This window comes from Calothrix sp. NIES-2098 (genome assembly GCF_963875125.1).
GTDB lineage: Bacteria > Cyanobacteriota > Cyanobacteriia > Cyanobacteriales > Nostocaceae > Aulosira.
Genome location: NZ_CAWNKJ010000001.1, coordinates 6,077,475 through 6,192,817, shown reverse-complemented (window position 1 = coordinate 6,192,817; position 115,343 = coordinate 6,077,475). Strand labels below are relative to the sequence as shown.

90 protein-coding genes and 4 tRNA genes (2 of these 94 cut by a window edge) are annotated in these 115,343 nt (G+C 42.0%); 51 read left to right on the top strand and 43 right to left on the bottom strand.

The features are described 5' to 3' along the window. From AACU33_RS25955 to AACU33_RS25940, 4 genes are all read left to right on the top strand, one after another. Positions 1 to 261, top strand: the 3' portion of a protein-coding gene (locus AACU33_RS25955) for a vWA domain-containing protein (protein ID WP_096592043.1). 345 nt of this gene lie to the left of the window's left edge; the window shows 261 of its 606 coding nt (coding positions 346-606); its start codon lies off the left edge, out of view; its stop codon occupies positions 259 to 261. A gap of 62 nt (positions 262 to 323) precedes the next feature. Continuing rightward, complete coding sequence (locus tag AACU33_RS25950; RefSeq protein ID WP_096592041.1) at positions 324 to 929, top strand: VWA domain-containing protein; 606 nt, start codon at positions 324 to 326, stop codon at positions 927 to 929. Positions 930 to 968: 39 nt separating this feature from the next. Then, a complete protein-coding gene (locus AACU33_RS25945; protein WP_096592039.1) occupies positions 969 to 1,574 on the top strand; it encodes a vWA domain-containing protein in 606 nt (201 codons plus the stop codon). 36 nt (positions 1,575 to 1,610) lie between these two features. Continuing rightward, complete coding sequence (locus tag AACU33_RS25940) at positions 1,611 to 2,009, top strand: salt stress protein, Slr1339 family (protein WP_096592036.1); 399 nt, start codon at positions 1,611 to 1,613, stop codon at positions 2,007 to 2,009. Between the two features lie 198 nt (positions 2,010 to 2,207). On the opposite strand, the gene AACU33_RS25935 is transcribed toward AACU33_RS25940, so the two are convergent. The 3 genes from AACU33_RS25935 to AACU33_RS25925 form a co-directional block, all read right to left on the bottom strand. Beyond that, positions 2,208 to 2,564, bottom strand: coding sequence for a winged helix-turn-helix transcriptional regulator (locus AACU33_RS25935; protein WP_096592034.1), 357 nt, complete (start codon positions 2,562 to 2,564; stop codon positions 2,208 to 2,210). A gap of 36 nt (positions 2,565 to 2,600) precedes the next feature. After that, positions 2,601 to 6,389 (bottom strand): CHAT domain-containing protein, encoded by a 3,789-nt coding sequence (locus AACU33_RS25930; protein ID WP_096592031.1) that lies wholly within the window; start codon positions 6,387 to 6,389, stop codon positions 2,601 to 2,603. A gap of 229 nt (positions 6,390 to 6,618) precedes the next feature. Further along, the gene (locus tag AACU33_RS25925) at positions 6,619 to 7,305 is read right to left on the bottom strand and encodes a hypothetical protein (RefSeq protein ID WP_096595388.1); all 687 of its coding nucleotides are present in this window, start codon (positions 7,303 to 7,305) and stop codon (positions 6,619 to 6,621) included. Between the two features lie 716 nt (positions 7,306 to 8,021). Between AACU33_RS25925 and AACU33_RS25920 the strand changes: the two genes are divergently transcribed. Then, positions 8,022 to 9,992, top strand: a complete 1,971-nt coding sequence (locus AACU33_RS25920; protein ID WP_096592028.1) for a DNA polymerase III subunit gamma/tau — start codon at positions 8,022 to 8,024, stop codon at positions 9,990 to 9,992. Between the two features lie 74 nt (positions 9,993 to 10,066). On the opposite strand, the gene AACU33_RS25915 is transcribed toward AACU33_RS25920, so the two are convergent. Continuing rightward, positions 10,067 to 11,476, bottom strand: a complete 1,410-nt coding sequence (locus tag AACU33_RS25915) for a glycosyltransferase (RefSeq protein WP_096592025.1) — start codon at positions 11,474 to 11,476, stop codon at positions 10,067 to 10,069. A 578-nt stretch (positions 11,477 to 12,054) separates the two neighbouring features. On the opposite strand from AACU33_RS25915, the gene ebsA reads away from it, so the two are divergent. Together ebsA and AACU33_RS25905 are read left to right on the top strand one after the other, a co-directional pair. Then, complete coding sequence (gene ebsA, locus AACU33_RS25910) at positions 12,055 to 12,429, top strand: type IV pilus biogenesis protein EbsA (protein WP_096592022.1); 375 nt, start codon at positions 12,055 to 12,057, stop codon at positions 12,427 to 12,429. Positions 12,430 to 13,028: 599 nt separating this feature from the next. Then, positions 13,029 to 13,454, top strand: coding sequence for a hypothetical protein (locus tag AACU33_RS25905; protein ID WP_096592019.1), 426 nt, complete (start codon positions 13,029 to 13,031; stop codon positions 13,452 to 13,454). A 200-nt stretch (positions 13,455 to 13,654) separates the two neighbouring features. Here the strand turns inward: AACU33_RS25905 and AACU33_RS25900 are convergent, their stop codons facing one another. The 3 genes from AACU33_RS25900 to AACU33_RS25890 form a co-directional block, all read right to left on the bottom strand. Beyond that, a complete protein-coding gene (locus tag AACU33_RS25900; protein WP_096586464.1) occupies positions 13,655 to 14,668 on the bottom strand; it encodes an IS701 family transposase in 1,014 nt (337 codons plus the stop codon). A 186-nt stretch (positions 14,669 to 14,854) separates the two neighbouring features. Then, on the bottom strand, positions 14,855 to 16,324 hold the full coding sequence (locus AACU33_RS25895) for a pentapeptide repeat-containing protein (RefSeq protein ID WP_096592017.1): 1,470 nt from the start codon (positions 16,322 to 16,324) through the stop codon (positions 14,855 to 14,857). 262 nt (positions 16,325 to 16,586) lie between these two features. Continuing rightward, entirely contained in the window at positions 16,587 to 16,718 is a 132-nt protein-coding gene (locus AACU33_RS25890) for a hypothetical protein (RefSeq protein ID WP_339376291.1), read from the bottom strand. A 144-nt stretch (positions 16,719 to 16,862) separates the two neighbouring features. Here AACU33_RS25890 and AACU33_RS25885 point away from each other — a divergent pair, with 144 nt between their 5' ends. The 3 genes from AACU33_RS25885 (at position 16,863) to AACU33_RS25875 (ending at position 19,541) form a co-directional block, all read left to right on the top strand. Then, a complete protein-coding gene (locus tag AACU33_RS25885) occupies positions 16,863 to 17,957 on the top strand; it encodes a phosphotransacetylase family protein (RefSeq protein WP_096592014.1) in 1,095 nt (364 codons plus the stop codon). Positions 17,958 to 18,284: 327 nt separating this feature from the next. Further along, on the top strand, positions 18,285 to 18,788 hold the full coding sequence (locus AACU33_RS25880) for a DNA recombination-mediator protein A (RefSeq protein WP_096592012.1): 504 nt from the start codon (positions 18,285 to 18,287) through the stop codon (positions 18,786 to 18,788). 261 nt (positions 18,789 to 19,049) lie between these two features. Next, a complete protein-coding gene (locus AACU33_RS25875) occupies positions 19,050 to 19,541 on the top strand; it encodes a YajQ family cyclic di-GMP-binding protein (protein WP_096592009.1) in 492 nt (163 codons plus the stop codon). 75 nt (positions 19,542 to 19,616) lie between these two features. Here the strand turns inward: AACU33_RS25875 and AACU33_RS25870 are convergent, their stop codons facing one another. Both AACU33_RS25870 and AACU33_RS25865 read right to left on the bottom strand, forming a co-directional pair. Then, complete coding sequence (locus AACU33_RS25870) at positions 19,617 to 20,837, bottom strand: FAD-dependent oxidoreductase (RefSeq protein WP_096592007.1); 1,221 nt, start codon at positions 20,835 to 20,837, stop codon at positions 19,617 to 19,619. A gap of 201 nt (positions 20,838 to 21,038) precedes the next feature. After that, positions 21,039 to 21,503, bottom strand: a complete 465-nt coding sequence (locus AACU33_RS25865; RefSeq protein ID WP_096592004.1) for a hypothetical protein — start codon at positions 21,501 to 21,503, stop codon at positions 21,039 to 21,041. Positions 21,504 to 22,060: 557 nt separating this feature from the next. Between AACU33_RS25865 and AACU33_RS25860 the strand changes: the two genes are divergently transcribed. Continuing rightward, positions 22,061 to 22,756: a tetratricopeptide repeat protein gene (locus tag AACU33_RS25860; protein WP_096592001.1), complete on the top strand. Its 696-nt coding sequence runs from the start codon at positions 22,061 to 22,063 to the stop codon at positions 22,754 to 22,756. Between the two features lie 246 nt (positions 22,757 to 23,002). On the opposite strand, the gene AACU33_RS25855 is transcribed toward AACU33_RS25860, so the two are convergent. Both AACU33_RS25855 and psaM read right to left on the bottom strand, forming a co-directional pair. After that, a complete protein-coding gene (locus AACU33_RS25855) occupies positions 23,003 to 23,416 on the bottom strand; it encodes a slr1601 family putative cell division protein (protein ID WP_096591999.1) in 414 nt (137 codons plus the stop codon). A gap of 445 nt (positions 23,417 to 23,861) precedes the next feature. Continuing rightward, positions 23,862 to 23,990, bottom strand: a complete 129-nt coding sequence (gene psaM, locus AACU33_RS25850; protein WP_096591996.1) for a photosystem I reaction center subunit XII — start codon at positions 23,988 to 23,990, stop codon at positions 23,862 to 23,864. Between the two features lie 158 nt (positions 23,991 to 24,148). Between psaM and AACU33_RS25845 the strand changes: the two genes are divergently transcribed. Then, positions 24,149 to 25,399 carry an FGGY-family carbohydrate kinase gene (locus AACU33_RS25845; protein ID WP_096591994.1) on the top strand — a complete coding sequence of 417 codons (1,251 nt, stop codon included), beginning with the start codon at positions 24,149 to 24,151 and terminating at the stop codon, positions 25,397 to 25,399. Positions 25,400 to 25,506: 107 nt separating this feature from the next. Here AACU33_RS25845 and srmL read toward each other — a convergent pair whose 3' ends face one another. The 4 genes from srmL to AACU33_RS25825 form a co-directional block, all read right to left on the bottom strand. Further along, positions 25,507 to 26,520, bottom strand: coding sequence for a PheS-related mystery ligase SrmL (gene srmL / locus AACU33_RS25840; RefSeq protein WP_096591991.1), 1,014 nt, complete (start codon positions 26,518 to 26,520; stop codon positions 25,507 to 25,509). A gap of 228 nt (positions 26,521 to 26,748) precedes the next feature. Continuing rightward, a complete protein-coding gene (locus AACU33_RS25835; RefSeq protein WP_096591989.1) occupies positions 26,749 to 27,714 on the bottom strand; it encodes an N-acetylglucosamine kinase in 966 nt (321 codons plus the stop codon). Between the two features lie 33 nt (positions 27,715 to 27,747). Further along, positions 27,748 to 29,010, bottom strand: coding sequence for an MFS transporter (locus tag AACU33_RS25830; protein WP_096591986.1), 1,263 nt, complete (start codon positions 29,008 to 29,010; stop codon positions 27,748 to 27,750). A 42-nt stretch (positions 29,011 to 29,052) separates the two neighbouring features. Further along, positions 29,053 to 29,493: a GxxExxY protein gene (locus AACU33_RS25825; RefSeq protein WP_339376290.1), complete on the bottom strand. Its 441-nt coding sequence runs from the start codon at positions 29,491 to 29,493 to the stop codon at positions 29,053 to 29,055. A 62-nt stretch (positions 29,494 to 29,555) separates the two neighbouring features. On the opposite strand from AACU33_RS25825, the gene AACU33_RS25820 reads away from it, so the two are divergent. Together AACU33_RS25820 and AACU33_RS25815 are read left to right on the top strand one after the other, a co-directional pair. Beyond that, a complete protein-coding gene (locus tag AACU33_RS25820; protein WP_096591984.1) occupies positions 29,556 to 32,561 on the top strand; it encodes a valine--tRNA ligase in 3,006 nt (1,001 codons plus the stop codon). A gap of 136 nt (positions 32,562 to 32,697) precedes the next feature. After that, positions 32,698 to 33,141 (top strand): hypothetical protein, encoded by a 444-nt coding sequence (locus AACU33_RS25815; protein WP_096591981.1) that lies wholly within the window; start codon positions 32,698 to 32,700, stop codon positions 33,139 to 33,141. 227 nt (positions 33,142 to 33,368) lie between these two features. Here the strand turns inward: AACU33_RS25815 and AACU33_RS25810 are convergent, their stop codons facing one another. The 3 genes from AACU33_RS25810 to AACU33_RS25800 all read right to left on the bottom strand — a co-directional run bounded on the left by AACU33_RS25810 (position 33,369) and on the right by AACU33_RS25800 (position 37,155). Next, positions 33,369 to 33,692, bottom strand: coding sequence for a hypothetical protein (locus tag AACU33_RS25810; RefSeq protein ID WP_096591979.1), 324 nt, complete (start codon positions 33,690 to 33,692; stop codon positions 33,369 to 33,371). A gap of 209 nt (positions 33,693 to 33,901) precedes the next feature. Continuing rightward, a complete protein-coding gene (locus AACU33_RS25805) occupies positions 33,902 to 34,861 on the bottom strand; it encodes a ribonuclease Z (RefSeq protein WP_096591976.1) in 960 nt (319 codons plus the stop codon). Between the two features lie 296 nt (positions 34,862 to 35,157). Then, positions 35,158 to 37,155 (bottom strand): zinc metalloprotease HtpX, encoded by a 1,998-nt coding sequence (locus tag AACU33_RS25800; protein WP_096591974.1) that lies wholly within the window; start codon positions 37,153 to 37,155, stop codon positions 35,158 to 35,160. A 273-nt stretch (positions 37,156 to 37,428) separates the two neighbouring features. Between AACU33_RS25800 and AACU33_RS25795 the strand changes: the two genes are divergently transcribed. Continuing rightward, positions 37,429 to 38,736 carry a glutamate-5-semialdehyde dehydrogenase gene (locus AACU33_RS25795; protein WP_096591971.1) on the top strand — a complete coding sequence of 436 codons (1,308 nt, stop codon included), beginning with the start codon at positions 37,429 to 37,431 and terminating at the stop codon, positions 38,734 to 38,736. Here AACU33_RS25795 and AACU33_RS25790 read toward each other — a convergent pair. The 3 genes from AACU33_RS25790 to AACU33_RS25780 all read right to left on the bottom strand — a co-directional run bounded on the left by AACU33_RS25790 (position 38,733) and on the right by AACU33_RS25780 (position 40,763). Beyond that, entirely contained in the window at positions 38,733 to 38,966 is a 234-nt protein-coding gene (locus AACU33_RS25790; RefSeq protein ID WP_339376289.1) for a hypothetical protein, read from the bottom strand. The two genes, AACU33_RS25795 and AACU33_RS25790, sit on opposite strands and share 4 nt — an antisense overlap. Positions 38,967 to 39,087: 121 nt before the next feature. Continuing rightward, positions 39,088 to 39,615 carry a YdcF family protein gene (locus tag AACU33_RS25785; protein ID WP_096591968.1) on the bottom strand — a complete coding sequence of 176 codons (528 nt, stop codon included), beginning with the start codon at positions 39,613 to 39,615 and terminating at the stop codon, positions 39,088 to 39,090. A gap of 614 nt (positions 39,616 to 40,229) precedes the next feature. Further along, positions 40,230 to 40,763, bottom strand: coding sequence for a DUF4330 domain-containing protein (locus tag AACU33_RS25780; protein ID WP_096595386.1), 534 nt, complete (start codon positions 40,761 to 40,763; stop codon positions 40,230 to 40,232). Positions 40,764 to 41,022: 259 nt separating this feature from the next. Here AACU33_RS25780 and AACU33_RS25775 point away from each other — a divergent pair, with 259 nt between their 5' ends. Next, positions 41,023 to 41,874, top strand: a complete 852-nt coding sequence (locus AACU33_RS25775) for a M48 family metallopeptidase (protein WP_096591966.1) — start codon at positions 41,023 to 41,025, stop codon at positions 41,872 to 41,874. 52 nt (positions 41,875 to 41,926) lie between these two features. On the opposite strand, the gene AACU33_RS25770 is transcribed toward AACU33_RS25775, so the two are convergent. Further along, positions 41,927 to 42,688 carry a metallophosphoesterase family protein gene (locus AACU33_RS25770; RefSeq protein WP_096591963.1) on the bottom strand — a complete coding sequence of 254 codons (762 nt, stop codon included), beginning with the start codon at positions 42,686 to 42,688 and terminating at the stop codon, positions 41,927 to 41,929. A 159-nt stretch (positions 42,689 to 42,847) separates the two neighbouring features. Continuing rightward, positions 42,848 to 43,669 carry a sulfurtransferase gene (locus AACU33_RS25765; RefSeq protein ID WP_096591961.1) on the bottom strand — a complete coding sequence of 274 codons (822 nt, stop codon included), beginning with the start codon at positions 43,667 to 43,669 and terminating at the stop codon, positions 42,848 to 42,850. Between the two features lie 169 nt (positions 43,670 to 43,838). Here AACU33_RS25765 and AACU33_RS25760 point away from each other — a divergent pair, with 169 nt between their 5' ends. From AACU33_RS25760 to glmU, 8 genes are all read left to right on the top strand, one after another. Continuing rightward, a complete protein-coding gene (locus tag AACU33_RS25760) occupies positions 43,839 to 44,744 on the top strand; it encodes an MnmC family methyltransferase (RefSeq protein ID WP_096591958.1) in 906 nt (301 codons plus the stop codon). 800 nt (positions 44,745 to 45,544) lie between these two features. Further along, positions 45,545 to 46,588, top strand: coding sequence for an HD domain-containing phosphohydrolase (locus tag AACU33_RS25755; protein WP_445291797.1), 1,044 nt, complete (start codon positions 45,545 to 45,547; stop codon positions 46,586 to 46,588). A gap of 122 nt (positions 46,589 to 46,710) precedes the next feature. Continuing rightward, entirely contained in the window at positions 46,711 to 47,028 is a 318-nt protein-coding gene (locus AACU33_RS25750; RefSeq protein ID WP_096591953.1) for an ArsR/SmtB family transcription factor, read from the top strand. Positions 47,029 to 47,156: 128 nt separating this feature from the next. Next, positions 47,157 to 47,297, top strand: coding sequence for a hypothetical protein (locus AACU33_RS25745; protein ID WP_339376288.1), 141 nt, complete (start codon positions 47,157 to 47,159; stop codon positions 47,295 to 47,297). Then, entirely contained in the window at positions 47,297 to 48,364 is a 1,068-nt protein-coding gene (arsB, locus tag AACU33_RS25740) for an ACR3 family arsenite efflux transporter (RefSeq protein WP_096591951.1), read from the top strand. Before AACU33_RS25745 ends, arsB begins: the two co-directional genes overlap by 1 nt. 12 nt (positions 48,365 to 48,376) lie before the next feature. Then, positions 48,377 to 48,793 (top strand): arsenate reductase, glutathione/glutaredoxin type, encoded by a 417-nt coding sequence (gene arsC, locus AACU33_RS25735; RefSeq protein WP_096591948.1) that lies wholly within the window; start codon positions 48,377 to 48,379, stop codon positions 48,791 to 48,793. 11 nt (positions 48,794 to 48,804) lie between these two features. Next, entirely contained in the window at positions 48,805 to 49,224 is a 420-nt protein-coding gene (locus AACU33_RS25730; protein ID WP_096591945.1) for an ArsI/CadI family heavy metal resistance metalloenzyme, read from the top strand. Between the two features lie 138 nt (positions 49,225 to 49,362). Then, positions 49,363 to 50,718: a bifunctional UDP-N-acetylglucosamine diphosphorylase/glucosamine-1-phosphate N-acetyltransferase GlmU gene (glmU, locus tag AACU33_RS25725; RefSeq protein WP_096591943.1), complete on the top strand. Its 1,356-nt coding sequence runs from the start codon at positions 49,363 to 49,365 to the stop codon at positions 50,716 to 50,718. A 28-nt stretch (positions 50,719 to 50,746) separates the two neighbouring features. Here the strand turns inward: glmU and AACU33_RS25720 are convergent, their stop codons facing one another. The 3 genes from AACU33_RS25720 to AACU33_RS25710 all read right to left on the bottom strand — a co-directional run bounded on the left by AACU33_RS25720 (position 50,747) and on the right by AACU33_RS25710 (position 55,254). Further along, a complete protein-coding gene (locus AACU33_RS25720) occupies positions 50,747 to 51,733 on the bottom strand; it encodes an isoaspartyl peptidase/L-asparaginase (RefSeq protein ID WP_096591940.1) in 987 nt (328 codons plus the stop codon). A 38-nt stretch (positions 51,734 to 51,771) separates the two neighbouring features. After that, a complete protein-coding gene (locus AACU33_RS25715; RefSeq protein WP_096591937.1) occupies positions 51,772 to 51,936 on the bottom strand; it encodes a DUF2256 domain-containing protein in 165 nt (54 codons plus the stop codon). A 429-nt stretch (positions 51,937 to 52,365) separates the two neighbouring features. Then, entirely contained in the window at positions 52,366 to 55,254 is a 2,889-nt protein-coding gene (locus tag AACU33_RS25710) for a sensor histidine kinase (RefSeq protein ID WP_339376287.1), read from the bottom strand. Positions 55,255 to 55,633: 379 nt separating this feature from the next. Between AACU33_RS25710 and AACU33_RS25705 the strand changes: the two genes are divergently transcribed. Continuing rightward, positions 55,634 to 56,776: a quinone-dependent dihydroorotate dehydrogenase gene (locus AACU33_RS25705; protein ID WP_096591931.1), complete on the top strand. Its 1,143-nt coding sequence runs from the start codon at positions 55,634 to 55,636 to the stop codon at positions 56,774 to 56,776. Positions 56,777 to 56,943: 167 nt separating this feature from the next. On the opposite strand, the gene AACU33_RS25700 is transcribed toward AACU33_RS25705, so the two are convergent. Continuing rightward, a complete protein-coding gene (locus AACU33_RS25700) occupies positions 56,944 to 57,681 on the bottom strand; it encodes a hypothetical protein (protein WP_096591929.1) in 738 nt (245 codons plus the stop codon). A 620-nt stretch (positions 57,682 to 58,301) separates the two neighbouring features. On the opposite strand from AACU33_RS25700, the gene AACU33_RS25695 reads away from it, so the two are divergent. The 6 genes from AACU33_RS25695 to AACU33_RS25670 all read left to right on the top strand — a co-directional run bounded on the left by AACU33_RS25695 (position 58,302) and on the right by AACU33_RS25670 (position 61,390). Beyond that, positions 58,302 to 58,429 (top strand) — tRNA-Ile (locus AACU33_RS25695). A gap of 223 nt (positions 58,430 to 58,652) precedes the next feature. Continuing rightward, positions 58,653 to 58,777: transfer RNA gene (locus tag AACU33_RS25690), tRNA-Cys, on the top strand. A gap of 24 nt (positions 58,778 to 58,801) precedes the next feature. Further along, positions 58,802 to 58,943 (top strand) — tRNA-OTHER (locus tag AACU33_RS25685). A 37-nt stretch (positions 58,944 to 58,980) separates the two neighbouring features. Beyond that, positions 58,981 to 59,105: transfer RNA gene (locus AACU33_RS25680), tRNA-OTHER, on the top strand. A 37-nt stretch (positions 59,106 to 59,142) separates the two neighbouring features. Next, positions 59,143 to 60,747 carry a TROVE domain-containing protein gene (locus AACU33_RS25675; protein ID WP_096591926.1) on the top strand — a complete coding sequence of 535 codons (1,605 nt, stop codon included), beginning with the start codon at positions 59,143 to 59,145 and terminating at the stop codon, positions 60,745 to 60,747. Positions 60,748 to 60,940: 193 nt separating this feature from the next. Continuing rightward, a complete protein-coding gene (locus tag AACU33_RS25670) occupies positions 60,941 to 61,390 on the top strand; it encodes a response regulator (protein ID WP_096591924.1) in 450 nt (149 codons plus the stop codon). 85 nt (positions 61,391 to 61,475) lie between these two features. Here AACU33_RS25670 and AACU33_RS25665 read toward each other — a convergent pair whose 3' ends face one another. From AACU33_RS25665 to AACU33_RS25655, 3 genes are all read right to left on the bottom strand, one after another. Further along, on the bottom strand, positions 61,476 to 63,596 hold the full coding sequence (locus tag AACU33_RS25665) for a hybrid sensor histidine kinase/response regulator (protein ID WP_096591921.1): 2,121 nt from the start codon (positions 63,594 to 63,596) through the stop codon (positions 61,476 to 61,478). Positions 63,597 to 63,953: 357 nt separating this feature from the next. After that, a complete protein-coding gene (locus tag AACU33_RS25660) occupies positions 63,954 to 66,293 on the bottom strand; it encodes a CHASE2 domain-containing serine/threonine-protein kinase (RefSeq protein ID WP_096591919.1) in 2,340 nt (779 codons plus the stop codon). 163 nt (positions 66,294 to 66,456) lie between these two features. Beyond that, on the bottom strand, positions 66,457 to 66,651 hold the full coding sequence (locus tag AACU33_RS25655) for a hypothetical protein (protein ID WP_096591916.1): 195 nt from the start codon (positions 66,649 to 66,651) through the stop codon (positions 66,457 to 66,459). A gap of 364 nt (positions 66,652 to 67,015) precedes the next feature. On the opposite strand from AACU33_RS25655, the gene AACU33_RS25650 reads away from it, so the two are divergent. Both AACU33_RS25650 and AACU33_RS25645 read left to right on the top strand, forming a co-directional pair. After that, entirely contained in the window at positions 67,016 to 67,537 is a 522-nt protein-coding gene (locus AACU33_RS25650) for a LabA-like NYN domain-containing protein (protein ID WP_096591913.1), read from the top strand. Positions 67,538 to 67,634: 97 nt separating this feature from the next. Further along, the gene (locus tag AACU33_RS25645; protein ID WP_096591910.1) at positions 67,635 to 69,239 is read left to right on the top strand and encodes a 2-isopropylmalate synthase; all 1,605 of its coding nucleotides are present in this window, start codon (positions 67,635 to 67,637) and stop codon (positions 69,237 to 69,239) included. 71 nt (positions 69,240 to 69,310) lie between these two features. On the opposite strand, the gene AACU33_RS25640 is transcribed toward AACU33_RS25645, so the two are convergent. Together AACU33_RS25640 and AACU33_RS25635 are read right to left on the bottom strand one after the other, a co-directional pair. Beyond that, positions 69,311 to 71,038, bottom strand: a complete 1,728-nt coding sequence (locus tag AACU33_RS25640; protein ID WP_096591908.1) for an MHYT domain-containing protein — start codon at positions 71,036 to 71,038, stop codon at positions 69,311 to 69,313. 405 nt (positions 71,039 to 71,443) lie between these two features. Further along, a complete protein-coding gene (locus AACU33_RS25635; RefSeq protein ID WP_096591905.1) occupies positions 71,444 to 71,881 on the bottom strand; it encodes a GNAT family N-acetyltransferase in 438 nt (145 codons plus the stop codon). A gap of 151 nt (positions 71,882 to 72,032) precedes the next feature. Here AACU33_RS25635 and AACU33_RS25630 point away from each other — a divergent pair, with 151 nt between their 5' ends. Next, complete coding sequence (locus AACU33_RS25630; RefSeq protein ID WP_096591902.1) at positions 72,033 to 73,481, top strand: RecQ family ATP-dependent DNA helicase; 1,449 nt, start codon at positions 72,033 to 72,035, stop codon at positions 73,479 to 73,481. Between the two features lie 266 nt (positions 73,482 to 73,747). On the opposite strand, the gene pheS is transcribed toward AACU33_RS25630, so the two are convergent. Beyond that, positions 73,748 to 74,740, bottom strand: a complete 993-nt coding sequence (gene pheS / locus AACU33_RS25625; RefSeq protein WP_096591900.1) for a phenylalanine--tRNA ligase subunit alpha — start codon at positions 74,738 to 74,740, stop codon at positions 73,748 to 73,750. Between the two features lie 251 nt (positions 74,741 to 74,991). Between pheS and surE the strand changes: the two genes are divergently transcribed. The 6 genes from surE (at position 74,992) to secA (ending at position 83,507) form a co-directional block, all read left to right on the top strand. Then, on the top strand, positions 74,992 to 75,789 hold the full coding sequence (surE, locus tag AACU33_RS25620; RefSeq protein ID WP_096591898.1) for a 5'/3'-nucleotidase SurE: 798 nt from the start codon (positions 74,992 to 74,994) through the stop codon (positions 75,787 to 75,789). A gap of 294 nt (positions 75,790 to 76,083) precedes the next feature. Further along, entirely contained in the window at positions 76,084 to 76,980 is an 897-nt protein-coding gene (locus AACU33_RS25615; RefSeq protein ID WP_096591896.1) for an MBL fold metallo-hydrolase, read from the top strand. Between the two features lie 491 nt (positions 76,981 to 77,471). After that, positions 77,472 to 78,569 (top strand): bifunctional riboflavin kinase/FAD synthetase, encoded by a 1,098-nt coding sequence (locus AACU33_RS25610; RefSeq protein WP_096591893.1) that lies wholly within the window; start codon positions 77,472 to 77,474, stop codon positions 78,567 to 78,569. Between the two features lie 166 nt (positions 78,570 to 78,735). Beyond that, complete coding sequence (locus AACU33_RS25605; protein ID WP_096591890.1) at positions 78,736 to 79,644, top strand: AAA family ATPase; 909 nt, start codon at positions 78,736 to 78,738, stop codon at positions 79,642 to 79,644. Positions 79,645 to 79,854: 210 nt separating this feature from the next. Continuing rightward, entirely contained in the window at positions 79,855 to 80,412 is a 558-nt protein-coding gene (locus tag AACU33_RS25600) for a cytochrome C (protein ID WP_096591888.1), read from the top strand. A gap of 302 nt (positions 80,413 to 80,714) precedes the next feature. Then, a complete protein-coding gene (secA, locus tag AACU33_RS25595; RefSeq protein WP_096591885.1) occupies positions 80,715 to 83,507 on the top strand; it encodes a preprotein translocase subunit SecA in 2,793 nt (930 codons plus the stop codon). Positions 83,508 to 83,584: 77 nt separating this feature from the next. Here the strand turns inward: secA and AACU33_RS25590 are convergent, their stop codons facing one another. Both AACU33_RS25590 and AACU33_RS25585 read right to left on the bottom strand, forming a co-directional pair. Next, on the bottom strand, positions 83,585 to 83,806 hold the full coding sequence (locus AACU33_RS25590) for a DUF4327 family protein (protein WP_096591883.1): 222 nt from the start codon (positions 83,804 to 83,806) through the stop codon (positions 83,585 to 83,587). A 21-nt stretch (positions 83,807 to 83,827) separates the two neighbouring features. Further along, entirely contained in the window at positions 83,828 to 84,892 is a 1,065-nt protein-coding gene (locus AACU33_RS25585) for a hypothetical protein (protein WP_339376286.1), read from the bottom strand. A 504-nt stretch (positions 84,893 to 85,396) separates the two neighbouring features. Between AACU33_RS25585 and AACU33_RS25580 the strand changes: the two genes are divergently transcribed. Next, positions 85,397 to 86,467, top strand: a complete 1,071-nt coding sequence (locus tag AACU33_RS25580) for a Photosystem Q(B) protein 1 (protein ID WP_096591880.1) — start codon at positions 85,397 to 85,399, stop codon at positions 86,465 to 86,467. Between the two features lie 148 nt (positions 86,468 to 86,615). Here AACU33_RS25580 and AACU33_RS25575 read toward each other — a convergent pair whose 3' ends face one another. The 4 genes from AACU33_RS25575 to AACU33_RS25560 form a co-directional block, all read right to left on the bottom strand. Beyond that, positions 86,616 to 87,548 (bottom strand): RluA family pseudouridine synthase, encoded by a 933-nt coding sequence (locus AACU33_RS25575; protein ID WP_096591877.1) that lies wholly within the window; start codon positions 87,546 to 87,548, stop codon positions 86,616 to 86,618. A 205-nt stretch (positions 87,549 to 87,753) separates the two neighbouring features. Further along, complete coding sequence (locus tag AACU33_RS25570; RefSeq protein ID WP_096595383.1) at positions 87,754 to 90,192, bottom strand: acyl-CoA dehydrogenase; 2,439 nt, start codon at positions 90,190 to 90,192, stop codon at positions 87,754 to 87,756. A gap of 208 nt (positions 90,193 to 90,400) precedes the next feature. Further along, the gene (locus AACU33_RS25565) at positions 90,401 to 91,582 is read right to left on the bottom strand and encodes a thiolase family protein (protein ID WP_096591874.1); all 1,182 of its coding nucleotides are present in this window, start codon (positions 91,580 to 91,582) and stop codon (positions 90,401 to 90,403) included. A 160-nt stretch (positions 91,583 to 91,742) separates the two neighbouring features. Next, positions 91,743 to 94,112 carry a 3-hydroxyacyl-CoA dehydrogenase/enoyl-CoA hydratase family protein gene (locus tag AACU33_RS25560; protein ID WP_096591872.1) on the bottom strand — a complete coding sequence of 790 codons (2,370 nt, stop codon included), beginning with the start codon at positions 94,110 to 94,112 and terminating at the stop codon, positions 91,743 to 91,745. A gap of 55 nt (positions 94,113 to 94,167) precedes the next feature. Between AACU33_RS25560 and AACU33_RS25555 the strand changes: the two genes are divergently transcribed. Further along, positions 94,168 to 94,332, top strand: a complete 165-nt coding sequence (locus tag AACU33_RS25555) for a hypothetical protein (RefSeq protein ID WP_339376285.1) — start codon at positions 94,168 to 94,170, stop codon at positions 94,330 to 94,332. A gap of 30 nt (positions 94,333 to 94,362) precedes the next feature. On the opposite strand, the gene AACU33_RS25550 is transcribed toward AACU33_RS25555, so the two are convergent. Both AACU33_RS25550 and AACU33_RS25545 read right to left on the bottom strand, forming a co-directional pair. Continuing rightward, complete coding sequence (locus AACU33_RS25550; protein ID WP_096591868.1) at positions 94,363 to 96,564, bottom strand: AMP-dependent synthetase/ligase; 2,202 nt, start codon at positions 96,562 to 96,564, stop codon at positions 94,363 to 94,365. Positions 96,565 to 96,995: 431 nt separating this feature from the next. Further along, positions 96,996 to 97,895 carry an alpha/beta hydrolase gene (locus tag AACU33_RS25545; protein WP_096591866.1) on the bottom strand — a complete coding sequence of 300 codons (900 nt, stop codon included), beginning with the start codon at positions 97,893 to 97,895 and terminating at the stop codon, positions 96,996 to 96,998. Between the two features lie 813 nt (positions 97,896 to 98,708). On the opposite strand from AACU33_RS25545, the gene AACU33_RS25540 reads away from it, so the two are divergent. From AACU33_RS25540 to AACU33_RS25525, 4 genes are all read left to right on the top strand, one after another. After that, on the top strand, positions 98,709 to 98,921 hold the full coding sequence (locus tag AACU33_RS25540) for a type II toxin-antitoxin system VapB family antitoxin (protein WP_096591863.1): 213 nt from the start codon (positions 98,709 to 98,711) through the stop codon (positions 98,919 to 98,921). After that, positions 98,908 to 99,306, top strand: coding sequence for a type II toxin-antitoxin system VapC family toxin (vapC, locus tag AACU33_RS25535; RefSeq protein WP_096591861.1), 399 nt, complete (start codon positions 98,908 to 98,910; stop codon positions 99,304 to 99,306). Before AACU33_RS25540 ends, vapC begins: the two co-directional genes overlap by 14 nt. Continuing rightward, the gene (locus tag AACU33_RS25530) at positions 99,303 to 99,737 is read left to right on the top strand and encodes a hypothetical protein (RefSeq protein ID WP_096591858.1); all 435 of its coding nucleotides are present in this window, start codon (positions 99,303 to 99,305) and stop codon (positions 99,735 to 99,737) included. The genes vapC and AACU33_RS25530 overlap by 4 nt, the downstream gene beginning before the upstream one ends. Before the next feature lie 264 nt (positions 99,738 to 100,001). Beyond that, on the top strand, positions 100,002 to 104,114 hold the full coding sequence (locus AACU33_RS25525; protein ID WP_096591856.1) for a HEAT repeat domain-containing protein: 4,113 nt from the start codon (positions 100,002 to 100,004) through the stop codon (positions 104,112 to 104,114). Between the two features lie 166 nt (positions 104,115 to 104,280). Here the strand turns inward: AACU33_RS25525 and AACU33_RS25520 are convergent, their stop codons facing one another. Continuing rightward, positions 104,281 to 107,019, bottom strand: coding sequence for a DUF3536 domain-containing protein (locus tag AACU33_RS25520; RefSeq protein ID WP_096591853.1), 2,739 nt, complete (start codon positions 107,017 to 107,019; stop codon positions 104,281 to 104,283). Between the two features lie 890 nt (positions 107,020 to 107,909). Between AACU33_RS25520 and cax the strand changes: the two genes are divergently transcribed. From cax to AACU33_RS25495, 5 genes are all read left to right on the top strand, one after another. Next, positions 107,910 to 109,001 (top strand): calcium/proton exchanger, encoded by a 1,092-nt coding sequence (gene cax / locus AACU33_RS25515; protein ID WP_096591851.1) that lies wholly within the window; start codon positions 107,910 to 107,912, stop codon positions 108,999 to 109,001. After that, positions 108,988 to 109,344, top strand: coding sequence for a peptidoglycan-binding domain-containing protein (locus AACU33_RS25510; protein ID WP_339376284.1), 357 nt, complete (start codon positions 108,988 to 108,990; stop codon positions 109,342 to 109,344). Before cax ends, AACU33_RS25510 begins: the two co-directional genes overlap by 14 nt. 482 nt (positions 109,345 to 109,826) lie before the next feature. Next, positions 109,827 to 110,354, top strand: a complete 528-nt coding sequence (locus AACU33_RS25505; protein ID WP_096591848.1) for a peptidoglycan-binding domain-containing protein — start codon at positions 109,827 to 109,829, stop codon at positions 110,352 to 110,354. Positions 110,355 to 110,557: 203 nt separating this feature from the next. Further along, positions 110,558 to 111,433 (top strand): SDR family oxidoreductase, encoded by an 876-nt coding sequence (locus AACU33_RS25500; protein WP_096591845.1) that lies wholly within the window; start codon positions 110,558 to 110,560, stop codon positions 111,431 to 111,433. Next, positions 111,430 to 112,146, top strand: coding sequence for an A/G-specific adenine glycosylase (locus AACU33_RS25495; RefSeq protein WP_339376282.1), 717 nt, complete (start codon positions 111,430 to 111,432; stop codon positions 112,144 to 112,146). The genes AACU33_RS25500 and AACU33_RS25495 overlap by 4 nt, the downstream gene beginning before the upstream one ends. Positions 112,147 to 112,579: 433 nt before the next feature. On the opposite strand, the gene gcvP is transcribed toward AACU33_RS25495, so the two are convergent. Beyond that, positions 112,580 to 115,343, bottom strand: partial view of an aminomethyl-transferring glycine dehydrogenase gene (gene gcvP / locus AACU33_RS25490; RefSeq protein ID WP_096591843.1) — the 3' portion only. The gene runs 161 nt beyond the window's last position; 2,764 of the gene's 2,925 nt are visible here — the last part of the coding sequence; its start codon lies off the right edge, out of view — the gene reads right to left on this strand; the stop codon is at positions 112,580 to 112,582.

Sequence of the window (115,343 nt, the reverse complement as noted above, 5' to 3'; positions counted from 1 at the left end):
ATTACTGATGGCGAACCAGACGATCGCAAAGCCGTATTTGAGGTAATTATTAGTGCTACCCGTCAAATGGATCGGGATGAAGAATTAGCAGTTTCGATTATTCAAGTTGGTTCAGATCCTCAAGCAACGAAGTTTCTCAAAGCTTTAGACGATCAGTTACAAAGTGTGGGCGCTAAATTTGATATCTGCGACACCGTAACTTTAGACGACTTAGAAGAAATGAGCCTTGCAGATGTGTTAATGAATGCCATCACAGACTAATTGTAAGTAAGCCTGTAAATTTTATCTAACTAATTATGAGCCAGTTTGCGGAAAAATCAGCCATGCTAGAAAATCGTGACTACACCTTAATTATTGACCAGAGTGCCAGCATGGCGACTACAGATCAAAAAGATGGTAGAAGTAGATGGACAGCATTACAAGAATCGACATTTGCATTAGCTAGTAGATGTGAAGAGTTTGACCTCGATGGTCTGACTATTTATCTATTTGCTAAAGCGTTTAAGCGTTACGACAATGTTACTTCCTCCCATATAAAGCAGATTTTTACAGAAAATCTACCTGGAGATACAACTAACTTAGCAGGCGTACTGCAACACGCAATCAATCACTACTTTCAACGCAAAGCCGAGGGCAAAACCAAGCCAGCCGGAGAAGTAATTTTAGTTGTCACCGATGGTGCGCCAGGCGATCGCCAAGCTGTATTTGAAGTAATTATCAACGCCACTCAGCGTTTGGAAAATCCTCAAGAATTAAGAATTTCTCTAATTCAAGTAGGTGCAGATACCAAAGCCACAAAGTTTCTCCATGCTATAGATGATGATTTGCAAAGTGTTGGCGCTAAATTTGATATTTGTGACACCATTACTTTAGATGAATTAGAAGATATGAGCCTTACTGACGTATTAATTAAGGCAATAACTGACTGATAATTGAGAAAATGCTTTAAATACTTGGAGAAGTTAGAAATGCTAGAAAATCGTGATTACACCTTAATTATTGATAAAAGTGGCAGCATGGCTACCCCAGATCAAAAAGGTGGTAGAACCAGATGGATAGCCGCACAGGAATCTACCTTAGCCTTAGCTAGTAAATGCGAACAATTTGACCCAGACGGTATTACTATTTATGTATTTTCTGGGAAATTTAAGCGTTATGAAAATGTCACCTCAGCTAAGGTGGCACAAATTTTCCGAGAAAACGATCCTTCTGGAACCACTGACTTAGCGGGTGTTTTAAAACACGCAACCGATGATTACTTTCAACGCAAAGCTGCTAATAAAACTAAGCCAAATGGTGAGACAATTTTAGTTGTCACCGATGGCGAACCAGACGATCGCAAAGCAGTAATGAAAGTCATTATTGAAGCTTCCCGCCGCATGGATCGCGATGAAGAACTAGCTATTTCCTTCATTCAAGTTGGTAACGATGCTAACGCTACTCGCTTTCTCAAAGTCCTAGATGATGAACTTCAAGGGGCTGGTGCTAAATTTGATATCTGCGACACAGTTACAATGGAAGATATGGAAGATATGAGTCTATCAGAAGTGTTGTTGAATGCCATTAATGACTAATAAAACGCTAGCTATCTTCATTACAGGACTGAAACAATGGATAGCATTGATAAGCTGTTAGCCGAACTCAAAACTGAATACGAAGAAGTAAAATCTCCTCAGCCACAGCCACAACCGCAGCCAAATTTAGCCCAACCATTCACCCAACCGTCACCAAAATCGGACTCTTTAATAGATAGCCTATTGGATGAAGTTAAAGCTGATTTTGTCGAACTAGATATGGCTGAGGAGTTAAAGCGTCAGCAAGAACTAAAACAAGAACGAATTCGTCAAGAAAAACTCAAAGCAAAACAGCAAGAAGCTTTAAAAAATCAGGCTAAAGAATGGTTAGCTAAATTAGATCCATTCTCACCGGAAGGTCTGTGGTTTGAAAGATTTGCTGAAGGATATCCTTCAAAATTAGAGGCAGCGATTGAATATTTGCAAAATAGTTAGTAAAGCTAAAATTAGAAAATTTTTATAGATAAAACTAATTGGTAGCGAAATGCCAATCGCTACCAGAATTTTTTTGCTTAAGTCTGGCATCAATCAGTAGGTGTTGACAAACAAGAATCAAATTTTGCAGCTTTTGACACCTTTTCTCTAGAGTTAGAATTTGTCATTAAGCTCCTCATTCTCCATTAAAACTAAATATTACTTTTTATTAACTCGATGGCGACGAATTTCAGAAAAATGTTTTACAGCCCATTCATGCATTGCATCAAGAATTGGTTGTAGGCTTGTTCCCAAAGGTGTCAGTGAGTATTCTACTTTCGGGGGAATTTGTGGATAGACTTCGCGATGAATAATGCCATCATCCTCCATTTCTCTTAATTGCTGCGTGAGCATCTTTTGCGTAATTCCTGGTAAGGCTCGTTGCAATTCACCAAAGCGTTTTACCCCTGCCATTAATTCTCTAATAATCAAAACTTTCCAGCGTCCACCAATTACCTCTAATGTGATTTCTACTTCGCAAGTCAGCCTGGTCTCGTTTTCCGCTTTAGTTTCCATAGTTTTGTTAGTTGTCAAGATTGCATGGGCAACTAATTAAATACTTTCACTTGACCTACCTGTAATTGTAAACGCCGCCCAATAATAAGGATGACTATAGAGTTTTTGGTCTGGCGGAAGTTTACTGCTTCTGTACATTTGTGTTGCTACATGAGTTCTAATTCTTAAATCTTCAGGATGTAGATTATTTAGTAAATCTTCATACCATTTTGTTAATTCACTGGCAGTTAGTTCTCTCAGCCATGCGGTAACTTCAGCTAAAGTAGTAGCTGCTGATTTATCTGGCTGTAGTCGTCGATAAAACTCTATGATTACTAAGTCATTAGCAATAGATTCTACAGTCCACAAAGTACTGACAACTTGAGAAACTCCTCCCATCAGAAAACCATTTACCAAACTCACATATTCGCTAGTAACAACGTGATTGTTGGCATTGATAGTTTCACAAGCTGATAAGTTAACTAGGTTATAACTTACTAAAGATTGTTGGCATATTTCTTCTAAAGTCAGCTTGTTTGTACCTGCTAAAGCCAATTCTGATTTTTTCGGTTCGCTAGAATTATTAATGATGTGCCCGATAAAGTGAAATATATTGTAGTCATCAAAAAAAGCACTATCTACGTGATTTTTATTAGCTTGCGTTCCCTGAATGCGGTGATAATTAGGAAATATATGGCTGACAATTTCCGCTTGTAATTTGGCAAATTTTAGCGGTGGATAATCTGTACTATGAGGATTTTCCACACTGAGGAATAGTTGATTATTTTTATCGCCTATGGTTGCGGATCTTGCTGTTAATCCTGTTTGGACGCTAGGCAAATAGCTAATGGTAAAATTTGCTGCTTCACTTGGCAATTCCCCAATATTAGAATAGTCAAACAGCGCATGGAGAGGTAGCCTTTGTAAGTCGCGATGGGGAATTAAAATTAGTTGAGTAATTCCTTCAAGCTCCTGAGCAATGGTGGAAATGTTGAGGATATTTTTTAGTTCTAATAGCCTAGCTTCCATCTCCACGCGCCAACAATGGTTGGTTTGATTTTGTTTATCTGATGAATGACTGCAATATTCTTGGTATTGTTGATTCCAATCTTCTAACCAATTTTCAAAATCAATCAAACGTCTAACTGCTTCGGGTAGAGGAACTTCGTGCAGACGCATTGGAGTTTTACCTAAGCTAAATACCCCTGCATCTTGCATTGGTGTAAATATGAGGATGGGTGAAGGTGCTCGATCTTTGATAATAAATGTATGTAAAGCAGCCGGGCTAATATGCCAGTAAACAATTGCTGTTTGAGGATTAAGTAGGGGCTGAACTTCAGCATAGCTGAGTGAGTCAATATTTTCTTCCCAACCATCAAGCAGCCAAGTTAAACAAGCATTTTTAGCTTGTTCGGCAATTTCCCACGCTTCTACTAAATCGCCATAATCTACAGCTAAATCAACTACTAGTTGCCTCAAGCCTGCAAATTTTAAAGCTAGCTGTTTTTTACTCTCATCAGAACGGGTAGGCTCACTGAGCAATTGTTGTATTAAATTTGTACTGTATTGCAAAAATTCTTGTGCTTGCGCTGTTTGCCCCAAACCCACAAGAGTTTTGATTAAAGATTGCAATACTTCCAGATGCAACTGCGGAAAATCTTCACTAGTCAAGGTCAAGAGTGCTTGATTATAAGCAGCTACAGCTTTTTGCCAATGAGTGCGGGTTGAGGAATTTTTCTTACCTCGATCGTAATGAGTATTGGCGATCGCTAAATGTAATCTGCCCCAACCTTCTGGGTGAGTATCTGGGCGAACATATTTCAAACCAGCTTCGTAGCTGGCGATTTTGCCTTCATAGCCGCTTTGCTTGAGAGCTGCATTGGTGGCTGTGATGGTAGTAAACAAGCCAGAAAGCGCTTCAGGATTAACTAAATTACCCGCAGCCGTTCCTCTCCCAATCCAAGCTTCCCAATAATCAAATTTAATTTGTAAAGCACTATCATAGGAGGCGATCGCTTCTGCATAGCGTCCTAAATAAAACAGCGCCACCGCCTGGTTATACCAAGCTAAATGAAAGTCGGGTTTGATAGCTATAGCTTTGCGATAAGATTCAATCGCTTCTTCACGGCGTCCTAAATTTTCTAAAGCCACACCTCGGTTGTACCAAGCTAGGTAGAAATCGGCTTGAATCGAAAGTGCTTTATCCCAAGAAGCGATCGCTTCTGACCACCTTCCCAAATTAAACAGCACCACACCCCGATCGATCCAAACTTCGTAATAATCGGGTTCAATTGCTAAAGCTCGATCGTATGATGCGATCGCCTCTTCATGTTGCTCGCTCACACCCAAGGCTATACCGCGGTAATACCAGTTTTCTGGGTCTTGTGGTTGCAGAACTAAAGCTTGGTCGTAACTAGCAATTGCTTCTAATAATTGTCCTAACTTCATCAGTGCCAAACCCCTGCTAGACCAAGCTTCAGCAAAATCTGGCTTGATGGCGATGACTTGCTCAAAAGAAATAACTGCTTCGTCAAATTGTCCTAACTCACCAAGAATTCCCCCCCGGTTATACCAAGCTTTGTAGCGATCGGGTTTCAGTTCTATGGTTTTGTCGTAAGATGCGATCGCCTCAGTAAAATGTTCTAAATGAAATAGTGCTAGAGCGCGATTGAACCAATATTCATCAACATGGGGTTTGAGTTCGATAGCTGCGTCGTAAGATGCGATCGCTCCTAATAAATCCCCAGTTCTCGCTTGTTGCAGACCTTGATAAAACCAAGCTTGCGCCCGATCGATTTTTTGCTGCGGAACGATTTGCGAATTATTGCGTTGAATTGCTAGTTCCGAAGCCAGTTCTTGGACTAAAGAAGTACTTTGATCCAACCTGACCAACAACTCATCAAAAGCTTGGGCGACACTTGGCTCTAATTTCGCCAACGATTTATCCCATGTCGTCGCTTCTGATAATTCTCCTTTGCCATCTTCTGCTGGGGGAGTCAGGCTCATGTTTTCTGCCTTGCAAGTTGAGCTAGTCGCTTCTGAAGGCGGAGTTTGGCTGGGATCTTCTTTAACAGGATTGAGATTAGTAACTGGGGTGATAGTTTCCGGCTCTTCCTCTTCCTCTTCCGGTTCCGAAAATAAATCGAATAAGTTGGCGATTTCATTGTCTTCTCCCGGATCGAGGAGAGTCGCTCGCCTGGGAATTTCCAGGTCTTCTCCTTCATACTCCCATAAAACTTCCCCGATATTGCCTGTCCATGTTTCCTCAACAGATCTGATTTCGGGTATGGGGAGGATTTCTGGCTCTTCTTCGTCATAATCCCACAAGCGATCGCCCAGGTTACGGATCAGCTCTTGCCCTGGAGAGTTTACCAAGTGGTTTTCTGGTCTAATGTTTTCCATCGTCACATGACGATCTAGCTCCTCAATTTCTTGATATTGTGTCGCTGAGTTGCGCTTCAGGAGGCTCAGACCAATATCATAAGATAGGTCTCCCACTCTGCCGATCCCCAATTCACCCAGCTGGATCATCCGCGCTGCTAACTGATGGTTAGGTGCAGGGGAAGTTAATAATCTTTCACCAAAGCTCAACAGCCAATCTATCCAGCGCTCGTCAGAAATGCGATGTTCCATGCGTTGCAGGTACTTCAGCGCCCACTGTCTGCCTCGTGCCTGTTGTACTCCTTCTAGCAACTGCGTAAACAACAGTTCTAAATCCGCATTAGTAAGTTCGGGTGGTGAATTCCCCACCCCATATCCTTTTGCAGCATTTCTAGAATTGGCTTTTCGACTGCTAAAAGGACGCTGAAATAACTTTTTAAGCCACTGAAATAGACGCCTGAGCATCTGTCACACTCTTGGATTTTGTTTAACCTAGATTGTAGCCATCGTTGTGTGAAAAAGATCGTGAATTACGTAAAAAGCCACAACTAAAAAGATAAAAAAGTTGTGAAATGATACATTCCGATTGGAAAGCGGGTAAGGGGAATTAGCGAATAGGCACTAGGTAAATTACCTCAACTGAAATTTTGAATTTCCCACAGTGGCACTATTCTTTTGGTTTTGAACGGGAAAGTCAAGATTCTGCTTGTTCTGTAGCTGCTTGATTTGCTGCATGATACTGATTAATCAATGCTTGGATGATAACTTGCGGATCTTGTGTCTCAATACCCAGCTGTTCGGCAACCTGCTGGCATAAGGTTTCATCCTGCTGCATCATGACAAACAATTGTTCCAAGGTAACGGTTTGATAACCTTCCTCTGAGAGATTGTCTTCTGTCTCTGCTGCACTTGTTACCAAGTCATTCTCTGGGGGTGGTGCTGTGACAACAGCATCCGGTCCTGCATATTCCCAAATTGGTTCGCCGCCTTGATTGCGCGTCAACAATTGCATTCCAATATCGTAGGCAACGTCTCCGACTTCGCCAACACCTAACTCACCCAGCTGTACTAACCGAGTTGCTAATTCATTATTAGGTGTAGGTGATGCCAGCAATCTTTCTCCCAATACCCCTAACCACGCAACCCAGCGTTCAGTTGGGATGCGGTGTTCAATATTATGTAGCCACTTTACTGCCCACGCTTGTCCTCGTGCTTGATGCACTCCTTCCAAAAGTTCGTTGAACAGAAATTCTAAATCTGTATCGCTGAGTTGTGGCGGTGGTTCTTTCGGGACTTCACTCCTAACTGGGGAGCGAGTTGGTTTCCCACCAAACAAGCGTTGAAAAAACTGTTTAAACCACTGAATGAGCCGCCTGAGCATCTGCTGCACCATTGAGTATTAGTTACCCTAAGATTGTAGCGATCGCACTTTACTATAGCTTTAATTAAGTCAAGAATTCATTGACAGTCACGAACTCCAGTTCTAAAAAACGTTCTATTGCTCGTGCGGCACGAAAAACTCACAGAATCGACTAAAGTAGAGTTTGGTTCTGGGTAGTTTACCAGATATTGCACCAAAGCTAAAAGATACGCTTTATACCAGGGTAGGCTCCACAGGAGAAGATGACAAAGGCTGATTCTTATACTGAATTTGTTTTGTATAAAATAAAACTCTTAAGCTTTTAAACCCCGTCCTTATCTGATATAATTAATTTATTGTCACAGGTCAAGACCGCTGCGGTTGTGCCTGTAGAATATAGCGGAATTAGTGCTATACGAAAGCACATAAATTTTGAATCTCACAACTGAGTAACAATAACCAACATAAAAATAGTGTACTAACTGTGAAACAGTAGTTAATGCTTTGGAAACAATAATTTGAGGTTTCCCAAAGTATTTCCTCGCGGTCAAAACCAGGAAGCTTGCTACTCCAGCTTCTGGTAAGTTACCATGCGAACCTGCTTGGCAGTAGAATTTGGCTAACTTCAGTCTAGTGGCGAACCCAAAAAAGCAAGTTCAACCTGAAAATCCCCTCGCTCAAAAGCAGCGGACTGTCAAAATCCTGTCATCCCAAACTCGACTGGGTGCTACAATCTTATGCCTTACGAACCCCTGCACCACAAGTATCGCCCAAAGAGTTTTGCCGAACTAGTGGGACAAGAGGCGATCGCTATTACCCTCACGAACGCGATTCGCTCGTCTAAAATCGCTCCAGCCTATTTATTTACCGGCCCCAGAGGTACAGGAAAAACTTCGAGTGCGAGAATTCTCGCCAAATCCCTCAATTGTCTTGGGAGTAGTCAACCGACTGCTGAACCCTGCGGCTTATGCGATGTATGTCAAGGCATTACTAAAGGCTACTCCTTAGACGTGATTGAAATCGACGCCGCCAGCAACACTGGTGTTGATAACATCCGCGAGATTATTGAAAAGGCGCAGTTCGCCCCTGTACAGTGCCGTTACAAAGTATATGTCATCGACGAATGCCATATGCTCAGTACCCAGGCGTTCAATGCGTTACTAAAGACTCTAGAAGAACCACCGAAACACGTAGTCTTTGTATTGGCGACAACCGACCCCCAGCGAGTATTGCCCACAATTATTTCACGTTGCCAAAGGTTTGATTTCAGACGCATCAACTTAGAAGCGATGGTCAAGCATTTAAGCGCGATCGCTCATAAAGAAAACATTCATATTTCGCTGGATGCTGTTACTTTAGTAGCCCAAATTGCTCAAGGGGGATTGCGGGATGCGGAAAGTCTACTCGACCAATTAGCACTATTAACAGGAGAAATCACACCAGACAGAGTTTGGGATTTAGTCGGTTCGGTAAGCGAACGAGACTTGATAGCCTTGTTAGATGCGATCGCCCAAGATAATGCAGAAGCAATTCTCGACTGTACCCGCAAAATCCTCGATCGCGGTCGAGAACCGCTGACTATTTTGCAAAATCTTGCCGCTTGCTACCGCGATTTACTGATTGCTAAAACTGCATCTAACCGCCAAGATTTAGTTGCTTGTACTCAGCAAACTTGGCAAGCCTTAATTGAATTAGCTCAGAAGCTAGATATAAGTATTATCTTGGCAGGGCAGAAACACTTACGAGAAGCCGAAGTCCAAATTAAAAACACCACTCAACCGCGTTTGTGGTTAGAGGTGACATTGCTGGGCTTATTACCAAGTGCAAATATTCCCGTGCAAGTCGCAAGCGCACCACCGAGAATCAGCGCCCCAGCAGTCTCATCAAACCAACCTCGGTTTACCTCACCTCCTCCCGCTGTTGCTTCTCCTCCGGTTTCCCCAAGCCCCCAGCCAGCAAATAACATCTCTGCTGTGAAAGCATCGTCATCGCCGCCGCCAGAGACTGTCACCATATCTGTGCCGCCTGAGGAACCCAAACCATCAAATCCATCTGTAGAAACAGTAAATACTTCATCACCTGCACAGGAGATTGTTAAAACTCCAACTGCGGATTTTACTCAAGTATGGCAGCAGGTTCTCAGTAATATTCAGCAGATACCAAGGCGAGAATTGCTACGGCAAATGTGTCACCTGATAGAATTTGATGGTGCTTACGCTCGTGTTGGCGTGAAAGCGGCATGGCATAAAAAAGTACAATCAGATTTGCAGATGATTAGTGCTGCTTTTCAGCAAACTTTCCAGCGAGAAGTTAAAGTCAGCTTGGAAGTTGGAACTCCTTCAAACTCGACTTCAGTAAAGAAAGAGCCTCCAAGTAACGGAGCTCCCATTGTTAAGCAGCCACCGCCACCTACTTACGAAAAGCAAACTTCACCACCAACGCCAGTACAGCTACAACCCATACCAGCACCAGCACCAACAAGAACAGAGTCAGCAGCTAACGGTAAGGGCAATGTGCAAACTTTACCACCTCCGCCAGCCCCAACAGCTGCTAATGATTGGGAAACTGATGAAGTCGCGATCGCAGCTCAACGATTAGCAGAATTTTTCCAGGGACAAGTCATCCGCTATTCAGACGATGCAGTAGGTTTTTCTGACACTATAGTTGGATCTGATTTGCTTGATGAATCAGATTTTGATGACGAATAAATTAAAAAAAAGTCAAGAGTCCAAAGTCAACAGCCTAATTAGCATTGACCATTAAATCTTGACTCTTGACGCTTTTACGCTTTCTCTGCGCCTGTATGCACAGTTTTCACCCATTTCAGCCGTTTTTGCCGGAATGACATCCGAGCTGTGGTGCTGCTCATAACTACCAACCAGTGGAACATATATAAAGTGCCACGTAGGGTTTGCAGCAGTAACAGTAAATATGTAGAAAACTGGAATTTTTGACCTTGATAAATCCGCCTCAGACCTGTGAACATTCCGATCGTTGACAGGATGACCGACAAGCCTGTAATCGGGCCTAATATTGGTGGACGATGGCGGGCGATCGCCATTAATAAATCTGGTACGGCTGCGGTTGGTAGGATGTACATAATCAGCATAAAGCTCAGTAGATCCCAGGTTTTGCGTACTCCTAAGCGATTTTTCAGGAGTAAATCCCAGTAATCTAAATAGCGCTGATAGCCACCTTCTGCCCAACGGTTGCGCTGATGCCAAAGTGCGATCGCATTTGTCACGCCTTCTTCTTCTACCGCTGGGGAGAATACACACTCAATATCCCAGTTGTCTAGATGTAGGCGCAGCGTCAAATCCAAATCATCAGTAATGGTTTCTTCGTTCCATCCACCACAACTTGTTAAAGCTGCACGCCGGACAAATTGACCGTTACCTCGCAGTTCGCCAATTCCGCCAAGGGCAGTCCGCTGTTGCTGAAAATAGGTATCAAGTGCCATCTCCGCCATTTGGCCTTTAGTCCAAAAATTCTCTTTGGCATTGGCGATCGCTTTTCGCACCTGTACCGCCCCTACCTTTTCTCTTTGGAATAAAGGTACTACTTGTAGCAATAAGTCTGGTGCTACTTGAGCATCAGCATCAAACACTGCAATGATGTCACCCTTAGTCAAAGGTAAAACTTGATTCAATGCTCCAGACTTACCACCTGTAGCTTGTGCGGAACGCCGCAGGATTTTCAGTTGTTTGTATTCCTTTGCCAGTTCTGTTAATAACTGTGGTGTACTGTCACTGCTGTTATCGTCAATAATCCATAGTTCGTACTTGCCATCTGGATATTCCAAATTGCAAAGATTCTTGACTAATCTACCAATTACTGCTTCCTCATTTTTGGCTGACACTAAAACAGAAACAGAAGGTAAATCTCCCTCTATTTGTTTTGGATGACGCCGAGGTTTGGCAAATACCACCTCCAAAGCGTGAATACCCAGAATAGTGGTCAGTCCCAGTACGAATAAAAAACCCCAGGAAGCTAAATGCAGAGCGATCGTGCTACTCCAGACTATAGTCAAAACTAGAGCCGCTTTGCGTCTGCGTCCTTGAAACCGGAATGGTAGAAACAAAGGTTCTGTATCTACTACTAACTCCTCGGTTGCTGAAAGGTCAGACAACAGAGAGTTAAGCGGAGCAAGCTCGTTGCTAGAATCGTCTTCGGGCCAGAAATTCGCTGGCATAGGTTACTTGATTCAAAAACCACTATTTGTCTACGCCTGTAAAGAAGCTGAGAATCAGGTAACACTAAACTGTAGAACCTTGAGCTAGCCCTGGATTGGCAGTAATTGTCTACCTTTTCTAACTCTAAATAGAGCCAGTAGAATCGCCTATTGGCAACTCTGGTTTAGGCAGAGCGATCGCCAAGTAGCAACAGCTAGTTGTTGAGAGAAGTCACAATAACAGCATCTATCTCTAGATAGAAGAGATTTTTGATTGTTATTGCTCTCAGCTTCCATAAAGCTAATGCGACCCTATTGTACCTGACATTCTCACATTTCTTAACAGTAACTTTATTGCCTTGGCTCCAGATGGCGCTGCCAAAGGCTTTTCCACTGATGATTTTGCTATTTAAATTCGTATAACTAGAAACTCAGCAGTATTTGCTGAAAATGTATAAACTAGAATTTTTTGGGAATACTTACTATTGACACCTACTTCTTTGGTTAACAACAGTAGGGGTGTGGAATTCTTCGCCTCTACTTCTTTAGCCAGACTCTCATCCCCAGTTACTTTTACATAACTTGAGGAATCTTCAACGATGTCTATTGAGCAACTTCAGCCAGCTACCCCACAACAAGCAAGTGTTTACCTACCTTACATTCAGGGCGCTAAACGCAATTTCTTACCCTATGCCATTAGTCTTTATCAAAAAGGCGTTCTGGAAGGTCATCGCAAAATAGAGGCCAGTGACAATATTCCCTTTGTCGCCACCTGGAATGTTGCTAGCCTACCTTCAGACTTAACTCGTTGCCGAATGCAGTTTGATGGCGATGCCGAACTGAGTTACGAGATAATGATGGCAAGTTCCGAGTTTATAACTTATTTAATTGAATTGATGGACAATTATAAACGCAATCGCTTGACTGATTTTTCTCAAGCTTTTTATCGCAAGCTGCTGCGTATAGATGAATGAATCTATACGCAGCCTAAAAACTTAATAATTTTAGTAATATCGCCAGAAAAAGACTTGATGTTGAGTCATGAATTTTTCTGGCGATTTGAGCAAAAACCCCTGTGAATTATTCTAAGTAAAGCTTTGCCTTAGCTTGTAGCGTTTTAAATACCCAGGAATACAGGTTTAGTACAGACTAACGCAAATTTATTACAGACTGTTGAAATGCTGTACGGAGGAAAAATACAGCTATATCCTTAGCAATAAAGGTTTTTGGCAATTAATAGTGATATTACTACTAGTGCAAAAATAATCTCTACATTTTTTGCGTTTACAAAATAAAGTAATAATAAATACTTACTAAAAATAATTAAAGGATTGATGAAGCATCCTGATATGCTTTGCAATTTCTGTTGAAGTATTTGAGCAGAAAAATTTTAAGTAATTAAATCACACTCAGCTTTGCTAGTAAGCAATTTCTAAACATCAATTGAGTGTTAATTATTCATGGCTATTTATTTTTAGCATGATGAAACGCTAGTCTTGATGTTAGTAAAATTGCTGATTTTAGTTAAGCTATTTTCTGCTGCCGTAGTTTTCATTTGACTAAGGTTAAAGCGATGTCAGAAAATACTTATCAACTACAACAACTCGCTCAAATTTATAGATATGAATCAGAAATTAATACAAATAGAGCCTATAAAAATAGACAAGAGGCTGAAAAATTTGCTAATTTTGCTAGAGAAAACCCAGAACACATAAATGAATGCCTGGCTCAAGAGCAAGAATATATTGGTATAGCAACAACCTGGGAAAAAATAGCTGCAATTCAATTACAATATGCAGTAATATGTGAGAATCCAGTTAATGAATATCAAACTATTAGAAATGATTTATTAGCTTTACTAGATAAAATAAGAGTTTGTCAAGCAATACAATGCTCTAATGAAGCATGTAGAGAAATACTAAACTTGATAGAAGCATATTATTTAAAAAATTCTGTTGTTTATGAAAGTTATTTACAATGCTGTGGTCACGTAAATTAAGTAAGCTTGTATAGCAATCTTGTTGAGGTAGTGAGAGAATACTTAGACATAAAATAAGTATTTATAAGCATTTTAGACCGTTTCTTTCCTTATATTTCACAAGCAATGCCAAATTGCTATATGAACAATAGTCCTATTAGGACTTACGCAATTGGCACAAATAGCAGGCAGGGCAAAGCCCTGACACGCGACAATATAAATCAAACCAAGCACATAAAAATACTTGGGCGCTTCAGTTGCTGAATTAAATAATTAGAAAGCAAGTTATGCTTGATTTGATAGATAGTTTTGCCAGTTCTATAGGCTAAATTCTTTAACCTAACCCAAACCAACATTGCACAAGCAATATGATTTCTTTGGAGTCTAGCTTTCCGACACTGGCAAGATTCAATGCCAGTTAGTTGTTTAATTTCCCTGTGAAACTCCTCTATTTTCCAACGAATTTTACACACCTGTTGTACAACATCCGTGGAACTTTGAGATAAATCGTTAGTGGCGACATAATCCGTTCTGTTGGTAGAAACAGTAACCCGGAATAGTTTCACTTTTTTATTAGCTGGGAATCCTTTAATTTTTATGATTTTACCACAGTCTAATTCTTCTTGGTTCCATTCTAATAATTCAATCCGTTTATATTTTTCTTGACCAAATGTATCATCAACTAAACGATTATTTTTTAAAGGGCAATAATAAATTTTGTCTAAGCTATCAATATATAGCATTAAACTGTGTACCGCATACCATGTATCCATCAAAACAGTATCAAATGGTAAAAGCTTATGATACACAAGGTTTTGGAGCATATCTTTCACATGGTCTATCTTGGTTTTCCCATCGACATCAGGATTAAAAATTCGATAATCTATGACCCAAAATCTTTGAAGTGTAGGGTTGACATACACGCAGCTAACTACACCAATGCCTTTCAGGACACCATGCTCATTACCACTATATTGTCTTCTGACTATTTCTATTTCTTCAGAATACTTTTTATCTAAAACGCTATCATCAAATATGATGTAACCATTTTCATCAGACTCAACGACCTCTTTCACGTTATCCCATAGTAAACGAGGTGTTAATTTTTCGGTTTTCAAATAATAGTTAATTGCGTCATGACTAATACTCTCTAAATGCTCTGCCAAATTGGTAATTGTATAATTAATTTGACTACTTAATAAATATTGGCAGTAATTAAGCTTAGTAAATCTCATTACCCTTAGCGAAATTTATCTAATATAACCTCTACCTATTTTCTCACGAATATTTCGATAGTACTTCCAAGACAGCGACTTCTATTACGAAGGCAAAGCTTTCAAAATCAGATTTAATTAATACATATGTACTATGAACTAACGATCGCATTGTGCCAGTTGCGTAAGTCCTGCCTATATTTAGGATTATTGTTCATCTGTTTTTTCATCAGACTGAGAGGGCTTTAATTTTTCCTCCAAAATTCTGGCTTTTTCATCTATGATACGCTGTTTATCAAGTGTATCTTGCACTAATTGATCTAGCTCATTTTTTTTAGCAATTGCAGAAGGTAAAATTTGTTCACTATTATATTCTACTTTTTCAAGCTTACTTTTAATGGCGATTGCTTCATTTCTTAAATCTTGGGATTCAGATTTAATATTTGATTCTTGTTCTGGTTCGGAAAGGATTTCTATCAAAGCATCCAATAAGATTAACAACTCTGAAGAATTATTCTGATCTTGAAGCGACGTAGAAATTCTATTTTTTATCTTCTGAATTTTCTCGTTTTTATGATTTTTATTATTTTCTTTTTCTTCATATAATTTATCAATTTCAAGTTGCTCTTCTGGGTAAGTTTTACAAAAATCTTGATCGTACAATGCCTTTTTATAAGAATTATTTGCTTGACGAAGTATCATTATATCTAATTTATTTCTACCTGTTCTGGCACCGCCAAAACAAGCATGAGACATCTCTACTTCAGCTAAATTTATATTTTCAATATTTGCTCTTATGAGTCTAGCTGATGTTAAAATTGTATGTTTAATTTCTTTGGTTTTTTTATCTTCATATTGACCAAATTTAGCATCACATAAATCTACGCTATCTAAATTCGCATTACTTAAATTTGTGCCTTCTAAACGAGCTCTACATAAATCTGCTCCTATCAAAACTGCACCCCAAAGGTCAGCACCATTGAAATTTGCACCTTTCAGCTTTGCACCTGTGAAGTTAGCGTCTCTAAGAATTGCACCTTCAAAATTAGCTCCTTCTAATATGGCATTTTTAAAACTTGATCTTTCTAAATTAGCGCCACTTAAGTTAATTCCTCTTAAGTCTGCACCATCTGCATCAAGACCAGTAATATCAGATTTTTCCTGATGTAAATCCTCAATAGCTTGTTTTCTCGCACCACTGGTTTCTGAACCTTGGGCACCATCAATTAACTGCCAAGCTTGACGTTCTAATTGTTTTTTTCTATCGAAAGTATCCCAGAAGAATAAAATTGCTGCGGAAATTACGCCAATATTTTGAACCTGGCCTAATAGCTTAGAATCTGCTAAAGGACAAAGTATCCAGGTTAATAAAGCAATTTTATATTTACATTTTTTCTCTTCTTCTTTTCTTTTTTCGTTTTGATTATATGCTTCAATAAATTCAATTATTTGACGATTTTTTGTATTAAATTTCGGCTGAATTGTGGCTGGCGGGGTCTCATCTTTAAGCGTGTTTTCTACTATAGCAAGTCCAAAAAGCACAAATAGTGTTGTTAATAACGTGTTTCTTATTTGAATTCGGCTTTTTTTGGCGCTGGGAGATGTCTTTTTCTGTTTATCTGGATTATTATTTTTAGGTAAAAAATTCAAAAATGAAGTATTTTGCCATGCAGCCATAAAACCTTGCCCCCTGTCTTAAATGGCACATACATCAAATTAAACAAGAGTTTATTTCTTGATGCAAGTACAAGTCATTTTTGTACAGATATCGATCTCTAATTACTCTGCCAAAATAAAAATCTTTGTCGATTGACTTAAGCTTCCCCACAGGGTAGCAGAACAGAACTATTAGGTCTAATTTAAAGTTTGAAAACAGACCCTAGATTTTTTTATTGTCTCATCGTCGCTCAAATGCTCATTCTTAAGTTGTGAGCATTACTCAGCCGACAGTTATTGACAATTGTGCTGTATTAGCGGCAATACTAGGCGATCGCATCTTTCTACTGGTAGATATAGACTTGAAATCTTTGAGAGTTTGCTGGAGTGAGTCAGCTAGCTGTGCTTTTACCAAATCACACTCCACTTCGTTACATATGCAATCTTCAGCCTAAGAATGATAAATAAGGTTTGTCACAAAGCGCGATCGCTAAGTTCGACCTAAAATTAGAAAACACCAAGCTGGGTTCTACTTCCTTTTGAATTTAGGAGTGCATGTGTGCCAAAATCCGCGAAATATTTGCTGATTGGATCGACTGAGACTTACAGTGGTAAATCTGCTACAGTTCTGGGTTTGTCTTATCAGCTACAGCAAGCAGGACTGAATATTTCCTACGGCAAACCGTTGGGTACTTGTTTCAATGTATCTGTTGGTAGCGTCTTTGAGGAAGATGTTCAGTTCATTGCCCATAGCCTTAACCTGAGCGAAAATCGTGTTGCTCCCACGATGCTGGCTTTGGATGAAGTCAGCGTGCAAAAACGCTTACGTGGTGAAGACAAAACTGATTATCAGCAGTCCCTAGTACAGCAATATTTGCAAATGTCCAAGGGAGATTTGGTGTTGCTAGAAGGGCCTGGCGATCTGCAAGAAGGTAACTTATTTAAGTTGTCTTTGCCGCAAGTGGCTGAAGTATTAGATGCCAGTGTGTTGTTAGTAACACGCTATAAATCGTTGCTCTCGGTTGAAGCACTTTTATCTGCCAAGCAGCGTATAGGCGATCGCTTAATCGGTGTTGTCATCAATGAGATTCCTGGCGAACAATTAGAATCTGTCAGAAATCTCTTACAACCATTCTTAGAGCAGCAGGGAATTCCTGTGTTAGCAATGCTACCAAAAAGCGACTTACTACGCAGCGTCAGCGTTGGCGAACTGGTGAAGCAGTTACACGCCGAAGTTCTCTGTCGTAGCGATCGCCTAGACTTAATGGTGGAAAGCCTAGCAATTGGCGCGATGAATGTCAATGCCGCCGTCAAATACTTCCGCAAACGGCGAAATATGGCAGTAGTGACAGGAGGCGATCGTGTGGAAATTCAGCAAGCAGCATTGGAAACTTCTACCCAATGTCTAATCCTTACTGGACAACTTCCACCTCCAGAGTTCATCCTTAGTCGGGCTGAGGAACTAGAAATTCCCATTTTGTCTGTTGATTTAGATACCCTCACCACGGTAGAAATTGTAGATCGCACTTTTGGACAAGTGCGCGTTCACGAACCAATTAAAGTAGAGTGCATTCGTCAGTTGATGGGCGAGCATTTTGACCTGGAACGCTTGTTATCCAAACTAGGTTTAAGTCCAGCAGCAGCGTTACCTTAGCCTCATCAACTCAAAAATTGAGCGCATAAATGCTCACTCATCAATCAGAGGATTTGATCGCTAGCAAGGAATTAGTTCGCTATCACCTCCTAGGTGGTGGCGTGCTATCCCTCATAAGGGAGTGTGGGGAGTGTGGGGGGACAAGGAGGACAAGGGGGAGATGAGAGGAAGAAGAACAAATGACTAATGACAAATGACCAATGACAAAATATGCAACTATCGCAGCCCCTAATCGAGAAAAGGTAGCAAAGTCTAACTCAAGAAGGCTTCGCACTTACACTCTGTTTGGTAAAATATCCTGGTCGTTTCATCTCATTACGTCCATCTTTGAGTCAGTCAATAGACCTCATCAACCTCGATACATTAGCGCAAGAACTGGCGACAATCCAGCAAACAGGTTCTAAACGAATTGCCTTGCTGGGTTCCCGTCACGTCCCAATTACGCACCAGAATCTCATTGAAATGATGACCTATGCCTTGGTTTTATCAGGCAATCGGGTGATCACTTCTGGGGCTACAGGTACCAATTCTGCTGCCATCAAAGGCGCAATGCGGGCTGACCCCAATTTGTTGACGGTGATTCTACCCCAAAGCTTAGAACGCCAGCCCCATGAATCGCGTCAGCAGCTAGAACTGGTAATGCACCTAGTAGAAAATCCTAGTAACGATAATCTGTCCCTCGCTGAAGCGAGTTACATTTGCAATAAGGAGATTATTTCCCGCTGCCAGCAACTCATTTGCTTTGCATTTCACGACAGTCGTACTCTGCTGCAAACTTGTAAAGATGCGGAAGAACAGAGAAAAGTAGTTACACTTTTCTACTTTGACTAACGTGAGGCTGAATTTGCGTGAGTTTAATTCTAAAGAAGAGAAAGTACAAATGGTTTATGGGTAATAAGTTTACCTAATTGCCCATAACCGACAATTAATGCTATTTATGGATTTGGTTGATGACGCTATAACAACCATCTTTTTCTGCTGTTCTTTTATCTGCGATCGCAAAGGAGGGATTACAGAGGAGGGTAGTGACTATTAATGGACTCATCCCTAATCCCTATTACACATCCAATATCCAAAATTTAACGATGTGCTATGGCTTCTAATTATTCCTTTGACATTGTGAGTGACTTTGACCGACAAGAATTGGTCAACGCCGTCGATCAAGTTGTGCGAGAAATCAAAGGCCGTTACGACCTCAAAGATACTGCAACGACTGTTGAGTTAGGTGAGCAAAGCATCGACGTTAATACCGACAGTGAGTTTACTTTAGATTCTGTACACAACATTCTTCGAGAAAAAGCTGCTAAACGTAATCTCTCTCAGAAAATCTTTGATTTTGGCAAAGTTGAATCGGCCAGTGGTAATCGTGTACGGCAAGAAATTAAACTCAAAAAAGGTATCAGCCAAGAAATTGCCAAACAAATTTCAAAATTGATTCGAGACGAATTTAAAAAAGTGCAAGCCTCGATTCAAGGTGATGCAGTGCGGGTAACTGCTAAATCTAAAGATGAATTGCAAGCTGTAATTCAACGTTTGAAGCAAGAAGATTTACCTGTCGCTTTGCAATTTACAAATTATCGTTAAATCAGCTATAGCTTGTTGTCCAGAACCCCGACTTATTTAAGAAGTCGGGGTTCTAAATTAGTTATGATATGGAAATCAAGAACCCTTGAAACCAAAGCTTTTTTTAAAAAATGCCAGACTTTTGAGGGCTAATCTAACTATGAATATCTTAGAAAATTTTTCAAATTTATAGTTGAAGAGTAAATCCATTATTTCATTAATATTCAAAAATTTAAGATAAGTGATTGAGCGATCTACTATATTATCGCTATCCAGCAAATATTTCTTTAATCCCAGTTTTTCAGAAATTAGCCATTTTTTATAAAAGATTTTATACATTTCTTTTTGATAATTTCTAAAATCTGAAGCTTCACCATTTAAATATTTTTCAATATATTTTACAGCAACTTCAGCGCTACACATACCATGTCTAATACCTTCGCCTCCTAAAAAGTTAACAGTAGAGACAGAATCACCAATAGCTATAATATTTTTTTTGTAATACTTATCCTGCAACCCCTGGCTATACTTGAGAGTTCCTCCATGAACATCAATAATTTTGTAGTTTTTGGATTTAATATAATCTTTGATAATTAGTTCAATATAATATTTTATCGGTTCAGGCTTTTTAATTAATTGATGCTGTGAATTTAATAACCCTGCACCTACTTTTAACTTAGGTTTCTCCATAGGAAATATCCAAGAATAACCTTTTGGCATCCATTTATGTCCCAGGAAGAAAGTTAAGCGATCGCAGTGTTTTTCGTAATCCTCTGGTTCTACTTCTAAGATATATTCAATTCCTGTACCACTGTGAAATAATGGTTGAGTTTCACCTTTGTTATATATGACTGCTCTAGATGGGCCAGTTGCATCAACTACAACTTTTGCTGCAACCTTTACCTCTCCTTCTTTTTTCGATTTAAAAAATAGAATAGTTTGCTCTGCTTCCTCTAATTTTCTTAGGTAAAAGTAACCAAGCCAAACCTCTCCACCATTGGCTTTGACTTCATTAGCTAAGAATTCTCTCAACTTAGTAAAATCTAAAACCACACCCAGAGGTTTTGGTGAATCCCAAGTTTCATTTAAATTTGTGGTGACAATTTTAATTCCTTGCCAATAACTACCTATAACCTCATCAGGTAATTCAAACTTAGCTAATGTTTCTATAGGAGTTCCAGCGCTAGAGAAACTATTTACAGAAAAGTTTTCATATCTCTCTACTAGCAAAACTTTTCTACCAGCTTTCGCTAACAATCGCGCACAGTGCCCTCCGGCAGGCCCTGCACCTACAACTACTACATCAAAGCTTTTCATTTATAGTTTCTACAAACAATAAGGCGAATCGAGAACTAATAACTAATCTAATGGATTACTAAAAGTACAACGCTGATGAAGAATTTATTGGTTCTTCTGTCTGTTTTAATTACAAATTACGAATTAGTAATTTATCTTCCCGAATATCCGAAACAGGGAATAAGCAATTCTCTTCCCTGTTCCTTATTTGTTAATTGAATATTAGAGAATTTTATGCGTGTGGGAGTGCTGTTTAACGTTATCTTCTTTGGTCACTACCCTGGAAGCATTTAACACACGCTTGCGCTCAGTAGAATAATTGAACTCTGTGTAGGTTGTACCCAAAGGAATCAGAGATTTTGTAATTTCACGACGCTTGTAGGTACGAGCTGCTGCAAATAGCCTTGGGACAAACTCATCTGCAAACTGAGCAGATTCTGGGAAGTTAGTTGGTGCTGAGAGTTGCTCGCCATTTAGCACAGAGCCTAAAGTTGTTCCACAAGCAAACTTATATGAAGTGGGAATACCTTTCATCACTGCTTCTAAAGCAGCAGAGGGAATCGGTTCAATAACTTCAACTTGATGAACTTCTCCATCTTCCTTGACAAAGCAGGTTGCCAAGCCGATCGCAATATAATCATCAGCAGTTAAATCGGGGGCATTAGGGTAGGAAATTGCAATTGTCATAAGAAAATTTTCTCAAAACTTAAAAGTCAGATTAAGGAACTAGAAGCTGGAACCGTTAGATGAGAATCTAGATAGAGATACGGCATCAAGGAGAAACTCCATAGCTCAAGCTATGAAATTCAAGCAAAGATTGTTGTTTTTCTTTACAAATTAAGGCGTTTGCTTGAGAACACTTGCTCCTAGAGGAAAACACAGGTGAGTGTCTGCTGCTTCTGTAGTTAAGAGGTTTGTTTTGTATTATGAGCATTGCTACATTCCTGTGCGATCTGCGTCATCTCTTACGAACGGCTTGTTGGCATTCTACCAATTTGTCGCTCTCACTACTTGAGTAGTCTTTGAGATTGATATTTGCTTTTTCTGGAATTTAACCTGGGGATGAGGTATCTATTATGAGATTAGATCGTTAATTATTTATATGAGATAAAGTTTTTCAATGGCTGTGGTTTGAAAGATTAAGTAATTATAGACACCCTAAGAACTGACATATTAGACACACTAGCAGCAGAATAATAACTATATTTTGATTTCAAAAACCAAATTATATATGGCGGGACAATATGAGTAATAACTCCTATTTATCTTTTGGGGATAAGCAAAATAACTTATATAAATCTGTATCCAATAAAACAGCAAATTTAAATGGTGATTTAGAGTTAGAAGATAGTCGTGTACGCTCTTCTGCATTGAGGTTAGCTCAAAGAGGAGATTACAATCAGGCGATCGCGCTGTTAAGCCAACTCATCCGCCGCCATCCACAAAATGCTGTCGATTACAACAATCGCGGGCTGATTTATTTTCAAAGCGGTGAAACGCAAAAGGCGTTTTGCGACTATAACACAGCACTGCAAATTAATCCGAGTTTGGCTAGTGCTTATAATAACCGCGCCAACTATTATGCTGCTTGTGGAAAATTAGCTGCGGCGATCGCTGATTACGATCGGGCAATTGATTTAAATCCCAGCCATGTACGGGCACGGATTAATCGTGGCATTACCTGGCGCGAATTGGGGCAATACGAGGAAGCAATCGAGAATTTTGATGTTGCACTACTTTTCGGGCAGCTAGAGGGTCATATCTGGGCTGAGAGAGGTAGAACGTATCATCTTTGGGGAGACTGGAATTGTGCGATCGCTGATTACCGTCGTGCCCTGACTCAACTACCCGAAGGTAAAAATGTTCCTGGTTGGCGCTTGCGGATACAACTGGAAAATTGGTTAACCGAACTGCTATCTCCTGAACATCCCAATCGGTAGATTAATCTACTTGGGGAATTTAAAATCCAAATTTTCAGTGAGTGTAGCGACCCTGTATTACTAATGGCTAATAAATGTTAATTAGTGCAGCGTAGTGTAAATAACTATCTAGTTTTAACAGCCAATATATTTTCTGCTTTCTTGCACTAGGCACTGATTAAACAATTTAGCTAATTTACCGACAAAATTTGTTGATACCCAGCCAAAACATATAGAACTTCAATAATTTTAGGTTGGCTATTGTGCTTAAGGTGATGACTGAAATTGGCTAGCTGCTTCTGTTTTATCTGGATCGATCAACACGATCTGACGCTGGTTAGGATCGAATCGGTAGCTTTTTTGTTGCATAATACTTTTCGCTTGCGACGGATCGAAGTTGCGGCTGAATTCTGCTTGCAAAATATTCACGCGCCCTTCCATCTGCTTCACTTCAGTACGCATCTCTCGCAATTTTTCTTGCTGTAACCAGTGATAGGGTAAAAGTTGCATCAGGGCGGAAACTGCGGCTGCTGAAATTGCCAGATTAACCGCGATCTTGGCTGTTACTTCCATAGCCATTACTTGATGCGATCGTTGACGCAGATGACGCTTAGGCCGAGGTGCAACCCGGCGTTTTTGTATCGGTTGTAGTGGCAGACTAGACGGTTGAATAGCATTCATGATGGTAAAAGAAACCTCGTAAATTCAAGCAGAACAGCGTAAAAAGCCGATTAGTCAAGAAGGGTAGAGGGACGAAGCAGAAAAAAATATTGTCATATTTTATACAAAATTAAGTTCTTGATGCTCCGTCATTAGAGTAATCCCGTTCCTGGTTTTCAGGAGGTAGGAAAAACATAGAGCATAAACTTTATCAATTTCCTAGCATTTGTGTGCAGGTATTTGTTCTGTCTTCTGCCTTTGTACTTCTGTCTTCTTCAGGCTTAATTTAGCTGCCATATTACTTCATTTTTGGGAAATTGCTACACGTGTATTCAATGCCAAAAAATAAACCTGGCATACGTAAGTAGCCTTAGTCAAACACTTAGTTGCCTAAAGCTATAAGTGTCGATCGAGGTCACTCACTCATGCCAGGCTTATTAGCCCAACAACTGTGTCACACTCTGGCTTATTTGTAAAGTTCTGTAGCTAAACGCCAAGCCAGAACACCTGGAATCAGTGCCACAACCAAAGCGATGTACACTTGAGTATCTGAGAGAGACGTTACAGCCAACAAGAGAGTGTTGGATATAGGCATGGTTAGAAACCTCCTAAACTCAATGCATTTTGAATAGTTCGTTTACTACTTTTCCCTGTTTTGCGAGGATTGTGGAACATCTTGTTACAAGATGCAACAAAAGCAGCGATCGCTCAGTAGTTATTAGTTATTCTTTTTAAGAAAAATATATAAATATTATGGATTTGTTTCTAGGGATCGACTTCGGTACATCTGGCGCTAGGGCGATTGTTATTGACGCTGAAGCTAGCATCCAGGCAGAAATGAGGTATCCTTGGGAAATTTCCGCAGATTGGATAGATGTATGGCAGACGGCTTTATTTACTCTCCTAGCATCGATTCCTGAAGAATTGCGGCGAGAAATTCAAGCGATCGCTATTAATGGAACTTCTTCCACTGTCTTGCTAGTAGACGCGGCTGGCAAGCCTGTTGATCCACCTCTACTTTATAACGATCCGCGGGGATCGGTGATGCTAGAGCAGTTGAAAAGTATCGCACCGGAGAATCATACAGTAGTTAGCGCTACATCAAGCCTTGCTAAACTACTGTGGATGTCACATTTACCGACTTTTAGCAAAGCCAGATATTTCCTACATCAAGCAGACTGGCTTGCATTTCTACTGCATGGAAGTTTAGGTATTAGCGATTACCACAACGCTTTAAAGCTGGGTTATGACGTTGAAGAGTTGAAATACCCAGAATGGCTAACCCAATTGCAAATACCTATTCAACTACCTAAAGTTTTATCGCCTGGTGCGCCTATTGGGGAATTACGCCCAGAAATTGCAACTAAGTTTGGTTTCCGCTATGGTTGTGTGGTTTTTGCGGGCACTACAGATAGTATTGCGGCTTTTCTGGCCAGTGGTGCAAAATCCCCTGGAGAAGCGGTGACTTCCTTGGGTTCGACATTGGTATTAAAACTATTAAGTCGTACCCGCATTGAAGATGCACGATATGGAATTTACAGCCATCGCCTTGGTGACTTGTGGCTAACTGGCGGTGCTTCAAATACCGGCGGTGCAGTGCTGCAAGAATTCTTTACTAATGCTGAGTTAGAAAGCTTGAGTCGGGAGATTGATGCTACCACAGCCAGCGACTTAGATTATTATCCTTTGTTGAAAGCAGGCGATCGCTTTCCGATTAACGATCCCAATTTACCCCCACGCTTAGAACCACGCCCAGATAATCCCGTGGAATTTCTGCATGGGTTATTAGAAAGTATTGCCCGCATAGAAGCGCGTGGGTATGAATTATTACAGCAAATGGGAGCAGATAACTTAAAGCGTGTTTATACTGCTGGCGGTGGTGCAGCAAATAATACTTGGACTGCTATTCGCGGAAGATGTTTAAAAGTCCCTGTAATCTCATCAGAACATACGGAAGCAGCCTATGGAACAGCGCTTTTGGCGATGCGGGGGGTGAGGGGATGACGCGGGGACAAATTTTTAAGAAAACAAGTTGAGATAGAAACCTGCTGTAGAGAGGAAAAGAAAAATTTTCTCTGTCCCCGTGTCCCCGCGTCTCCTTCCGCGTCTAATTACTCACCTTGGTGAATTTGTTTATAAACCAACTCCCGCAAGATATTAGCTTTTTGATTAGTAATAGACGCATAAAGACTCCTAAGAGTCATCCGCACCAGCAGATTTTTCTGATGAGGTTGGATACCCAAACGTTGAATCGCTTTTTTTGGAAGTTGGGAGTAAGAAGTGTCGCTTAATATTTCCACCGATTCTAATAGTTCAGCTTCATCTCCTAAAACTTGTATTACTGGTTCGCAAATATCTTCTAAATCAGTATCTATCCCAGTGACAATAGACATATCTCGGCTGATACTTGGTTTATTAGATACCTGATTATAGGTTTCCAGGTTCGTCATCTGGGCAGCTATTTGGGGATGGGTGCTTCGCAATAAGCGAATATCATCTATCCCCTTTACTAACATCACAAGACGATCTAATCCCCAACCAGATGCTAATCCTGTATAGCCAGGTTTAAGTAATTCAGGGTGAATTTCTCCACATTCTCCTACCTCAATCCAGTTACCATCAACTAACACTTCAATTTCTAAACCATTGCAAGTATATGGATGTGATGTTTCATTTAGGCGATAGGAAACACCTGGAAGAATTGAGTTGATAATAACAGCAATTAATTGAACTAAAGCTTCTCTACCTAATTTTTTACGTTGGCTAATTAACCATGCGTCCATTTGATGCGGTTCCCCGACATGACGTTTATCCAACACATCCCGGCGATAACAAATACCGGGGTGGAGAATGAGTTGTTCCCCCTGTAAGTGGGAAAGTAACTCTGGCATGATGACAGTGGTATGAGTTCTGAGTAGCCTACCGTCGCTGAGGTAACGAGTGTATTTGGCGGAACGCGATAAACTGTCTCTAGGAATATAAAGCTTATCGTAGTTATTGGCGATCGTAGTGATGGGAGAAGAACGCCAAATTGTTGGTTCAGGATAACCGGATGCTTGCAGAACTTCGGCTATTTTGTAGACGATAAGATTAATGGCATGAATACCATTTGCCGGGTTCGTCAAGTCCGGCTTAAGAAGTCCAGGTGGTTCATTTTTTGCCTCTTTTGAGATTTTTTGTAATATGAATGTAGTGTAACACAGTGAATAAACGCATCACTCAATTGGGTGAGCTTTAGGGGGACTGTGGTGTTGTGGTGAACACTTGAAAAAGCGAACCGCTGTCATATCAAAACGCGATCGCACTCTTCACTCTCCTGTGTGTTCTCCATTGCCTCGTGTGGTTCGTTAAAATTATTTAGTTCCTAACTTCTGCAACGCCAATAAACCCGCACCATAAGCAGGTTCACGCTTGGGAAACATTACCTTTACTTCAGAAAACTTCTTAGCCAGAGATGCTGTAAACCTATCATGTATCTTGGATTTACCTTGCCATACACTTCCTGTAGTAACTACTTCTAAAACTGGGCGATCGCTAAAAATTTTCTCAATAACTGTGGAGGTGGCTGTCACAAAATATTGTACGGCATCATCAATAATTTTATTCGCTACTTCATCACCTAAAGCTGCTGCTAAATCAACAATTTCTGCTAATGCAGCTATTTGTGTAACTCCCCATCCTTGGCGATATATTACTTCAACTAAACGTTCTAAACTTGGCAATTCAAGATAAACTTTGAAAATGTCTACCAAGCTCGTTGGCATCCCAGTACCATCATAGGCTTTTAATGCTGCTTGTATACCAGCGATCGCAATTTTATAGGCGCTACCTTCATCACCTAAAATATGTCCCCAACCACCTACACGCTTGGTAATTCCCTGATGATTGCGCCCAAAAACTATCGAACCTGTACCTGCTGCGGCGACAATTCCTACAGTATTACCAATCCCACCTACTAAAGCAATCAAAGCATCATGAGAAATGATAATATTAGATGCTGCTAATGCCCAGTTTATTGGCAGTAGTTCGCTATTTTGTAATTCTTTGATTAAACCTTTTACTTCTTCAACATCTTCTGCACGTCCCACACCTGCTAACCCTAAGCAAATCGCTGTAATTTTTATCGGCTTGGTGAGATTTTGTGCTCGATCTGTCGCCGCCATAATTGCAAATTCAATTGATTGTCGCGCTGCGGCAATACCTATACTCTGATAGTTGGATGCGCCTGCTTCCCCACGACTAATAACTTGGCGATTTTCATCCATTAATACGCAAACTGTCTTGCTACCGCCGCCATCAATTCCTAAAACATAATTCATGGATAAATTCAAAACTCTCTATTTTATTTACTGTTAACTGGTTGGTCGATTAGGTTCTTCTCGTAATGGAATGAAAAATATAGTAATCATTCCCGGAATAGTTAGCAAACAGACCAAAACAAAAAATAACGGGTATCCCACTGCTTGTTGAATTGTACCGCTAATTGCCCCTGGCAACATCAGACCTAAAGCCATCAGTCCAGTAGATATGGCATAATGAGAGGTTTTATATTCACCTTGGCAAATATACATTAAATAAACACTAAAGGCTGTAAAGCCTAGTCCATAGCCAAATTGTTCTAAGGAAACTAGGGGATAAACTAATGTCAGGGATGGTTTAGAATAAGCGAGATAAACATAAAATAGATCGGGTAAGTTCAAGGCTAAAGCCATTGGTAAGAGGCATTTTTTTAAGCCATAACGGGAAATTATCATTCCTCCTAAAATACCACCAATAATTAGGGACAGTACGCCAAACGTTCCGTAAATTAAACCAAATTGTTCAGTTGAGATAGCTAAACCGCCTTTTTCTATTTTGTCTAAGAGAAATAGCGAGGCTACCTTTAAGAGCATAGCTTCACCTAATCGGTAAAGTAAGATAAATGCTAAAATCGCGCCTATTTTTTCTTGCCGAAAATAAGTTTGAATAATATCTACAAAAGGAATCTTTTCAGATTGAGTTTGTGTCTGACGGGGACTATCTGATTCTGGTAAAGGTAAAACGAAGCGGTGAAAGATAAACAGAATGGCAAAGATGACAGCGGAAAATCCTAGGGAGATAGTCCAACTTAAAGGAATATTATTGAGTGTGGTTTCTAATCGCCCAGCTAAAACTACTAACAATCCGCTACCGAATAATACGGCGATGCGATAGAAAAGCGATCGGATACCAACAAAGAAAGCTTGTTGTTCTGGGTTTAAAGCCAACATATAAAAGCCATCGGTGGCAATATCATAGGTGGCAGAAATAAATGCTCCGACTGTTAAGGCCGCTAAGGAGACAAAAAAGAAGTTTGGTAGTTGTAAGGATAAGGCTACTAAACTCAAGCAACAAAACATGGCAAATTGGGTGACAAGTATCCATGTTCTTTTTGTGGCGTAAATATCTACGACTGGCCCCCAAAACATTTTGATTACCCAAGGGAGGTAGAGAAAACTTGTCCAAGCGGTGATTTGGTCGTTATCTATGCCGAGTTTTTTGTAGAAGATGACGGAAACGCTGCTGATAATGACATTGGGGACGCCTTCAGCGAAGTAGAGGGTGGGGATGTAAGCCCAAGGAGAGGGAGTTTTCATGGAGTTAACGAACCGCGAAGTCGCGAAGTACGCGAAGGAAGATTAAGAAGAGAGGATAATACGTTTGATGCCGTCTTTGAGCAGGGGGACGTTAAAGTTAATGAGTAGGGCTAAAGGGTATTTAGTCATTTTCAGGTAGGAGAGAACTTGAGCCTCATGGATGGGGGTTAAATTTTGAACAGCTTTCAACTCCACAATTAGAAAATCCGCAACCAAAAAATCTAATCTTCCTTCACCTACCGGACAACCTTTATAGCTTACTTTTACTGAATGCTCAGACTCATGAGGTATCCTGCGTATGCGAAATTCCTCTCTTAGAGCTTTATGATATACCTCTTCTAAAAATCCAGGCCCTAATATCTGATGTACTTCAATTGCAGCCCCAATTACTCTATAAGCTAACCTCTCCACTCCCTCACTCAGTTGCTTCATTCTTCTTTCATCTTCCTTAGCGTACTTCGCGCCTTCGCGGTTCGTTTCCATATATCCCTCTCCAACCCTGTGGCAAAATTTATTAGAGTCCTTCCAAACTTAGTTTTCCCCGCATGACCGCAACTACACTTAACCTCCCTAGTCTCTACGATCCCTTCTCCACAGAAGCCAAATGGCAAAAATTCTGGGAAGAAAACCAAGTTTACAAAGCCGACCCTAACCACGGCGGCGAACCTTACTGTGTTGTGATCCCGCCACCAAATGTCACCGGTAGTTTGCACATGGGACACGCTTTTGAAAGTGCGTTGATTGATGTGCTGGTGCGCTACCACCGGATGCGGGGACGCAACACTTTATGGCTACCCGGAACTGATCACGCTAGCATCGCCGTTCACACGATGCTGGAAAAGCAACTCAAAACTGAGGGTAAAACTCGCTATGAGTTGGGGCGCGAACAATTCCTCGATCGCGCTAAACAATGGAAGGCGGAATCTGGCGGATTTATTGTCAATCAGCTACGCCGCTTGGGTGTTTCGGTAGACTGGTCGCGGGAAAGGTTTACCCTGGATGAGGGTTTATCTCAGGCTGTGGTCGAAGCATTCACTCGCCTGTATGCGGAAGGCTTAATTTATCGCGGTGAGTATTTAGTTAACTGGTGTCCTGCTTCCCAGTCGGCGGTGTCTGATGTGGAAGTGGAAAATCAAGAGGTAAATGGTAATCTTTGGCACTTCCGCTACCCGCTGACTGATGGTTCTGGTTATGTGGAGGTGGCGACAACTCGGCCAGAAACGATGCTGGGTGATACAGGAGTAGCGGTTAATCCCAGTGATGAGAGATATAAGCACTTAATTGGTAAAACGGTAACTCTCCCAATTACGCAACGAGAAATCCCGATTATTGGCGATGAATTTGTAGACCCAACTTTCGGTACTGGTTGCGTGAAGGTAACTCCAGCCCATGACCCCAATGATTTTGAAATGGGTAAGCGTCACAATCTGCCGTTTATTAACATCCTGAATAAGGATGGTACTATCAACAGCAATGGGGGTGAGTTTCAAGGACAAGACCGCTTTGTAGCTAGAAAGAATGTCATTGCCCGCCTGGAGGCAGATGGCTTTTTAGTGAAAGTAGAAGATTATAAGCATACTGTTCCTTATAGCGATCGCGGTAAAGTACCCATCGAACCTTTGCTATCTACTCAGTGGTTTGTGAAAATTCGCCCCTTAGCAGACCGGGCGCTAGAATTCCTCGACCAGAAAAATTCGCCAGAGTTTGTCCCCCATCGCTGGACTAAGGTTTATCGCGATTGGCTGGTAAAACTCAAAGATTGGTGTATTTCTCGTCAACTGTGGTGGGGACACCAAATTCCGGCATGGTACGCTGTCAGTGAAACAGGCGGACAAATTACCGATACTACCCCGTTTGTAGTTGCTAAATCAGCAGATGAAGCTTGGGAAAAAGCTAAATCACAATTTGGTGAAAATGTCCAGCTAGAACAAGACCCAGATGTGTTGGATACCTGGTTTTCTTCAGGACTGTGGCCTTTTTCTACTTTAGGCTGGCCGCAACAAACTCAAGATTTAGCGACTTACTACCCCACCAATACCTTAGTCACAGGCTTTGACATTATCTTTTTCTGGGTAGCCAGAATGACGATGATGGCCGGTCATTTTACCGGACAAATGCCATTCAAAGACGTTTATATCCACGGGTTAGTGCTGGATGAAAAAGGTCAAAAGATGTCGAAGACCAAAGGTAATGGCATTGACCCGCTATTATTAATTGATAAATATGGCACTGATGCCCTGCGTTATACCTTAGTTAAGGAAGTGGTAGGTGCAGGTCAAGATATCCGGCTGGAATATGACCGCAAAAAGGATGAGTCACCATCGGTAGAAGCTTCCCGCAACTTTGCCAATAAATTGTGGAACGCCGCCCGGTTTGTAATGATGAACCTCGACGGACAAACACCCCAACAATTAGGTCAACCCCTCGCTACAGAATTAAGCGATCGCTGGATTCTTTCTCGCTATCATCAAGTTGTTAAACAAACTATTAATTACATCGATAATTATGGTTTAGGTGAAGCTGCTAAAGGATTATATGAATTTATTTGGGGTGACTTCTGTGACTGGTATATTGAACTGGTGAAATCTCGCTTGCAAAAAGATGCAGATCCAGCATCGCGGCGAGTAGCACAACAAACCCTAGCTCACGTTCTGGAAGGAATTTTAAAACTTCTCCATCCTTTTATGCCCCATATTACTGAGGAGATTTGGCAAACTCTTACCCAACAACCAGCAACTTCCCCACAAACTTTATCGTTACAACCCTATCCCCAAGTCGATAGCAACTCAATCAATCCAGAGATTGAGACACAGTTTGAACTGCTAATTGAGACTATTCGTACTATTCGCAATTTACGCGCTGAGGCGGAGATTAAGCCAGGGGCAAAAGTAACAGTCAACTTCCAAAGTGAAAATCCCACAGAACGGCAAATCCTCACGGTGGGACAAGCTTATATTAAAGATTTGGCGAAGGTGGAGACTTTAACCATTGCCGATAAGTCTAATAAAGCGACAGTTACATCTAAAAAACCTCTTAGGGGTTTAAAAACAATAGGCTTAATTATCGTGGCGATTGTCTTTACTAGGTTGGCTTACACTGTTGGGAATGCAATTGATGATGTTCCCCTATTTGGAACTTTCTTTGAAATAGTAGGTTTTGGTTACGCAACTTGGTTTACTAGCCGTTATTTACTATCTGCACAAGCTAGACAACAGTTGTGGGCGAAGTTTTTCCCACCAACACTAGACAAGCATCAACCAGAGATAGAACCACAGCCTGAACCAGCAGAAAACGCCATTGCTGGTGTTGTGGGTACGGTACAAGTGGTAATTCCCCTCAAAGGTGTGGTGGATATTGAAGCAGTACGTGCCAAGCTAGAGAAAAGCCTGAGCAAAGCCGAAACAGAAGCCCAATCTTTGAGTGCAAGATTAAGCAACGCTAACTTTGTCGATAAAGCGCCAAAAGATGTGGTACAAAGTGCGCGAGATGCTTTAGCCGAGGCACAAAAACAAGCAGAAATTTTACGCGATCGCCTGCGTGGTTTAGTATAACTGCAATGGGTAATGGGTGATGATGATTAACTCACCCACTACCCATAAAAATCCCGAAACATCAAAAATCAAAAACCAATTTTTAATTTTGAATTAGAGCTTTCTGCAAAGCAGTTCTCGAAGAGTAGCGACAGTCATGCAATATTTAGCCCAGGTACACAAAAACGAGTTTTTAGAACAGTATCAGTTGCGCTTGTTGGCGCGACAAGAAGCCGATAATCTTTGGGCAATTATTCCAGAAGAAGCGGTAATACTGTTAGGGAAAGGAAACACCATGAGCGAAAAATTGCTGGTGTTAGTAGAACTTTCGCCGACAGGCGACATAGAAAGATTAGAAGATGCAACCAATTGGGTACTACATTTAGTACAAGCCTACCTATCTACTGGTATTACTCCAGACTTTTTACAACAGGAAGCTGAACGAGCCGAACATTGGCGACAAGCGCTGACATTGCAAAATCAAGATTTAGCACGTCGTTCTCTAGAATTGGAAGCCCGACGAGAACAAATTCAAGCTCTAGAAGAAAGTATCAAAAAAGACAAAACTGTCTCCTCGAACGACGATCGGGGTGGCTCCTAGGCTATACTAGGAGCGATCGCCTTGATTATGGTTTATGTGATGTCTCGTGGCTCACCACTACAGATTTAGCCATCCTTCAGCCCAAGACAAAACAGTTCACAAAAGCCTAATCTAACAAACTTAGAAATATAATTTATTCCCAATATTTATTGTTTGCTAGAAATAGCAATAACCTAATTTTTATAATAAATTCCTCAGAAAAGCTGAGATTTTTAATCAGTTAAATATCATTTAGAATTATCTTCAAAGTCTGTTAACGCGCAAGCAAATTCCCTAAAGGATGTTTTAATTAAAACCTCTTTCATTCCCCTATCCAAAGAAGAATCACGTATTAAATCTGCTAATTCTACGAATAATAGAGAAATCATAAATCTATCTTGGCGATCGATCTGTTTTAAGCAAGTTTGGATAAATTCGTAAAGTTCTGTTTTTCTTGTTTTAGTTTGTTCTTCCCATAGTTGAAATGCTAAACGGAAGGTTTTCAACCGTATCTCGTTAGTGTTGTAGGTCGTATCTTTGTAGCGAATTGATACGCGTTGGGGCATTTCCATAAGTTTATACAGAAAGACTTACATAAAGGCTTATTCAGTTTTATCTTGGTTCATCCGGAAAATAATTTTGTGAGAAATATTTAATCGCATTTCACCTTAATAAATACAGATACACGCTTGGGAGTTTAGCAATACTAAACTTATACGAAAAACTATCTGTATCAGGATTTTGGGAAATGTTTATTAGCGATACTAATTTTGAGTAATTGTTATACACCTGTCTTGGTTAATTCTAACTCCCGTCGCCTTGGTACATCATAAACCATGAAATCATGAGCCATATCGGTATTGGGGAAAATTGCTCTAGCTTCCTGAAGTAAATCTCTCAGTTCTAAAGTATTTCCTGGAGCATAGCGGGGGCTGAAATGAGTCATGATTAAGCGATGTGCTTTAGCAACTAAAGCTGTTTGTGCTGCCATTGTGCTGGTGGAATGTAGCCGTTGAAAAGCCATATCTGCATCTTGATGCGCAAAAGTTGCCTCGTGAATTAATACATCTACATCCTGTGCTAATTCCACCGCACCTTCACAATAAACTGTGTCTGTACAATAGGCAATTTTGCGCCCAATTTCTGTAGGTCCGCACAAATCTTTGCCATTAATTACTCGCCCATCACTCAGAGTTACAGTTTCACCACGCTTGAGTTGACCGTAAACTCGACCAGGCGGAATTTGCAACTCTTTGGCTTTTTCTACATCAAAGCGTCCTGCTCGGTCTTTTTCCGCAACACGATAACCAAAGGCTGTAATTCGGTGATGTAAATGTCCACAAGTAACTGTGAACTCATCATCTTCATAAATTACCCCCGGACGAATGGCATGAACTTTTATAGGATAAGAAAAGTGAGTATGGGAGTAACGTGAGGCAGCTTGGATATATTCATTTAATCCAGGCGGGCCATAAATATCAACTCGTTCCACATTACCAGCCAGCCCACAACTTGCCAGCAGTCCCATCAAGCCAAAGATGTGGTCGCCGTGCATATGAGTAATAAAAATTCGGGATAGTTGGCTGATTTTCAGGTCGCTCCGCAAAAGTTGATGCTGAGTACCTTCGCCACAATCGAATAACCACAACTCCGCCCTTTGGGGTAGTCTCAGGGCGACGCTGGAAACATTGCGTGCTCTTGTGGGTACACCAGAACTTGTCCCTAAAAATGTGATCTGCACAGCGTTGTTTAGCCTTCCTCTTGCTCAATTTGACGCTCTATTCAGTGTAACGAGGATTGGGTCTGTAAGGAATGAGGAGGAGCAATTAGCAGTGATTCGAGCCATTGTTAATGTGGCTAATTTAGGGATGAGTGTAATTATAGAAGAGGTTATTCTTCAAGCCAAATGCGGGCGATCGCAACTACCGTAGTTTCCTCAAGAGTTAAAAAGCGACTTGTTACAAAAAAACAGGGGCAGTTATTCACCACCCCTAGCAAATTACAGCTTGGATAAATTAGAAATGCTCTGCGAACAGGCTAACTGCTGCTCATAAATATCGTCAAGGCCAATCCGAAAATAATTGCTCCACCACCCAGTACAAATGACCAGAAGCGGTGGTAACTATTAACAACCGTACCATTCTCACTTTGGAGTTGGATCAGATCCATCCAAGGAGCAACGCCACGACGGAACCATCCCACAGCCTCGACTTGTTCGCCAATCAAGCTTTGTACTCGCTTCATGCCAAACAATAAGTTGCCAATGGGGCCAAAACGTGAGGCGTAGTGCAGATAAAGCATTCCGCTACGGTCTTGAATTTTCAGATCGGAACCCAACTTATTCCCAGCATCGCCACGACCAATGAGTTGTCCTTGCAGTTTTGCAGGTTGTCCCCGCAACGGACTGGCGTAGGGGTCTGACATCAAGGTCAAAATATCTGTTTCTGGTGCTTGTTTGTAGTCGGGGAACATGACGAAGGCTTTGATTGAGATTCCTAAGCCTAAGCCGATGAGTGGTGCGCCAAATACCAAGCCGGAATGGGCGGAACTAGACCAGAGAATAATGCCTAAGACTAAGCCAACTATAAAGCCGATGGTTTCAGCGCCGTACAGCACTACATCTAAGAAGAAATTACCATAAAGCTTATTCCGATTGAGATTCTTGCCTTCGCCAATGACTCGCCCCATATCAAACTCAATTGGTAAACCCAACTGTTCTGCATAGGTGCTAAGGGCGCGGACTCGCTTACCTGTGAGTGGGTGAGTAGAATTTAATTCCATCCACCAGCCCCAAGGGTTAAACATATCCCACAAAAAGACACGACCGATTTTTTGGGTATCGGAAGCGATGCGATAAGCGGTTCCTGTAGAAGCAGCGGCTTTCGGGTCATAAATACCCAAGGCGCGAGTTCCTTCAATTAAACGACTGGGTTCTTGCGTCCTTTGCCCTTCTTCTAAAATCCCGTAGGCAATCTTCACCAAAGCACGGGATAAGCCATTAGGGTTGCCTGTGGTTTCCGCAGCAAAGTGATCTGCAAAGTATTCTCTAGTACGGGAAAGATACAGCAGTAGGTAAGTTCCGACAATATAAAATATATAAGCAGCAAGGGCAGCAGTCTGCATAGCGTCTTTAATTTTGCTATCGCCGCCACCCCGACCAAATCTGTTGGCTGTACTGTAAATTAAGTAGCAAATTTGCACTAGGGTAGAAGCTACCGTCATCACAGCAAAGTCCCAGTGGACGATGTGACCTAGTTCGTGAGCGTAGACAGTAGCAATTTCATCATCATCTAGATAAGTGAAAAGTCCCTGACTGACGACTAACCGGGCGCTATTCGGCAACGAGCCGTAAGTAAAAGCTGTGGGGTTTTGGTCGTTAATAATGCCAAGCCTCGGAGTTTTCAGCTTTTTCTGTTGGCAGACTTGCTGAATAACTCTCGCTGTCTCTGGACTGAGGATTTCAACTTCTGCTAAATCTACCCAGCGTGTTTGGTAAAGCCAGCTTTGGGTTAAGTCCATCAGGAAAGGCGACAGGAAAAAGGCAGCAAGATTAAAAACTATTGCGATCGCAATTGCGATCGCCAATCCTTGCAGTGGATCGTTGCTACCCAAAATAAGTACTAAACTCAAACCTAAAGCCAACACCATCCCAAACAGCAAGGTGATGGTGACACCAGAAGCTAATAAAAGGCTCCCGCCTACACCGCCCATTGCCAATTTCGCACCAGCCGTCGCCGCACGTCCAGCTTTTTGGATAGCGCTAGACTGGTTCGTTGGCGATTGCGGGAAGGATTGGCGAGCTTGTTCTGCCCAACTTCGTACCTCAGGATTGTCACTCATCATCAACTTTTGGCACAGGATTGTCGCTTTTTCGATTTCTCCTGTACCTTGGTAGGCTTTCATCAGCCACATTTGTGCTGAAAGATAATCTGAGGACTCTCGATCTACAGCATCCCGGCAGAATTTTTCCAGTATTTGAACGGCTTCGGAATAACGTCCTTGGTTAAAGGCATCTAATCCAGATTGCAATGACATAGTATCTCCTTGGCAAAGGAGTAGTAATTAGATCGATCAATACTCAATAGATCCAACACTCGTCATCGCTATTTCGTAAAACTTCAAATAGATACTGTATAAATTATGTCAAGTAATTGAGGATGTGGAATCAGGGCAGCAGAGGAGACAATCAATTCAAAATTCAGAATTCCTCTCAACTCTTGACTCTTGACTCATAACAAATGACCAACCAAGGTTGATAGGATGGGTACAAGCCAAAGATTTGTGCCATACTAGACAGTTTTTTGTGACATGACTACTCTCCAAACTGCCTCTTCCCTAATTGCGATCGCTCAAAAAACCCGCCAAGCAGCAAGTAAGCTGGCAGTTCTCTCAACTGAAGGGAAAAATCAAGCTATTGAAGCGATCGCCCAAGCTTTAGAATCGGCAAGAGATAAAATCTTGCAAGCAAATATAGCCGATTGTGAAGCCGCCACTGCTGATGGTATTGCCAAACCACTTTATAAACGCTTGCAGTTGGATGAACATAAATTAAGAGATGCGATCGCGGGAGTTAGAGATGTTGGTAAGCTAGCCGATCCGGTAGGGAAAGTCCAAATTCACCGCGAAATCGATACAGGCTTAATTCTCAAGCGAATTACTTGTCCTTTAGGCGTTTTGGGCATTATTTTTGAAGCACGTCCAGAAGCAGCAATTCAAATTGTTTCTTTGGCAATCAAATCCGGTAATGGTGTGATTCTCAAAGGTGGTAAAGAAGCGATCCGTTCTTGCGAAGCTATTGTCAAAGCAATTAAACAAGGCTTATCAAACACTGCTGTAAGCCCAGATGTAGTACAGTTGCTAACAACGAGGGAAGAAACGCTAGAACTTTTAAATTTAGATAAATATGTAGATTTAATTATTCCTAGAGGTTCTAATTCTTTTGTACGATTTGTACAAGAAAATACCCGCATTCCCGTACTTGGCCATGCCGATGGTATTTGTCATTTGTATGTAGATAAAGCAGCCGATATTGCCAAAGCAGTAAGCATTACCGTTGATTCTAAAATTCAATATCCCGCAGCTTGTAATGCCATTGAAACGTTATTAGTTCACGCAAGTATTGCTCCAGAATTTCTTCCCAAAGTTGCTTTAGCTTTGCAAGAAAATCATGTCCAATTAAGAGGTGATGAACGCACTCGCCAGATTTTGCCTCAGATTCATAGCGCAACCGCAGCAGATTGGGAAACAGAATACAGCGATTTGATATTAGCAATTAAAATTGTAGACTCCTTAGAAGAGGCGATCGCTCATATCAACGAATATGGTTCGCGCCATACAGAAGCCATAGTCACTGAAGATTTAGCAGCTGCTGAAAGTTTCCTCGGATTAGTAAATGCAGCCGGAGTGTACCACAACTGTTCTACCCGCTTTGCTGATGGCTTCCGCTACGGTTTTGGCGCAGAAGTCGGAATCAGTACTCAACAAATGCCTCCCAGAGGCCCTGTTGGTTTAGAAGGATTAGTAACCTACAAGTATCAAATGACTGGTGATGCTCATATTGTAGCTACCTACACAGGCGCAAATGCTAAGTCATTTACTCATCGGGATTTAGGTTAAACCTGGGTATGGGGGAGCCAGTGCGTTGCGCGGGTTCCCAAGGCACTCCGTTGGGCGGCTAGCCTTCGGCAACGCCAAGGGCGAACGCCGACTTGTTCGCTGTTCGGCGGAGCCGTTCCCGAAGGGTAAGCGTTCCCATTCGCCGTCAGGCGTTCTCGTTCCCTCGAAGAAGGTTCCCGCAGGGTAGAGTAGGGTAGGAAGTGCCGTCGCGTTGTAGCAACTGGCGTCATTGGCCAAGAGTCAAGAGTCCTTGGTCAAAAGGCAATAGTCAATAGTCATTAGTTATTTCCCCCTGCTCCCTGCCCCCTGCATCTTTTCCTTTACCCCTGCTCCCCCTACTTCCTTGTCTCTCTACTTAGCCCTTGTATCCTCTGCACCTGTGTAGCCAGTTGCAACCCAAAGTATAGCTCTAGCCCCATCTCGGAGAGATTTTTCAATAGGTTCCGGTGGTTTCTCTGAAGGAACTGGTACGGTTTTAAACTCAATACCCCGACTACCTAGAACAATTTCGCCAATGACACTGGCACGCCGCATATGGAAATCAGAGGTAATTAAATAAACGCTCTTGATGCCGTGAGCTTGCAAATCATCGACCAAGGTTGTAAAATTAGTAACTGTATCTACTGCTTCATAATCCAAATGTAAACGGTCGGGATCGATACCAGCTCTAGTAAACACCTTTTGGGTCGATCTAGGTGGACTACCTCCACTAATCCAAATTGGTAAATTTGGATGCTTCTTCGCAAAATCCGCTGTAAACTTCTCTCGTTCCAAGTTTTTTGTTGAGCCGCCTAACAATAAAACCGCTTGCGGCTGCACAATTTGGTTTTTCACTTCCTTGTATCCCCACCACATCAATAGCGGGAGGGCGAAAGCCATAAAGCGAAAAGACTTACCTGTAAACAATAGCTTATTCAAGGCTCTATTACTTCGTCTAATGAGTCCAAAATTTCTCTAACTAGAAGAAAAATATTTATCTTGTAGTCCAGCAGAGTTCTCAAAAATTTATCCAAAATAAAAATTTAGATATTGTGATTGAGAACGCTACACTCAAGTCAGTGCGATGATGCGATTAGGCCTCTATATTATCAAAGTAGAAGCTTAAAACCCTAGTGTTTGCGTTTCTTCCTTGCCTCGAAGTATAGAAGGTGAGGTAGGAGAGGCCTATCAAAATTACATCTGTTAAAGGCGTTTTAACACTTTCATTTTTAATTGTCGATGTCCTATCCTACCCTGTATCGGTAATTTTTTTCTAGACTTTCGATACTTTGATACAGTTTCTTGCTTGCCCGCAACGGAAATTACTAGACTTTATCCATTTTTTATATTTGTAATACCTGTAGCAACTAGCTAAAAAGCGATGAGCCATACGGTAAAACCCTGATTCAACAGTTCAGCTTTTTTCAACATCACCAGGCTGTCATTACAAAGTTAATTGATTTCGATGGGGATAAAGTCGAGCTAATTGATGTTGCCGATCGAACCAACCTAACTTATTTATCTTTCAATCTTAAATCGATGACAGTGGCATTAAAGTTGTAGTTAAAACCTTCTAACTCAAATGGCATACCAATTTTGACTTTACTGTTGCCTAAAACTGGCCCGTTTGCCGTGACTTGTGCTTTCCCTTCTAAAGTCAACAGCATATCTGTACTAAAATTGTTGGATTTTGGATCTGGTAACTCTTTAATCGAGCCATCAGGCTGGGGAACATTTACTGTTCTTGGTAATTGTTGAATTGATTTAATCCCAATTTCACCATGAGGTTGATTGCGGATAATCACGTTAGTTTTACCATTGGCTTTCAATCCTTTATCAAACAACTGTTGCGGATCGCGGACATTCAAACCACGAACTACTAGGTCTACCTCTATAGGTACTGTTTTAGAACCCACTTGGGCTACAGAACCGGAAGTACCAGGAAAGACAAAGATGCCGAATATTACTAGCACAATTACTAGTAGAGCACCTAAATCGAGGAGATTGATTTTACCGAACAAGCGACCTTTGGAATCTAAAAGAGCCATAAATAAGTTTTCCCAGATGTTAGCGGAGTAATCGATTGTAGCAGCGGGCTTTACTAGGGTAATGGCAATGTTCCCTACATGGTAAGCACTATAAGCTGCTGGGGGTTGCAATCATGCGACAGTTTATCACGACTTCTGAAATTCGGAAGGCAGGCAAGTTTTAAAATTCAGCCGCTACAGTTAAAAATGCAACTTAAAACACATAAATTTCGTCCCATAATTTAATGTTCTTTCATGATTCTTCAAAAAAAACCGGATTATGATTGCTTGGAAAGGCTTTTCGACAAATAAAAATTTGTGGCGGCGTCGCTGGTTTTACCCGTTAATTTCGTTGGTAGTTGCCCTGAGTGTGTCCTTAAGCGCACCCCTACCCGGAAGGGCTATAGACTTATTGCCACTTCTGTTCCAAGGTGCCCAGATATTTCAGCTTTCTAATATATCCGATCGCCAAGAAGTTGAGCTTGGTAAGCAGATGAATCAGGAATTGAGTAGTGAAGTTCGGCTTTACCGCAATCCTGAGATTAATCGCTATGTAGAACAAGTTGGTCGGCGCTTGGCTGCTAATAGCGATCGCCCCAATCTCCCTTATACTTTCCAAGTAGTTGAAGATCCAAGTCTGAATGCTTTTGCTACAGCAGGAGGCTTTGTTTATGTCAACACAGGTTTACTCAAAGCCGCAGATAATGAAGCGGAATTAGCAAGTGTACTCGCTCATGAAATTGGTCACGTTGGCGGGAAACATTTAGTAAAACAGATGCGACAAAGAGCGCTTGCTAGTGGTGTCGCCACAGCAGCAGGTTTAGACCGCAATACAGCAGTCGGTATTGGTGTTGAATTGGCTCTCAATCGTCCCCGCAGTCGTCAAGATGAATTTGACGCCGATAAAAGAGGGTTAAGAACTTTGGCTCGTAGTGGTTATGCTCAGTCTGGGATGGTTTCCTTTATGCAAAAGTTGCTAGGACAGGGTTCTACTCCCACATTTTTGAGTACTCACCCTGCAACTAGCGATCGCATTACTGCTCTCAAACGCGCTATTGATTCTCAACCTAGCAAAGGAAGTTATGGATTGGATAATGCTGTATATAAGGCTAATATCCGAGCATTGCTGTAATTGTTAGGTAAGTTGTGCAGACTCAAAAGCCACCTTATTACCCCATCTTTAACTATGCTCGCTGCTGATTGCGGCGAGCACCTTTGATTTCGCCTGGATCGATAATGACAGTTGCTTCTTCTAAAGGCAAACTGCGAACGCGTTTCTTAAAAACATTGACTTGATGAACTAGGTTATTTGTGACATCCAGTGCAGTTAACCAGCCACTACGAGGATGATATGCTCCAGTATCAATGTCTAGCCATCCCTTTCCTTGAGCCAACTGGCCGGGACTAACACCTGGTAGGGTAAAGGTGATTGTGTGACCAACAATAATTAACTTATCAGCGAAGAACGGTTTCTCCATGCCGTGAAACTCTTCCCTAATCCAGCAAAATTGCTCGGAAGTTTGTTTATTCAAGGGCATAAAAGGGTCAACACCTGCATGGGTTAACCAAACATCTCCTAAATCCAGATATGGCGGTAGCGTTGAAAACCAATCGATATGCTCTTGGGGAATTGTCGCTTCTTGATAACTGGCGATGGTTGCTTGTCCGCCGCCGTATAACCATGCTTGCATCGCTGAAGAGGAAGCGCTCCCACCAGTCAATACATTTAATAACATTTGCTCGTGATTTCCCAGCAAACAAGGATGGTTATTGTTCTTGACAAAATTAACTACCTGTGCGCTTTGAGGGCCGCGATCGATTAAGTCTCCTAGAAAATAAAGTCGATCGTTGGAAGTAGGAGCAATGGCTGTCAATAAAGTCATTAATCCTTCATAGTGACCATGCACATCCCCAATTACAATTCGCCGTTGACTAGTTTCGCTCATTTGCTCTTAAATGTAATGATATTGCTTAATAATTCTGCTACAGTTTCACCTGTACAGCTTTTCTAAATATAGATAAAAAACATTTGACAAATTCTATTTTATTTTATTCTACTTATCTATTTTGGAAATAACGAGGAGCGCAGCCTTCCAAAGTTAAAACTACATATAACTAATCCAATCACTCCAGCTACCAGCATATAGTTTACCTTTGGAAATTCCTGCTAGTTCTAAAGAAAGTAAATTTACGCAAGCCGTTACACCAGAACCACAATAAACTAGAATTTCCTCAGCTGTTGCTAGCTTCTCCCAGCGATGGCGTTGTTCTGCTGCTGAAAGTAAATATCCTGAAGCATCTGTAACTTCTTGCCAAGGATAATTAACAGCACCGGGAATATGACCGGCAATTTTATCAATTGGTTCTCGTTCGCCTCGATAGCGATCGCTCTCTCTGGAATCTACTAGCACTACCTCTGGTAAATCTTTTTTATTTTTTACAGTTTGAATATCTACTAATTTATCTGTTTGGATTTGCGGAACAAAGCTACCAGTTTGAGGTTGAGGAATAATATTTGTAACAGGATAACTAGCTTTTTGCCATTCGCTAAAGCCTCCATCTAATACTGCAACTTGTTCGTGACCTAAATATTGCAACAACCACCACAAACGCGCTGCAAAGGCGAATCGCGAATCATCGTAAGCTACAACCAAAGTTTTTTGGTAATTCACTCCGATTCTTGCTAATTTTTGGGCTAAATCAATAGGATTAGGTAAAGGATGTCTCCCTCCATGTTCTTCTACAGGACTGGAAAGATCCTGGTTCAAATCTAAATAGTACGATCCGGGAATGTGGCTTTCTTGGTACTGCTGTCGTCCTAGTTGGGGATTAGCCAGCGAAAACCGACAATCGACAATTACCACTTGCGGATCGTTGATATGTTCAAATAACCATGCTGGGGAAACAACTAATTTGTCATTTGTCATTTGTCATTAGGTATGAGCATAGGGTCTTGGGCAAGAGTCCAGAGTCAAAAGTCAAGGGTCAAGAGTTGACATTTCTGCTCCTTGTCTTTCTTCCCCCTGTTTCCTTGCCTGGTTTGATTATTCGTAATTTAAATTATTAGCTGAGAGTATTGTGTGTTTTATCGCTAAGATGGCAGACTTTGACCTATTTGTACCACAACCAACGGCAGATGGTTCCTTTACCTTTACTTCCCAAGAGTTTGGCGAAGATTTTCACAGTCATTATGGAGCCAAGCAAGAGAGTTTTCTCAAGTTTGCGGAACCGACTCGACTGGCTGCGCGTGCCCAAAAACCAGTTGTCAGACTTTTGGACATTTGTTACGGTCTAGGATACAACACAGCCGCGGCTTTGCAGACTATTTGGGACGTAAATCCCAATTGTTATGTTGAACTCATGGCGTTAGAGCTAAATCCATCTGTACCACAAGCCGCGATCGCGCATCAATTATTTAATAACTGGGACTATAAGTATACCGATATTTTGCATCAGCTAGCTTTTAAGTATGAGGTGCAACAACAGTACTTGAAGGCTAAGTTAATCATTGGGGATGCTAGAGACTCAATTCAACTACTACAGCAGCAAGGGTTTTTAGCAGATGCAATTTTTCTCGATCCTTTTTCACCGCCTCAGTGTCCGCAATTATGGACTGTGGAATTTCTCAAGCAAGTATCTTTGTGTTTGCACTCAGATGGTATTCTCGCAACTTATTCCTGTGCCGCTTCTGTGCGTACAGCACTATTAACAGCTGGCTTAAAGATCGCTTCTACCCCACCAGTTGGAAGGCGATCGCCTGGTACAATAGCAGTTCATCAAGGGTATTGCAGTACATTTACACTAAATCTGCTATCCCAATCAGAAATAGAGCATTTGCAAACTCGTGCTGCTATTCCCTACCGCGACCCTCAATTGAAAGATCCTGCTCGTGTTATATTGCTGCGACGACAACAAGAGCAACAAGCCTCTTCACTAGAACCTACCTCCCGTTGGCGTAAAAGGTGGTTTGCAAATCAAGATTTTCGGGAAGCTGATTCTTAATTGGTCGTGCGTTCGCACCTATTCACTCTCTAGCTAATTTTAGCTGCAAACAAATATTCTGCGATCTTGTGTTTTTTGCTAAATAATTTGCATTTTTTGAAAAAAAAGAAGCTGAGATTCTTGACTTCGGTAAACTAAATTATTTATGTTTGAGAAAAACTTACACAGTTATTCGTCCGCAAAGCAGATTAATTTTTCTCGTAATCAGGATCATTAATTTTTGTGTTCTATATCACTCAAGTCTAGAGATTATTTAGTAGATAATGCACTAGAACCAGTTGCCGTATTAATTATATCTTCAGAGGAAAATAAAAATTAAATTTATAGCCTTTACCGAAAATTATACTGAGTAAATACACTAAGAATACCAAGGCTATTAACTTAACAAATCTCAGTAAAAAACCGGGTAATAATTTCAGAAAATTGAGCTTAACCAAACGAGAAAATTACAGGACTGGCTAACTGTTTATTTTTTTCAATAAATATTAAAAAACATAATGCATCTGATACCAAGAAAAATGTATATCATAATTGCAATAACTTTGAATAAGATCGGCTCAAATACAAGCAAATACTAAAATTACAACTTTTATTAAAAAAACTGGAGCAGTTTTGTGAGTCAATGGGAATCCAAGCATACAAGCTCTATTGAAAAAAAAGCTGATGGGTCTAACCCCCTGAGCAAATTGACGAATATAAGTTCAAATCATGCCCTAGAATTACAAAATGTAGAGGGTGATTCAATGGGCTTATCTAAAGGAGAGTTTATGCTTGAAAAAAACCCAGCATTACCTTCTTGGATGAAACAGAAAAATGTCGATACCGAGCAGGAATCATTAGACTCTAGAACGCTACAGACCCAAGGGTATAAAGTAAATGGCATGGATGCAGACCTGGCGAAGATTTTAGTAGTTGATGACCATGCTGCCAGTCGGATGACTGCTGTGGCCCTATTGGGGATGGAAGGGTACGAAGTCATTGAAGCTGATAGCGGTTCGATGGCAGTAGATATGGTTGCAGAAAAACAACCAGATCTAGTTTTGTTAGATGTGATGATGCCAGGAATGGATGGGTTTGAAGTCTGCCATATTCTTAAACAAAATGAGCATACTAGGCTAATTCCGGTAATTTTTATTACGGCTCTCAATGACAGGCGATCGCGCATCCGGGGTATTGAAGTTGGGGCAGATGATTTTCTTACCAAACCCTTCGATCGTGTAGAATTAGCAGCGCGTGTTAAATCCTTAGTACGGCAGAAGCGGCTGAATGAAGACTTAGATCATGCCGAAAAAGTTTTATTTTCCGTTGCGAGGGCAATTGAAAGTCGAGATCCTAATACTGGCGACCACTGCGAACGCTTAGTAAAACTCGGACAAGCTTTTGGTGAATACCTCAATCTCTCACGCAACCAAATTCGAGATTTGATGTGGGGTGGCTATCTCCACGATATTGGTAAGGTAGGCATACCTGATGCCGTGCTATTGAAAAAAGGCAAACTCACTGCTGAAGAGTGGGAGATCATGCGACAGCACGTTTCAATTGGGGAAAAAATCTGTCAGCCACTACGTAGTATGCGGGGTGTAATTCCAATTATTCGACATCACCACGAACGCTGGGATGGATCTGGCTACCCTGATGGTCTTAAAGGTGAGGATATTCCCTACCTAGCACAAGTATTTCAGGTTCTCGATATTTATGATGCGCTGACCAGCGAAAGACCTTACAAAAAGAGTTTTACCCCAGAGGAAGCGCTGAATCTGATGCTAGAAGAAACTAATTCCGGTTGGCGCAATCCCGAACTCATGCAGCAATTTGTAGATTTTATCAAAACAAAACTTAGTTAAGAGTGAGTACGAACTCACGCATCCAGTTCTGGCTAAGAACTCATCAAAATTAATGCGATCGCCTGCTAAGTTGAAGCTAGCCTAGTTATGATACACATAACAAAATATTTCAATAAAACTTGATGGATTCTCTCACCACTTTAACTTCCGATGCGATCGCTGTTGGCTTTCATGCGCTTTCTGAACCTTTGCGGCTGAAGGTCTTAGAACTGTTGCGCGAACAAGAATTGTGTGTGTGTGACTTGTGCGCGACTTTAGGCGTTACTCAGTCAAAGCTGTCTTTTCACCTAAAAACTCTTAAAGAAGCTGGTTTAGTGCGATCGCGTCAAGAAGGACGCTGGATTTACTACAGCCTGAATTTGGCTCAATTTGTTGTTTTAGAGCAATATTTATCCGATTATCGCCGCCTAGCTAAAATTTTACCTGCCCGCCCCTGCTAAAGAACTTCCTCAATAACATATCAATTTTTTTTGATTAATTTTTATATACAGTAATTGACAAGACCTCTATGCATCAAGTTTTCTTGAAATAAGAGATCGAAAAACTTATACCAGTTTGAACAAAGAGTGTGAAAAATACACCAGTAGAGACGCAAAGCTTTGTGCTCTTAATGGTGCTTGATGTGTTGCAAACATTTTTTGAATTGGTATTAGCTAAAACACACGCTGAAGATGTTAATCCAAGCACAAATTTTGCGGTTAGAAAGTGATGACTACAAAAACCATTGCTAAACAGCTTTCTTTTCTCGATCGCTTCCTGACTTTATGGATTTTTCTAGCAATGGCTGTTGGAGTTGGCTTAGGCTATTTTATTCCTGGAGTCGAAGCTTTTATTAATCAGTTTCAGGTAGGAACAACCAATATACCAATTGCCATCGGGTTAATTTTAATGATGTACCCGCCCCTAGCCAAGGTGAGATACGAAGAGTTAGGAGATGTATTTCGTAACAGTAAAATTCTTGGAGTGTCATTAATTCAGAATTGGATTATCGGGCCAATTCTAATGTTTGCACTTGCGATTATTTTCTTACGTAATTATCCAGAATACATGACGGGATTAATTTTGATTGGATTAGCCCGTTGTATCGCGATGGTAGTTGTGTGGAGCGATCTAGCAAGAGGTAATACGGAGTACACGGCTGGATTGGTTGCTTTCAACAGCATATTTCAAGTCATTTTCTATAGTCCTTATGCCTGGTTTTTTATTAGCGTGCTACCGACCCTATTTGGATTGCAAGGTAGTATTGTTAACGTCAGCATTGCTGAGATTGCCCAAAGTGTATTCATCTATCTTGGTATTCCTTTTTTAGCCGGATTTTTTACTCGTTTCTTTTTAGTGAAGGCGAAAAGCAAGCGCTGGTATCACGAAGAATTTGTTCCTAAAATCAGCCCGATAACATTGATTGCTTTGTTATTTACAATCGTCGTCATGTTCAGCTTGAAAGGGAATTTAATTGTGCAAATTCCCTTAGATGTGGTTAAGATTGCCATTCCACTGATTATCTATTTCATTGTCATGTTTTTAGTGAGCTTTTACATGGCATGGCGAATTAAGACAGATTATTCCAGAGCAGCCAGTGTAGCTTTTACAGCCGCAGGAAATAATTTTGAGTTGGCGATCGCAGTAGCAATCGCAGTGTTCGGCATTAATTCAGGTGCGGCTTTTGCAGCTGTCGTCGGGCCATTAGTAGAAGTGCCTGTATTAATTAGTCTTGTTAATGTTGCCTTCTGGTTGCAAAAACGTTATTTCTCAACTCCTGAATCGAGAACTTTATAGAGGAATGGAAGCATGAAACGTGTAATGTTTGTCTGCAAAAAGAATTCTGCACGCTCCCAAATGGCAGAAGGTTTTGCCAAGACATTAGGTAAAGGAAAGATTGAAGTAACTAGTTCTGGATTAGAAGCAAGTATTGTTAGACCAGAGGCGATCGCTACTATGAAAGAAGTTGGCATTGATATTACCAATCAACACTCCAAACCTCTGAGTGACTTTCAACCAGAAGACTTTGATGTAGTGATTTCTCTGTGTGGTTGTGGCGTGAATTTGCCAACAGAGTGGGTGATGCGAGAAGTATTTGCAGATTGGCAATTAGACGATCCAGCCGAACAGCCAGAAATTTTTCCCAGAGTGCGCGATGAGATTAAACAACGAGTGACTCAACTAATTGAATCGCTCACCCAAGAATTTACACAAGTTCGATCCTAAGGAGAACTATCATGTCTCGCGTTCAAATTGCTCTTAATGTTAGTAATATCGATGCTGCTGTTGATTTTTATAGCAAGCTTTTCGGTACTGAACCTGCAAAACGTCGCCCTGGTTACGCCAACTTTGCGATCGCCCAACCGCCTCTCAAACTCGTATTGATTGAAAATCAAGCAGCAGCTGGAACTCTCAACCATTTAGGTGTGGAAGTCGAGACGACTGCGGAAGTAAACACAGCAAGCAATCGCCTGCAACAACTTGGACTAGAGACTCGGACAGAAGAGCAAGTGACCTGTTGCTATGCCCTCCAAGATAAAGTATGGGTAAAAGATCCAGATGGCGCACCGTGGGAGATTTATAAAGTTTTGGCTGACGCGCCAGTCCAGGATATCAAACCTGTGGAAGTCAGCACTAAAAGCTGCCCCTGTTCTTAGCTTGTAAGAACTTAGATTTTTATCTAATTAATTATGGCTAGGGATTTCAGTCTATGATGATCAACTGGTAATATTTGAGCCTCAATCTCAAAATACCAAGCGCAAAAGCGCTATTCATTAATAGCTGATAGCTAAGTTATGGTAGTTGTAGCAATTCTAGCGGCGGGACGCGGCACAAGGATGAAATCACAGCTGCCCAAAGTTTTACATTCTTTGGGTGGGCGATCGCTAGTAGAGAGAGTTATTAACACTGTAGAACCACTCTCGCCCTCAAGGCGGTTAGCGATCGTGGGATATCAGGCTGAAGAAGTAAAAGCAGCCATACAGTCAATCCCTGGTTTGGAGTTTGTGGAACAGACTGTACAACAAGGAACAGGTCATGCAATCCAGCAATTACTTCCTCACTTGGAAGATTACACTGGGGATTTAATAGTGTTAAACGGTGATGTTCCGTTGTTAAGTACTCAAACACTGAAAAATCTTTTGCAAACTCATCAAGAACATCAGAATGCTGCCACTATTCTCACAGCATATTTGCCCGATCCTAAGGGTTACGGGCGGGTTTTTTGCGATAGTGAAAATATTGTGCAACAAATCGTCGAAGACAAGGATTGCACCACTGCTCAAAGGCAAAATCGCCGGGTTAATGCTGGAGTTTACTGCTTCAGTTGGCAAAATTTAGCCAAGGTGTTACCTAACCTAGAAGCCAATAATAGCCAAAAAGAGTACTATCTTACTGATGCTGTAACTCAAGTTGGGAAGGTAATGGCAGTAGATGTGGAAGACTATCAAGAAATTCTTGGCATCAACGATCGCTTACAACTGGCAAATGCCTACGAGATTTTGCAAAGACGAGTTAAGGAAAAATGGATGGTGGCGGGTGTCACGCTTATAGACCCCAGCAGTATTACTATTGATGACACTGTAGAGTTAGAGCCAGATGTGATTATTGAACCCCAAACTCATCTACGTGGCGATACTGTAATTAAAGCAGGAAGTCACATCGGGCCTGGGAGTTTGATTGAAAACAGTCATCTGGGTGAAAATGTCACAGTACAGTATTCCGTTGTTAAGGGAAGTATTGTGCAAGCTGGAACCCAAATCGGCCCCTATACCCATTTACGCGGTCAGGTGCAAGTAGGTGCTGGTTGTCGTGTTGGTAATTTTGTGGAATTAAAAAATACACAGTTAGGCGATCGCACTAATGTGGCACATTTGTCTTATTTAGGCGATACCACTGCTGGCACAAAAGTCAATATTGGTGCAGGCACCATTACGGCTAACTATGACGGTATCAAAAAACACCCAACTAAAATAGGCGATCGCACTAAAACTGGTGCCAATAGCGTCTTAGTTGCTCCAGTCACCTTGGGCAATGATGTTTACGTGGCAGCTGGTTCAACTGTCACAAAAGATGTTCCTGATGATACTCTGGTGATTGCCCGCGCCCGTCAAGTAGTCAAACCTGGTTGGCGCAATAAAAGTGCTAAGTGATGAGTGATGAGTGCTGAGTTTTTTAAACTTACTCAGCATTCACAACCAAAGGCTCAGGACTGGCGATACAGCCAACATTTGTCGCAACTGGAAGTTCTAAGGTATCACCGATTCTGTTGCCGTCGTGGTATGCAGCAAGTAAGACTTGGCTGGTTTTACCCCAGGCGATCGCTCCAGTTGCATCTAAGGCGATCGCTCCAAAATCCCGCTTGTTATTATGTGCTTCCCCAAATGAGCGTTTCATGGCCTCGTGAAGAGACATTCCATCTGTTACGCGTACTACAATCTTGGCTGCCAAACACTCATCTATGATGTCTTCGCCAATCCCAGTACAGCTGACACCAGCCTTAGTTGTTGCATAATTACCTGCTGGCATCGCAGAATCACTGACTCGGCCAATCCTCTCAAAGCCCTTACCGCCTGTAGAAGTACCAGCCGCTAATCTACCATGAGTATCTAAAGCTACTACGCCTATTGTGCCGCGTCCGGCATTACTACTTTCTACAAGTTCTGGTTCAGCTACTACTCCAGCCATCGTGCTTTTAAAATTATCCTGACGCTCTTGTATCCATTCTTGCAGCCGCAAATCAGTTAAAGCATTGTAGCTGGGAATTTGTAACTCCCGCGCCAGTTCAGCTGAACCGTAATCTGACAGTACCCTATCTGGCGAGGTTTGTAAAAATTGTGCCAACTGTATAGGATTTTTGACGCGCGAGATATTAATTACACCACTAAAGCGCCCTGATGTCCCATCCATCAGAGAAGCACTCATACGGATTTGACCATCAGATTGGAGTACTGAACCAGTACCAGCATTAAAGCGGGGATTATCTTCCAACAATTGGCATCCCAACACCACTGCTTCTGAGGCACTTGCTCCAGAAATGAGCAGAGAATATACTTCCTCTACCACTGTATAGAGCGCTTGGCGCACCGCCTCAACTCCGCCTTTCCCGTGTAGCGAACTACCAGCTCCTCCATGAATAATTAATTTTGGCTGCACCTGTAATTTCATATATCCTTTGCGCTATTTGCGTCTCAGTGGTGTTAGTTTTAGTCAGTTTCATTTTTCACTTCAGAACGCCGACGGCGGCAACGTTCTGAACAGTATTTCACCTCGTCCCAGCAATCTTGCCATTTCTTGCGCCAGGTGAAGGGACGTTCGCATACCGGACAAATTTTTGTAGGCAAGTCAGATTTAGAACGTTTACGCCCCATTTTTGATACTGTGCAGATTGGAGAAAAATTTGCGAGAGCGATGGAAAATAATTATAACCAGATTGTTACAACGGGAGGATACTTTTTCCGAACAAATGTGGGGTTAATCCCCCTATAGAGTTATTTCTGGTCAACTTAGCTGATATTTTAGGACTGTTCACTCTTATCCTGACTCAATCTCTAGCCTTAAAACCTCTCTAGAGAAAGAGTGTAGCAGCATAAACAGTAATTTTAAAAAATACAAATATCAGTTGCTAGGGGCATTTGCTATCTGTAAAGGTTCGCAAATTTATGGGTTATACCCCTCACAATCTGAGCTAAAAATATATGTATTTATTACAACTTATACGCATGGCTGTAATTACTGGGTTACAAAGGCGGAAGCGTGCGGGAAAGCACGCCCAATGAAAAAAAGTGTTCCGATCGAGACTAAGAATGAGTAGCTAATTGCAGCAGTAAGCGACTAACTACTCGATTATCTGGTAATTGATAGAAGTGCAATTCTCCTTTCATTTGGCGCATGAGATTTTTGCAGATGAGCAAGTGCAAACCAGGTGGTCGATCTAGGCTAGATACAGCAAGCACATCCTTAGGTTGATCTTGGTTGAGCGCTGCCAAGAGCAACGGTTCTATAGGGCCGCTATCTGTAATCGAAATATCTAACATCCCTTCATCTAAGCGGCGACACCAGATGTCAATTCTGCCTCCTGGTTGAGAACGCTGACAGGCTGTAACCAACAATTCATGCAGCACTAGTTCAATTTTTTTAATGTCCCCAGCGATTGCCATCGAAGATTGATTTCCTGTGCTTTGAGTTACTTTAAGATCGGGTGAATTTTTTGGTGAGTCCTGAGCCACAACAGATTGTCCCAAACCATGCACGCCTACCCACAGCTTATGTTGTTTGAGTAAACTGTCTACTTTTTCGATCGTTCGTTTCAGTAAACTGGCTACGGGTATAATTTCCCATTTCAGGTGTAACTGCCACTGCTCATTTTTGAGCAATTCTGCGATCGAGGCTGTTGTATACTCTAGCTGTCGCAGTAGTGGTTGGGGACGTGTTTCCTTTATTTCCTGCGCCGGAACCCCCAAATCCGAGATTTGAGACAGCAAAGGTGTTGTAACTCGGTGAATTTCTTCTAGACGACGATGCTTATACCAATTGAGTTGTCGTAAGTCCTCAGTTGTGAACTCTAGAAGTTGAGTGATTTGCTTTTGACGATGCAACCAAGCTAATTGACACACAAGAGTTTCCGCAGCGCTGAGGCTATTTTCTGACCAATAACGTTCTCTATGGTCTGCAAATAACACCACACTTGTAGGTTGATAAATATGGGAAGTACGTAATACCATCACCAAAATTTGACCAATATCCGCACCGTTCAACCAATTTCTAGTTTCTGGAGGTAAATCATCAACTCTGAGACTGAGATAACCTTCTTGAGCAAGTGCCCATTGGATAATAACTTCTGTCTCCACAGAAATTGATGCATTAGCAACAATTTCAAATCCCTTATTGGTAATTACCCCAGGAATAATTTCTGCTTGATGTTGGCCAGGCGACCAAGAGAGCATTAATGCCAAGGGACAACTGAGAACAGCTGCGATTTGTTGTAGTGCGGTGCGTTCGAGATGATTTTCTTCTGTGTCTGTTGTTTTACTCTGGGTTTGTGACAGGATACGCAAACATTGTTGAAAGCTTTGTAAAATAGCTTTTTGCTGTTCATTATTTTCTTGCAGTTGCCACTGACGGACAATTACACCAACTTGTTGGCTAACAACCCATAGCAGTTCCTTTTCTAAAGTTGTCCAACAGCGATGGGTTTCATGAGCAATGACTACAAGGGCTATGGGAGAACTACCTTGAGCGCAGTTACAAACTAAGAGCGAATGCACGCCATTTTCAATAAAAAAGGGACGCCAGTTGATAAATCGCAAATCTTCATCTAAATTCTCAATCTCTACTGCTTCAGTTACACGCTGCAAAAGCTGTCTATCCAAATCTTTAAGAGCATTGAGGGTAAATGACAAAGATCGGCGATTCTGAATTTGGCTTTGGTGGAGAATTTGATAATGATTTTGGTCGGGGTCGTACCGCAACAATAAAAAGCGGGTAGTAGCTAGTCTCTCTAAAACTCTCTGGGCACAAATGCGCAGTACTTCTTGCAGGTTATGCTCGCTATAGATAGCTTGAGCAACTTGACTAGTTAACTGGGCATCCGCTTGAATTTGTTTGATGGTACTTTCCATGCTTTCAGTAGGAGCCACCAGAGAGATTAATCCCGCTGCACCTTGGATGAAATTTTTATCTGCATCTGTCCAGATACGGGGTTGATTGCCTTCTACTGCGAGAAAACCCAGCAATTCTTTTTGGCAGATGATGGGAGCTGCCAATAGCGATCGCACCCGCAGGCGTTGTAGTAGCTTACCTGTAACATGACTGTTGAGCGAACTCCGCGACTCGCCAATCCAGACAATTTGATTGACTACCAAAGCATAGTAAAATTCGCTCAAGTCCTGCACGGAAATTCCCACGGCTGGTTGCTGGGGGCCAGTGTTGCGACCGAGATTGAGCAACTGATTGTTCATCCGACACCAAAAGTAGCGTCCTTCACGTTCAAACCAGTAAATATTGGTTCGGGATGGAGCAACAAATTGATGAGTTGCTTCTACTACTGCTTCTAGTTTTTTATCCAGGCTACTTAAGGAGCGTAAGTTTTCTAACAATCGCAACAAAGGCTCCTCAATTCGCTTGGTTTGCTTTTGCTGCAAATCTATCTCATGTTGATAAAGTATCGCTCCTAGTTCGGCTAAAACCACTAACAGCCTTGCTTTGGCATCTCCAGCTAGTAAATAGCCCCAGCTTTGCGAACCTAGTAATACCAAACCCAGACAGCGGTCTCTGTAGCGAATTGGTAAAACAATAGTTCCTTGAATTTGGAATTTTTTCGCTACTTCCTGTAATTTCTCAGTTCGATGCTCATCTCTTAAATCTGCTACGCCCAAGGGACGCTGTTCTATTACAACTTGTTCTAATAAATCTCCAGGGCTAAGAACTAATCGCTGTTGTAAAAAATTGCTGTCTTGATTGGGTGTCATCCCACCTTTGCCAGACAATGTATGATTCAGGCGATCGTAAAGCGCAATCCAGATTAGTTGGTAGTCAAATTGCTCTTTAATATAAGCAATAGTAGTCTCGATTAAAACTTCAACATTATCTTCTTCCCTGAGTTTCTGGAGGACACGCCCCAAGGAAATTATCTGTTTTTCAGCAGCTATAGGTTTTTCTGGCGGCCCCATCTGATTATTAGTCAACATAACTTGTAATATATAAGATGCCCAGAAAAGCACCCTGATACTAAATTGCGTTCAAAATTAGCATCCGAAATTACGGGAGATGAGGGAGAAAAAGCAGGGGAGCAGGGAAGCAGGTGAGTCCACTTGCCGTCTACAGACCTTCGGGCATCCTTCGGCGGGCGGTTCCCGTCACGATGGCAAAGTGGCGTTAGCGCAGCGTAAAGCCTTCGGCATAGCTTCGCTTAGAGCGACGAAGGAGCGTCACCCGAAGGGGAGCAGAGGAGGAAAGAAATAACTATTGACTTTTGACTCTGGACTCTTGACCAATGCCCCATTCCCAATCACAAATGCCCTATGTCCACATATCTCTAGATACTATATTTTGGCAGCTTTAATTGGCATGGATATTTATCAATTAGCAATTAGTCCGCTGTTGTTTAATCTGCTCAAAACAGATCCAGAGTGGTTACACCACAAGACGATTAACACTCTTGGTTGGTTATCACAAAAAAGCGATCGCCTCCCTGCTAGATGGGTAAATCATCTGCTTCAGCAGTCATTATGCTTATACGATCCGCGTTTAGAACAAAATCTCTTTGGGATTAACTTTCCCAACCCTGTAGGTTTAGCAGCTGGGTTTGATAAGGATGGCATTGCTGCCCAAATCTGGTCAAGCCTTGGTTTTGGCTTTGCAGAATTAGGCACAGTCACCTATATTCCTCAACCTGGAAATCCCCGTCCCCGCTTGTTTCGTTTACCTTTAGATAAAGCTGCCCTCAACCGCATGGGTTTTAATAATAGCGGTGCAGCAGCAATGGCGGCACGATTAGCACAAGGGAAACAAGAATTAAACCAGCGAATTCCTATAGGTATAAATTTAGGTAAATCTAAAGTAACCCCCCTCGAAACATCTGCAAACGATTACCTCAATAGTTTTCGTTTACTTAAGGACTTGGGAGACTATTTTGTAGTTAATGTGTCTTCTCCAAATACGCCAGGGTTGCGATCGCTCCAAGATGCAGCCATGCTCGGCTCTATTTTGGATTTATTGCAACAAGACAATAAAACACAAAAGCCGATTTTTGTCAAGATAGCCCCCGATTTAGAATGGGAAGCGATCGCTGATATTGTTGCTTTGGCGAATACCTACCAGTTGGCGGGGTTAATTGCTACTAACACCACTATTCGCCGCGATCTGCTGAAAACTCAGGTAATCGCACAAACAGGCAAAACTGTGCAAGAAGAAGCTGGTGGAATTAGCGGCGCACCATTACGCGATCGTTCCACCGAAGTCATTCGGTTTATCTGGCAACAAACTCAAGGACAATTGCCAATTATCGGCGTTGGCGGCATCTTTACCCCAGAAGATGCCTGGGAAAAAATTACTGCTGGTGCTAGTCTGATTCAAGTCTATACAGGCTGGATTTACCAAGGCCCAATGATGGTACGCCGCATTCTCACAGGTTTACTTTCTAAGTTAGAAGAAAGCGGATTAAATTCAATTAATGCAGCTGTAGGTTTAGAAGCAAAAGCTAAAAATTAAAAACATTCAGCAGTTCTCAAAGTTTGAGTTGAAATATAAATTCCAACTCAAACTTACAACTTCCAAACAGGAGTTTAAATCTCAAATGTGAAACTCCTCACGTTCACTGTTAACTGATTAGCGATCTTTTTTCTAGACAAAAAGCTAGGAAAATCAAGTTTCCAGGTTTAACTTTTATCTTCCTCCAAAGGGAAAAACTCTTTAGTTTTCCGGGAGAATGACCAAGCAATACCATCAGGATCGCGACTGCGGCTCCATTCAGGAAAGTCTGGGTCATTGCGGCGTTTATACACCGTACTGGAATAAACATTCAGCCTTTTTGCTAGTTCTGATTGAATCAGAGAGCCAAAAACTAATTGTTTTTCCAAAGGTGTTTTGACTTCTTCATGAGTTGCTGGTGGCAATAATTCATCATCATCTTCTGTTTCTTCTGGTTCCGGCTGTAGTAGCGTTGGTGCCAGTAATACAGGAGCAGCTTTGCTAACTGACTGCGAAGGAAGTTCTTTAACAGGCTCACTACTATCAAGTATGCTGCCTAAAATAGTGGCATTCATAAAGTAATAGACCGGACTTCCATCTTCAGAATTCAGAAGACTCGCACCAAATTCGCTGGCTTTAGTATCTAGGTAACGTTTAGCTAGTGTTCCAGAAAAATTACCCCTCATAGCTAAGTCCATTGGTGTCACTCTACCCTGAGCGTCATGAACCAGCCGATGGAAAATAGGATTAACTTGCTGACACCACTGTTGCCATTGATGCCACTGCCAAATATTGAAACCAATAAGCAGCAGCATGAAAGCCAGCAAAAATTTCCAAGTAGAAACAAGGAAAATAATCAAAAACGAGATGGGCAAAAGCAGAACGAGAAAAGCCTTCCCGCTGCCTTCTAATGTTTTTTCACTCATGCTCATTGCTGCCAAGTGAATTGTTAGAAAAGAAATAATTATTATCTTGGCAAAAATTGTGACATTTTTTTGTATCTTTTGGCAAACTTACGGCAAAATTGTTGGAAAAATATAACATTACTAATTTTTATACACTGTAAGCTGCCTGAAGAATTGGCCAAATATTAAGCCTGTATTCCTTTCAAATCAAAGATTTTGCCGAAAAAAGTATTTTTTGCCAAAAATGCCAGACTGGGCAAAAATGATCGTTAGTATCTAGATATACTTATTATCTTCAGTATAAGAGTTAACATATCGCTTGAAATCTCTAGAAATCTCTAGAGATTACAAAGAATTCTTGATTAGAAGCTCAATTGCAAAATTAGCTTCCTAGATTCTTGACATCTCGTAATACGCATACTACATTAATAATACAAACCGATGTTCTAGAAGGAGTAAGCTTTCAATCGTAGCGAATAGCTCAAATATCAGAGCGCCCACCTTGCCCGCAAGGGCCGACAATATCGAGGGTTATCGTAAATTAATAAAAACACCCTTGATTTAACTTCTGGAGGTGCAGGTGAAAATCCTGTTTCGCTACACCCAAACCTAATTTTCCATTTTGAATTTTTAATTATATGTGGCGGGTAGCTCAGTGGTAGAGCGCCAAAAATATCTTTGTTCACCTCTTGTCTGCAAAGGCCGAAGAATGAAGGTTATCGACTCATAATCGGGAAGGTCGCAGGTTCAATTCCTGTCCCGCCACCCAAACCTAATTTTGCATTTTGAATTTTGAATTGTTATGTGGCGGGTAGCTCAGTGGTAGAGCGCTAAACATCCTTGTTCACCCCTTGTCTGCAAAGGCCGACGAATTAGGGTTATCGATTTGGGTTCGAGAGGTCGCGGGTACCCTACGGGAAGCCGCTTCGCGTCTACAAATCCCGCCCCGCCACCCAAACCTAATTTTGAATTTTGAATTTTGAATTGTTATGTGATGGGTAGCCAAGTGGTAAGGCGCTTAATATCCTTATTCACCTCTTGCCTGCAAAGGCCGAAGAATTGAGGGTTATCGTTTGCAAGACGAGCATCGCGGGTTCGATTCCCGCCCCATCACCCAAAATCTAATTTGAAATTTTCATCTGGGTGGGTAGCTCAATCTGGTAGAGCAGTGAACGGGTTAATTACCCATAGTCCTTGGTTCACAACCTTGCCTGAAAAAGCCGACGAGTCTAGGGTTATCGTTAATTCAAAGGTTGCAGGTTCAATTCCTGCCCCACCCGCCAAAACCTAATTTTGAATTTTGAATTTTTAATTCTTATGTGGCAGGTAGCTCAGTTGGTAGAGCACCGAAAACATCCTTGTTCACCCCTTGCCTGAAAAGGCCGACGAATTAGGGTTATCGCCTTTTAAGCCGGATGTCGCAGGTTCAAATCCTGCCCTGCCACCTTTCATTTTTGCCCGCAAGGGCCGGGAGATGAAGCTATGAATTACAATTTCTTTACTAAAAAGCAGACCAATACACCGCAAAATCAGCCTATCCCCGGACGAGAAGCAGAGATGATTAAGGGGCGTTCCGGCGGGTATATGTTTGATGCGGGTATTTGGAAAATGCTGCGCCGTTGTCTGTTGATTGGCACAGCAAAAAGCACTTACTATGCGGGCAAACATGAATTAACTGAAGATTTTGTAGATGTTGTTAAACAAGCTGTAGCAGAAAATCCTGGGCGTGTGGCAGAAGAAATTCTCTATGCTAGCGATGGACGCGCCATTAACAACAGTGCGCCTATCTTGGCATTGGTGCTGCTATCTATGGGTGAAACACCAGAAGCCAAAAAAGCCTTTGGTGAAATCTTTGGGCAAGTTGTTCGCACTGGTAGCCACTTCTACGAATGGCTGAACTACACCAAATCTCTGCGGGGATTTGGTAAGGTAGTGCGCGAAGCTGGGAAAACTTGGTTATCTCGCGAAGATGTCAAGGGTTTAGCTTATCAACTTTTGAAATATCAACAGCGTCAAGGTTTCTCTCACAAAGATGCATTGCGGTTGTTCCATGTCAAACCACCTACAGAAACTCACCGCGAATTATTTGAGTGGGTAGTTAAAGGTTGGGAAGATTTGCCGGCAGACATACCTTCTGAGGCATTGGCGCAGATTTGGTGGTATGAGTGGTTAAAGCGGAATCCTAGCGAAACCCATACAGCGATCGCACAAGGACGCCTAACTCACGAAATGGCTGCACCTGTGGGTAAGATGGATAAACAAGCTTGGCAGTTGCTTTTCCAAGAAATGCCAATAGGTGCAATGCTGCGTAACCTTGGTTCTTTGACAGAACTGGGTGTACTGCGAGCTGATGAAAGTGCCAATATTCTGCGAGTGGAAGCAGTTCTCAACAACAAAGAACATCTGCGTAAAGGTCGCATCCATCCGATTGATGTTTTGAAAGCCCTGAAGACTTATCAATCTGGTGGCAAATTAGGACGCAGCCAAAAAACTTGGGAACCAGTACCTCGGATTGTAGACATCTTAGAAAAAGCGGTTGAACTAGCTTTTGATGTTGTGCAGCCCACAGGTAAAGTGTTCATGCACGCTGTAGATGTTTCCGGGTCGATGTCTTGGGGTGTAGTTGATTCAGTAGGTTTAAGCTGCTGCGAAATTGCCACGACAATGGCGCTGGTGACAGCAAAAGCCGAGCAAAACTATATGATTCGCGGCTTTGCTACCGAATTTCGCGAATTAGGTATCACAGCTAAAGATAGTTTTAGTTCTGCACTACGCAAAGCTAGCAATCAAAACTTCGGTGGAACAGATGCGTCTGTAGCTTACGATTGGATGATTAAGAATAAGTTCAAGGCAGATGTAATTTGCTTTTGGACTGATAACGAGTCATGGGCTGGTTCTAAGCATCCCAGTCAAGCATTAGCGCAGTATCGCCAGAAGGTAAACCCCAATGCCAAGGCAGTGTATGTCACTCTTGCACCTTACAAAATTACCTTAGTAGATCCTCAAGATCCGCTTTCTTGGGATTTAGCTGGATTCGACCCAGGAACACCTCGCATCATCCAGATGCTAGCTACAGGTGAACTCTAAAAAGGCTGAAGGATGAAGTATGAAGGATGAAAATAATATTTTTTGATTTCGTCCTTCAGCCTTCATCCTTGATACTTCATGTCTAATGTTGTGGTAGCTTGTTGTTAGATTCCCACCAGACAGTCATGTAATAGCTGTCTGGTGGGAGTTCCTCCGTAATTGATGCAGGCAACTAAGGAGGCACATATTAAACATGACAAGTAACGTTGAAGATCCACATCCCCAAGAAGATACAAAAAATATTCAATCTCTAGATGGCTTGCGAGTTTTATTAGTAGATGATAACGAAGATAGCCTGATCCTAACTACGTTTATCCTCGAAAATAACGGCTTGCAGGTCAAAACAGCAACATCAGTATTAGATGCTTTAGAAACGATTAAAGAGTTAAAATTTGATATTTTAATTTCTGACATCGCTATGCCAGAAGTTGATGGTTATTCGTTTATTCGCAAAATCAGAGACAGCAGCACTTCTGAACAACGAGAGATACCAGCTATAGCTTTAACTGCTCTCAGTTCTGATGAAAGTCGGAGTATGGCGCTGGCATCGGGTTTTCAAAGTTATGTGAATAAACCTGTAGAACCTACTGTATTATTATCAGAAATAAAACGTTTGATTACTAATAATAAAGCTATTTCATAATAAAATTATCGAGCGATCGCCTAGTTTGTTGATACCTTGTCAAAACCTGAAACTGAAAATTAGTAATATTGAAAATTTCTCCGTACTACCTAGCTAGTTGAACAACGGCTGCAACTAATTCTTCTGGGTTAACAGGTTTGGCTAAATGCAACTGAAACCCAGCTTGCAGTGCTTGCTGCCGATCGTATTTTCGCGCAAAGGCAGTCAGAGCGATCGCTGGAATTTCTCCTCCTTGTTCTGCACTCCAAGCTCTGACTTGACGCATGAGGGTATAGCCATCCATATCGGGCATACTGATATCACTGACTAACACATCTGGCTTTTTCTGTTCGATGACTTGTAATGCTTCTAATGCCGAAGAAGCTGCAATTACATCCGCCCCATCTTGCTCTAATACGAAAGCAACAAATTCCAGCGAATCTGTATCATCATCGACAACCAAAATTTGCACGCCAGCAAGGGAATAAGAACTAGGTGTTGAGAAAGAAGAGTGATTTTGCCTATTGAACAAATCTTGAGTTTTGGTTTTTTGCAGCGGTAACTTGACAGTGAAAGTTGCGCCTTGGTCTTCACCAAGGCTGGCGGCTGTAACTGTACCACCATGCATTTCGACAATATTACGGACAATTGCCAGTCCTAAACCTAATCCGCCAAATTTTCTTGTAGAGCTACTATCTGCTTGGCGGAAGTAATCAAAAGCATAAGGCAAAAACTCAGCACTAATCCCTTTACCTGTATCGCTAACTATGATTTGAGCATAGCCATCAACTTTGCTCAATTTCGCTTCTACCTTTCCTCCTTGAGGAGTAAATTTGACAGCGTTAGAAAGGAGATTCCAAACCACTTGCTGCAAGCGAGTAGAATCACCCAAGACTGTACCTACATTCGATTCAAATATTGTATTCACCTGAATTGACTTAGTTTGTGTAGCCAATGCCATTGTTTCTAGTGCAGATAAAATAACAGATTCTAACTGAACATTTGCTACATTTAGTGTTAATTTGCCTTGTAAAATGCTGGAGATATCGAGCAAGTCTTCAATTAGTTGAACCTGTAACTTAGCATTGCGCTCTATTGTTCCTATGGCTTGAGATATCTTTTCTGATGGTAAATTGCCACTTTGCAACAATTTTGACCAGCCCAGAATCGCATTCATTGGGGTGCGTAGTTCGTGGGAGAGTATGGCCAGAAATTCATCTTTCATTCGATTGGCTGTTTCTGCTTTCGCTCTTGCTGTTTGTTCTAATTCTAGTAAGTGGGCACGTTCTTGCTGTATCTCCTTTTGTTCGTGAATATCGGTACAAGTGCCAAACCACTTTACTACATGATTTTGCTCATCTTTTAGAGGTAAGCCTCGTGCTAGCTGCCAGCGATAGGAACCATCAGTCGCCCGTTGAAAGCGGTATTCAATTTCATATAAGGTGCCACTGTTGACAGCATTTGACCATGCCTCATAAGTACTTTGGATATCATCTGGATGTAATGCTGCTACCCAACCCGAACCCAAGGATTGCTCTAATGTCAGCCCTGTGTAATTGCACCAATTTTGATTAAAATAATCACATTCACCGTTAGCATCTGCTGTCCATACAAGTTGGGGAATTGCCTCAGCTAAATAACGATAACGTTCTTCACTTTGCCGTAAAACTTCTAAAATACGCTGGCGTTCAGTAATTTCCTGTTGTAATTGTTCGTTGGTTTTAGTAATTTCATTTGTCCGAGCTGCCACCAAATCTTCTAAATGATTTTGGTATTTTCTTAATTCTGCTTCTATCTTTAATCTTTCGGCTATTTGTGTTTGCAGTTGTTGGTTTGCTTGTTCTAATTGAGCAGGGCTAGGAAGCGCTAAGGCTTGCGGCACTAAGGGTACAAGTTGTACCGCTGTAAAAAAAGATATAATTGCAGTTGCAGCTTTAATAAATCCTGATAGCCAATAGGTTGGATACCAAAGCGTCCAAATCTCCATTAGATGAGTCGTGCCACAAGCTACGATAAAACCACTAAAAAGTAGAAATATCCAATGGAAGGGTAGATCCTGGCGTTTGCTAACGAAGTAGAAAAGTGTTGTGGGAATTGAGTAATAAGCTAGTGCAATAATGGCGTCAGATAAGATGTGTAGTCCAACTAAATTAGTTTGCCATAGATAGCAGTGCCCATGCGGGATAAAAGATCCGGACGTAAAAAAAATATTCCATAAATCTGACATACACGTGTTGGCTCCCTACCCCTTAATAGCTCTGTGAGCTACGAAGTTTAACAGATGGTGTTGATAATGAGTAGTCTTTGTCGCTGCGATCGCAATAACAATTATGTCAACATTTAAATGCTTTTATTACTGCTATTTAGCTCTTTATTAGCAATAAAATGTGAAAAATAAACCCTACCAGAGATAGGAAGGCAGGGTTATTATTCCTCAAATGTTAAGATATTTGAATATATATAGATATAGATCTAATTATCACTGATTTTCACAACTAAAGATAGCTGAAGTTGCCAAAAAAATTAGATACAGTCATTTATACATGATGAGAATAGTATCAATCAGTTGGCGATCGGAAGTTTGTTAAGATGTTCCATTCCAAGGTGTGGTAGGAGCATCTGGATCGTCTGAGGGTGCAGTTTTGATTGATAAGTCGTTTTGATTGATAGAGTTTCTATCTGAATAACCTACCAACTGAGCAAACGCCTCTAGAGCTTCTGTTGCAGATTGATAGCGCTGCTTGTAGTCTTCCAAAACCATTTTACTGAGAATCTCTGCCAAGGGTTGGCTGACCATTACCTTATCTCGCCATTGCAACTCTCCCTCAGCATCTCTATCAAATTCGTGGGGCGCGATACCAGTCAAAGCTTTGATGCCAATCATACCGACTGCATAGATGTCGCTACTGTATTGGGGGCGTCCAAAACATTGCTCGTTGGGCGCATAACCCTTAGTCCCAATCCCTATAGTGAAGGGGGTCTGTTCTTGATTTTCCATTTGCGGTGCAGTGACTTCTTTGACCGCACCAAAATCTATCAATACGAGTTTCCAGTCTGCGTGTCGGCGGATAATATTGCTGGGTTTGATATCGCGGTGAATTACACCGTTTTGATGCACAAATGCCAATGTTTGCAATAAATCTCGTAAAATCTCGATAACCGTAGTTTCTAACAGCGGCCGTCCTGAAGGCAATTCCTGACTTAGAGGATGACCGATGATATATTCTTGCACTAAATAAAATTCTTCGTCTTGTTCAAAATAAGCCAATAGTTGGGGAATTTGCTGGTGTTTTCCCAATTTTTCTAAAGTTTGCGCCTCGGAGTTAAATAACCTTCTAGCAAGTTGCAATCCTGTTGATTTGGTATTGGCTGGTTTTAGCTGTTTAACTACACATCGAGGGTTTCCTGGGCGTTGCATATCTTCAGCAATGTAGGTTTCGCTGAATCCCCCAGAACCGAGTACTTTGACAATTCTGTAGCGTCCACCAAGTATTTTTCCGGCTACAGCTAAATCTCGTTGCTGAAGTAAGTCTTGCAAGTCATCTTGCTGACTAATAATTTCTTGAACAACTGGAGAAGATTTATATTTTTGAAAGATATCTACTAATTGGCGTTTTTTAATGCTTTCTCTGGCTATGTCGGTTCCTAGGTAGGCCAATCCACTCCAGGCGATCGCGATCATTGGTATGGTTGTAGGGAAGATTAGCTGCTGATGTACAAATAATACATAGCTAATTCCGCCCCAAATAGTAGCTAGAAAAATGCTGTTGATAAATCGATTAATTCCGCGCTTGCTTCTTGTACTAAGAAATATTGCACTGCCAACTATGGCTAGCACAAATAAACCTTGCATAGGTGGACTCACAATTCCTGGCGCGATCGCTTTATTTTTCATCAAAGTTGCGATCGCATTCGCATGAATTTCCACTCCTGACATGCGTTCGGGATAAAGCCAATTGTTACCAGCCACTACGGGATGATAATCATTGCCTAATTGTGCTGTAGCTCCAATCACCACAATTTTATTCTTAAAAACTTTTCCTTGCTGCAAATAATTTTTCCAGTTTTGCGGGTCGAGTACGTACCAAAAGGGAATTGGTTCAAATGTCCCCGCTGGCCCCCAAAAATAAATGCGATCGCCTTTTGGTCGAGCATAATTAATTTTGGCTGCCCTCAGCGCGGCTTCGTCAAAGGAAGGTACTTTATCGATTAAGACATCTCGTTCATCTATAGTCTTATTAAACTCGCTTGCCAATCGATGAATCTTGCCATCTACCTCCAGAGGGAAATTAACTGTACCGATAGATACACCCCCGAGGCGAAACTTTGGCTGAGGTAGCGTTAGTTGATTCCAAGTTCCTTGATGTGATTCAGAATTTTCATAAAGCGCTGCTAAGGTAACTTTACTACCATATCTTCGCAAGACTGCTTGGAATTGGCGATCGTCTCTGACACCATAACTGCTAGGCGTATCAAAAACTACATCAACCGCAACAGATTTCGCCCCAGCCTGGATCAATTTTTCTATTACTTGAGCATATGCAGCACGTTTAAATGGAAAAGATTTCAGTGGTTCCAGGTAAGCATACTGTAGTGGATCTGTTTTATAGTACTGTTCAGGGACTGATACGGATTGATTGTCAATTGCCAAAATCACGATATTTTCGGGAGGCACCATCGGCCCGCGCAGTTGAAAAAAAGTGGAAAGCGCCTGACTTTCCAGCAATTGCACCATACCCATTCCTGAAGTACTCAGCAGTGCTGCCCCGATTGCTGAAGCACCAGTTAGCAGATGACCAAACCAAGTCATCAGTTGGGAATGGGATGTTGATGTGGTCGAAGTTGCTTTTGTTGTTTTGCCTGACTGTCTATTGGTAGCAGAGACATATTTTTTAGTTAGGCTAGATGTAGGTTCTTCTGCCATATCGTGTTATTGATTGATTTAGAACACTTTTATTTATTCAGACCCTGTTTTAGTGCAACCACATTGAAATAAGAGTTAAATGAAAAACTTATACATTTGTAAACTATCATTATTTTTCAACAAATTTGTATTGAGATTAAGTCTGTGCAGTAATCTCCCCATCTCAACACTGCCGACCTAATTCTCTGAAAGAGGTGCAATCTGTGATGTTCCACAGGCCTAAACCAGAGATACTTTGTTTGTGGACTTGGTTGAGGTGAGAACCTACCCAAAACAACAGCAATCGCGCTAACAGAGAATTTACTAGAAGTTTCTTTAAGACAACTTCTGTCACTGCTGCAACGCCGATTTTTTGCAAAAAGTGTGCGCTGTTGTTGATGGCAAAACCTAGAGATGGGCATTAGCCTACATTCTACCTTGGAACCTCTACCATACCTCTTTAGGAGTAAACTTGACTGTTATACAGTTAAGAATACTGTTACTAAGTCAATTTTATTGGTAGATTTTGATCGTAGGGTAAGTCTTGCAGTGTCTTTTATGAAAAAGTTTCAGCGTCTAGGATCTACTCCAATGTTGCCACCATTTGTATGAATTAAAAGAGGTTAAGATAAAAGTTATACATAAAGTTATACTTTATAGATATTAGCAAATTGAGCGTTTGATAATTGCTATAATCTATTGTTCAATCTAAAATTCTTTTCTATTATTAGGTGTAATTTTCTATGGGTTCTCCAATGAATCGTCTGTCTATTTTTGTAGACGGAAACAATATGTTCTATGCTCAACAAAAAAATGGTTGGTTCTTCGACCCGCGGCGAGTATTAGAATACTTTAAAAATGAACAAGCAGAGACAACATTAATTAATGCATTCTGGTACACTGGCTTAAAAGACCCACAGGATCAACGAGGTTTTAGAGATGCTCTCATTAGTTTAGGATATACAGTCCGAACGAAAATTCTCAAAGAATATTATGATGATTCATCTGGGAGGTACTCGCAAAAAGCTAATTTAGATATAGAAATTGTTGTAGATATGTTCAATACAGTAGATCAATACGATAGAGTAGTTTTATTTAGTGGTGATGGAGATTTTGAAAGGGCAATTGAACTATTACGCTCGAAAAATACACATATTACAGTAGTTTCTACAGAGGGAATGATCGCGAGGGAATTACGTAATGCTACTGATAGATATATAGATTTGAATGATATTAGAGACCGAATAGAAAAGACTGAAGCCTAATATACTTAATAATTATTTACAAATGTAAAGATTAAAAAACTTAATATCCAAGTTGTAGTTATAGCGAAAAGTCCACCCTAAACTAAACAAAGAGAAAATGAGCAGCCAACCAGAACGAATTATCATTTTTGATACAACATTGCGAGATGGAGAACAGTGTCCGGGAGCAACCTTAAATATAGACGAAAAGCTAGTAATAGCTAAACAGCTGGCGCGTCTGGGGGTAGATGTAATTGAAGCTGGATTCGCCTTTGCCAGTCCGGGAGATTTTGAAGCAGTCAGCAAAATTGCCCAAACTGTCGGCACAGAAAATGGCCCTGTGATTTGTAGTTTGGCCAGAGCCAAAAAAGATGATATTAAAGCAGCAGCAGCAGCGATTAAACCGGCTGCTAAAGGCAGAATCCATACTTTTATTGCTACATCTAATATTCATCTAGAGTACAAGCTGAAAAAGACAAAATCAGAGGTTTTAGCGATCGCAGAGGAAATGGTAGCTTATGCGAAAAGCTTCACTGATGATGTAGAATTTTCTCCCGAAGATGCCGGACGCTCCGATCCAGAATTTTTGTATCAAGTATTAGAGCGAGCGATCGCAGCTGGGGCGACAACAGTTAATATTCCCGATACTGTTGGTTATACAACCCCTAACGAATTTGGGGCAATAATTAAGGGGATAAAAGAAAACGTCCCAAATATTGATAAAGCAATTATTTCCGTTCACGGACATAATGACTTGGGTTTAGCAGTTGCTAACTTCTTAGAAGCTGTGAAGAATGGTGCTAGACAATTAGAATGCACTATTAACGGTATTGGCGAACGTGCAGGAAATGCAGCCTTAGAAGAATTAGTTATGGCTTTGCACGTCCGGCGACAATATTTCAATCCCTTCTTAGGACGACCGGCAGATTCAGAACAACCCCTGACAAATATCGACACCAGAGAAATTTATCGTTCCTCACGCCTGGTTTCCAATTTGACAGGAATGCTAGTGCAACCAAATAAAGCGATTGTCGGGGCAAATGCCTTTGCTCACGAATCTGGCATTCATCAAGATGGTGTATTAAAAAACAAGCTCACCTATGAAATTATGGATGCCCAATTGATTGGCTTGACAGACAATCAAATAGTTTTGGGCAAACATTCAGGGAGAAATGCTTTCCGCACCCGCTTGAAAGAATTGGGTTTTGAACTGTCAGAAACCGAATTAAATAAAGCATTTATCAGATTCAAAGAAGTCGCTGATAAAAAGAAAGAAATCTCGGATTGGGATTTGGAAGCGATCGTTAATGATGAAATTCAACAAGCACCAGATTTATTTAGAGTAGAGTTGGTGCAAGTTTCCTGCGGTAGCAATGCCAAACCTACTGCCACCGTTACTTTGCGTACTCCCGAAGGTGAAGAATTAACCGATGCAGCCATTGGTACCGGGCCTGTAGATGCAGTTTACAAAGCAATCAACCGCGTAGTAAACGTACCCAACCAGCTAATTGAGTTTTCTGTACAATCAGTCACAGCAGGTATTGATGCGATTGGGGAAGTAACTATCCGGTTACGACATGAGTCGCGCATCTTCTCCGGTCATGCAGCCAACACAGATATCATCGTTGCGTCTGCGCAAGCCTACGTTAATGCACTGAATCGGTTGTACGCATCTTTGCAATCCAAAGAAAAAGCTGAGGAAGTAACTCCGCAGAAAGTGTAAAGACATTTTGACTTGTAACCCTTGCTAATTCTCCACTTTAGGAGAGTTGCAAGGGTTATTTCGATCGAGTATCAAATGCAGATTGCAGAGCGCGAACTATGAGAAACTTTTGTCAGTATAGGAATTTGAATAATAAACTCTGTACCTTTTCCTAGAGAAGAGACACACTGCAAACTACCACCGTGGATGTCTGTGATAATTTCATGACTGATAGCTAGTCCTAAGCCTGTACCTTTACCTTCTACCTTGGTTGTGAAGAATGCGTCAAATACTTGCGATCGCACTTCTTCTGCCATTCCAGTTCCATTATCAGCAATTGCGATCGTGACATAATTATCATCGCTGCTGGTACTGATGGTAATTACATTAGGATGCTCAAGTATATGGGTAAAACTTTTGTCATTGTTAGACTCTTCTAAAGCATCAATTGCATTTGCTAGTAAATTCATAAAAACTTGGTTGAGTTGTCCGAGATAGCATTCAACCTGAGGTAAATTACCATAGTACTTCACAACTTGAATAGCAGGACGATTTGGTTGTGCTTTGAGACGATGTTGCAAAATCATCAGCGTGGTGTTAATTCCCTGATGAATATCAGCAGCTTTTTTATCAGTTCCATCTACTCGTGAAAAATTCCGCAACGATTCCATAATTTCTTTAATGCGGTCAGTACCAAGTTTCATCGAAGAAATCATTTTGGGCAAATCTTCCAGCAAATATTCCAACTCAATAGTTTTGATTTGCTTTTCAATTTCCATACCTGGGTGAGGAAACTGTTGGTAGTAGAGTTTGAGTAACGCGATTAAATCTTGAACATACTGGTGGGCGTGAGACAAGTTACCAGAAATAAAACTGACAGGATTATTCACTTCATGGGCAACTCCTGCAACTAGTTGTCCTAGGGAAGATATTTTTTCTGTATGGACTAATTTTGCTTGAGTTTGTTGCAATTCTTTCAAAGCCTGTTCCAGTTTTCGTGCTTGTTCAAGTTGGAGAAGCTTTTCTACCTGCTGGCGTTGGGCAATTTCACGTTCGAGATTGGCTAAGGCTACCGTTCTCTCAATTGCAGTTGTTTCTAAAGAGATTAGCAATGCTAATCCTAAAATTGCAAAGGTGACAATGCCGATAGTAGTGGATAGTACAGAAGAGTCAAAGGTCATGACTGATGGGATGTCTGCTACTGCTGTAACATGAAAGCTAGTAGCTGCCATACCCGTGTAATGCATAATCGGGATAGCTGCACCCATGACGATCGCACTAACTATTTTCTGCTTTCTATGGGCGCTGGTGGTGCGATCGGGTAAATGAAATGCCAACCACAAAGCCGCTAATGAAACGATAAAAGCGATCGCAACTGAAAGTCCGACTAATAGATAGTTGTAATGGATACTAGCGCTCAAGCGCATAGCTGCCATACCTGTGTAATGCATGGTGGTAATACCCAGCCCCATCAATAGACTACCACCCAGTAAATTGAGGGTGCCCCCCACTTCCTGACCGATTGCGAATAAAGCAGATCCTGAAGCCAAGATTGCTGCCAGTATCGATATCAACACAGTGTAAACATCGTATTTCACGGGAATTGGCAAACAAAAAGCCAGCATTCCGACAAAGTGCATTGACCAAATACCCGTTCCCATTGCGATCGCACCACCAATCAACCAGCCGATGCGTGCATATCCCGAAGACGTGCGGACTTGTCCAGCTAAATCTAAAGCTGTGTAAGCAGCAAGAAGTGCGATCGCAATTGAAAGAATTAATAAACGAAAATCATAAACACCAGTAATAAGCGTACTCATAAAGTTTAAAATTCATCGTCAGCATTCCAATCAATTTTATTGGCCAATAATAAAGAAACTCTGAAGCTCTTAATAAAAAAATCGCTTGTTCTACAGCCCAAAACTTATGATTCCCATTTATTATTTAGAAATCACAGTTATTTTTTATATTTATTTTCTTAATTCTAGAATCAGAATTAAAAGTGAGAATACAGCAATCAAAATTAATTATTGTTTGGGGGCACCGAGTCCTAACTTTTCAGCCATAAGAGCCATTAATATTAGTTTTTAATCGGGAATGCTAGTCCGAGCGATCTGAGAAAATTGCTCACACGGCTCCTCAGAACTATTTCGCTGAGTATTCAATCCACTGATATATCTGTCAGTTGTACAGAATCTTTACTAAATTCTATTTGATAAATAACCTTAAGTTTCAGAAGTATTGGGATGTAAACGCATCATCATTCTTTCTGGTTGTGTCAAGTTTCTAAAACCGTAGCGTCGGTATAAGCCATGAGCATCTTTTGTTCCTAACAACCACCTTTGGACATCTTGAAGTTCTGGTTCTTCCAAAATATATTGCACAAACCATTTTCCTAAACCTTGCCCTCGATAAGGCTCCACAATAAACACATCTTTCAACAAAGCAGAAGTAGCATAATCGGTAATTACCCTGGCAAAACCGACTTGCTGGTTATCTTCATAAAGTCCAAAACACAGAGAATTGTAAATTGCCTTCTCCAGTGTGGCTAATGGCATATTCTCTGCCCAATAAGAACTGCGCAGAAAATTGTGAATCATTTTGATATCGAGTTTTGATTTATCTGTGCTGATGTAAAATCTATGTTTTAATTCTTCGTTCATTGCTACCTGAATATCTTGAACATTGAGTTTAATTAGTTGATAGATAGTAATCTAATCTCCAGCGATCTCATTTTTACAAAGATGATGAAATTACTGAAACGTTAGCAGAATGAAAAAGGCTATATTCAGCAGAGATCGGGTTACATCTATTATGAATTATGAATCAAGCAGAACATCTTGGAACTCAGTCCTTGCTACCTTTAAAAAAATTTGGGGTTATGACAATTTTCGTCCACCACAGGGAGAAATCGTCAGCAGTTTATTGGCGCAAAAAGATGCACTGATTATTATGCCCACAGGTGGCGGTAAGTCGATTTGTTTTCAACTTCCCGCACTTCTACAAACAGGATTAACTTTGGTAGTCTCTCCCTTGGTAGCGTTGATGGAAAACCAAGTGCAGGAATTACGTCAATTAAACCTGAGTGCAGCACTGTTACATAGCGAACTACCTGCATCCCAACGTCGCTTGACGCTGCAAGCATTGGACAGACAAAAACTCAGATTACTGTATTTATCACCAGAAACTTTACTCAGTACCCCAGTGTGGGAAAGATTGTGCGAGCCACAATTGCAGATTAATGGCATCATTTTAGATGAAGCTCATTGTTTAGTGCAGTGGGGCGAAACATTTCGCCCAGCTTATCGCAGATTAGGGGCAGTGCGCCCAGCATTACTGAAATCAAAACCGCCAGGAACAAAAATTAGTGTTGCAGCTTTTACAGCCACAGCTGACCCTTTAGCCCAAAAAATTATTTCTACAGTTTTAGAATTACAACAACCAGATATTTATCGCCTCAATCCCTACCGTCCGAATTTGCATCTCAACGTCTGCATTGCTTGGACTCCAAGGGGTAGAAAGCAAAAATTGATCCAATTTATTAAAAATCGACCGCAACAAGCAGGATTAGTTTATGTGCGTACCAGACGAGATAGTGAGAAGTTAGCAGCAACCTTAGCAGAGATGGATTATGTTACAGCTAGTTATCACGCAGGACTGAGTGCGGAAGAACGCCGTGCTGTTGAAGCAAGCTGGCTAAGTGGAAAAATGCCATTTGTGGTTTGTACCTGTGCGTTTGGTATGGGGATAAATAAACCAGATGTGCGTTGGGTAGTTCACTTTCACGCGCCGCTGCTGCTTTCAGAATATGTGCAAGAAATTGGACGTGCGGGAAGAGATGGTAAACCAGCCGAAGCACTGACTTTGGTAAGCGAACCTACAGGTTGGTTAGATTCAGAGGATAAACAAAGACAGCAGTTTTTTGAAGAACAAATGCGATCGCAACAGCAAACAGCACAGCAACTCGTGAAAAAACTGCCGAAACAGGGAGAAGTAAGTGCAGTAGCGCGACAATTTCCCGATAGTGCGATCGCACTTTCTTTACTCCACAGCAGCGGTCAGTTAAACTGGCTTGACCCTTTCCATTACATCATCAAGCAAGGGGTGGATAAGCAACCTCTCACCCAACTACAAGCTGCCAAACAAATGAATCAATATCTTCATAACAAACAATGTCGCTGGCAGTTCTTATTAAACGCCTTTGGTTTTGACAAAGAAGCCGCTAGCTTGCATTGTGGACACTGCGATCGCTGTTGTCATTAGTCATTTGTAAATACTAGTCTCTATTTATCTTTCCTCTGTGTTCTCCCTCCGGGTTCGCAGTCACCTGCGGAGGAGCCACTGCGTTGGGCGGGTTCCCCGACTTGTAGACGCAAAGCGGCTTCCTGCAGGGTAGCAAGTGGCGTTGGAAACCCTCCCGCAGCGCTGTCTCACCCTGTCTCTGCGGTTCATTAATTTATATTAATTTTTCTACTTTTTCAGAGTCAAAAGTCAACAATCACTCTGGACTATTGACTATTGACGGTTGCCTAAAATTGCTGCAAAAACCGCAAATCGCTGGCGTACAAACGACGAATATCATCTATTTGGTGTAGAACCATCGCAAAGCGTTCCACACCGAAACCCGCAGCAAATCCGGTATAAATCTCAGGGTCATAACCCACAGATTTCAGCACATTTGGATCGACCATACCGCAACCCATAACTTCCAGCCAGCGCCCATTCCATTGCAAATCAACTTCAGCTGAAGGTTCTGTAAATGGAAAATAACTAGCACGGAAGCGAATTGGCAGATCGCCAAACATCGCTTGGAGAAACACCTTAATCGCACCCTTGAGGTCTGTAAATGTCAGTCCCTCATCAATAGCTAAAAGCTCGATTTGATGAAAAACTGCCGAATGAGTAGCATCTACATTATCTCGACGGTAAACGCGCCCTGGTGCAACCACCCGGATTGGTGGTTCCTCAGTTTCCATGTAACGGATTTGCACTGAAGATGTATGAGTACGCAGGAGATTACCATCTGGCAGGTAGAAAGTATCCTGCATATCACGGGCTGGGTGATCGGGCGGAGTATTCAGCGCCTCAAAATTGTAGTAATCTGTTTCCATCTCTGGCCCTTGAGCTACGGTGTAGCCCATGCCAACAAAGATATCCAGCGCCCGGTCAATAATGCCATTTAGAGGATGGATACGACCTTGGGGGCGATAAATTCCTGGCATGGTCACATCCAGAGTTTCAGCCTCTAACTGAGCTTGAATTTGAGCAGTTTCTAGGGTAGTGCGCTGCTTGTCTAAGCTATTTTGTAACGATTCTTTAACAGTATTGGCGATCGCCCCAATTTTTGGGCGTTCCTCTGCACTCATTTGCCCCATACTTCGCAACAGTGCCCCAAGTTGCCCTTTTTTACCCAGATAATTGACTCTGAGTTCTTCCAGGCGTTCCAAGGTATCAGCGGCTGCGATCGCTTTTTCTCCTTCCTGCCGTAGTGCTAAAAGTTGAGCCTCTAAATTGCTAGTCATTAGTTATTAGTCATTTGTCATTTGTCATTGGTCATTATTTCTAGAACTGAGAACATAATTACCAGTGACCTTAGTAATATGACCTTAACAGGTCAAAGGCAAGGATCAAAACCAAACCTCTGTTTACCAGTTTAGAGGTGATTAGGTGTGTGAGAATGTTTTTTTGCCTAATGCTTGTGACACCAGACATTGACAAATGTCTAATATCAAATAACTAATGACTAATGACCAATGACTAATAACCAATAACGATGAAATTACTCATTAGCAATGATGACGGAGTTTCTGCCTTGGGTATTCGTACCTTAGCCAACAGCTTGGCAGAGGCAGGTCATGATGTAACTGTAGTTTGCCCAGATCGAGAGCGATCGGCAACTGGACATGGATTAACTTTACACCAACCAATTCGTGCGGAAATTGTCGAGTCCATTTTTCATCCCGCAGTCAAAGCTTGGGCGTGCGATGGCACCCCCTCAGACTGTGTGAAATTAGCACTTTGGGCTTTGTTAGAGTCACCTCCTGACTTGGTACTCTCTGGCATTAATCAAGGAGCTAATTTAGGGACGGAAATTCTCTATTCCGGAACTGTGTCTGCTGCTATGGAAGGTATAATTGAAGGTCTTCCTAGCGTTGCCCTCAGCCTTGCCAGTCATACATCTAAAGACTTTCAAGTTGCTGCTCGCTTTGCCCAAATTCTAGTCGCACAACTGGCAGCAAAACCCCTGCCTGAGTTAATGTTGCTCAATGTGAATATTCCCCCAGTAGCCTGGGAAGAAATTGCTGGAGTCACAATCACTCGTCAGGGAGTGCGGCGCTACGTTGATGTTTTTGACAAGCGAATCGATCCTCGTGGTAAAACCTACTACTGGTTAACTGGTGAAGTTCTTGAAGACATAGAACCTCCAGAAGGCTTGAAATTACCTCAAAACATACCCATTGACGTGCATGTTATCCGTAAAAACTACATTAGTATAACGCCATTACAATACAACCTCACTTATGCAACTGGAATTAATCAATTGTCAGAGTGGGAATTTAAATTTCCGTAAAAACTTTGTTACCTAAAGAAAACTTTGAAACTCTGGAGGTAGTTAAATCCATTATTGCCAAATTTAAGCTATAAAGTAGAAACGCTCTCGATCTCACTGCTAAACTTAAGCCCAAACAACTTAAGGCTTGTGCTTAGTAATCTCTCACTCAGGTTTACAAAACTAGCCTTAAAAAGTGTATGCTGTTTTACCAAGAAATTCTCCGCTACCAAAATGGTAAGACCGTATAAACTTAACAAAAATAAGTAGCAATTTGTTTTATTGATCGCCCGCTCAGTCCAGCAAGCAACACCCATGTCTAGGTTAGATAACCAATTTACCGTGCAATTTTGGGGCGTTCGCGGCAGCATCCCCAGTCCAGGGCCACACACCGTGCGTTATGGCGGTAATACCCCTTGCATTGCCATGCAAGTAGGCGGAAAACGCTTAATTTTCGATGGTGGAACCGGACTACATGTTTTGGGGCAATCTCTATTGCACCAAATGCCGATAGAAGGTCATATATTTTTCACCCACTCCCACTGGGACCATATGCAGGGATTTCCGTTCTTTGCTCCAGGGTTTATCCAGGGGAACAGTTTTAAGATCTACGGCGCAATTGCTCCTGATGGTTCCACAATTGAACAGCGCCTCAATGACCAAATGCTTCACCCTAATTTTCCTGTGCCTTTGCAAATTATGCAGGCAAATTTGAATTTTTGTGACATTACTGCGGGGCAAGCAATACACATCAATGACATTATCGTAGAAACAGCGCCACTCAATCATCCAGGTGAAGCTATAGGATATCGAGTCAACTGGCGTGATGGTGCTGCTGCTTATATTACCGACACAGAACATTTTCCCGATCGCTTGGATGAAAATGTCCTGTGGCTAGCTCGTAACGCTGATATCCTCATCTACGATTCTACGTATACAGATGACGAGTACAGTTCTCGAACATCGCCTAGAATTGGTTGGGGACATTCTACTTGGCAAGAAGCTGTGAAGGTGGCTAAAGCTGCTAAAGTCAAGACTTTGGTAATTTTTCACCATGACCCCGCACACAACGATGATTTTTTGGATGATATAGGTAAACAAGTAGTTGAGCAATTTCCAAACGCAATCATGGCTAGGGAAGGAATGGTGCTCAATATTCCTGTTTCTGTTTCTTTATCAGAATCTTGCCCAGTAAGCAACTTTTCTGTGTAAAGCTAGCTGTCGCACCGATGGTAGATTTTAGATTAGATTAGCGATCAAAAGCTCTCAGCGGGAGAGTTACTTTGGCTAAACTGCGAAAACCGAAGAATTCTTGTGCGGGTTCACCAGAGAAGCATAAATGCCCTCAGACTATCTCTGTTAGGGCTGAAAGGGTAAAATACTCGCCATAACCCAAAATTTACAGCTAGAGCCTTTTTGGCTTTGGTGTGGGGTTCTCTGGACTCAGCAAAAAGCGGTTAAACTGACAGCACAAGCCACTTACGCTTGCGACTTCCCGCCAGATATGCTTTCGCTACTAGCCAAAGGAGTTAGTGTAAACACATCGGCTGATGGCACAAAATGTCAAAGTAAGCAGCCCAAAGGCTCCGGTTTTACAATCAGTAGAGTCGCGTGCCATTCCTAAAGTGTGTACTTCTGTTGGCAGTTACCCATAGGGTAGCTTGTGGCTGATAGCTAAATAAACCTAAAATCCCAGAATCCACGTGCTAAATTTGTCTCAAAATGGGTGTTCTGTGTGGGTTGCTTCTGCGACCGAAGAGCTACTAACGCCAACTGCTGTTGCTCTTGGCAAATTTGATGGCGTGCATCTTGGTCATCGAAGAGTTATCCAACCAGTTTTGCAGCGGGCAAAAAGACAAGTCCCAGAGACTGGGTTGGACGAGCAAAAGTTGGTCGCAGATGAAAGAAATTTAGTAGAACTCTCACCAACACAAGAACATATTTACTCAACTGTTGTCACTTTTCATCCCCATCCACAGGAGTTTTTTTCGGGACAACCCCGTGCGTTACTAACTCCACTTGATGAGAAAGTTGAACAATTGCGATCGCTGGGGATAGAACAGCTGGTACTATTGCCCTTTGATAAAGAATTATCTGCTTTATCTCCGGAAGATTTCGTAGAAAAGATTCTCATACAAAAACTGCGATGTCAGCAACTTAGTGTGGGGCAAGATTTTTGTTTTGGCAAACAGCGCACTGGTACAGCCAAGGATTTACAATTACTCGCCGCTAAGTATGATATCCCTGTAACAATTGTTGCCTTAGAAACTTATGCAGGTAGCGATAAATTGCCAGAAGACACTAATTGTCTCAGCATTCCTCCAACTCAAGAGCCGCCAATTAGCACTTCACTAATTCGCCACACCCTAGAAAATGGGGATATCAAAAGCGCCAATCTTCTCCTAGGACGTCATTACACTCTTTTTGGTGTTGTGATTCAAGGTAAACAACTTGGTAGAACTATTGGCTTTCCTACAGCTAACCTCCAACTACCAAAAGATAAGTTTTTGCCGCGCCTAGGTGTTTATGCTGTTCGCGTTTCCATTCTCGATGAAACACCAGATGCGGTTCATCCCCAATTAGGAGTAATGAATATCGGGAATCGTCCCACAGTCGATGGTACGGATACATCTGTGGAAGTTCATTTGTTCGATTGGTCGGGAGATTTGTATGGTAAAAAGCTGGCTGTGCAGATAGTACAATTTCTCCGCCCCGAACAAAAATTTGCTTCTCTCGAAGCTCTAAAAACGCAAATTCAACTTGATTGCACTGTCGCTAAAGAAGTTTTACTCTCTGAGTGATGAGTTGTGAACGCTGATTGGGAAAACTAAAGGGGACTAGGGACAAGGAAGCAGGGAGGCAGGGAGCAAGGGGAAAGAAATGCTTAAACTTTGACCCTTGACTATTGACTCTGGACTCTTGCCTCATGCCCTATGCCTAATCCCCAATTCCCCAATTATGTGGTGCATGAGAGAAAAAATTGACGCTCTAACACAAAACCTGTCTCGTACCATCGTTGGTAAAACAGATGCAATACGTTTGGTGCTAGTCGCTCTTTTAGGGGGCGGTCATGCTTTGCTAGAAGATGTCCCTGGTGTTGGTAAAACTCTCCTAGCTAAATCCTTGGCTCGTTCAGTTGATGGTAAGTTTCAACGGCTACAATGTACCCCTGACTTACTGCCTACTGATATCACTGGCACCAACATTTGGAACCCAAAAAGCGGCGAATTTAGCTTTCTTCCTGGCCCCATATTTGCTAATGTGCTGCTAGCTGACGAAATCAACCGCGCTACACCTCGTACTCAGTCAGCTTTGCTAGAAGTGATGGAAGAACATCAAGTCACAGTTGATGGTGTCTCGCGTGCTGTTCCTACACCGTTCTTTGTGATTGCTACCCAGAACCCAATAGAGTATCAAGGTACTTTTCCTTTACCAGAAGCGCAGATGGATCGGTTTATGCTGTCTTTGAGTTTGGGCTATCCTTCCGAGACAGAAGAACTGCAAATGTTGCAAAATCTGGCAGATAATATCAAAGTTGATGATTTACAGGCTTGCATTACCTTGGCAGAAGTAGCTCAATTGCGCCAATTCTGCTCTCAGGTAAGAGTGGAAACTTCTTTACAACAGTACATTTTAGAATTGGTAAGGGCTACAAGACAGGATGAGGAAATTTCTCTTGGTGTCAGTCCTCGCGGTACGGTGGCGTTACAAAAAGCTACTCAAGCACTAGCTTTTATTTTAGGGCGTGATTATGCCATTCCCGATGACGTGAAATTTCTTGCGCCTCACGTTCTTTGCCATCGCCTGATTGCTAGGGGAGGCCGTAGCGCGAGAAGTGTTGTCGAGCGATTATTGCGATCGCTTCCCATTCCCTAAGTATACGACGCCGCAAAATTTGTGAGAATTGAATTTTTGTAGGTTGGGGAGCCACTCATATGAGAGGGTTCCCCAATCTCCGTATTTAAACTTGAGTTTGATTAACTGCCAAAGTTTACCGAATTTTCTCTCTCTTACAGGAAGAACATATGCAAAAATTTGAGCGTCGGTAATATCAGTGCTACAGCTAAGAATTTGGGAATGTGAGGAATGTCAAATCTTGTCAAGCGGAAATCACGCCCTAAAAGCGATCGCCTAATTAAACGCCAACCTTTCGGTTTACTGTTGATTGTATTGGTGTGGAGTCTTGCTATGGGTTGGCTTTTAGCCCTAGCTAGCAACGTTCAAGGTGCTACTCCTAACTCGGAAATTGGCACTGTTGATGTAGTGCCTGCCCAATATAAACTGGGGCAAGAATTGTATTTAGAAAACTGTGCAACTTGTCATATAGCTTTACCGCCAGCTGTTTTACCCACCCAAACCTGGAAAAATCTCTTAGAAGACTCGCAGCACTACGGCGTACAGCTACAGCCTTTAGTCGATCCGCCACGCATCTTAGTTTGGAAGTATCTCCAAACTTTCTCGCGTCCCCAACGAAAAGACGAAGAAACAGCTTATCGCTTGAATAACTCACGTTATTTCAAAGCTTTGCATCCCAAAGTTAAGCTACCACGCCCCGTTCAAATTAGTAGCTGTGTTAGCTGTCATCCTAGCGCTGGAGAGTACAATTTCCGCCGCCTGAGTCCAGAAATGGAGAACTCACCATGAGCACATAAGACAAAACAGAGGATACAATAACTAATCTCTGGATGGGGGAAATCGCTACTTGAGCATGGTCGGCGTTCTCTGCCTCAGCTGGGGGTGAAATGATACTATGAATAAAGTCCAAACATAAGATATGAAATAAAACCAATCATTTAGTAAACTGATTGGCCAGCCTTTTTGCTGTTTGTGAGTTAATACTCATTTCATACCCATCAACAACCAAAAGGGCTGGGTTGGGTTAAATTTTTATAATCTATGCCGAAACTTTAATTCCCATCCCCCTTTATTTAGTGCCATAACCTGCCATGCTAAAAAACTTGTTGGGCGATCCCAACGCTCGTAAACTTAAAAAATACCAACCTTACATTACGGAAATTAACCTCTTAGAGGAAGAAATTAAAGCCCTTTCCGATGATGAATTGAAAGGCAAAACAGGAGAATTTAAACAGCGGCTTGCCAAAGGGGAAACCCTAGATGATATCCTGCCGGAAGCTTTTGCGGTAGTTCGGGAAGCAGGTAGGCGAGTCTTAGGCTTGCGGCACTTTGATGTACAGTTGTTGGGCGGTATTATTCTACACACTGGGCAAATCGCGGAAATGAAGACTGGGGAAGGTAAAACCCTAGTGGCGACATTGCCGAGTTATCTCAATGCTCTGACAGGTAAAGGTGTCCACGTTGTGACTGTGAACGATTACCTGGCTCGTCGGGACGCGGAGTGGATGGGACAGGTGCATCGCTTCCTAGGTTTGAGTGTGGGGCTAATTCAGGCGAGCATGATTCCCAGCGAGCGCCAGAAAAATTACGACTGTGATATTACTTATGTCACAAACAGTGAAGTAGGTTTTGATTACCTGCGGGATAATATGGCCACATCAATGGCAGATGTGGTGCAACGCCCTTTCAATTATTGTGTTATCGACGAAGTAGACTCGATTTTAATTGATGAGGCACGCACACCATTAATTATTTCTGGACAGGTAGAAAGACCTACAGAAAAATATTTACAAGCTGCGGAAATTGCCTTCACTTTGAAAAAAGATGAGCATTACGAGGTAGATGAAAAAGCTCGTAACGTGCTGTTGACAGATGAAGGCTTTGCAGAAGCAGAACAGCTTTTAGGTGTAACAGATTTATTTGACCCAGAAGATCCGTGGGCACACTTTGTATTTAATGCGATTAAAGCCAAAGAACTTTTCCTCAAGGACGTAAACTACATTGTCCGTAACGGGGAAGTGGTAATCGTAGATGAATTTACTGGGCGGGTGCTTCCGGGAAGGCGCTGGAGTGATGGATTGCACCAAGCAATTGAAGCCAAAGAACACGTAGAAATTCAGCCAGAAACTCAAACTCTAGCAACAATTACCTATCAAAACTTGTTCTTGCTCTATCCCAAACTGGGTGGGATGACCGGAACGGCAAAGACAGAAGAAGCAGAGTTTGAAAAAATTTACAAACTTGAAGTTACAATCATTCCTACTAACCGGATCAGAAGACGCCAAGACTTGTCTGACATGGTGTTTAAGACAGAACCGGGCAAATGGCGAGCGATCGCGCGAGAATGTGGAGAAATGCACGAACTTGGCAGGCCTGTGCTAGTAGGCACCACAAGTGTGGAAAAATCGGAGTATTTGAGCGAACTGCTCAAAGAAATGGAAATTCCCCACGAGTTGCTCAACGCCCGCCCAGAAAACGTGGAACGGGAAGCAGAAATTGTGGCTCAGGCTGGGCGCAGAGGTGCTGTAACTATCGCCACAAACATGGCTGGTAGAGGTACTGACATTATCCTTGGTGGTAACTCCGAATACATGGCCCGTCTGAAGCTGCGCGAATATTTTATGCCTCGGATTGTCCAACCAGAAGATGAGGATAGCTTTGGTATCCAAAGAGCTGCTGGTTTGCCAAGTGGAAGTGGTAGCGGTCAAGGATTTGTTCCTGGTAAAAAAGTCAAAACTTGGAAAGCTTCGCCAGAAATTTTCCCCACTCAGTTGAGCAAACAAACAGAGCAACAATTAAAAGAAGCAGTGGAATTGGCGGTGCGTGAGTATGGCGATCGCAGCTTACCAGAATTAGAAGCAGAAGAAAAAGTAGCTGTCGCTGCTGAAAAAGCCCCCATTGATGACCCTGTAATTCAAAAATTACGGGCAGCTTATAACCAAATCAAGCAAGAATACGAGCAATTCACGACCCGCGAACACGAAGAAGTAGTAGAATTAGGCGGTTTGCACGTAATCGGTACAGAACGTCACGAATCGCGACGCATTGACAACCAGTTGCGGGGACGCGCTGGTAGACAAGGCGACCCTGGTTCCACGAGATTCTTCCTGAGTTTAGAAGATAACTTACTACGGATATTCGGTGGCGATCGCGTTGCTGGCTTAATGAATGCTTTCAACGTTGAAGAAGATATGCCCATCGAATCGGGGATGCTTACCCGCAGTTTGGAAGGCGCACAGAAAAAAGTCGAAACTTACTACTACGACATCCGGAAGCAGGTGTTTGAATACGACGAGGTGATGAACAATCAACGTCGTGCCATCTACGCCGAACGCCGTCGGGTACTAGAAGGTCAAGATCTGAAAGAACAGGTAATCACCTACGCCGAAAAAACGATGAGCGAAATTGTTGACTACTACATCAACCCTGACTTGCCCTCGGAAGAGTGGGAGTTAGAAAAGTTGGTGGAAAAAGTCAAAGAATTTGTTTATCTGTTGGGAGACTTACAGCCAAATCAATTAGAAGATATGGCTGTAGCCGAAATTAAAGCTTTTCTCCACGAACAGGTAAGAATTGCCTACGACATTAAAGAAGCCCAAATCGATCAAATTCAGCCTGGATTAATGCGGCAAGCTGAACGCTTCTTTATTTTGCAACGGATTGATACTCTGTGGCGAGAACACCTACAACAAATGGATGCCTTACGCGAATCGGTAGGATTGCGTGGTTACGGACAAAAAGACCCGCTGATTGAGTACAAGAGCGAAGGTTATGAACTCTTCTTGGATATGATGGTCAACATCCGCCGAGATGTGGTTTACTCCTTGTTCATGTTCCAGCCTCAGCCTCAGCCAGTAGTACAGACTTCATCAGAAATGGTGTAAGTAGCTTAAGAGAATATTTCACGAAAAAACGCAAAGCGCGAAGAGTGGCTTTGCGTTTTTGTTTACTGTGAACTTTTTTAGTCTTCATTCCATCGTTCATTTGCTAACAAGTCAATGATTTTATCGCGTAATAAAAACTCATTTTTTTCTAATTCCAACTCTACACAAACCCAATCACGACCAGGAATAAACTTACATAATGCATAAATTGGCTCGTTGCGTTGAATTACTCCTTTGTTCACTAGCTGACGGGCTTCTTCTTTAAGAACTTCTAGGTCATATTTCACACTAGTTTGCATACAATCACCCCACAAAAATTATCATTTAGAAATTCGCCATGCAGTTTGCAAACCCATCTTTCCAGCTTTTGTAAAAATCCAACAGCCGCGTTGAAATGAATCTTGACCAGCTTCACATTTAGGTTTGACTCCGATTAACTTTTCTATTTCTTCACTTGTTAGCAACCAGTTAGAAGATTGGGCACGTTCTAATACATCCATGTACCACAATGGATTTGGCGTTTGCAAGCGCGAACTTAATATGCTCTCCAGCTTACTTAAAGATTGGGATATTTCAACTAATATTTCATCAAGCCGTTTGTTATTGGAGTTATCAGATTTAACAATTGATGAAGTTTCTAATACTTGTTTATCCTTTAACTCACTTGCTGGCGATGTTGGAGAATTTGTTAGAGACTCAGCAATTGTATTAGCTGCTTTCTGTAAATGCTGATTGCTTAAAGTATTGTATTCGGTTGGAGTTGCAACAACAGAATTGGCTCTGGAATTGAGATGACTATAGTTGTTATTTAAGCCAGATGATAATTCTCCTAGTTGCGAATCTTCTTGAAGTTGCTCGTTGTTTGTAGGATATTTAATTTTCGGTTTTTGCTCAAGCTTGGGTTTGAGAATATCTGCTTGTTGCGCCAATTTTCTACTTATTTGTGTAGCCAAATTACTTAAGTAAATAGCAGTACTATTTGCACCGCGTGTCGCCATTTGCTTTGCAACTTGCCTTAAAAGATGAACAAAACGCGAGTCAACTAAATCTTTATTCGCTGCTAAAACTTCACCTTCCTTGCCATTGGGACAGTCTAATAATGTTTGAATTAAGTTTAAATAAGGTTGGATTGTGTCTTCATGATGTTGGGCATTTCCAGCTTGCATCAATACATGATTTAATTGCTCTACCCAATAGTATAAAAACTTTGCTACATCCAAGTTTCCATCACTAGCTATTTGTTGAGCAACTTGTTCCATTACTTGCACAAATTCTGTGTTTACAAGTTCTTCATGCTGGTGCAACAAATTCCACTCCTCTCCATCGGGACAGGTGAGAAGTGCTTGAATTAAATCTAGATAAGCAGAGAGGCGTTTTTCCTTCATTTTAGCGATGCCTCCAAATTGAACAATTAGCAAGCAATTGATAGCAACTGTAATCCGGCTATACTTTACAATTAGCAGAAGAATTTGAGGAACTTGTGAGCAATTCACTCTCAATTTTCATCGGTAAAGCCTTCAATTCTATTTACATTGCGTAACATATTTTGATTATTTGATAATGACTTACTCATCTTTGAGCCAAATGATAAGTAAGAAATTTTACTAATATCGATAAAAAAGTTTAAAACTTCTGATTGAAAGTTTGGGAAGAAGTGTGAGTGACTATCTCTGTCTGCCGCTAACTTTCATAGATATTAAATGTTTTCCTCACAACTTTCTCATATTTCTTGTCTATAACAATAAATGTGGAATGATGAGGATTGTTGATAAAAATGCGGAATTATCGACTGTAAAGTCAATAACAACCCAAAGATTACATCAAAGATAAATTTCCGCCTAAATTGCTTCATCTAGCTTTAAAAAATTTGTCCATCGGAGGTATTACTCATGAGTACTGTCATTCAACCTCGTCGTGGATTAAATATTGCTCAAGTATGGGATAGCTTTTGCCAATGGGTAACAAGCACTGAAAATCGCTTGTATATTGGATGGTTTGGTGTATTAATGATTCCCACGCTGTTAGCAGCTAGCATTTGTTTCGTTATCGCCTTTATTGCTGCACCAAGCGTAGATATGGATGGCATTAGAGAACCTGTAATTGGTTCTATTATGGGTGGTAATAACATCATTACCGCTGCTGTCGTACCAACTTCTGCGGCAATTGGGCTGCATTTGTACCCAATTTGGGAAGCTGCTTCTGTTGATGAATGGCTTTACAATGGCGGGCCATATCAACTAATTGTGCTGCACTTTCTGATTGGAATTTGGTGTTACCTAGGAAGGCTTTGGGAACTCAGCGTTAATTTAGGTCTACGTCCTTGGCTGGCTGTGGCGTTTAGCGCACCTGTAGCAGCAGCAACAGCTGTGTTGCTAGTTTATCCTATTGGTCAAGGTAGCTTTTCTGATGGTCTACCGTTAGGAATAGCTGGTACGTTTCACTTTATGTTGGCATTCCAAGGCGATCACAATATCTTGATGCATCCTTTTCATATGTTAGGAGTTGCTGGGATATTTGGTGGCGCACTATTGAGTTCATTGCATGGTTCTTTGGTGACATCAACTCTTTTTAGGAAAACTCAGGAGGATGAAACACCGAGTGCAGGTTATCAATTTGGTCAATCTTATGTGACTTACCACTATCAAGCAGGACATAGCGGTTTCTTGGGACGCTTGTTAATTCCTTGGTTTGCTAGTAGAAATCACCGCGCTTTTCACGTTCTGCTAGCAGCATTACCAACAGTGGGTGTTTGGTTTGCGGCTGTGGGTGTGGGTACAATGGCCTTCAACGTCAATGGATTAAACTTCAATCACTCGATTTTAGATAGCAGTGGTGAAGTGCTGAGAACAGACGCCGATATAGTAAATCGGGCGAATTTGGGAATTCAAGCAATGCACGCGCCTAATGTTCACCATTTCCCAATGGTTATATCTGCTGGTGAATCAATACCAGTAAGTTAGGAAACAGTTGTTTTCTAGATTTTTGAAAGTTAAAAGAGTACACGGAGTAAGGGCACGGCACTGCCGTGCCCCTAACAGCGACTATATAATTTTGTATTGCATCCAACTGAGAACGGCTATAGAGATACGATCGCAATATCAATACTTGCTAAGAAATAGCAGAACGTCGGCGCAGCACTTCTAGCAGTGTCAGAAAAGTTTGGGGAGGGGGTGCTGTAACTTCAATAAGATTTCCGAATAGAGGATGCTGCAATTGGAGTCGCCAAGCGTGCAATGCTTGACCAGGCAAATTTACACCAATGGAACGACCAGAACCATAAACAGGATCGCCAACAATGGGATGACCAATTTTGGCACTGTGGACGCGAATTTGATGGGTGCGTCCAGTTTCGAGTTGGAAGTGAATTAATGTGTAATTTCCTAAACGTTCCAGTACTCGCCAATGAGTCACAGCATGACGTCCGCCTTGTTCTATAGGAACGACTGCCATTTTTTTGCGGTCTTGGCGGTGGCGACCGATGGGTAAATCTATCACGCCACTTTCAGCTTTTGGCGCGCCGTAAACTACACCTAAGTATTCTCGGCGTGCGGTTTTGGCTTGCAGTTGTGCTTGCAGGTGTTGATAGGCCAAATCTGTTTTGGCAATAGCGATCGCTCCGGTTGTATCCTTATCTAATCGATGGACAATTCCCGGACGCTGCACTCCGCCAATTCCGGGGAGGTTGGGACAGTGTGCTAATAAGGCATTCACTAATGTACCATCGGGATGACCGGGTGCAGGATGGACAACTAAACCTGCGGGTTTATTGAGAATAAGTAGCTGATCATCTTCATAGAGGATATCTAAAGCAATATCTTCTGCTACTAGTTCTAGAGGTTGGGCTTCTGGTATTTCTAGAGTAATGCGATCGCCTGCTTTGACATTGATTTTTTTGGATGTGCAGACGCGATCGTTAAGTTGCACCTTTCCCTGTTCGATTAACTGTTGGATACGGGAACGGGATAAATCTGGTAATTCTTGCGAAAGGTAGCGATCGAGGCGTTCGCTATTTTCTTGGACTTGTAAATTAAATTCGGTCACAGTTTGTCTGGATTAATTCTCCTATCTCGAAGTGCTGCTATTTAAGTTGGTGCTAGTTAATTTTAACAAAGGGGGTATCTTGGGTCAGAATCAGCAAAAAAAGAACCACAGATAACACAGATCGATAAATATCAGTGTTATCTATGATTCGATATCCAAAACCACCTCGAAGCCTGCAAAATCTCTAAAATCTCTATAAATAGGTTTATCCTACAGTTTGAGCTACTACTTTATCTGCAAAGCTGGAACTTCCTTGCATGTACTCCTCTAAAGTAAATGAATCTACTTGAATTGCATCATTACGAGCAAACTCTGCTTCACAGATTAGTTCAACATCTTTCTCTGTAATTACTCCAGCTTTGAGGGCTGTGGAAATTAAATCGTCAGGTTTTTGCTGTGGTAGTTTCCCTGCATGGATGGCGTTTTTGATGGTTTTAAAGAGTGGTTCGGCTTGGGATAACAACATGAAAGCTCGTTCTAAGCGTCCCAATGCTTCATCACTGCTGCTAGGAATATGAATACCTGCGGTAATGCGATCGCGTATTTGTCCGGGAGTTTGTAATTTACGCGCAACTTCGCTACCCAGTTTATCGGTAGGTAGAGAACCGATGGGATTGAGTCGCCACCACCAAGCCAATAAGTTACCTAAAACTGGCACAGGCGAGTTTTCGAGAATTCCCTGAAAAGCTTCTTGCATCTGCGCAAAAGCATATTGCATCGCCCAATGAACAAAAGCTAAGTCTTCAGATTTTCGCCCTTCGGCTTCAAAGCGTCGTAGGGTTGCAGTTGCTAAATACATCCAAGTGAGAATATCTGCAAACCTTCCTGTGAGTTTCTCCCGCCGCTTCAGGGTTCCACCAAAGGAGAACATAGCAATATCAGTTAGTAAGGCAAAGGTAGCAGATGCCCAGTCTAATTTGCGGTAGTATTTGGCTGTTGCACCTGAAACTGGAGAAAGCGCTAAATAACCACGGGTAATATTTAGCAGCAAGGCACGGAAAGCATTACGCACCGTCAACCCTAGATGATGCCAGAAAGCGCGATCGAAAGCCGGAACATCTGATTGATTGAGTGCTGTAATTTCCTGATAAACATAAGGATGACAGCGAATCGCTCCTTGTCCAAAAATCATCAAGGTACGGGTGAGAATATTTGCACCTTCGACGGTGATAGAAATTGGTGTGGCTGTATAAATATTTGCCAATAAATTTCTGGGGCCGCGACAAATTCCCGCACCGCCCATAATGTCCATACCGTCGTTAATGATTTTGCGGGAGATTTCGGTCAAACTGTATTTGGCGATCGCAGAAACTACCGCAGGTTGTTCTCCCTTATCTACCGCACCGCAAGTATAAGTTCGCGCAGCCTCCATTAAGTAAGTTAGACCGCCAATTCTTGCTAGAGGTTCTTCTACACCTTCAAAACGACCTATCGATAAACCAAATTGTTGCCGTACAACAGCATGAGCGCTGGTAACTCTCGCTACTAACTTTGCTACGCCCGTACAACTAGCCGGGAAGCTAATTCCCCTACCTGCGGCTAGACTTTGCATCAACATCTTCCAGCCATTACCAGCCTGTCCCACACCGCCGATAATTTGGCCAATGGAAATGATAACGTTATGTCCTTCCGTGGGTGAATTATAGAAAGGCACACCCATTGGATCGTGCCGTCTACCCATGATTACGCCAGGTGTATCTGTAGGAATTAAAACGCAAGTAATGCCAACTTCTTTACCTTTACCTAAGTAATTTTCCGGGTCGCGTAATTTGAAAGCTAATCCTAAAAGAGTTGCGATCGCAGCTAAGGTAATATATCGTTTTTTCCAATTCAACCGCAGGTAAAGCTTGCCATCCTCGCCTCTAAACACTGTTCCTTCAGATTTGATGCTAGCTGCATCTGACCCAGCAGTGGGTTCTGTCAGTGCAAAACAAGGAATTTCTTCACCGCGTGCAAGGCGCGGTAGGTAATAATCTTTCTGTTCCTGTGTACCATAGCGGAGTAATAATTTTGCTGGGCCTAATGAGTTGGTTACGCCAACAGTAGCGACATGGGTAAAAGAACGAGATGCTAACTTTGTCATCACATTGCTATAGGCGAAGTTAGAAAATCCCAAACCGCCATATTCTTGAGGAATCATCATCCCCAAAAAGCGTTCTTGTTTGAGATAGTCCCAAACTTCCGGCGGTAAATCCTTGCGGCGGTAAATTTCCCAATCACTCACCATCCGACAAACTTGTTCGACGGGGCCATCGAGAAACGCTTGCAGTTCTGGTGTGACTAGAGGATATGGTTCTTGATTAATTCTTTGAAAGTTTGGTCTACCAGAGAAGAATTCACCATCTATCCAAACATTACCGGCTTCAATGGCTGCGCGTTCGGTATCAGAGATTTTTGGTAATAAATTAAAAGCTTTAATGGCTTTGATTAAGGGTGAGGTGAGAATTGTTTGCCGCAGAATTGGGATATTTAATATTAGAGCGATCGCGCTAAAAATTCCCCAAATCCAAATAGGCGCATGAACAGTTACCAGTAATACGGCGAAATAAAGCGACCAAACCCATAATGGAACGCCGATGTAACCAAGCAATAGTAATAAGAAAATTAGCGTTGAAACTATTATGGTTGGATGAATAAGGTTCATTATGTTTTCACCCATGTGAATAAAGGTTTTAAAATCTCCGCAGAGGCGCAAAGGTAAGGCAGTGCGTTGGGCGGGTTTCCCGACTTGAAGCAACTGCCGTTGCAAAGAAGAACGCAAGAGTAAAAACTTTCTGGAAGTATTCTTCCTTCGTGTCCTTTGCGTCCTACCCTGCGGGAAGTCGCTTTGCGTCTATGCGGTTCGTTCTGCCTTAAATCATCAAATTCTCAAACACCGCCGCTGCGCCCATTCCACCACCTACACACATCGTCACCAAACCATAACGGACGCTACGCCGTTTCATTTCGTGGAAGAGAGTAGCTGTGAGTTTCGCACCAGTACAACCGAGAGGATGACCAAGGGCGATCGCACCACCGTTGACGTTAACGATTTCCTCGTTGAGTCCGAGTTTGCGAATGACAGCTAAACTTTGAGCAGCAAAAGCCTCGTTGAGTTCGATTAAGCCTATATCGTTTAGAGTCAAACCAACTTGTTTTAAGACTTTCGGTACTGCTTCTACCGGGCCGATACCCATAACTTCCGGGGCGACACCTGCAACTGCATAGCCTAACATCTTACCCATTGGACGGACATCAAGCATATGCATCATGCGATCGCTCATTACCACTGTCGCAGCTGCACCGTCTGACATTTGCGATGAGTTACCCGCAGTTACAGCACCACCCATCCGAAATACAGGTTGCAATTTCATCAAGGCTTCCATACTGGTATCAGCACGCGGCCCTTCATCCACTGTCAAAACTTTTTCTATCGGTCGCGGAGTCCCATCAACATAGAGTACTTCCTGTACTGTCAGCGGTACAGTTTCCTCTGCAAACCGACCTTGTCTAATCGCAACTAAAGCCTTTTCATGGGAACGCAGCGCAAAAGCATCCTGTTCTTGGCGGGAGATTTCGTAATGCTGCATGACGTTTTCGGCTGTAATCCCCATCGTGCAGTAAACCTTGGGCGTATCGATCATCATTGCTGGGTTGGGAGCCAAATAATGTCCGCCCATCGGAATCAAACTCATCGATTCTGCACCACCTGCAACAATGACTTCCGCGTGTCCTGCCATAATTGCTTGAGTTGCGATCGCAATACTTTGCAGCCCCGAAGCACAGAAGCGATTCACAGTCATACCTGCCACAGAATCAGGTAAACCTGCACGTTGGGCAATTAACCGCCCGATATTGAATCCCTGTTCTGCTTCTGGAAAAGCACAACCCATAATTACATCATCAATGTATACAGGTTCTAAGTCTTTAACTTTTTCAATTGCGGCTTTAACTACAACTGCACCCATATCATCAGGACGCATATTATGTAGCGTACCTCGTGGCGCTTTTCCTACAGGTGTGCGAACGCTACTCACTATATAGGCATCTTTCATAAATAACTCCCACCTATTGAAAAATAAGGCAAAAGAGAAAATTCTCTTTCTTCTCTTCCTTCGCGTTCTTTGCGCCTTCGTGGTTCGTTCCGAATTTTTTTAACGAACCACGAAGGACACGAAGGGCACAAAGGTAAGAGGGTTTAAAAGGGTTTGTACGTTAGTTTCTAAGAGGCTTTTTGGTTTTCAAAGTATGAGCAAACCGTTCCTGAGTTTTCGGTTGCAGTAATAGTGGTAAAAAGGACTCTCTTTCCAATTTCGATAAATAGTCCTCATTAACCAACGCAGGCGTAGTTAGTTCCCCACCAGTCATGACATACGCCAAGCGGCTAGCTAAATAATGGTCATACTCAGAAATAAAACCTCCCTGCTGCATCACATAGGCGGCGTGTTCTAACATTGCCCGCCCTGTACGCCCTAGCACCATGATGGCGTTACGTTCTGGTGGGGGCATATAACCTATTTTGTCTAGACACAGCACTTCCTCTTTCGCTACAGACAAAATTCGGTCGGAATTCATCACTATCTTGGTTGTGGGTGAGAGGAAGCCCAATTCTTGCCCTTCATAGGCACTATTAGAAACTTTAGCCATGCCAATCGTTTCAAACACTTTCCTGAGGAAGGGTTGAATATCTTGGGGTGACTCGCTTGCGGCTTTGTCAGCAGCCCAAGTCACCATGCGCATAATTCCGCCAGCACCAGGAATCAAACCTACACTGAGTTCTACCAGTCCGATGTAAGTTTCTGCGGCGGCGACTACATGGGGACAAGCTAAGACTAATTCACAACCTCCACCTAACACTCGCCCGATAATTGCAGCAACAATTGGTTTGGGGAAATATTTAATGCGTTGCAGTAAGGCTTGGAACTTGACGATTAAATCGGCAATGCCTTTACCGTTATCGGTCTGTGCCAACATGGCCATTTCTGCCAAATTCGCACCGCCAGAGAAGTTTGCACTTTCGTTACCAATGACCAATCCTCGGTAATCGCTGTTTTCGATAATATCTAATACCGCAGCTAATCCTTCTACGACTTTTAAAGTCAGGGTATGGCCTTTGGAATGAAACTCATACAAAACTACTCCATCGCCTATATCCAACAAAGAAGCTTCTGAGTTTTGCCACAAGATATTTTTGGCATCTTCTTTGATAGCTGGTATGAGAATTTCATCGGTTGGGGCTTTTGGTTGTTCGCTAATACAAACAGCACAAGCATCAACTACTTTGTGTTCAGCCCAAGATAGTCGGTCTTTTTGATAGAAACTATGCACGCCATTATCACGCATCTTTTCTACCCACTCTGGCACGGTGATATCAGTAGCTTTCATGTCTGCTACTACAGTTTCAAAGCCAAGCACATCCCAAATTTCAAAGGGGCCGAGTTCCCAGCCGAAACCCCAACGAATTGCCCGGTCAATATCTGCGGGTCTGTCGGCAATTTCGGGAATACGACGGGCGCTGTAACCTAAGATTTCTAAGGTTGATTTGCGGAAGAAGGCTCCTGCCCGACCAGGATCGTGATAGAGTTTGCGCAGGCGATCGCCTAGATCGCTAATTTTCCCAATTGCCTCAATATCCCCTAAATCCAGTGGTTTAGCTGCTTCATAAGCCAGCGTCGTGGGATTAATCGAGAGAATTTCTTTACCTTGCTTTTTGTAAAATCCTTGCCCTGTTTTTGATCCTAACGTTCCCGTTTCTACGAGTTTCTTCATTAAAAGCGGTACTCGTAAAACTTCGCGGCTTTCATCGTGGGGAATAGCTGGGTAAAGGTTGTGTGCTACATACATCAATGTATCTAGCCCTACCACATCAGCAGTACGGAATGTAGCTGATTTTGGTCGTCCGGCAATTACTCCCGTTAAGGTATCAATTTCTTCAATTGTGTAACCTTGTTCAGTTACACCCTTTATCCCCAGCATGGTTGCATACATACCGATGCGGTTGGCAATAAAGTTTGGTGTGTCTTTGGCTACTACTACACCTTTACCCAGGTGTATTCTGCCAAACCATTGCATTCTTTCCAGGATGTGCTGGTCAGTATCAGGTGTAGGAATTAACTCTAATAATTTTAGATAGCGTGGCGGATTAAAAAAGTGAGTACCTAAAAACCGCTTCCGAAAAGATTCAGAACGCCCTTGAGCAATTTGATTGATGGGCAAGCCACTAGTATTAGTAGAGACTACAGCATCATCACGAATTGTACTTTCGATTCGCGCCATCAAATCGTGTTTAATAGCGAGATTTTCCACGACAACTTCGATTACCCAATCAACATTAGCAATGCGGTGGAAATGATCGTCAAAATTACCCAAAATGATGCGACGGGCTGTTTTTTCTGTAAATAAAATTGGTGGAGATTGCTTGAGCGCTTTTTTAAATGCTGTTTCCACGACATCATTTTTATTATTGCCTTTAGCCGCAATATCCAATAATTGAACTGTTAGTCCAGCATTAGCTAGGTGTGCGGCGATTTGAGTTCCCATCACCCCCGCACCTAATACTGCGGCTGTTCGGAACGGTTTAAACATATATCACCCTTCCTTTTTCGAGTTTAGATTTTGGATTAAATAATCGACTGCTTGTATGATGAAATTTATCGAACCGCCAAGTCGAGGCAGTGCGTTGGGCGGCTTTGCCGACTTGAAGCAACTGCCGTGCCAAGAGCGCCAAGAGAAGAAAGAAGTTTATGAATCAAGGGCTGCTATCAGTGAATTTTATCGGCGTTTATCAGCGTTTATCGGCGGTTAATTTTTTCGCCTTTTCCAAGAAGTCTAATTGTTATGAATTGAGCGATCGCGCAAATGCAGGACATGAAAATGTCGGATTAGCAGGACATAACTCATCTATTTTTTCTATCTTGACATCCCCATGTCTTTGCGTTCTCTTTTCTTCATACATTGCATTAATTTCTTGAGCAAACACCTCGGTAATTTTTGCTCTATTTATCTCCTGAGTTGATGTCAGCAGCCCATTCTCTATAGTGAGTTTGGTATTAATTAGCTGGAATTTTTTCACTGTTGACCAATGAGGTAAGTGACAATTCGCTTCATCGATTAATGCTTGATATAAAGCGATAATACAAGGATGTTCCAGCAAATCTTCGGTAGGTAAATCTATACCAATTGCTAAAGTCTGCTGACGTAAGTTTTCTAAATCTGGAAAAATCAGCATGGCACAGAATTTACATTCCGAACCGATAGTAACGGCGTGTGCTACTAGGGGAGATTTTTTGAGTTTGCTTTCTATTGGTTGGGATGTGACATACTTACCTGTGGAGAGTTTAAAACGGCTTTTCTTCAAACCAGTAATTTTGAGAAAGCCTTCCGGTGTAAATTCTCCTAAGTCGCCTGTATGTAACCAACCTTGAGCATCAATTAGTTGCTGGGTAGCTTCGGGGTTTTTGTAATAGCCTTGAGTGATGTAAGGACTTTTTGTGAGAATTTCTCCATCTTCAGCGATCGCAACTTCTACACCAGCAATCGGTACGCCTACAGTTCCTGCACGGTTGAATTGACTGCGATTACAAGCTACTGCTGAACTCGTTTCGGTTAAACCGTAGCCTTGGAGAATTTTGATTCCCGCTGCTGCAAAGAGATTCACAATTTCTGGTTTTAAGGCTGCACCACCGCTAAGTAGGTATTTGATATTACCGCCAAAAACCGCCCGCCATTGCAAAAATACTAACCTATCTGCAACTTTCAACATCAAAGCATCTTGACGTTGTGGTGTTTTACCCAATTCATATTTTTGGGCTAATTTTACTGCCCAGTTCATCATCGATTGGGATAGGGGAAAATCAAGTTGTCGCGTTGAGATAGCGTTACGTCGGGACAGTAAATGTGTTTTCAGGGTTCTTCCTGTGGTGGACAACCGGACTGTGGCTTCCCGCAAGGTAGCAAGCGCTGTTTTTCCTTCCCATGCGGTTGGAAACCTGAAGGGTAAGATGGTAATGCGCTGATGCGGTAAGTTTATCCGTTTCTCCGGTTCTTTTTTTCGCCGTGTTTTCGTTTTCTCTCCTATTTCTATCAGCTTGCTATAAACTTTTTCTAATAGCAAAGGAACTGTAGCAAATATTGTGGGTTTGACTTCTTTCAGATGTTTTAATACCCGATTAGAATTGCTGAAATAAATGCTATGGCCATAGTTAATATGACCGTAAACAAAGACACGGGCTAAAACATGGGTTAATGGTAGAAATGAAAGAATTACCTCCTGCGATCCAAATGCTAAATCAGGAATACCTGTAAACATTGCTAGTGCATTCGCCGAGAGATTTTCATGGGTGAGCATTACCCCTTGAGGTTCTCCCGTAATTCCCGGAATGTAAATAATAGTTGCTAAGTTATCAGCTGTTAGGTTGGATTTGAGTTCTTTTACAGTCAATTCAGAATTTTTGGTTCTTCCTTGAGAGCGAATTTGCTCTAATGAAAAGACTTCAGGTAATAGATGGGATGATATCGGTTCTGCGTCCTTCATCCGCATCCCCTTGTCAGCTTGTTGATGCCAATCAATAGGAACATCCACAACTATTATTGTCTGGAGATAAGTTGAATTTTCCAGGTAGGGAATAATTTGAGCAAGCAACTCTAGATTGGAAATAATCAGCGCCTTTGCTTGTGTGTGCTGCAAGATGAAAATAATGTGTTCAATTGTTTGGGTTAAATCAATTGGCACATTTACCAAACCTGCGAGTAAGGAACCCATGTCAGCAATACAAAAGTTGATATCGCTGTGCATGAGTAAAGCAATACGATCGCCTTTTTCTAGCTGCAAATCTAGCAAACCCAAGGCTAATTCCACCGCAGCCGTGCGTAATTCGTGATTAGATACAGGTTGCCAGCCCGTGTCTGTAAACTGGTTGAAAGCGCGAGGGTTGGGGGTGCGATCGCACGCTTCATCTAATAAAGAAGGCAAAGTACGCCCTAAGACTACTTCTCCTGAGTTGGGAGGCGCTCTATAAGTCTTATCTGTAGATAACATTTTATCCAAGAAGAGTTTCTTACTCTTCCCCTCGTTATCATTTATTAATCGTTAGTTATCAGATGTTTTTGTTTACTATTCACTGATAACTAATATGGGTATGAGGAACTTATTTTCCTGTTTCCCAAATTTTTTATTTTGAATAAAAATGCTCCAAGTCTCTGTTGAATTAACCATTCTCTTCAGATACTTGAGCGCAGCCTCATGCCAGATAGGTAATATTTAAGATGCCGACTTCTAATACCTAAATCCTGACAAATGCCAATTTTCTCCTTCCAATTTGGTATCTCTTAAAGACAGAATCAGTGTTTTTTAAGACTTAGGGTTATTTCCTACCTAATGCCTTAAACTAAGCTCTTCTGTACTAATAATAATGTAGATCGTGTTGGGGATCAACGACAACCTTTGTATCTTTTTCGCAAAGAAAGCCATCAATGAGTAATATTTTCAGTGTGTAGGCTAGGTATTTTTATCATACATTTGGATGCTTGATTGTTGAGATCTCCGTCCAAATGCTTTTCTAGCCAATTCTCTAAATCTACTAGTATTTTATGGTAATTGTTATCTATGTGAAAGTCATGATAGTCTCCAGGATACTCATAGCTTTCTTTGTCGGGGTAAGTTACCTTTTGGAAAAACGCTATGCTACCTTCTGGCGGTGTAATTTTATCGCCAGTACTATACATAATTAACAACGGGACTTGTAACTCTGAAGCATGAGTTGTCACCCATTTTTCGGTAGTGAAAAACTCGGCGGCTAGTCGCGCACTACCATACTCATGGCGTAATGGGTCTTCGTTGACAACAACATTCGGGCCGCGTAAATTTGTGCCTTTATCCAGACCGACTTTCAGGCTAAAGTTTGGCCAAACTTGTGAAAGCATTCGCCCTAAGGCTACTTTTAGCAGTGGTAGGTTAACTTTGCCCAAAGCGGGTGCTGTGAGGATTAATCCTTGCAAGCTTTGAGGAAAGCGCAAGGCATAATCTACAGCGATCGCGGCTCCTAAACTGTGACCCCACAAAAAATATGCACAGCCCGATCCGCGTTCTTGAATGCGTGTTAAGAAGGTGTGCAAATCTTCGCGCAACTCTGCCCAAGAATTAATATGTCCCCGTTGTCCGGGCGATCGCCCATGTCCTCGCAGGTCAAAAGCGTAGACAGCATAACCTAAAGGTAGTAAATGCTGTACGGCATCTTGGAATAATCCACTATGCGCTCCGAACCCGTGTACCATAGCAATCACTGCCCGTACTTCCCCCTCTGGCTGCCAGCTTTGGTAATAAAGGTCAAGACCTCCTGCTCCTGTAAAGGTTCCTTCGATGTGTGTCATTGCAGTACCTACCAAATGCGTTTTTTTAGAATTTATGTCTCAAGACGCAATTGGAGATTGTTGTGTGTAGTTGATGCGATTAGTAGCTGTAATTGTATAGTCAGCGCTTAATTGCTGACTACAAACTTTGACAACTAATCTACTATTACCTAGTTAAAACTTGGCCATGAGTAGATATAATCTTGCCCGCTTGGTCGCTATTTTACGGCGTTTGCCGATATTATTAGGCTAGGATTTAACGTAAGTAAAAATGCTGGTATTAACAATCTACGTTTTGAGACCTTGATACAAATTGATAGAGAAATTTGTTCAGTCTCAAGACCTAAGTTTTAGAAGTCGTTGTGCATCTTGTTATATTGTATTAATTCTATTCAATTCAATGGAATGTCTCAACAATTATTAGTGCTGAATCTACCTTAAGTAGTGTGATGGCAAGTTGATTATCGCAGATAGAAATATATATAAGGACGCAGTGAGATAGAAATGCGAGGACGCGGGGAATGAATATTTCAATGAATAGCGATCGCATTGCATCCTTTATCAGCCAGTTCAATTACAACTTCCCGAATTTCCTCTGCCTTACTTCTACTTCCAAATTTTATGAGCGATGTCTGACAAAAAGCTACTAGCCTTTACGTTTAAGCGTGACAGTACGCTTAAGAACGCGAGTCCAGCTACCATAAACACGAGAAGTCACTGAAATTAAGATAAAGTACAATACTGCGCTAGTTAAACGTGAGATCGAGTTTCTCGAAAAGATACGATAGATTTAAGATCAATTGCGCTTGAAGCTAATTCTTCCATAGTCAGCTTATGCAAATTACTCTCAATCTGGACGAATCTCTTCTTGATGAAGCCTTACAGCTTACTCAGATTACCAACCAAGAAGAACTAATTAGCCTAGCGCTGCAAGAATTTGTGCGATCGCGTCGCAAGAAGAATCTTCTCGATCTCGCTGGACAAATTGAGTTTGCTTCGGACTTCGACCATAAAGCACTGCGCGAAACTCGTCATGCTGCTGATTGATACATCGGTTTGGATTGGCGTATTTCGAGATCGCAGCGGTCAAGTTCGTCAACACCTTGAAACTCTGATTGCCGATCGTGAAGTGTTCCTCACCCGATTCACTCAGCTGGAATTGCTTCAAGGGAGTTTAAACGAGCAAGAATGGACTCTCCTCTCTACTTACCTAGAAACACAAGATTATATTGAACTTACACCTAATTCCTGGCAGGCTGCTGCTCGCATTTACTATGACTTGCGCCGCCAAGGACTGACAGTTCGCAGCCCAATTGATTGCTGCATCGCTCAAGCTGCACTGGAAAATAATCTACTTTTGATTCACAACGATCGCGACTTTGAAACAATTGCCCAAGTGCGAGTATTTCAACACCTTCGCTTTCAACCTTGAACCTTGAGAGTTTCATTGACGGAGCTAAAAGCCTCGCTGACGGAGCTAAAAGCCTCGTTAATGGAGCTAAAAGCCTCGTTAACGGAGCTAAAAGCCTCGTTAATGGAGCTAAAAGCCTCATTAACGGAGTAAAAAGCCTCGTTAATGGAGTTAAAAGCCTCGTTAATGGAGCTAAAAGCCTCATTAACGGAGTAAAAAGCCTCGTTAATGGAGCTAAAAGCCTCGTTAATGGAGCTAAAAGCCTCGTTAATGAAGTAAAAAGCCTCGTTAATGGAGCTAAAAGCCTCGTTAATGGAGCTAAAAGCCTCATTAGAGATATTCAATTACAAAAATACTGCAATTGTAGGGGCAAGGATGCGATCGCATATCTGTCTCACCAAAAAACTTTCTCCGCCCTTGCTTCACTCATCGAAGATAGCGCCTCACCATGAGATGCAGTATAAAATTCTATCATCGCCCGTAGGGGCATCGGCACTGCCGTGCCCTGGAAATTGTATGAGACTCAACCAATAACTCCTATAATTTGTATTTTTTGTCTCCTGAACGCAATTTTACGCCACCTCCAGTAAAACGCCGTCAAGCAACCTCAACATCACAATCTGGTACGTTAAACTTCTAATAAGCTGAGTTGTCCTCGAAACTCAGCATTCAGCACTGCTGACTCGCTACCTAAGCTCCCCATTTTCTCACGCCCTATGGTCAACTGGACTGGCTATTTAGAATCGCTCTGCAATGATGAGAAATACGTAAAATGCTGGAATGCTTACACGCTAACAGATGTAATTGGACACCAGCGAGTTGAACAAGAGCGATCGCTCTTACTGCTGGATTTTATGGTGGAGACTGTCAAGCCAGCTAAGGGAGAACCCAACGCAGCACAGGAGCAAACTGAGCGATTAGATGTGCTGGCAGGCTTGCGGAAGTATGCTAAAGAACACGTATTACTAGTAGGGCGGCCAGGTTCCGGGAAATCTACAGCCTTAGCGCGTTTATTGCTAGAGGAGTCCCAATCCCGCCGAGAAATGAATTTCCCGGCTAATAGCGAAAGTCGTCTCAAGACGACTGAATCTCCTACTATCAGTCCGTTTCAACGGACTTCAGCTATGAGACAGGGAATTCATTCCCTGGCGGACTCACGGATTCCTGTGTTGGTAGAGTTGCGCTACTACCAAACTTCCATACTGGATTTAATTCGAGACTTCTGCAAGCGCCATCGCCTACTGCTGGATACTGCAACCATAGAACAACTGCTATTTGCTGGCGACTTACTGCTGTTAGTCGATGGTATCAACGAATTGCCCTCAGAAGCAGCGCGACAAGACTTGTATAAATTCCGGCAAGACTACCAAAAAACCACGCCGATGATATTCACCACGCGGGATTTAGGCGTGGGGGGCGATTTGGGCATTACCAAGAAGCTGGAAATGCAACCCCTGACAGCAGAACAGATGCAGCAGTTTGTCCGCGCCTATCTCCCAGAACAAGGTGAGCAGATGTTGCAGCAGTTGGGCGACAGGTTGCGAGAGTTTGGGGAAACGCCACTGCTGCTGATGATGCTCTGTTCTTTATTTAAAGCCACAGGTGACATACCGCCTAACTTGGGTTTGGTGTTTCGCCAGTTTACCCAAAGCTATGAGCGTCAATTTCGCCAAGATATCCCAGTTACAGATGAGTCCCGGCGCTGGTGGTTCTCGTTATTAAAACATCTAGCTTTCCACATGACCAAAGGGGATAAGCTGACAGACTTAAATGTTGCCATACCCAGGTCAGAAGCAGAAGAAGTTTTAACCCAGTTTTTGAAAGCTGAGAAATTCGATCGACCCCGTGATAGAGCTTTACAATGGCTGCAAGATTTACTCAACCATCACTTAATTCAACTTGGTGCAAATGAGCAAATTGAATTTCGCCACCAACTAATTCAGGAATATTACACCGCCGAATGTTTGCTCACGCAGTTACCAAGCTTTAGCGATGACTGTCTCAAGCGAGAGTATTTAAATTATTTGAAATGGACAGAACCCCTGAAATTGATGCTGGAATTGGTGCATGATGAGGCGCAGGCGTTACGAGTGGTGAAGTTAGCTTTAGAGGTAGATTGGCAATTAGGGGCAAGGTTAGCGGGTGCAGTTAAGTCTGAGTTCCAGCAGCAGACAGTTAATTTAGTTGCTGAGTTAGAAATTCCTCTGTTATTTAAAATTCATCTGTTAGGTTTAACGAAATCAGAAAAAGCAAATCATCTTTTAATTAAATTACTAGAATATGAAAACTATGATGTGCGTAGAAGTGCGGCATCTGCCCTGGGAGGAATCAAATCAGAGCAGGCAATTCCAGAATTAATTAAATTACTAGAATATGAAAACTATGATGTGCGTAGAAGCGCAGCATCTGCCCTGGGAGAAATCAAATCACAGCAGGCGATTCCAGAATTAATTAAATTGCTAGAAGATGAAGACTCTGATGTGCGTAAAATTTCCGCATCTGCCCTGGGAGAAATCAAATCACAGCAGGCGATTCCAGAATTAATTAAATTACTAGAAGATGAAGACTCTGATGTGCGTAAAATTTCCGCATCTGCCCTGGGAAAAATCAAATCAGAGCAGGCGATTTCAAAATTAATTGAATTACTAGAAAATGAAGACTTTGATGTAATAATTAATGCAGCGTATGCCCTGGGAAAAATTGAATCAGACGTGGCAATTTTAGGATTAATTAAAATGCTAGGATCTGAAAAACTTGATGTGCAGGTTAATGCAGCATTAGCGTTGCGAAACATCAAATCAGATATAGCCGTTCCAGAATTAATTAAATTGCTAAAATGTGAAAAATTTATGGTGCAGTTTAATGCAGCATTTGTCCTAGGAGGAATAAAATCAGAGCAGGCGATTCCGGGATTAATTAAATTGCTCGAAGATGAAGACTCTGATGTGCGTAAAACTGCCGCATTTGCCCTGAACGAAATTAAATCAGAGCAGGCGATTCCGGGATTAATTAAATTACTAAAAGATGAAGACTCTAATGTACGTTCTAGTGCAGCATCTGCATTGGGAGGAATAAAATCAGAGCAGGTGATTCCGCAATTACTAAAATTGCTAGAAGATAAAGACTCTAATGTACGTTCTAGTGCGGCATCTGCTCTGGGAGGAATCCAATCAGAGCAGGTGATTTCGCAATTACTAAAATTGCTAGAAGATAAAGACTCTAATGTACGTTCTAGTGCGGCATCTGCTCTGGGAGGAATCCAATCAGAGCAGGTGATTCCGCAATTACTAAAATTGCTAGAAGATAAAGACTCTAATGTACGTTCTAGTGCGGCATCTGCTCTGGGAGGAATCCAATCAGAGCAGGTGATTTCGCAATTACTAAAATTGCTAGAAGATAAAGACTCTAATGTACGTTCTAGTGCGGCATCTGCTCTGGGAGGAATCCAATCAGAGCAGGTGATTCCGCAATTACTAAAATTGCTAGAAGATAAAGACTCTAATGTACGTTCTAGTGCGGCATCTGCTCTGGCAAGAATCCAATCAGAGCAGGTGATTCCGCAATTACTAAAATTGCTAGAAGATGAAGACTTCAATGTGTATTATTTTGCGGCATCCGCCCTGAAAGAAATCAAATCAGAGGTGGGGATACCCCTGCTTATGAATCTGCTCAAAAATGAAAAATTTGTAGCAGCAAATAATGGATCTACGCTAGTTCATGCTCTACAAGCACTTGAAGCAACACAAGAAAACTGTAAATACTACAACTCTTTTACTCAACCAATTACTAAGGCAAAACCCCAGCTTATTAAAGCTTCCTTAATGTACATCCTCCACCTCTCCGACCTGCACTTTAGCACACCCAATCAAGCCCAACTTTGGTCTAACCAACTAGCAAGCGATTTGCTAAACGAACTCAACATTCCTCACCTTGATACCCTCATCCTCTCCGGCGACATCGCCAACTACTGCACCCCGGAAGAATACCAAATCGCTGAAGAATTTCTCGCCCACCTCCGCCAAGAATTCACCCTCAACCCCGATCAAATTATTATCGTTCCCGGTAATCATGACCTGAATTGGGGTCACGCAAAAAAGGCTTACCAACTAATTGACCGTGATGAATATGACGGAGAACTCAAAGAAGGCGAATATATCCAAGAAAGTGCAAGTGTAATTCGGGTGCGAGACGAAGAAAAATACAAACAGCGCTTTACCAATTTCAGCAACTTCTACCAAGCCATCAAAGGTAAATCCTATCCCCTGGAATATCACCAGCAATACACCCTCGATTATTTCCCTAACCAAAACCTGCTGATACTAGGGCTAAACTCCGCTTGGCAATTGGATCATCATTACAAATCCCGTGCCAGCATTAACATGAATGCACTCAGCAACGCCCTCAGTGAAATTCGCCGCAATCAAGAATATAGAAACTGCATTAAAATTGCTGTTTGGCATCATCCCCTAGACAGTGCTGGCGATGACAGCATCAAAGACCAAGGCTTTATCGAACAGTTAGCCGTCTCTGGGTTCCGCTTCTTTCTCCACGGACATATCCACAAAGCCGAAAGCAGCCAATACCGTTACGACCTCAGCACCAACGGGCGCAAACTCGATCGCATCTGTGCGGGTACATTTGGCGCACCAGTCCGCGAGTGGGTTCCCGGTTATCCGCTGCAATACAATCTGCTGAAGTTTGAAGGCGATAAGTTAACAGTCAACACCCGCCGCCGCGAAGAACTCAACGGTGCTTGGAAACCCGATGCACGTTGGCTAATGGGCGTAGGGCAAAATCCGTTACCTTATTATGAAATTTCTTTGGGTTAGTCAGAATTGAGAGATAAAGAACCGCAAAGACGCGAAGGGCGCGAAGGAAGAGGGAAAGAAGAAAAGGACTAACTTTTGAATCTCTCTTCTTTTTCTTCCTTCTTCGTGTACTTCGCGGACTTCGCGGTTCGTTCTTTAACCCCCTCAAAATTAACGCGATAAACTACTAGCGCAACTGATTGACAATGCCACTCGTATCAATAGCTAACTTTTGTCCTAGCTTGAGCAAGCGATCGCATTGATAAGTACCTCGCCCATTATTAATACTAGACATACACAGCGGTAATATTTGCGTGTGCAAGCAGCTAAAGTACAGTTCTTGGGATCGATGCAGTGAAATACCAAAGTTTAGCTGATATCCCACATCAATCAACCGTTCTAAGCATTGCATATCTGCATCTAAGCTGCTATTGGGATCGTGTAACAATTGCCAAAGCAACCGCGTAATCAACTGTTCTAATATCTGCTTTCCTTCAGGAACATCCAACTGACAGCGCAGATGCTTGGCTTCGTTGGCGATCGCTTCTAATTCTACGATGTGATTGAGAGTTAATTGCGGTTCGGCGATATCTTGCTCAAGCGATCGCAATGTTGTCAGACAGCGATATCCTAAGGCAATCTCGGCTGCTACTTGCAATTCTCGCGGCACAGCTAATTCATCGCGGTGAAATGCGGCAATCACGCCGTAATTATCGCGATATGCTTGGGTATAAAGCTGGTCTAAACGTGTCAGTGTTTCTTGACTCAGCAGCCGCATAATCCGGTGGCGTTCTTCGGCAAAGAGATTTTGCAAGCTAAAGGTTTCTTCGCCAAATAGCTGGGTCATGATCAAGATGGTTTGCGCCGCACTCGCTTGTTGCAGCGAAGCAAACAGCTTTTCTTTGATTTGGCTGTAGTCGCGTCTTCCGGTAAATGGTTGAATGCAGCAGTGGAAATCCCAGCCGCCTAAATGCAGCACTGCAAATACTAAATCTTCGCTTTCCCAAGTAATATCTGACACTAGCCGCAAATGGCCAACCGCCAAAGTTAGCGATCCCATACGTTGCAGTTGGTAATCTAATTCATTTGCGGTGTAGCAGTAAACTCGTTTTTGGGAAACATGGGGATGTTTGCCATTAGTATCTTGTCCAGATAGAAAATTACGGATCTGTGCTGGTTGATGGTTGGCAAACAGAGAAGTAATGGCGTAGTGCGAAGCTACTTGTTGACAACTAATCTGGGCAGTCAACACTAGTTGGCGATACACTTCCGAACCGTGTTTGAAATGGTCAACGTTACTGGGGGCTAAACCCAGGCGTTTGAGGAAACCTTTTTCTAACTGTACGCCCGCTACATCCCCAGCTAATTCTAAAGCACGGGCAGCATAACGGAGAATCTGCGTCCCTTCCGGGCGGGAAAGTTCTTCAAAAAACCATCCACAACTGGTAAACATCAACAAAGCATGACGCTGCATTTCTAATAAACGCAAAGCGTCTACTTGTTCGGCGGCGGTGAGTTTGTGGGTTTGATGGCGAGTGAGAAAACGACTAACATTGCTAGAAGAGCGATCGCGAATTACTTGAATATATTCATCTCTTGCTAGCCAGGGATCGCGGAATATTTGCTTACCGTATTCTTCATACACTTCAATTAGTTGATCCCGCAGCCAATTTAAAGCATTGCGCAGCGGACGACGCCATTTTTGATGCCAAACACCGCCTTCACCACCGCAACCACAGTCATCTTGCCATCTATCGACACCGTGGGCGCAACTCCAAGCAGTGATGGGCTTTAATTCTACTTCCCAAGTGGGAGTGTTTAAACTCAGGTAATGTGCATAGTTGGTTACTGTCCAACCGTGATTGGGAAACTCTCCGGTAAAAGCGTAGGCGAGAGTTTTCTCAGTTCCTTTCTTATGATGTCCAAAGGTTTCGCCATCAGTGGCGACAGAAATTAATTGCGCCGGACGATGATCCCCGCGCACTGCTGAACCGATGCGTCCCGCAAAGTGACTGGAACTATAGACAACATCACTAAAACCCATATCCCGCGATATCGGCCCATCGTAGAAGAAGATATCAATGTAGGGTAATCCTTCTACAGATTCTGCATCATCCAATGCACCTTTAGCATCGCTGTGGTGAATTGCATTCAAAGGTGAAGATGCAATGCTGAGTTCGGGCTTCAAATAGCAACGATAAGGACGAGTGGGATCGATCTGACTACCGCCAACTTCGTGCCATTCAGGGTGGGGATCGTCTTTTGTAGGGAGAAGACGACAACGCTGTGCTTGCGATGGTGCGAGGACAATAAAGCGAATTCCTTCAGACACCAAAGCTTGAAGAGTGGCATAGTCTACAGCAGTTTCCGCCAACCAAATACCTTCGGGATCGCGGCCAAAGCGGGAACGGAAGTCTTCTTTACCCCAGCGAATTTGGGTATATTTGTCGCGATCGTTGGCGAGGGGCATGATGATGTGATTGTATACTTGCGCGATCGCATTACCATGACCGTTCAACCGTTCGGAACTCTTAACATCTGCCTCTAAAATTCGCTGATAAACCTCGACATCGTAGCGTTCTAGCCAGGACATCAGCGTGGGCCCGATATTAAAGCTCATATACTCGTAATTATTCACGATATCTATGACTTCGCCCCGATCGTTTAGCACCCTAGCAAAGGCATTTGGCCGATAGCATTCCCAGTGAATTCGTTCGTTCCAATCGTGGAAAGGTGCAGCACTCGGTTGGCGTTCAATCGCGTCCAGATATGGATTTTCCCTTGGTGGCTGGTAAAAGTGACCGTGCACGGTGACATATACGCCCGTTGCAGTTCTCAGGGGATCGCTTTGGGGAGTATGTCTGGGATCGTATTGTGACGTGAAAGATGAGCCAGAACTAGCTGGCAGTTCAGCAGCAGAAGTCATGTATATTTATCCAAATCAAAAAAACTTGTAGTTGTGCCAAAAAATGGGTCTGTTAACCTTTATTCAGGAGCTTGAATCCAAAATCCGTACCGATAACAACTTATAGGTATACAGCCAAAGTTCTGCGAAAGCGGTCTTAGTATAGCGGGAAATCTGCGTTATCGCACAGACCTTTCCCAAAAGTCATCAAAATTATTAGCCATCGAATAACTCCTGATTGGGAGCTTATGCTGTTAATAGCGCCAATAAATTTAATTGTCTTTTAATATATTAAACCGCATTTCTACAGTAAAATATCGCTCCCAAGTCATAGTTTTGCTACGAAACATTGCTAAGTCCACACAATGCGCAATATTACATTACATATCTCGCTGGAAAATGGGAACCGTAAAATCTCGGAACTACTTCCTGAGGATATTTAAAGTCAGCCACAAGTTCGCTCCAGCAATAGTTAAGGCGATGTAGTAAGTGCTTTAGCAGTCTTTTCATTCTTAAAGTTTTGACTAAGAATCATGACAAGTCTGGGCACAATAAAAAGGCTAACTCAGGTTCCTTTGTTAGCCTTTGAGCAAAAGGAAACAATTGTTTGATGTCGAGCGCAATTTGAGATGCGATCGCAGCTACTACCAATCACTTGCTAAAACAAAACCTGCATCTTAGCATAATTGCCATCAACACAGCTTTTCATAGCTATTAGTAATAAGTGCTACACAGATGCTAACCTTTTTGTTCAAAGCAGTTCTCCTACTGGGGAAAGAACTTCAGCCCTCAACCAGGGTTGTACAACTGAGGCTGATTTCTTCCAGCTTCATGATGTCACAGTCAATATTCCCGATGAGTATAGACTATACAGACATCTGTGACTAAATACCCTCAACTTAAAGTGACCAATGTCAGTTAAAAACATTATTTTTCTCGTTTTGTTACTTTTTATCCCAGTTTCCTTAGCAGCTCACTTTTTAGAGTGGGGAGACTTGATAGTTTTCATTACAGCTGGGTTAGCAATTTTGCCTTTAGCAGCTTGGATGGGTACAGCCACAGAAGAAATTGCTGTAGTAGTTGGCCCTTCCTTAGGGGGGTTGTTAAATGCCACTTTTGGTAATGCTACGGAATTAATTATTGCTTTAGTGGCGCTGAAAGCTGGACTAGTGAATGTAGTTAAAGCCAGTATCACAGGATCGATTATCGGTAATTTACTCCTAGTGATGGGTCTTTCTATGCTTTTAGGAGGATTACGTCATAAAGAACAGACATTCCAGCCAATTGTGGCGCGGGTAAATGCTTCAGCTATGAATCTGGCGGTAATCGCGATTTTGCTACCTACAGCAATGGATATTACCTCCAAGGGGATTGGCAGACCAACTCTACAACATTTCTCTGTTGCTGTTGCCATAGTATTAATCTTGGTTTACGCACTCACGCTGCTATTTTCGATGAAAACCCACGCCTATTTATATGAAGTGGGAATGGTAGAAGCAGAGATAGACGAAATTCCCCATAAAAAACCAAATCTCTGGTTATGGAGTGGTGTACTGCTAATATGTACGCTCTTAGTAGCTCTAGAGTCGGAAATGCTAGTTGATTCTTTGGAAGTTGCTACATCGCAATTAGGCTTGACAGCATTATTTACTGGGGTAATAATTGTCCCGATTGTGGGTAACGCTGCGGAACACGCCACAGCAGTCACCGTAGCCATGAAAGATAAAATGGATCTTTCTCTTTCGGTAGCTGTGGGATCGAGTATGCAGATTGCTTTATTTGTTGCACCTGTTTTAGTAATCGCAGGCTGGATATTCGGTCAACCGATGGATTTAAATTTTCAACCTTTTGAATTAGTAGCTGTTGCTGTAGCTGTGTTGATTGCCAACAGCATTAGTTCTGATGGTAAATCCAATTGGCTAGAAGGCACGTTATTATTAGCTGCTTATACAGTATTGGGCATAGCTTTCTACTTCCACCCAGTCATTGATGGCATCGGTTAGTTACCAACAAACAGCAACTTTATTAGCGATCGCTTACACTTTAATCGAGAGCGATCGCTATTTTATTCCACATTACCTGAGAATTATGGAAACACATCCAGATCGAGCACAACCTTTAAATACCGCAGCTACCGCTAACCGCAGTCTCCCAACTCTACGTTTTGGTGATTCAGGTGATGCTGTCAGAGTGTTACAAAGGTTGCTATTAAATAATCGCTATGCTGTGAAAGTTGATGGGGTTTTTGGTGCATTAACTGAAACTGCTGTTAAAGCTTTTCAAAACCAGCGAAATTTAAGTGCAGATGGAGTAGTCGGTTCTCGCACTTGGCGCGAATTAACATAAGTCATAAGTTTAAGTATGTATCCTCTATCTTGTTCGCCCCAAAATTCAACGAATACATTAATAGAGGTGAAATATACAAGTACTTGACGATAATTTATATACTGCGATCGCTATTTAATTCTTATTATCTTTATTGCTGCACCTGTTATATTCTATCTAAAAGTAAAAATCCAGGCATCAACCATCAAGTAACTGTATGTTGAGCGATAGAAAATGATGCGTATTAATTCTCGACGGAAAAAGAGTAAAAACTGACTACATCTGTCATCTTCATTAATGAATATTTATCATTGATAGTTAAATCTATTTCTCTCTTGGAGACATAAAAATTTTATGTCTTTACCATATTTTGTATCTAAATAATAAGAATTTTTTGCTGACAAATTATTACACGATTTTTTTATTTATTCCTATGCATTATTCCGGAATAAAAGCAGTTCAGCGTGTCAAATGAAATATCGGTGTTAGAACAAAGAACTATAATGAGTGAAATTGGCCTGCTGATGACAGGCGTGTTAACAACAGGACAACCATCTTTAGCCGATTTACCGGAGCAGCAACCGCTTCATCTAGAAAATAGCGAGCAAAATTTTATACAAATTCAGTTAGCTCATGTAGTTCCAACTGCGCAAGTTACACCGCCAGAATTTATGGAGACAGATGGAACTTCCTTTGCTACGCCCTTATCCTCTGAATTTTATCAAGAAAAGTTAGTTAAACAACTCAACAAAGAGCGATCGCATCATTCTGGGTATGTCATAGCAGATAGTTTAACAGCCAAAGCCAGAGTCCAAAATTCTAATAGCTCTATGCCAACTATACGTTTTGGTAGCTCAGGTGTAGTTGTAAGAGTCTTACAACGATTATTAGTTTCTCATGGCTATGGGCTACGAATTGACGGAGCATTTGGCCCGTTAACAGAAGCGGCTGTCAAAGCATTTCAAAATCGGCGTAATATAACCGTAGATGGAATAGTTGGTCAAAGAACCTGGCGAGAGTTAACTATTTAGTAGAACTAGTTCTTTCAAGGCAGATCAAAATTTCCGTCAAAAAATTCTTTTTAATCTCTTACCTCTCTGTCTCTGTGGCTTTGTGGTAAAAAATATAACTGATCGACTACAGAGGCACAGAAGTCACACTTATACTTTAAAAATTCCATATCACGATAATATATTGTCTAGTTTATCTAGATAAAGAGTATTTTTAAATATATATGAAAAGATTACTAATTACAGGAGCAAGTGGTTTTTTAGGATGGCATCTTTGCCAAATAGCAAAACCAGAATGGGAAATTTATGGCACTTATCTTTCTCATTCTCTAGAAATACCCGAAGTGAATTTGATAAAAGTCAACTTGACAGATTATCAAGAATTAAAACATATATTTAATCAAATTAATCCCACAGCAGTTATTCATACGGCTGCTCATTCTCAACCTAACTTTTGCCAAACTCATCCCCAAGAATCCTACACAATTAACGTCACAGCATCCTGTAATATAGCCGGACTCTGTGCCGAGCGTGCAATTCCTTGCGCGTTTACATCATCTGACTTAGTATTTGATGGCTTAAATTCTCCCTATAAAGAAACAGATGCAGTGTGTCCTGTAAGTATTTATGGCGAGCAAAAAGTTAAAGCTGAAGCAGGTATGTTAGAACGATATCCTAATACCGCAATCTGTCGGATGCCATTAATGTTTGGGATAGCTACACCTACCGCTAAAAGTTTTATCCAGCCATTTATTGAAACCTTACAAGCCGGAAAAGAACTAAATTTATTTATAGATGAATTCCGCACACCAGCAAGCGGTACAACTGCGGCTAAAGGACTGTTACTAGCCTTAGATAAAGTGCAAGGATTAATTCACTTAGGTGGTAAAGAAAGAATTTCGCGCTACGATTTTGGTAAGTTATTAGTAGAGGTATTTCAAGTTCCTGACGCTAAACTTCAAGGTTGCCGACAACAAGATGTAAAAATGGCAGCGCCTAGACCAGCAGATGTATCTTTGGATAGTTCCAAAGCCTTTGCGTTAGGATATCAACCTTTGTCTTTAAAAGAAGAACTAGCCGAATTGAGAAAATCATCGTGAAGGGTTCAACTAAAGAGTCTCAAGAAAACATAACATCTAGTCTGAACCCATTAAAAATTAAATGGTTTCGTCAGCATCTCTTGATATGGGGAACTCAAAATTTACGCGATTTTCCTTGGCGCAATACTTGCGATCCTTATGCCATTCTCATCGCAGAATATTTGCTGCAAAAAACAGATGCAGTTATGGTTGTTCCTATCTATAATGAATTTCTATTTAAATATCCTACGCTCGAAAACTTAGCCCAGGCTAGCATTGATGAATTGAGCGAACTGCTTGAGCCTTTAGGCCTTTACTTCCGAGCAGAAAGATTGTATCAGTGCGATCGCATAATTTTAGAGAAGTATGGAGGAAAAATCCCTGATTCAGAAAAGCACTTACTTGAATTACCTGGAATTGGTAAATATACGGCTCGTTCTATCTGTTCTCAAGCCTTCAATCAACCGCTAGCAGTACTCGATACTAACGTAGCTCGCATCATCGAACGCTTCTTTAGCTTGCAAGGAGCAAGGGTTAAATCGCGCTGTAAAATTCTCTGGAGTGCAGCAGAAATAATTGCTCCCAATAAGGAAGTTGGCAAGTGGAATTTAACCTTGCTAGATTTTGGAGCGATGGTTTGCAGGGCAAAAAATCCGCTTTGTAATAATTGTCCTCTTTCAGCAAAGTGCAATTATATCCAAACACAAACTCATTTTGTAGCCCAACAAAATTAATTGCGATAAGTACCTCAACACGAATTTGAGGTACTCCAATATGACTTTGAAGTACCTCAACATGACTTTCAAGTACCTCAACACGAATTTGAAGTACCTCAACATGACTTTCAAGTACTCCAATACGAATTTGAAGTACTCCAATACGAATTTGAGGTACTTCAACACGACTTTGAAGTACTGCAACATGACTTTGAAGTACCTCAAAATGACTATAGATTTGCTTTTATACAATTTCTCTACATCCCAGCTACAGATAATTCTCCCCTGCACCCTGCTGTCTATGTGTAGTTTTATTTTGGAGAATTGATATTAGTGGGAGATTTTGCGATCGCTTCTGTTAAGTTCGTTTCCCTTGCTAATTTAATAAATAAAATCACGCAAAGACATAAAGACTTTGCGTGATATTTCAAGAGTTATTTTTTATTGCTACCTATTGCTGTGAATAAGCTTCCATTGGAAGACAAGAACAAACAAAATTCCTGTCGCCAAAAGCAGCATCAATACGACCCACAGCAGGCCAGAATTTATGTTCGCGAGTCCAAGGTGCGGGGTAAGCTGCTTGTTCGCGAGAATAGGGATGAGTCCATTCACCAGTAATGAGGCTTTCGGCAGTATGGGGGGCATTTTTCAAGAGATTATCTTGTGCATCCACCTTACCTAATTCAATTTCGGCAATTTCTTGGCGAATAGCAATCAAAGCCTCACAGAAACGATCTAATTCTTCTTTAGATTCGCTTTCTGTTGGTTCCACCATGATTGTACCTGCTACAGGCCAGGAGACAGTGGGCGCATGAAAGCCGTAATCCATCAGCCGTTTGGCAACATCATCAATTTCGATACCCGCAGATTTTTTGAGCGATCGCAAATCTAAAATGCATTCATGGGCAACTAGACCATTTTTCCCTTGATACAAAACGGGATAATACTGCTCAAGTCGCTTGGCAATATAGTTAGCGTTGAGAATTGCCACTTTAGTTGCTTGTGTCAAACCAGCTGCACCCATCATGGCAATGTACATCCAAGAAATTACCAGGATGCTAGCACTACCCCAAGGCGCAGCAGCTACCGCCCCAAGCGTACCTCCTGTTTTGACTATTGGGTGTCCGGGGAGAAATGGTACGAGATGGGAAGCCACGCCAATTGGCCCCATACCAGGGCCGCCACCACCATGAGGGATACAGAAAGTTTTGTGTAGGTTTAAATGGCAGACATCCGCACCAATATCTCCGGGACGACAAATCCCGACTTGGGCGTTCATATTCGCCCCATCCATGTAAACTTGTCCGCCGTGTTCATGAACTACAGCACAGATTTCTTGTATGGCTTCCTCAAAAACGCCATGAGTTGAGGGATATGTCACCATCAAAGCGGCGAGTTCATGACTATGTTTTTCCGCTTTCGCCTTGAGGTCATCCAGGTCAACATTACCTTGGGAGTCACAAGCAACTGCTACAACCTTCATCCCACACATCACCGCACTAGCTGGGTTAGTTCCGTGTGCTGAAGTCGGAATCAAACAGACATTGCGATGTCCTTCTCCTCGGCTTTCGTGATATTGATGAATCACTAAAAGTCCGGCGTATTCACCTTGAGAACCAGCATTTGGTTGGAGAGAAATTCCCGCAAAGCCAGTTATTTCTGCTAACCACGCCTCAAGCTGCTGGAACAAGATTTGATAACCTAGCGTTTGGGATGAGGGCGCAAATGGATGAATATTGCCAAATTCCTCCCAGGTGACAGGTATCATCTCCGCCGTGGCGTTTAACTTCATCGTGCAAGATCCCAAAGGAATCATCGATGTAGTTAAAGACAAGTCCTTAGTTTCTAACTTGTGTAGATAACGTAGTAATTCGGTTTCGGAGTGATAGCGGTTAAAGACGGGATGAGTGAGGTAACTGCTGGTACGGGCAAAAGTTGAATTTTGTAAAGCGGATGGGCGCTGTGTTGCAATCAAGTCTCCAATTTCTTGAAAACTGAAATAAAGGGGATCAGAACCCGCAAAAATCTGCCAAAGTTCTACAACATCATCAACTGTGGTTGTCTCATCTAAGGAGATTCCCACCGCAGTGTCATCAAAAATCCGTAAATTAATATTACGAGCTTGGCAACCTTCAAGAATTGTTTTTAAATTGCGCCTTCCCAACTCCACCCGCAGGGTATCAAAGAAAGGTTCTGAACTGATGCTGTAACCCAAACGCTTTAATCCTGCTGCCAACATTAAAGTTAGCTGATGGATATTCTCAGCAATGTTCTTCAGTCCATCCGGGCCGTGATAGACAGCGTACATACTCGCCATTACAGCCAACAGCACTTGTGCAGTACAAATATTACTTGTGGCTTTTTCTCTACGGATGTGTTGTTCGCGGGTTTGTAATGCTAAACGCAAAGCAGGCTTACCTTGCGCATCTTTAGATACACCAACAATTCGCCCTGGAACTTGCCGCTTATACTCTTCTTTGGTAGCAAAGTATGCCGCATGAGGCCCTCCAAACCCCAAGGGAATACCAAAGCGCTGAGTACTACCTATCGCAATATCAGCACCAAATTCACCAGGAGGTGTCAGTAAAGTTAAGCTTAAAGGGTCTGCTGCTACCGTGACCAATGCACCCTTAGCATGGGCCTTTTCGATAAAAGCGCGGTAGTCGTAAATAGTACCATCACTAGCAGGGTATTGGAGAATCGCCCCAAAAATCGGTTGAGCAAAATCAAAGGTTTGATGGTCAGCAATAATAATGTTTATCCCCAGAGGTTTAGCCCTTGTTTGCAGGACATCTATAGTTTGGGGATGACACTCACGGGAAACAAAATAGGCATTTGCTTTATTTTTACAAACACCATAACTTAAGCTCATGGCTTCTGCTGCTGCTGTGGCTTCATCAAGTAATGAAGCATTAGCAATTTCCAAACCCGTCAAGTCAATAATTAAAGTCTGGAAATTTAGCAACGCTTCCAAGCGTCCTTGAGCAATTTCTGGCTGATAAGGGGTGTAAGCAGTATACCAACCGGGGTTTTCCAGGATATTTCGCTGGATTACTGGTGGCGTAATGCAATCGTAATATCCCATCCCAATAAATGAACGGAAGACCTGATTTTTCTCAGCAATTTTTTTTAACTGGCCCAGTGCTGCGTACTCAGTTTGCGCCTCTGGTAATTTTAGTGCTTCTTTGAGCCGAATTCCTTGAGGTACAGTTTTA

Bases quoted from the DNA above. Each gene is read 5' to 3' on its own strand.
- arsC (WP_096591948.1), top strand. From the start codon at position 48,377: ATGAAACGTGTAATGTTTGTCTGCAAAAAGAATTCTGCACGCTCCCAA.
- AACU33_RS25945 (WP_096592039.1), top strand. From the start codon at position 969: ATGCTAGAAAATCGTGATTACACCTTAATTATTGATAAAAGTGGCAGC.
- AACU33_RS25900 (WP_096586464.1), bottom strand. From the start codon at position 14,668: ATGAGATTTACTAAGCTTAATTACTGCCAATATTTATTAAGTAGTCAA.
- vapC (WP_096591861.1), top strand. From the start codon at position 98,908: ATGCTGCTGATTGATACATCGGTTTGGATTGGCGTATTTCGAGATCGC.
- AACU33_RS25635 (WP_096591905.1), bottom strand. From the start codon at position 71,881: ATGAACGAAGAATTAAAACATAGATTTTACATCAGCACAGATAAATCA.
- AACU33_RS25760 (WP_096591958.1), top strand. From the start codon at position 43,839: ATGGCAGACTTTGACCTATTTGTACCACAACCAACGGCAGATGGTTCC.
- AACU33_RS25650 (WP_096591913.1), top strand. From the start codon at position 67,016: ATGGGTTCTCCAATGAATCGTCTGTCTATTTTTGTAGACGGAAACAAT.
- AACU33_RS25700 (WP_096591929.1), bottom strand. From the start codon at position 57,681: ATGAGTGAAAAAACATTAGAAGGCAGCGGGAAGGCTTTTCTCGTTCTG.
- AACU33_RS25590 (WP_096591883.1), bottom strand. From the start codon at position 83,806: ATGCAAACTAGTGTGAAATATGACCTAGAAGTTCTTAAAGAAGAAGCC.
- AACU33_RS25950 (WP_096592041.1), top strand. From the start codon at position 324: ATGCTAGAAAATCGTGACTACACCTTAATTATTGACCAGAGTGCCAGC.
- AACU33_RS25820 (WP_096591984.1), top strand. From the start codon at position 29,556: ATGACCGCAACTACACTTAACCTCCCTAGTCTCTACGATCCCTTCTCC.
- AACU33_RS25860 (WP_096592001.1), top strand. From the start codon at position 22,061: ATGAGTAATAACTCCTATTTATCTTTTGGGGATAAGCAAAATAACTTA.
- glmU (WP_096591943.1), top strand. From the start codon at position 49,363: ATGGTAGTTGTAGCAATTCTAGCGGCGGGACGCGGCACAAGGATGAAA.
- AACU33_RS25720 (WP_096591940.1), bottom strand. From the start codon at position 51,733: ATGAAATTACAGGTGCAGCCAAAATTAATTATTCATGGAGGAGCTGGT.
- cax (WP_096591851.1), top strand. From the start codon at position 107,910: ATGTCAGTTAAAAACATTATTTTTCTCGTTTTGTTACTTTTTATCCCA.
- AACU33_RS25790 (WP_339376289.1), bottom strand. From the start codon at position 38,966: ATGACGCCAGTTGCTACAACGCGACGGCACTTCCTACCCTACTCTACC.
- psaM (WP_096591996.1), bottom strand. From the start codon at position 23,990: ATGCCTATATCCAACACTCTCTTGTTGGCTGTAACGTCTCTCTCAGAT.
- AACU33_RS25730 (WP_096591945.1), top strand. From the start codon at position 48,805: ATGTCTCGCGTTCAAATTGCTCTTAATGTTAGTAATATCGATGCTGCT.
- AACU33_RS25660 (WP_096591919.1), bottom strand. From the start codon at position 66,293: ATGGCAGAAGAACCTACATCTAGCCTAACTAAAAAATATGTCTCTGCT.
- AACU33_RS25755 (WP_445291797.1), top strand. From the start codon at position 45,545: ATGAAACAGAAAAATGTCGATACCGAGCAGGAATCATTAGACTCTAGA.
- AACU33_RS25770 (WP_096591963.1), bottom strand. From the start codon at position 42,688: ATGAGCGAAACTAGTCAACGGCGAATTGTAATTGGGGATGTGCATGGT.
- AACU33_RS25585 (WP_339376286.1), bottom strand. From the start codon at position 84,892: ATGAAGGAAAAACGCCTCTCTGCTTATCTAGATTTAATTCAAGCACTT.
- AACU33_RS25555 (WP_339376285.1), top strand. From the start codon at position 94,168: ATGATGAAATTTATCGAACCGCCAAGTCGAGGCAGTGCGTTGGGCGGC.
- AACU33_RS25520 (WP_096591853.1), bottom strand. From the start codon at position 107,019: ATGACTTCTGCTGCTGAACTGCCAGCTAGTTCTGGCTCATCTTTCACG.
- AACU33_RS25785 (WP_096591968.1), bottom strand. From the start codon at position 39,615: ATGGCTTTCGCCCTCCCGCTATTGATGTGGTGGGGATACAAGGAAGTG.
- AACU33_RS25710 (WP_339376287.1), bottom strand. From the start codon at position 55,254: ATGTTGACTAATAATCAGATGGGGCCGCCAGAAAAACCTATAGCTGCT.
- AACU33_RS25930 (WP_096592031.1), bottom strand. From the start codon at position 6,389: ATGCTCAGGCGTCTATTTCAGTGGCTTAAAAAGTTATTTCAGCGTCCT.
- AACU33_RS25815 (WP_096591981.1), top strand. From the start codon at position 32,698: ATGCAATATTTAGCCCAGGTACACAAAAACGAGTTTTTAGAACAGTAT.
- AACU33_RS25915 (WP_096592025.1), bottom strand. From the start codon at position 11,476: ATGCCAGCGAATTTCTGGCCCGAAGACGATTCTAGCAACGAGCTTGCT.
- AACU33_RS25765 (WP_096591961.1), bottom strand. From the start codon at position 43,669: ATGACAAATGACAAATTAGTTGTTTCCCCAGCATGGTTATTTGAACAT.
- AACU33_RS25865 (WP_096592004.1), bottom strand. From the start codon at position 21,503: ATGACAATTGCAATTTCCTACCCTAATGCCCCCGATTTAACTGCTGAT.
- AACU33_RS25505 (WP_096591848.1), top strand. From the start codon at position 109,827: ATGAGTGAAATTGGCCTGCTGATGACAGGCGTGTTAACAACAGGACAA.
- secA (WP_096591885.1), top strand. From the start codon at position 80,715: ATGCTAAAAAACTTGTTGGGCGATCCCAACGCTCGTAAACTTAAAAAA.
- AACU33_RS25510 (WP_339376284.1), top strand. From the start codon at position 108,988: ATGGCATCGGTTAGTTACCAACAAACAGCAACTTTATTAGCGATCGCT.
- AACU33_RS25775 (WP_096591966.1), top strand. From the start codon at position 41,023: ATGATTGCTTGGAAAGGCTTTTCGACAAATAAAAATTTGTGGCGGCGT.
- AACU33_RS25665 (WP_096591921.1), bottom strand. From the start codon at position 63,596: ATGTCAGATTTATGGAATATTTTTTTTACGTCCGGATCTTTTATCCCG.
- AACU33_RS25630 (WP_096591902.1), top strand. From the start codon at position 72,033: ATGAATTATGAATCAAGCAGAACATCTTGGAACTCAGTCCTTGCTACC.
- AACU33_RS25800 (WP_096591974.1), bottom strand. From the start codon at position 37,155: ATGTCATTGCAATCTGGATTAGATGCCTTTAACCAAGGACGTTATTCC.
- AACU33_RS25640 (WP_096591908.1), bottom strand. From the start codon at position 71,038: ATGAGTACGCTTATTACTGGTGTTTATGATTTTCGTTTATTAATTCTT.
- AACU33_RS25780 (WP_096595386.1), bottom strand. From the start codon at position 40,763: ATGGCTCTTTTAGATTCCAAAGGTCGCTTGTTCGGTAAAATCAATCTC.
- AACU33_RS25830 (WP_096591986.1), bottom strand. From the start codon at position 29,010: ATGAAAACTCCCTCTCCTTGGGCTTACATCCCCACCCTCTACTTCGCT.
- AACU33_RS25905 (WP_096592019.1), top strand. From the start codon at position 13,029: ATGTCAGAAAATACTTATCAACTACAACAACTCGCTCAAATTTATAGA.
- ebsA (WP_096592022.1), top strand. From the start codon at position 12,055: ATGTCTATTGAGCAACTTCAGCCAGCTACCCCACAACAAGCAAGTGTT.
- AACU33_RS25810 (WP_096591979.1), bottom strand. From the start codon at position 33,692: ATGGAAATGCCCCAACGCGTATCAATTCGCTACAAAGATACGACCTAC.
- AACU33_RS25715 (WP_096591937.1), bottom strand. From the start codon at position 51,936: ATGGGGCGTAAACGTTCTAAATCTGACTTGCCTACAAAAATTTGTCCG.
- AACU33_RS25675 (WP_096591926.1), top strand. From the start codon at position 59,143: ATGAATTACAATTTCTTTACTAAAAAGCAGACCAATACACCGCAAAAT.
- AACU33_RS25645 (WP_096591910.1), top strand. From the start codon at position 67,635: ATGAGCAGCCAACCAGAACGAATTATCATTTTTGATACAACATTGCGA.
- AACU33_RS25540 (WP_096591863.1), top strand. From the start codon at position 98,709: ATGCAAATTACTCTCAATCTGGACGAATCTCTTCTTGATGAAGCCTTA.
- AACU33_RS25670 (WP_096591924.1), top strand. From the start codon at position 60,941: ATGACAAGTAACGTTGAAGATCCACATCCCCAAGAAGATACAAAAAAT.
- AACU33_RS25615 (WP_096591896.1), top strand. From the start codon at position 76,084: ATGTCTAGGTTAGATAACCAATTTACCGTGCAATTTTGGGGCGTTCGC.
- AACU33_RS25870 (WP_096592007.1), bottom strand. From the start codon at position 20,837: ATGAAAAGCTTTGATGTAGTAGTTGTAGGTGCAGGGCCTGCCGGAGGG.
- AACU33_RS25560 (WP_096591872.1), bottom strand. From the start codon at position 94,112: ATGTTTAAACCGTTCCGAACAGCCGCAGTATTAGGTGCGGGGGTGATG.
- AACU33_RS25925 (WP_096595388.1), bottom strand. From the start codon at position 7,305: ATGCTCAGGCGGCTCATTCAGTGGTTTAAACAGTTTTTTCAACGCTTG.
- AACU33_RS25500 (WP_096591845.1), top strand. From the start codon at position 110,558: ATGAAAAGATTACTAATTACAGGAGCAAGTGGTTTTTTAGGATGGCAT.
- pheS (WP_096591900.1), bottom strand. From the start codon at position 74,740: ATGACTAGCAATTTAGAGGCTCAACTTTTAGCACTACGGCAGGAAGGA.
- AACU33_RS25545 (WP_096591866.1), bottom strand. From the start codon at position 97,895: ATGACACACATCGAAGGAACCTTTACAGGAGCAGGAGGTCTTGACCTT.
- AACU33_RS25920 (WP_096592028.1), top strand. From the start codon at position 8,022: ATGCCTTACGAACCCCTGCACCACAAGTATCGCCCAAAGAGTTTTGCC.
- AACU33_RS25750 (WP_096591953.1), top strand. From the start codon at position 46,711: ATGGATTCTCTCACCACTTTAACTTCCGATGCGATCGCTGTTGGCTTT.
- surE (WP_096591898.1), top strand. From the start codon at position 74,992: ATGAAATTACTCATTAGCAATGATGACGGAGTTTCTGCCTTGGGTATT.
- AACU33_RS25875 (WP_096592009.1), top strand. From the start codon at position 19,050: ATGGCTTCTAATTATTCCTTTGACATTGTGAGTGACTTTGACCGACAA.
- AACU33_RS25580 (WP_096591880.1), top strand. From the start codon at position 85,397: ATGAGTACTGTCATTCAACCTCGTCGTGGATTAAATATTGCTCAAGTA.
- AACU33_RS25795 (WP_096591971.1), top strand. From the start codon at position 37,429: ATGACTACTCTCCAAACTGCCTCTTCCCTAATTGCGATCGCTCAAAAA.
- AACU33_RS25705 (WP_096591931.1), top strand. From the start codon at position 55,634: ATGGATATTTATCAATTAGCAATTAGTCCGCTGTTGTTTAATCTGCTC.
- arsB (WP_096591951.1), top strand. From the start codon at position 47,297: ATGACTACAAAAACCATTGCTAAACAGCTTTCTTTTCTCGATCGCTTC.
- AACU33_RS25605 (WP_096591890.1), top strand. From the start codon at position 78,736: ATGAGAGAAAAAATTGACGCTCTAACACAAAACCTGTCTCGTACCATC.
- AACU33_RS25935 (WP_096592034.1), bottom strand. From the start codon at position 2,564: ATGGAAACTAAAGCGGAAAACGAGACCAGGCTGACTTGCGAAGTAGAA.
- AACU33_RS25895 (WP_096592017.1), bottom strand. From the start codon at position 16,324: ATGGCTGCATGGCAAAATACTTCATTTTTGAATTTTTTACCTAAAAAT.
- AACU33_RS25845 (WP_096591994.1), top strand. From the start codon at position 24,149: ATGGATTTGTTTCTAGGGATCGACTTCGGTACATCTGGCGCTAGGGCG.
- AACU33_RS25855 (WP_096591999.1), bottom strand. From the start codon at position 23,416: ATGAATGCTATTCAACCGTCTAGTCTGCCACTACAACCGATACAAAAA.
- AACU33_RS25835 (WP_096591989.1), bottom strand. From the start codon at position 27,714: ATGAATTATGTTTTAGGAATTGATGGCGGCGGTAGCAAGACAGTTTGC.
- AACU33_RS25550 (WP_096591868.1), bottom strand. From the start codon at position 96,564: ATGTTATCTACAGATAAGACTTATAGAGCGCCTCCCAACTCAGGAGAA.
- AACU33_RS25600 (WP_096591888.1), top strand. From the start codon at position 79,855: ATGTCAAATCTTGTCAAGCGGAAATCACGCCCTAAAAGCGATCGCCTA.
- AACU33_RS25525 (WP_096591856.1), top strand. From the start codon at position 100,002: ATGGTCAACTGGACTGGCTATTTAGAATCGCTCTGCAATGATGAGAAA.
- AACU33_RS25565 (WP_096591874.1), bottom strand. From the start codon at position 91,582: ATGAAAGATGCCTATATAGTGAGTAGCGTTCGCACACCTGTAGGAAAA.
- AACU33_RS25570 (WP_096595383.1), bottom strand. From the start codon at position 90,192: ATGAACCTTATTCATCCAACCATAATAGTTTCAACGCTAATTTTCTTA.
- AACU33_RS25825 (WP_339376290.1), bottom strand. From the start codon at position 29,493: ATGGAAACGAACCGCGAAGGCGCGAAGTACGCTAAGGAAGATGAAAGA.
- AACU33_RS25940 (WP_096592036.1), top strand. From the start codon at position 1,611: ATGGATAGCATTGATAAGCTGTTAGCCGAACTCAAAACTGAATACGAA.